General features: G+C 67.6%; 114 protein-coding genes and 1 tRNA gene (1 of these 115 only partly in view). 65 read left to right on the top strand and 50 right to left on the bottom strand.

Annotation, left to right across the window (positions count from 1 at the left end; translation table 11 throughout):
• From treY to K9D25_RS08725, 6 genes are all read right to left on the bottom strand, one after another.
• Positions 1 to 1777, bottom strand: partial view of a malto-oligosyltrehalose synthase gene (gene treY, locus K9D25_RS08750; protein WP_244450467.1) — the 5' portion only. It extends 740 nt beyond the left edge of the window; only the first 1777 of its 2517 coding nucleotides appear in the window; its start codon is at positions 1775 to 1777; its stop codon lies off the left edge, out of view.
• The gene (gene treZ, locus K9D25_RS08745; protein ID WP_244450466.1) at positions 1774 to 3549 is read right to left on the bottom strand and encodes a malto-oligosyltrehalose trehalohydrolase; all 1776 of its coding nucleotides are present in this window, start codon (positions 3547 to 3549) and stop codon (positions 1774 to 1776) included. The genes treY and treZ overlap by 4 nt, the downstream gene beginning before the upstream one ends.
• Positions 3546 to 5609 (bottom strand): glycogen debranching protein GlgX, encoded by a 2064-nt coding sequence (glgX, locus tag K9D25_RS08740; RefSeq protein ID WP_244450465.1) that lies wholly within the window; start codon positions 5607 to 5609, stop codon positions 3546 to 3548. The genes treZ and glgX overlap by 4 nt, the downstream gene beginning before the upstream one ends.
• Positions 5610 to 5703: 94 nt before the next feature.
• Complete coding sequence (locus tag K9D25_RS08735) at positions 5704 to 5952, bottom strand: hypothetical protein (protein ID WP_244450464.1); 249 nt, start codon at positions 5950 to 5952, stop codon at positions 5704 to 5706.
• 191 nt (positions 5953 to 6143) lie between these two features.
• A complete protein-coding gene (locus tag K9D25_RS08730; RefSeq protein WP_244450463.1) occupies positions 6144 to 7619 on the bottom strand; it encodes a methyl-accepting chemotaxis protein in 1476 nt (491 codons plus the stop codon).
• Between the two features lie 58 nt (positions 7620 to 7677).
• On the bottom strand, positions 7678 to 9849 hold the full coding sequence (locus K9D25_RS08725; protein WP_244450462.1) for an ATP-binding protein: 2172 nt from the start codon (positions 9847 to 9849) through the stop codon (positions 7678 to 7680).
• A 377-nt stretch (positions 9850 to 10226) separates the two neighbouring features.
• Here K9D25_RS08725 and K9D25_RS08720 point away from each other — a divergent pair, with 377 nt between their 5' ends.
• The 4 genes from K9D25_RS08720 (at position 10227) to K9D25_RS08705 (ending at position 13835) form a co-directional block, all read left to right on the top strand.
• A complete protein-coding gene (locus K9D25_RS08720; RefSeq protein ID WP_244450461.1) occupies positions 10227 to 10718 on the top strand; it encodes a hypothetical protein in 492 nt (163 codons plus the stop codon).
• Positions 10699 to 12489, top strand: a complete 1791-nt coding sequence (locus K9D25_RS08715) for a sensor histidine kinase (protein WP_244450460.1) — start codon at positions 10699 to 10701, stop codon at positions 12487 to 12489. The genes K9D25_RS08720 and K9D25_RS08715 overlap by 20 nt, the downstream gene beginning before the upstream one ends.
• On the top strand, positions 12486 to 12878 hold the full coding sequence (locus tag K9D25_RS08710; RefSeq protein WP_244450459.1) for a response regulator: 393 nt from the start codon (positions 12486 to 12488) through the stop codon (positions 12876 to 12878). The genes K9D25_RS08715 and K9D25_RS08710 overlap by 4 nt, the downstream gene beginning before the upstream one ends.
• Positions 12879 to 13034: 156 nt before the next feature.
• Entirely contained in the window at positions 13035 to 13835 is an 801-nt protein-coding gene (locus K9D25_RS08705) for a response regulator (RefSeq protein ID WP_244450458.1), read from the top strand.
• 33 nt (positions 13836 to 13868) lie between these two features.
• Here K9D25_RS08705 and K9D25_RS08700 read toward each other — a convergent pair whose 3' ends face one another.
• On the bottom strand, positions 13869 to 14543 hold the full coding sequence (locus K9D25_RS08700) for a response regulator transcription factor (RefSeq protein WP_244450457.1): 675 nt from the start codon (positions 14541 to 14543) through the stop codon (positions 13869 to 13871).
• Positions 14544 to 14861: 318 nt separating this feature from the next.
• Complete coding sequence (locus K9D25_RS08695) at positions 14862 to 15245, bottom strand: response regulator (RefSeq protein ID WP_244450456.1); 384 nt, start codon at positions 15243 to 15245, stop codon at positions 14862 to 14864.
• 185 nt (positions 15246 to 15430) lie between these two features.
• Here K9D25_RS08695 and K9D25_RS08690 point away from each other — a divergent pair, with 185 nt between their 5' ends.
• Positions 15431 to 16153 (top strand): protein phosphatase CheZ, encoded by a 723-nt coding sequence (locus K9D25_RS08690; RefSeq protein WP_244450455.1) that lies wholly within the window; start codon positions 15431 to 15433, stop codon positions 16151 to 16153.
• A 2-nt stretch (positions 16154 to 16155) separates the two neighbouring features.
• Here the strand turns inward: K9D25_RS08690 and K9D25_RS08685 are convergent, their stop codons facing one another.
• The 24 genes from K9D25_RS08685 to motA all read right to left on the bottom strand — a co-directional run bounded on the left by K9D25_RS08685 (position 16156) and on the right by motA (position 38042).
• Complete coding sequence (locus tag K9D25_RS08685) at positions 16156 to 16776, bottom strand: lytic transglycosylase domain-containing protein (protein WP_244450454.1); 621 nt, start codon at positions 16774 to 16776, stop codon at positions 16156 to 16158.
• Complete coding sequence (locus K9D25_RS08680) at positions 16721 to 18802, bottom strand: flagellar hook-length control protein FliK (RefSeq protein WP_244450453.1); 2082 nt, start codon at positions 18800 to 18802, stop codon at positions 16721 to 16723. The genes K9D25_RS08685 and K9D25_RS08680 overlap by 56 nt, the downstream gene beginning before the upstream one ends.
• Positions 18799 to 20994 carry a hypothetical protein gene (locus tag K9D25_RS08675; RefSeq protein ID WP_244450452.1) on the bottom strand — a complete coding sequence of 732 codons (2196 nt, stop codon included), beginning with the start codon at positions 20992 to 20994 and terminating at the stop codon, positions 18799 to 18801. The genes K9D25_RS08680 and K9D25_RS08675 overlap by 4 nt, the downstream gene beginning before the upstream one ends.
• Positions 20991 to 22259 carry a MotB family protein gene (locus tag K9D25_RS08670; RefSeq protein ID WP_244450451.1) on the bottom strand — a complete coding sequence of 423 codons (1269 nt, stop codon included), beginning with the start codon at positions 22257 to 22259 and terminating at the stop codon, positions 20991 to 20993. The genes K9D25_RS08675 and K9D25_RS08670 overlap by 4 nt, the downstream gene beginning before the upstream one ends.
• 6 nt (positions 22260 to 22265) lie before the next feature.
• A complete protein-coding gene (locus tag K9D25_RS08665; RefSeq protein ID WP_244450450.1) occupies positions 22266 to 22928 on the bottom strand; it encodes a hypothetical protein in 663 nt (220 codons plus the stop codon).
• The gene (fliF, locus tag K9D25_RS08660) at positions 22928 to 24577 is read right to left on the bottom strand and encodes a flagellar basal-body MS-ring/collar protein FliF (protein ID WP_244450449.1); all 1650 of its coding nucleotides are present in this window, start codon (positions 24575 to 24577) and stop codon (positions 22928 to 22930) included. Before fliF ends, K9D25_RS08665 begins: the two co-directional genes overlap by 1 nt.
• Positions 24578 to 24811: 234 nt before the next feature.
• On the bottom strand, positions 24812 to 26065 hold the full coding sequence (locus K9D25_RS08655) for a flagellin (protein WP_244450448.1): 1254 nt from the start codon (positions 26063 to 26065) through the stop codon (positions 24812 to 24814).
• A gap of 299 nt (positions 26066 to 26364) precedes the next feature.
• Positions 26365 to 27153: a flagellar type III secretion system pore protein FliP gene (gene fliP / locus K9D25_RS08650; RefSeq protein ID WP_244450447.1), complete on the bottom strand. Its 789-nt coding sequence runs from the start codon at positions 27151 to 27153 to the stop codon at positions 26365 to 26367.
• Positions 27150 to 27653, bottom strand: a complete 504-nt coding sequence (locus K9D25_RS08645; RefSeq protein ID WP_244450446.1) for a flagellar basal body-associated FliL family protein — start codon at positions 27651 to 27653, stop codon at positions 27150 to 27152. Before K9D25_RS08645 ends, fliP begins: the two co-directional genes overlap by 4 nt.
• Positions 27654 to 27665: 12 nt before the next feature.
• Entirely contained in the window at positions 27666 to 28397 is a 732-nt protein-coding gene (flgH, locus tag K9D25_RS08640; RefSeq protein WP_244450445.1) for a flagellar basal body L-ring protein FlgH, read from the bottom strand.
• Positions 28394 to 29137: a MotE family protein gene (locus K9D25_RS08635; protein WP_244450444.1), complete on the bottom strand. Its 744-nt coding sequence runs from the start codon at positions 29135 to 29137 to the stop codon at positions 28394 to 28396. The genes flgH and K9D25_RS08635 overlap by 4 nt, the downstream gene beginning before the upstream one ends.
• A gap of 33 nt (positions 29138 to 29170) precedes the next feature.
• Positions 29171 to 30325, bottom strand: a complete 1155-nt coding sequence (locus K9D25_RS08630; RefSeq protein ID WP_244450443.1) for a flagellar basal body P-ring protein FlgI — start codon at positions 30323 to 30325, stop codon at positions 29171 to 29173.
• Entirely contained in the window at positions 30322 to 30918 is a 597-nt protein-coding gene (flgA, locus tag K9D25_RS08625) for a flagellar basal body P-ring formation chaperone FlgA (RefSeq protein ID WP_244450442.1), read from the bottom strand. The genes K9D25_RS08630 and flgA overlap by 4 nt, the downstream gene beginning before the upstream one ends.
• A 15-nt stretch (positions 30919 to 30933) precedes the next feature.
• Complete coding sequence (gene flgG, locus K9D25_RS08620; protein WP_244450441.1) at positions 30934 to 31722, bottom strand: flagellar basal-body rod protein FlgG; 789 nt, start codon at positions 31720 to 31722, stop codon at positions 30934 to 30936.
• Positions 31723 to 31818: 96 nt separating this feature from the next.
• Positions 31819 to 32136, bottom strand: coding sequence for a flagellar hook-basal body complex protein FliE (locus tag K9D25_RS08615; RefSeq protein ID WP_244450440.1), 318 nt, complete (start codon positions 32134 to 32136; stop codon positions 31819 to 31821).
• Complete coding sequence (gene flgC / locus K9D25_RS08610) at positions 32136 to 32555, bottom strand: flagellar basal body rod protein FlgC (protein ID WP_244450439.1); 420 nt, start codon at positions 32553 to 32555, stop codon at positions 32136 to 32138. Before flgC ends, K9D25_RS08615 begins: the two co-directional genes overlap by 1 nt.
• Positions 32555 to 32938, bottom strand: coding sequence for a flagellar basal body rod protein FlgB (flgB, locus tag K9D25_RS08605; protein ID WP_244450438.1), 384 nt, complete (start codon positions 32936 to 32938; stop codon positions 32555 to 32557). Before flgB ends, flgC begins: the two co-directional genes overlap by 1 nt.
• 63 nt (positions 32939 to 33001) lie before the next feature.
• Positions 33002 to 33460, bottom strand: a complete 459-nt coding sequence (locus K9D25_RS08600) for a hypothetical protein (protein ID WP_244450437.1) — start codon at positions 33458 to 33460, stop codon at positions 33002 to 33004.
• Positions 33447 to 34523 (bottom strand): EscU/YscU/HrcU family type III secretion system export apparatus switch protein, encoded by a 1077-nt coding sequence (locus K9D25_RS08595; RefSeq protein WP_244450436.1) that lies wholly within the window; start codon positions 34521 to 34523, stop codon positions 33447 to 33449. Before K9D25_RS08595 ends, K9D25_RS08600 begins: the two co-directional genes overlap by 14 nt.
• A gap of 23 nt (positions 34524 to 34546) precedes the next feature.
• The gene (locus K9D25_RS08590) at positions 34547 to 35566 is read right to left on the bottom strand and encodes a flagellar motor switch protein FliG (RefSeq protein ID WP_244450435.1); all 1020 of its coding nucleotides are present in this window, start codon (positions 35564 to 35566) and stop codon (positions 34547 to 34549) included.
• Positions 35567 to 35581: 15 nt separating this feature from the next.
• A complete protein-coding gene (fliN, locus tag K9D25_RS08585) occupies positions 35582 to 35914 on the bottom strand; it encodes a flagellar motor switch protein FliN (RefSeq protein WP_244450434.1) in 333 nt (110 codons plus the stop codon).
• Positions 35911 to 36228, bottom strand: a complete 318-nt coding sequence (locus tag K9D25_RS08580) for a hypothetical protein (protein ID WP_244450433.1) — start codon at positions 36226 to 36228, stop codon at positions 35911 to 35913. The genes fliN and K9D25_RS08580 overlap by 4 nt, the downstream gene beginning before the upstream one ends.
• Positions 36209 to 37153, bottom strand: a complete 945-nt coding sequence (locus K9D25_RS08575; protein ID WP_307021844.1) for a flagellar motor switch protein FliM — start codon at positions 37151 to 37153, stop codon at positions 36209 to 36211. Before K9D25_RS08575 ends, K9D25_RS08580 begins: the two co-directional genes overlap by 20 nt.
• A gap of 4 nt (positions 37154 to 37157) precedes the next feature.
• Complete coding sequence (motA, locus tag K9D25_RS08570) at positions 37158 to 38042, bottom strand: flagellar motor stator protein MotA (RefSeq protein WP_244450431.1); 885 nt, start codon at positions 38040 to 38042, stop codon at positions 37158 to 37160.
• A 138-nt stretch (positions 38043 to 38180) separates the two neighbouring features.
• Between motA and K9D25_RS08565 the strand changes: the two genes are divergently transcribed.
• From K9D25_RS08565 to K9D25_RS08460, 22 genes are all read left to right on the top strand, one after another.
• Positions 38181 to 38948 (top strand): DUF1217 domain-containing protein, encoded by a 768-nt coding sequence (locus K9D25_RS08565; RefSeq protein ID WP_244450430.1) that lies wholly within the window; start codon positions 38181 to 38183, stop codon positions 38946 to 38948.
• A 3-nt stretch (positions 38949 to 38951) separates the two neighbouring features.
• Positions 38952 to 39668 (top strand): flagellar basal-body rod protein FlgF, encoded by a 717-nt coding sequence (gene flgF / locus K9D25_RS08560; RefSeq protein ID WP_244450429.1) that lies wholly within the window; start codon positions 38952 to 38954, stop codon positions 39666 to 39668.
• Between the two features lies 1 nt (position 39669).
• Positions 39670 to 40992 carry a flagellar protein export ATPase FliI gene (gene fliI / locus K9D25_RS08555; protein ID WP_244450428.1) on the top strand — a complete coding sequence of 441 codons (1323 nt, stop codon included), beginning with the start codon at positions 39670 to 39672 and terminating at the stop codon, positions 40990 to 40992.
• Positions 40993 to 41081: 89 nt separating this feature from the next.
• Positions 41082 to 42338, top strand: a complete 1257-nt coding sequence (locus tag K9D25_RS08550; RefSeq protein WP_244450427.1) for a flagellar hook protein FlgE — start codon at positions 41082 to 41084, stop codon at positions 42336 to 42338.
• A 7-nt stretch (positions 42339 to 42345) separates the two neighbouring features.
• Positions 42346 to 43800 (top strand): flagellar hook-associated protein FlgK, encoded by a 1455-nt coding sequence (gene flgK / locus K9D25_RS08545; protein WP_244450426.1) that lies wholly within the window; start codon positions 42346 to 42348, stop codon positions 43798 to 43800.
• A gap of 3 nt (positions 43801 to 43803) precedes the next feature.
• Complete coding sequence (locus K9D25_RS08540; RefSeq protein WP_244450425.1) at positions 43804 to 44853, top strand: flagellar hook-associated family protein; 1050 nt, start codon at positions 43804 to 43806, stop codon at positions 44851 to 44853.
• Between the two features lie 16 nt (positions 44854 to 44869).
• On the top strand, positions 44870 to 45217 hold the full coding sequence (flaF, locus tag K9D25_RS08535) for a flagellar biosynthesis regulator FlaF (protein ID WP_244450424.1): 348 nt from the start codon (positions 44870 to 44872) through the stop codon (positions 45215 to 45217).
• A gap of 9 nt (positions 45218 to 45226) precedes the next feature.
• A complete protein-coding gene (gene flbT, locus K9D25_RS08530; RefSeq protein ID WP_244450423.1) occupies positions 45227 to 45625 on the top strand; it encodes a flagellar biosynthesis repressor FlbT in 399 nt (132 codons plus the stop codon).
• A gap of 62 nt (positions 45626 to 45687) precedes the next feature.
• Positions 45688 to 46083, top strand: coding sequence for a flagellar hook assembly protein FlgD (gene flgD, locus K9D25_RS08525; RefSeq protein WP_244450422.1), 396 nt, complete (start codon positions 45688 to 45690; stop codon positions 46081 to 46083).
• A 3-nt stretch (positions 46084 to 46086) separates the two neighbouring features.
• Positions 46087 to 46353 carry a flagellar biosynthesis protein FliQ gene (gene fliQ / locus K9D25_RS08520; protein ID WP_244450421.1) on the top strand — a complete coding sequence of 89 codons (267 nt, stop codon included), beginning with the start codon at positions 46087 to 46089 and terminating at the stop codon, positions 46351 to 46353.
• Positions 46354 to 46359: 6 nt separating this feature from the next.
• Positions 46360 to 48444, top strand: a complete 2085-nt coding sequence (gene flhA, locus K9D25_RS08515; protein WP_244450420.1) for a flagellar biosynthesis protein FlhA — start codon at positions 46360 to 46362, stop codon at positions 48442 to 48444.
• Positions 48441 to 49199, top strand: coding sequence for a flagellar biosynthetic protein FliR (locus tag K9D25_RS08510; RefSeq protein WP_244450419.1), 759 nt, complete (start codon positions 48441 to 48443; stop codon positions 49197 to 49199). Before flhA ends, K9D25_RS08510 begins: the two co-directional genes overlap by 4 nt.
• 3 nt (positions 49200 to 49202) lie before the next feature.
• Complete coding sequence (locus K9D25_RS08505) at positions 49203 to 49604, top strand: hypothetical protein (RefSeq protein ID WP_244450418.1); 402 nt, start codon at positions 49203 to 49205, stop codon at positions 49602 to 49604.
• Between the two features lie 40 nt (positions 49605 to 49644).
• Positions 49645 to 50136, top strand: a complete 492-nt coding sequence (locus K9D25_RS08500; RefSeq protein WP_244450417.1) for a rod-binding protein — start codon at positions 49645 to 49647, stop codon at positions 50134 to 50136.
• Complete coding sequence (locus K9D25_RS08495; protein ID WP_244450416.1) at positions 50133 to 50510, top strand: hypothetical protein; 378 nt, start codon at positions 50133 to 50135, stop codon at positions 50508 to 50510. Before K9D25_RS08500 ends, K9D25_RS08495 begins: the two co-directional genes overlap by 4 nt.
• Complete coding sequence (locus K9D25_RS08490) at positions 50507 to 51028, top strand: hypothetical protein (RefSeq protein WP_244450415.1); 522 nt, start codon at positions 50507 to 50509, stop codon at positions 51026 to 51028. The genes K9D25_RS08495 and K9D25_RS08490 overlap by 4 nt, the downstream gene beginning before the upstream one ends.
• Positions 51029 to 51047: 19 nt before the next feature.
• Positions 51048 to 52721, top strand: a complete 1674-nt coding sequence (locus tag K9D25_RS08485; RefSeq protein ID WP_244450414.1) for a methyl-accepting chemotaxis protein — start codon at positions 51048 to 51050, stop codon at positions 52719 to 52721.
• Between the two features lie 55 nt (positions 52722 to 52776).
• Positions 52777 to 55455, top strand: a complete 2679-nt coding sequence (locus K9D25_RS08480) for a hybrid sensor histidine kinase/response regulator (RefSeq protein ID WP_244450413.1) — start codon at positions 52777 to 52779, stop codon at positions 55453 to 55455.
• A complete protein-coding gene (locus K9D25_RS08475) occupies positions 55452 to 55925 on the top strand; it encodes a chemotaxis protein CheW (RefSeq protein WP_244450412.1) in 474 nt (157 codons plus the stop codon). The genes K9D25_RS08480 and K9D25_RS08475 overlap by 4 nt, the downstream gene beginning before the upstream one ends.
• Before the next feature lie 25 nt (positions 55926 to 55950).
• The gene (locus tag K9D25_RS08470) at positions 55951 to 56331 is read left to right on the top strand and encodes a response regulator (protein ID WP_244450411.1); all 381 of its coding nucleotides are present in this window, start codon (positions 55951 to 55953) and stop codon (positions 56329 to 56331) included.
• The gene (locus K9D25_RS08465) at positions 56328 to 57524 is read left to right on the top strand and encodes a protein-glutamate methylesterase/protein-glutamine glutaminase (protein WP_244450410.1); all 1197 of its coding nucleotides are present in this window, start codon (positions 56328 to 56330) and stop codon (positions 57522 to 57524) included. Before K9D25_RS08470 ends, K9D25_RS08465 begins: the two co-directional genes overlap by 4 nt.
• Positions 57521 to 58333, top strand: a complete 813-nt coding sequence (locus K9D25_RS08460) for a CheR family methyltransferase (protein ID WP_244450409.1) — start codon at positions 57521 to 57523, stop codon at positions 58331 to 58333. Before K9D25_RS08465 ends, K9D25_RS08460 begins: the two co-directional genes overlap by 4 nt.
• Before the next feature lie 131 nt (positions 58334 to 58464).
• Here the strand turns inward: K9D25_RS08460 and K9D25_RS08455 are convergent, their stop codons facing one another.
• From K9D25_RS08455 to K9D25_RS08435, 5 genes are read right to left on the bottom strand one after another with little or no spacing between them, the layout of a single operon-like run.
• Positions 58465 to 59400 carry an acetamidase/formamidase family protein gene (locus K9D25_RS08455; RefSeq protein WP_244450408.1) on the bottom strand — a complete coding sequence of 312 codons (936 nt, stop codon included), beginning with the start codon at positions 59398 to 59400 and terminating at the stop codon, positions 58465 to 58467.
• Positions 59401 to 59432: 32 nt separating this feature from the next.
• On the bottom strand, positions 59433 to 60125 hold the full coding sequence (gene urtE / locus K9D25_RS08450; protein WP_244450407.1) for an urea ABC transporter ATP-binding subunit UrtE: 693 nt from the start codon (positions 60123 to 60125) through the stop codon (positions 59433 to 59435).
• Between the two features lie 2 nt (positions 60126 to 60127).
• Positions 60128 to 60856: an urea ABC transporter ATP-binding protein UrtD gene (gene urtD / locus K9D25_RS08445; RefSeq protein ID WP_244450406.1), complete on the bottom strand. Its 729-nt coding sequence runs from the start codon at positions 60854 to 60856 to the stop codon at positions 60128 to 60130.
• Entirely contained in the window at positions 60856 to 61881 is a 1026-nt protein-coding gene (urtC, locus tag K9D25_RS08440) for an urea ABC transporter permease subunit UrtC (protein WP_244450405.1), read from the bottom strand. Before urtC ends, urtD begins: the two co-directional genes overlap by 1 nt.
• Positions 61881 to 62096: a twin-arginine translocation signal domain-containing protein gene (locus tag K9D25_RS08435; RefSeq protein WP_244450404.1), complete on the bottom strand. Its 216-nt coding sequence runs from the start codon at positions 62094 to 62096 to the stop codon at positions 61881 to 61883. Before K9D25_RS08435 ends, urtC begins: the two co-directional genes overlap by 1 nt.
• Positions 62097 to 62498: 402 nt before the next feature.
• On the opposite strand from K9D25_RS08435, the gene K9D25_RS08430 reads away from it, so the two are divergent.
• The 5 genes from K9D25_RS08430 (at position 62499) to K9D25_RS08410 (ending at position 66831) form a co-directional block, all read left to right on the top strand.
• Complete coding sequence (locus K9D25_RS08430) at positions 62499 to 62894, top strand: transposase (RefSeq protein WP_244450403.1); 396 nt, start codon at positions 62499 to 62501, stop codon at positions 62892 to 62894.
• A gap of 273 nt (positions 62895 to 63167) precedes the next feature.
• Positions 63168 to 64190: an ABC transporter substrate-binding protein gene (locus K9D25_RS08425; RefSeq protein ID WP_244450402.1), complete on the top strand. Its 1023-nt coding sequence runs from the start codon at positions 63168 to 63170 to the stop codon at positions 64188 to 64190.
• Complete coding sequence (locus tag K9D25_RS08420; RefSeq protein ID WP_244450401.1) at positions 64187 to 65008, top strand: ABC transporter ATP-binding protein; 822 nt, start codon at positions 64187 to 64189, stop codon at positions 65006 to 65008. Before K9D25_RS08425 ends, K9D25_RS08420 begins: the two co-directional genes overlap by 4 nt.
• 10 nt (positions 65009 to 65018) lie before the next feature.
• Positions 65019 to 65870, top strand: coding sequence for an ABC transporter permease (locus tag K9D25_RS08415; protein ID WP_244450400.1), 852 nt, complete (start codon positions 65019 to 65021; stop codon positions 65868 to 65870).
• Between the two features lie 37 nt (positions 65871 to 65907).
• Complete coding sequence (locus K9D25_RS08410; RefSeq protein ID WP_244450399.1) at positions 65908 to 66831, top strand: acetamidase/formamidase family protein; 924 nt, start codon at positions 65908 to 65910, stop codon at positions 66829 to 66831.
• 102 nt (positions 66832 to 66933) lie between these two features.
• Here the strand turns inward: K9D25_RS08410 and K9D25_RS08405 are convergent, their stop codons facing one another.
• The 4 genes from K9D25_RS08405 to K9D25_RS08390 are packed head-to-tail and all read right to left on the bottom strand — an operon-like array spanning position 66934 to position 69816.
• Positions 66934 to 67653 carry an SDR family NAD(P)-dependent oxidoreductase gene (locus tag K9D25_RS08405; RefSeq protein ID WP_244450398.1) on the bottom strand — a complete coding sequence of 240 codons (720 nt, stop codon included), beginning with the start codon at positions 67651 to 67653 and terminating at the stop codon, positions 66934 to 66936.
• Positions 67654 to 67656: 3 nt separating this feature from the next.
• Entirely contained in the window at positions 67657 to 68097 is a 441-nt protein-coding gene (locus K9D25_RS08400; protein ID WP_244450397.1) for a GlcG/HbpS family heme-binding protein, read from the bottom strand.
• A gap of 1 nt (position 68098) precedes the next feature.
• On the bottom strand, positions 68099 to 68998 hold the full coding sequence (locus K9D25_RS08395) for an NAD(P)-dependent oxidoreductase (protein WP_244450396.1): 900 nt from the start codon (positions 68996 to 68998) through the stop codon (positions 68099 to 68101).
• Between the two features lie 5 nt (positions 68999 to 69003).
• Positions 69004 to 69816 (bottom strand): alpha/beta fold hydrolase, encoded by an 813-nt coding sequence (locus K9D25_RS08390; RefSeq protein WP_244450395.1) that lies wholly within the window; start codon positions 69814 to 69816, stop codon positions 69004 to 69006.
• 334 nt (positions 69817 to 70150) lie between these two features.
• Between K9D25_RS08390 and K9D25_RS08385 the strand changes: the two genes are divergently transcribed.
• The 9 genes from K9D25_RS08385 to K9D25_RS08345 all read left to right on the top strand — a co-directional run bounded on the left by K9D25_RS08385 (position 70151) and on the right by K9D25_RS08345 (position 78348).
• Positions 70151 to 71104 (top strand): cyclase family protein, encoded by a 954-nt coding sequence (locus K9D25_RS08385; protein WP_244450394.1) that lies wholly within the window; start codon positions 70151 to 70153, stop codon positions 71102 to 71104.
• Positions 71105 to 71182: 78 nt separating this feature from the next.
• The gene (locus tag K9D25_RS08380) at positions 71183 to 72115 is read left to right on the top strand and encodes a 3-keto-5-aminohexanoate cleavage protein (protein ID WP_244450393.1); all 933 of its coding nucleotides are present in this window, start codon (positions 71183 to 71185) and stop codon (positions 72113 to 72115) included.
• Between the two features lie 3 nt (positions 72116 to 72118).
• The gene (locus K9D25_RS08375) at positions 72119 to 73120 is read left to right on the top strand and encodes a Gfo/Idh/MocA family protein (RefSeq protein ID WP_244450392.1); all 1002 of its coding nucleotides are present in this window, start codon (positions 72119 to 72121) and stop codon (positions 73118 to 73120) included.
• 11 nt (positions 73121 to 73131) lie between these two features.
• Entirely contained in the window at positions 73132 to 73923 is a 792-nt protein-coding gene (locus K9D25_RS08370; RefSeq protein WP_244450391.1) for an SDR family oxidoreductase, read from the top strand.
• Between the two features lie 253 nt (positions 73924 to 74176).
• Positions 74177 to 75205: an ABC transporter substrate-binding protein gene (locus tag K9D25_RS08365; protein WP_244450390.1), complete on the top strand. Its 1029-nt coding sequence runs from the start codon at positions 74177 to 74179 to the stop codon at positions 75203 to 75205.
• Positions 75202 to 76032, top strand: coding sequence for an ABC transporter ATP-binding protein (locus tag K9D25_RS08360; protein ID WP_244450389.1), 831 nt, complete (start codon positions 75202 to 75204; stop codon positions 76030 to 76032). The genes K9D25_RS08365 and K9D25_RS08360 overlap by 4 nt, the downstream gene beginning before the upstream one ends.
• On the top strand, positions 76032 to 76829 hold the full coding sequence (locus K9D25_RS08355; protein ID WP_244450388.1) for an ABC transporter permease: 798 nt from the start codon (positions 76032 to 76034) through the stop codon (positions 76827 to 76829). The genes K9D25_RS08360 and K9D25_RS08355 overlap by 1 nt, the downstream gene beginning before the upstream one ends.
• Positions 76829 to 77674 (top strand): ABC transporter permease, encoded by an 846-nt coding sequence (locus K9D25_RS08350; RefSeq protein ID WP_244450387.1) that lies wholly within the window; start codon positions 76829 to 76831, stop codon positions 77672 to 77674. Before K9D25_RS08355 ends, K9D25_RS08350 begins: the two co-directional genes overlap by 1 nt.
• Complete coding sequence (locus K9D25_RS08345) at positions 77671 to 78348, top strand: hypothetical protein (protein WP_244450386.1); 678 nt, start codon at positions 77671 to 77673, stop codon at positions 78346 to 78348. Before K9D25_RS08350 ends, K9D25_RS08345 begins: the two co-directional genes overlap by 4 nt.
• A gap of 8 nt (positions 78349 to 78356) precedes the next feature.
• On the opposite strand, the gene K9D25_RS08340 is transcribed toward K9D25_RS08345, so the two are convergent.
• Together K9D25_RS08340 and hisD are read right to left on the bottom strand one after the other, a co-directional pair.
• A complete protein-coding gene (locus tag K9D25_RS08340; protein WP_244450385.1) occupies positions 78357 to 79229 on the bottom strand; it encodes a polysaccharide deacetylase family protein in 873 nt (290 codons plus the stop codon).
• A gap of 52 nt (positions 79230 to 79281) precedes the next feature.
• On the bottom strand, positions 79282 to 80601 hold the full coding sequence (gene hisD / locus K9D25_RS08335) for a histidinol dehydrogenase (protein ID WP_244450384.1): 1320 nt from the start codon (positions 80599 to 80601) through the stop codon (positions 79282 to 79284).
• Positions 80602 to 80782: 181 nt separating this feature from the next.
• On the opposite strand from hisD, the gene K9D25_RS08330 reads away from it, so the two are divergent.
• From K9D25_RS08330 to K9D25_RS08275, 12 genes are all read left to right on the top strand, one after another.
• Entirely contained in the window at positions 80783 to 81262 is a 480-nt protein-coding gene (locus K9D25_RS08330) for a VOC family protein (RefSeq protein ID WP_244450383.1), read from the top strand.
• A gap of 11 nt (positions 81263 to 81273) precedes the next feature.
• Positions 81274 to 82488: an acyl-CoA dehydrogenase family protein gene (locus K9D25_RS08325; protein ID WP_244450382.1), complete on the top strand. Its 1215-nt coding sequence runs from the start codon at positions 81274 to 81276 to the stop codon at positions 82486 to 82488.
• 35 nt (positions 82489 to 82523) lie between these two features.
• On the top strand, positions 82524 to 83225 hold the full coding sequence (locus tag K9D25_RS08320; RefSeq protein ID WP_244450381.1) for a TetR/AcrR family transcriptional regulator: 702 nt from the start codon (positions 82524 to 82526) through the stop codon (positions 83223 to 83225).
• 94 nt (positions 83226 to 83319) lie between these two features.
• The gene (locus tag K9D25_RS08315; protein WP_244450380.1) at positions 83320 to 84063 is read left to right on the top strand and encodes an FCD domain-containing protein; all 744 of its coding nucleotides are present in this window, start codon (positions 83320 to 83322) and stop codon (positions 84061 to 84063) included.
• Positions 84064 to 84191: 128 nt separating this feature from the next.
• Positions 84192 to 85430, top strand: a complete 1239-nt coding sequence (locus tag K9D25_RS08310; protein WP_244450379.1) for an LVIVD repeat-containing protein — start codon at positions 84192 to 84194, stop codon at positions 85428 to 85430.
• 14 nt (positions 85431 to 85444) lie between these two features.
• Positions 85445 to 86467 carry a CobW family GTP-binding protein gene (locus tag K9D25_RS08305; protein ID WP_244450378.1) on the top strand — a complete coding sequence of 341 codons (1023 nt, stop codon included), beginning with the start codon at positions 85445 to 85447 and terminating at the stop codon, positions 86465 to 86467.
• Between the two features lie 509 nt (positions 86468 to 86976).
• On the top strand, positions 86977 to 88011 hold the full coding sequence (locus K9D25_RS08300; RefSeq protein WP_244450377.1) for a Bug family tripartite tricarboxylate transporter substrate binding protein: 1035 nt from the start codon (positions 86977 to 86979) through the stop codon (positions 88009 to 88011).
• Between the two features lie 66 nt (positions 88012 to 88077).
• Entirely contained in the window at positions 88078 to 88530 is a 453-nt protein-coding gene (locus K9D25_RS08295) for a tripartite tricarboxylate transporter TctB family protein (protein ID WP_244450376.1), read from the top strand.
• Positions 88531 to 88545: 15 nt separating this feature from the next.
• The gene (locus K9D25_RS08290) at positions 88546 to 90075 is read left to right on the top strand and encodes a tripartite tricarboxylate transporter permease (RefSeq protein ID WP_244450375.1); all 1530 of its coding nucleotides are present in this window, start codon (positions 88546 to 88548) and stop codon (positions 90073 to 90075) included.
• Between the two features lie 9 nt (positions 90076 to 90084).
• Positions 90085 to 91125, top strand: a complete 1041-nt coding sequence (locus tag K9D25_RS08285; RefSeq protein WP_244450374.1) for an amidohydrolase family protein — start codon at positions 90085 to 90087, stop codon at positions 91123 to 91125.
• Positions 91122 to 91568, top strand: coding sequence for a cupin domain-containing protein (locus K9D25_RS08280; protein ID WP_244450373.1), 447 nt, complete (start codon positions 91122 to 91124; stop codon positions 91566 to 91568). Before K9D25_RS08285 ends, K9D25_RS08280 begins: the two co-directional genes overlap by 4 nt.
• Positions 91565 to 92659, top strand: a complete 1095-nt coding sequence (locus K9D25_RS08275) for an Ldh family oxidoreductase (protein WP_244450372.1) — start codon at positions 91565 to 91567, stop codon at positions 92657 to 92659. The genes K9D25_RS08280 and K9D25_RS08275 overlap by 4 nt, the downstream gene beginning before the upstream one ends.
• Positions 92660 to 92740: 81 nt before the next feature.
• Here K9D25_RS08275 and K9D25_RS08270 read toward each other — a convergent pair whose 3' ends face one another.
• Complete coding sequence (locus tag K9D25_RS08270) at positions 92741 to 93712, bottom strand: LysR family transcriptional regulator (protein ID WP_244450371.1); 972 nt, start codon at positions 93710 to 93712, stop codon at positions 92741 to 92743.
• 77 nt (positions 93713 to 93789) lie between these two features.
• Between K9D25_RS08270 and K9D25_RS08265 the strand changes: the two genes are divergently transcribed.
• The 5 genes from K9D25_RS08265 (at position 93790) to K9D25_RS08245 (ending at position 98133) form a co-directional block, all read left to right on the top strand.
• Positions 93790 to 94362, top strand: a complete 573-nt coding sequence (locus tag K9D25_RS08265; protein WP_244450370.1) for a flavin reductase family protein — start codon at positions 93790 to 93792, stop codon at positions 94360 to 94362.
• Positions 94359 to 95459, top strand: coding sequence for an LLM class flavin-dependent oxidoreductase (locus tag K9D25_RS08260; RefSeq protein ID WP_244450369.1), 1101 nt, complete (start codon positions 94359 to 94361; stop codon positions 95457 to 95459). Before K9D25_RS08265 ends, K9D25_RS08260 begins: the two co-directional genes overlap by 4 nt.
• A 48-nt stretch (positions 95460 to 95507) precedes the next feature.
• Positions 95508 to 96542 (top strand): Gfo/Idh/MocA family protein, encoded by a 1035-nt coding sequence (locus K9D25_RS08255; RefSeq protein WP_244450368.1) that lies wholly within the window; start codon positions 95508 to 95510, stop codon positions 96540 to 96542.
• 9 nt (positions 96543 to 96551) lie between these two features.
• A complete protein-coding gene (locus K9D25_RS08250) occupies positions 96552 to 97100 on the top strand; it encodes a carboxymuconolactone decarboxylase family protein (RefSeq protein ID WP_244450367.1) in 549 nt (182 codons plus the stop codon).
• Positions 97101 to 97170: 70 nt separating this feature from the next.
• On the top strand, positions 97171 to 98133 hold the full coding sequence (locus K9D25_RS08245) for a LysR family transcriptional regulator (RefSeq protein WP_244450366.1): 963 nt from the start codon (positions 97171 to 97173) through the stop codon (positions 98131 to 98133).
• A gap of 75 nt (positions 98134 to 98208) precedes the next feature.
• Here the strand turns inward: K9D25_RS08245 and K9D25_RS08240 are convergent, their stop codons facing one another.
• From K9D25_RS08240 to K9D25_RS08225, 4 genes are all read right to left on the bottom strand, one after another.
• Positions 98209 to 99717: a tripartite tricarboxylate transporter permease gene (locus tag K9D25_RS08240; RefSeq protein WP_244450365.1), complete on the bottom strand. Its 1509-nt coding sequence runs from the start codon at positions 99715 to 99717 to the stop codon at positions 98209 to 98211.
• Between the two features lie 9 nt (positions 99718 to 99726).
• Positions 99727 to 100173 carry a tripartite tricarboxylate transporter TctB family protein gene (locus K9D25_RS08235; RefSeq protein ID WP_244450364.1) on the bottom strand — a complete coding sequence of 149 codons (447 nt, stop codon included), beginning with the start codon at positions 100171 to 100173 and terminating at the stop codon, positions 99727 to 99729.
• A 115-nt stretch (positions 100174 to 100288) separates the two neighbouring features.
• Positions 100289 to 101299 carry a Bug family tripartite tricarboxylate transporter substrate binding protein gene (locus K9D25_RS08230; protein ID WP_244450363.1) on the bottom strand — a complete coding sequence of 337 codons (1011 nt, stop codon included), beginning with the start codon at positions 101297 to 101299 and terminating at the stop codon, positions 100289 to 100291.
• Positions 101300 to 101378: 79 nt separating this feature from the next.
• Entirely contained in the window at positions 101379 to 102515 is a 1137-nt protein-coding gene (locus K9D25_RS08225; protein WP_244450362.1) for a Gfo/Idh/MocA family protein, read from the bottom strand.
• Positions 102516 to 102922: 407 nt separating this feature from the next.
• Here K9D25_RS08225 and K9D25_RS08220 point away from each other — a divergent pair, with 407 nt between their 5' ends.
• From K9D25_RS08220 to K9D25_RS08205, 4 genes are all read left to right on the top strand, one after another.
• The gene (locus K9D25_RS08220) at positions 102923 to 103387 is read left to right on the top strand and encodes a cupin domain-containing protein (protein ID WP_244450361.1); all 465 of its coding nucleotides are present in this window, start codon (positions 102923 to 102925) and stop codon (positions 103385 to 103387) included.
• A gap of 132 nt (positions 103388 to 103519) precedes the next feature.
• A complete protein-coding gene (locus K9D25_RS08215; protein WP_244450360.1) occupies positions 103520 to 104488 on the top strand; it encodes a tripartite tricarboxylate transporter substrate binding protein in 969 nt (322 codons plus the stop codon).
• Between the two features lie 77 nt (positions 104489 to 104565).
• Entirely contained in the window at positions 104566 to 105090 is a 525-nt protein-coding gene (locus tag K9D25_RS08210; RefSeq protein WP_244450359.1) for a tripartite tricarboxylate transporter TctB family protein, read from the top strand.
• 10 nt (positions 105091 to 105100) lie between these two features.
• Positions 105101 to 106624: a tripartite tricarboxylate transporter permease gene (locus tag K9D25_RS08205; protein ID WP_244450358.1), complete on the top strand. Its 1524-nt coding sequence runs from the start codon at positions 105101 to 105103 to the stop codon at positions 106622 to 106624.
• A gap of 57 nt (positions 106625 to 106681) precedes the next feature.
• On the opposite strand, the gene K9D25_RS08200 is transcribed toward K9D25_RS08205, so the two are convergent.
• Together K9D25_RS08200 and K9D25_RS08195 are read right to left on the bottom strand one after the other, a co-directional pair.
• Positions 106682 to 107767 (bottom strand): Gfo/Idh/MocA family protein, encoded by a 1086-nt coding sequence (locus K9D25_RS08200; RefSeq protein WP_244450357.1) that lies wholly within the window; start codon positions 107765 to 107767, stop codon positions 106682 to 106684.
• A gap of 255 nt (positions 107768 to 108022) precedes the next feature.
• A tRNA-Met gene (locus K9D25_RS08195) sits at positions 108023 to 108099 on the bottom strand.
• 153 nt (positions 108100 to 108252) lie between these two features.
• Between K9D25_RS08195 and K9D25_RS08190 the strand changes: the two genes are divergently transcribed.
• From K9D25_RS08190 to K9D25_RS08180, 3 genes are all read left to right on the top strand, one after another.
• Positions 108253 to 109188 carry a CHAD domain-containing protein gene (locus tag K9D25_RS08190; protein ID WP_244450356.1) on the top strand — a complete coding sequence of 312 codons (936 nt, stop codon included), beginning with the start codon at positions 108253 to 108255 and terminating at the stop codon, positions 109186 to 109188.
• Positions 109189 to 109236: 48 nt separating this feature from the next.
• Positions 109237 to 110148, top strand: coding sequence for a LysR family transcriptional regulator (locus K9D25_RS08185; protein WP_244450355.1), 912 nt, complete (start codon positions 109237 to 109239; stop codon positions 110146 to 110148).
• 331 nt (positions 110149 to 110479) lie between these two features.
• Entirely contained in the window at positions 110480 to 111685 is a 1206-nt protein-coding gene (locus K9D25_RS08180) for an NAD-dependent formate dehydrogenase (RefSeq protein WP_244450354.1), read from the top strand.
• The last annotated feature ends 120 nt before the right edge of the window (positions 111686 to 111805 follow it).

Here is a 111805-nt window from a genome sequence, read left to right as displayed (position 1 = left end):
GCAGCAGCGGCGCGACAAGCTCCCGCGCCTCCTCGGTGAAGGCGAGCCAGTGCGCGGGCTGGTGGCTGAGCGCGGCGAGCCGGGCGCGAGGACCGGGGCCGCGCTTGGTGTCGTGGGTGGCGAGCGGGATCAGATCGCTCAGCCCCGCCTGCGCCCGCGCCGCGTTCAGCGCGTGCATCTCCGCCGCCGTGCGGGCGGGATGGTTGAGGCTGCCGCCCACCTCATTGGCGCAGAGCAGCACGGGGTAACGATACAGCTCCGTGTCCTCGAAACCCTTGGCCATGGCCGGGCCGCTGAGCTGCTGGAAGCGCGAGCGGAACTCATGGTCGCTCGGCCGCTCGGGATGCTCCACCCGCTGCAACAGCAGCGTGGCGGCGGCGGCGGTGAGCGGGTTCTCGTTGGCTTCGATGCGGGCGCGGATCTCCTCCCAGATCGCCACATCCTCGGGCGCATGGCCTTGGGGCGTCGCGTAGGAGCGGTAGACCGGGCAATGGGCGAGCAGCGCCACCACGGCGTCGCGGATCGCGGTGTCGGTGAGGTCGCCGGCCTGCATCGCCGCGTCCAGCCCCTCGCGGGCCAAAGTCGCCAGAATGTCGACCTCGGCCTTCAGGCTCGCTTCCAGCACCTGCCGCTTGGCGTCGGCGAGCCGCTCGGGCAGCGCGCCGATGAGCAGATGGCGGGTCCGCAGCGCCTCCTCGAAGCGGCGATAGCCCTCGGGGTCGACGCAGAGCGCGTTGATGTCGTTCAGCCGCTCATAGCCGGTGGTGCCCTCAATCGGCCACGGGCGAAGCACCTCTCCCGGCTCCAATATCTTCTCGACGAGGAGCGGCACGTCCGCACCCACCGCGGCGCGCAGCCTGTCGCAATAGCCGGCGGGGTCGACCAGCCCGTCAATATGGTCGATGCGCAGGCCGTGAACGAGCCCGCGGGCGATCAGGTCCAACGGCAGGCGGTGCACGAGGTCGAACACCTCGGGGTCCTCGACCCGTACGCCGGCAAGGTCGGTGATGTTGAAGAAGCGGCGGTAATTGAGATCATGCGCCGCCGTCCGCCACCAGGCGAGCCGCCAGTGCTGGTCCTCCAGCAGGCTGGCGAGGTCCGCTTGCGCGAGGACCGAGTCGAGCGCGCCGCGCTCGCTGTCGCCAAGGCCGGTGAACACCACCCGCGCCGCGCCGAGACCGGCATCGCTGGGCGAGGCTTCCACCCGCTCGAACGCGGCGGCGGCCGCCTCAAGCCCCGCCGCGCGCAGCAGCGCGGCCACGCTCGTCGCGCGCAGCGGAAAGCGATGGTCGGCATAGGCGACATTGATCCGCCCCAGCGCGTAATCGGCCTCCAGCGACAGGCTGCCCGCCTCCCATGTGGCTTTGAGCGGATCGCCGAGCAGCGGCAGCAGCAGCCGGCCGCTCTCCCATTTCACATCGAACACGCGCGCGGCGGGCGAACCCGGCCCGCCTTCCAGCATGTCGTTCCAGAACGGGTTGTGGCTGGACGCCGCCATGTGGTTGGGCACGATGTCGAGCAGCACGCCCATGCCGCGCTCGACCAGCGCGGCGGCGAGGCGCGCAAACCCCTCCTCCCCGCCGAGCTCCAGGTTGATGCGGGTCGGGTCGGCCACGTCATAGCCATGGGTCGAGCCCGGCACCGCCATGGTGATCGGCGAGGCGTAGAGATGGCTGATGCCGAGCTCGGCGAGATAGGGCACCAGCCCCTCGGCATCGGCAAAGGTGAAGCCGCGATGGAACTGCAGGCGGTAGGTGGCGCGAAGCGGCGGGTTCATGCGGGCGCGAGGCTCCAGACGGCGGCGGCGAAGGGGCCGAGGGTGAGCTTGCCCTCGGCTTCGTGGATCACTCCGCCGGTGCTGGCCCCGGCCGGCATGCCGGCAATGCCGGTCATCGGGTCGAGCGTGGCCGCCTGCCGGCCGCCATTCAGCACCATCACCAGCGTGCCGGCGTTGAAGTGCCAGGCGACCCGCAGCGCCTCGCCGCTGCGGCTGAGTTCGCTGCCGCGATAGCCACTCGCCGCCAGCGGCCACACCAGCCGGCGGCGCTCATCCGCCAGCCGGCGGAAGATGTCGAGTTCCGCCCGCGCTTGCGGGGTCCGGAAATCCTCCGCCTTCAGCTTGGCGGAGATGAAGGTGGCTTCGCTCAGCGGGTCGGGGAAGCTTTCGCCATGGGCGTCGAAGAAATCGGCGAACTCGCTGCGCCGGCCATTGCGCACCGCCTCGGCGAGATCGCCCTCGAAATCGCAGAAGAACGGGAAGGGCTGCGACAGCAGCGCCTCCTCGCCCTGGAACAGCAGCGGAATGGCGGGCGAGAGCATCAGCACGAAGCGCAGGAAGGCGAGCCGCTCCGGCGCCAGACCCGCCGCCAGCCGGTCGCCGAGCGGGCGGTTGCCGATATGGTCGTGGTTCTGGGCGAAGGCGACGAAAGCGTCGGGCGCGAGTTCCTTGCTCACCGTGCCGCGCGGGTGCCCGCCCTCGCCGGGATAGGGCTCGCCCTGGAAGACGAAGCCCTCGGAAAGCGCCCGGCCGGCGGCGGCGACGGCATCGCGCGCATAGGGCGCGTAATAGCCGGTGCGCTCGCCGCTCGCCAGCACATGGAAGGCATGGTGCCAGTCGTCGTTCCATTGCGCGTCGTAGAGATGGTCGTCGCGCGTCATCCAGCCGGCGATGTTGTCGTGGTTCTCCAGCACCAGCCAGGCGTCCCGCTTCACCGCCCGGCAGGCGGCCGCGATCTCGCGCAGGAAGGTCTCGGCGCCCGTGGTCGCCAGCGCATGCACCGCGTCGAAGCGCAGCCCGTCAAAGCCGAATTCGGCGAGCCAATAGGCGGCGTTCTCGCTGAAGAAGGCCCGGACAACAGGGTTTTCGAGGTCGATCGCCGGGCCCCAGGGGGTGTCGATATCCGCGCGGAAGAAGGATTTGGCGTAGAGCGGCAGGTAATTCCCGCTCGGGCCAAAATGGTTGTAGACGACATCGAGCATCATGCCGAGGCCGCGCTCATGCGCGGCGTCGATCAGCGCGCGCAAATCCTCCGGCGTGCCATAGGCGGTGTCGGGCGCGTAGAGCAGCACGCCGTCATAGCCCCAGTTGCGGCGCCCGGCGAAATCGGCGACCGGCAACAACTCGATAACCGTGAAGCCGGCATCGCGGTAATGATCCAACCGGTCGATCAGCGCGCGGAACGTGCCTTCCGGCGTGGCGGTGCCGACATGCACCTCGGCGATGATGGCCTCATGCCAGGGCCGCGACGGGCCGGGCGCGCTGGAGGGGACCGGCGCGGGGACGAGGCTCCAGCCATCGGCATCTTCTGCCTGCCCGCGCGAGGCGGGATCGGGCACGGCGAGGCCGGCCTGCCCCTCGCCGAGGCGGAAGCGATAGCGCGTGCCGGCATTGAGCCCGTCGACAGCGGCGGTGAAGAAGCCGTCCGCGCCTTTCTCCATCGCCACCGGTCCCGCGCCGTCGATCTCAAGGCTCACGGTGGCGGCTTGCGGGGCGAACAGGCGAAAGCGTGTGGTGGCGCCCGCGATCAGCGGGCCGAACGTGCTGTTCATGCCCGCCATTCCCACACGATGAGGGTGCGGGCCGGCACGCCGAAGGTGCCACCGCCGTCGAGACTCGCGCCTTCAAGATCGTCGCCGGTGGCGAGGATCGCTTCCCAATGGCCGGACTGCACCGGCGGGGCGACGAAATCGACATCGACATGCGAGGCGTTGAGCATGATCACCAGCGACGGCTCCTCGGGCAGCACCGGCGCGAGGCGCAGGGTGAGGCATTTCGAATGCGGATCGGCCCAGTTCTCCTCGGTCATCCGCGTGCCGCCATTGTTGAACCAGGCGACATCCGGCTGGCCCATCTCATTGCGCGAGCCGGTGAGGAATTCCGGCCGCGACAGGCAGGAATGGACTTTTCGCAGCTGGGCGAGGCGGGCAACGAATTCCGGCAGCTCCGGGTCTTCATTCGACCAGTCGACCCAGCCGATCTCATTGTCCTGGCAATAGGCGTTGTTGTTGCCGCCCTGCGAGTTCGAACGCTCGTCGCCCGCCAGCAGCATGGGCACGCCCTGGCTGAGGAACAAAGTGGCGATCAAATTGCGCTTCTGCCGGCGGCGCAGCGCGTTGATCGCGGGGTCGTCGGTCTCGCCTTCGACTCCGCAGTTCCAGCTCTTATTGTCGTCATGGCCGTCGCGGCCATCCTCGCCATTGGCCTCATTGTGCTTGTCATTATAGGTGACGAGGTCGTGCAGGGTGAAACCGTCATGGGCGGTGATGAAATTGAGGCTCGACCACGGCCGGCGGCGCCCTTCCGAAAAGATGTCCTGCGAGGCGGCGAAGCGGGTGGCGAAGCTCGGCAGCAGCCCTTCCGAACCGCACCAGAATTCGCGCACCTTGTCGCGGTAGTCGCCGTTCCATTCGGAGAAGCCGGGCGGGAAGGCGCCGAGCTGGTAGCCGCCGGGGCCGACATCCCACGGCTCGGCGATCAGCTTCAGCCCGCCCAGCGTCGGGTCCTGGAGAATGGCGTTGAAGAAGGCATGGCCGGGATCGAACCCGTCCGGCCGGCGGCCGAGCGTGGTGGCGAGGTCGAAGCGGAAGCCGTCAATGCCGTAGATGGACGCCCACATGCGAAGTGAGTCCATCACCATCTGCAGCACGCGGGGATGGTCGGTGTTCACCGAGTTTCCGCAGCCGGTGAGGTCGTCATAATAGCGGCCATTGCCCGGCAGCAGCCGGTAATAGGACGCGTTGTCGATGCCCTTGAAGGAGAGCGTCGGCCCGAGATGGTTGCCCTCGCAGGTGTGGTTGTAGACCACGTCGAGAATGATCTCGATGCCGGCCTGATGCAGCCGGTCCACCGCTTCGCCAATGGCGTCGAGCCCGTCCTCGCCGAGATAACGCGGCTCCGGGGCGAAGAAGTTCAGCGTGTTGTAGCCCCAGTAATTGGCGAGGCCCCGATCGAGAAGGTGCCGGTCCTGGGTGAAGGCGTGAACGGGCAGCAGTTCCAGCGCGGTGACGCCGAGCTTGGCGAGGTAGTCGATGAATTCCGGCTGGCCGAGCGCGGTGAAGGTGCCGCGAATGGATTCCGGGATCAGCGGGTGGCGCATGGTCAGCCCGCGCACATGGCCCTCATAGATCACCGTCTTGGCCCAGGAGACGCGCGGGTGCTGTGTCGCCGCCATCGGCGTGCCGGCGACGACGCGGGCCTTAGGCATGAAGGGGGCGCTGTCACGTCCGTCCATGATCAGGTCGGCATCGTCGCCGGCGCCGATCGTGTAGCCGTAAAGCGCGTCATCCCATTCGATATTGCCGACCAGCATGCGGGCATAGGGGTCGAGCAGCAGCTTGTTCGGGTTGAAACGGTGGCCGACTTCGGGCGCCCACGGGCCGTGGACGCGCCAGCCATAAACCTGCCCGCGCCCGACGCCCGGCAGATAGCAGTGCCAGACGCCATTGGTGCATTCATGCAGGTCGATGCGCTCCAGCTCCGTCTGGCCATAGCGGTCGAACAGGCACAGCGTCACCCCGACGGCATTGTCCGAGAAGAGCGCAAAATTCGTTCCTCTCCCGTCGACCGTCACGCCGAGCGGAAAGGCAGAACCGGGCAATATCTTGCGCATGATGGGGTCACCAGAAGGAGGAAAAGGACGCGTTCAGTCATTCGCGCCGCGGGGGCGGCGCGTGGCACATCCGGAACGGCCGGAGAGTGGAGCGTCAGCCCCAGCCCCAATGGTTGGCGCGCATGAGGCGCACCGTGCGCTCCAGCGCGCGGCGCAGATCCAGCGGCGCCCCGCTCCGCGCCGCAGTGGCAAGCGCGCCGAGCGTGGTCTTGACCAGGGGATGGCCGGGACAGGCGCTGCGGGTGCCGACAAATTCGTAAGCGTCGCGAAGCGTGCGCAGGCGACCGCCCTCGCGCGTGCGCAGCGGGCGTTCCAGATCAGCGTCCCAGTAGCAGTCGGACATGGGTGCTCTCATGTGTCGGATCGAGCACAAAACGCAGGTCCGCGCGAAAAGGTTCCCTGTGGGGAGAGGGAAGCGGCCGATTCTGCGGCACCCAAGTGGCGAGAGAACGCAAAAAAGAGGCCGGCGGAAGCCGGCCCTTGGGAGGTTGTGCAGGAACGGGATGTCTCGCGGGTGCCCGGCCCGCTCGTCGCTCAGGCGGTCAGCACCTTCACTTCGTCGCGTAGCCGCCCGCCAAGCGCGGAGACGGCATCGGAAACCTGTTCGATCTGCCCCGCCGTGCCCCGGATCTGGCCGGAGATGCGCGAGACGCCGTTGATGCTCTCGGTCACCGAGGCATTGGTGACGCTCTGTTCCTCCACCGCGGCGGAGAGGGTCGAGAACACATCGCGCAGCGTGCCGACACTGTGGGTGATCTCGCTCACCGCCCGCGCCGCGTCGCTGCTGGCCTGCTGCACCGCACCGACCTGGGTGCTGATCTCCTTGGTGGCGTTGGCGGTCTGCAGCGCCAGTTCCTTCACCTCGGAGGCGACCACCGCGAAGCCCTTGCCGGCTTCGCCGACGCGGGCGGCCTCGATGGCGGCATTGAGGGCGAGGAGATTGGTCTGCGAGGCGATGCGCTCGATCATCGCCGAGATGTTGCCAATGCGCTCGATGCTCGCCACCAGCCCGCCGACCAGCCCGTCGGCCGAGGTGGCACGCTCGGCCGCCTGCGTGGTCATGGCGGTCGCGTTGTGAATCTGCTTGCTGACCTCGCCGAAGGACACCGACATTTCCACCGCCGAGGCGGCGACGGAGGAGGTCATCTCCTCGCTCTGGCGGCTGAGATTGTCGAGATCGGTGCTGGCAGCCTCCATGGCGGCGGAGGACTGGTTCATCTCCTCGATGACCGAGGTGACGCTGGCGGCCACCTTCACCGTGTCCGTCACCAGCGCCCAGGTCAGCATCGGCCCGTCATAATGGCCATCGGGCGTCATCAGTGCGGAAACGGAGAGATTGAGCGTCTCCGGGCCGACCTTGATCCGCGCCGTGTGCGGCAGCCGCGAGGCATCCGCCAGCATGTGGCGCTGCATTTCCGGCTTCTTGTGGAACACGTCGATGGAGGAGCCGATCAGCTCGGACGCCTTGATCGGCAGGTGCTGCTCGATGCGCTGAAGCGTGTTGAGGCTGGTGCGGTTGGCGTAGTCGATGATGAAGCCGTCGAGAGAGCAGGTCATCACATTGATCGGCATCTGATCGACCATCTGCATCAGCCGCCGGATCTTGGCCTCGGCGATCAGCGCCGCCGTTTCCACGCTCCACATCACCTGCACATGCTGGCACTCGCCCCGGGCATTGCGCAGGGGCGAGAGGGCGAAGCGCAGCACCTCGTTGCCAAGGTGCACATCCCGGGAGAAGGGCTGAAGGTCGCCGCGCGCCGGGCGGTCGCCGGCGGAGGCGAGATCGAGGGTGAACAGGCTGAGCGAGGCGCCGACGATCTCCGGCGGCGCCTTGGGCAGCGCGTGCCGGATCGTCTCATACAGCGCCTTTGATCGCGCATTGGCGTAGTCGATCCCGCCCGTATGGGGGTCGCACATGAGGATGGCTGCGGGCAGGTCGTCCAGCAGGGCGGCGTCGAAGGCGCGCGCCGAGGAGCGGCGCTTGAGGGAATAAAGCGAGGCGGGGCTCATGCCGATCTCCGGTCGGGGGCAGTGCGCCGGTCCAGCCGATCAGGACGGGCCCTTTTTGCTAGCCTGTGGAGCTTGCTTCAGGCTCGCTCCGGTTGCCCGAGGTGGCGGCGTCATCCGGTGCCGCCGGCACTTCCGGAAGGGCGATGGTGAACAGCGCGCCGCCCTCGACATTGGCGACGGTGAGCGTGCCGCCATAATCGCGGATGATGCCGAAGCTAACGGAGAGGCCGAGGCCCGTGCCCTGGCCGGAAGGCTTGGTGGTGAAGAAGGGCTGGAAAATCTTGCCGATCGCCGCCGGCGGGATGCCGCCGCCATTATCGCGCACGGTGACAACGACGAAGCCCTGCCCTTCCGTCACGCGGGGTTCGATGGCGATGGCGATGCGGCCGGCAAAATCCGGCTCGTGCTGGCGGCGGGCGCGGATGGCGTCGCGCGCGTTCAGCACCAGATTGATCAGCACCTGTTCCAGCTGCTCCTGCCGGCAGGGCACGCGAGCCGTGCCGGCGCTGCCCGTGGCCGTCAGTTCGATGCCGTCGAGGCGGATTTCCGTGCCGAGCACCTGCAACGTGCCCTCCACCGCCGTTTCCGCCGAGGAGGGATCGATGGCGAGCGTGTCCTTGCGCCCGAAGATGCGCATATGATCGATGATCGCCTTCATGCGCTCCACCTGCCGCACGATGCGCGCCAGCTTCTCGCTGGTGTGCTCGGCCGGCAGGCCCTTGCGCAGGCCCATGATCGCATTGCTGGCCGCCAGCCGGATGACCCCGAGCGGCTGGTTGATCTCATGGGCGAGGCCGGTCACCAGTTCACCAAGCGCCGCCATTTTCGACATCTGGTAGAGCTTGTTCTCCTTCAGGCGCTTGGCGGTTTCATCCAGCGCGAACACCACGGCCGGCGCGGTGGCGGGATCCGTGCGGCCCGGCCCGCTGGGCGGCAGCCGCGTGATGACCATGCCGACCTCGAACTCCTCGCCATCGCCGGAAAAATGCTCCATCGCCACCGAAGGCGCGGCATCCTCCTGCAGGCGGGCGAGGAACTCCGGCGATTCCACTCGCTCGGCGATCAGCCGGGGCAACAGGCCGTCCGCCGGCTCCCCGATACGCCCCGCCCGCCCGTTCTCGACATGCAGCACATGGATGCCCGGCACGCGGCTGATCGCCTGCAGCACCTGCGCCTCGCGCTCCTGTGCCTGCGCCGTGAGTTCCCGCTCGCGATAGGTCCGCTCCAGCCGCGAATGCCGCACGGCGAACAGGGCCAGTGCCGCAAGCGTCACGCCGAGCCCGCCGGCAATGCCCCAGATCGCCATATGAAAATCATGCGACTCGTCCAGCACCGCCTGGCGGTCCGCCGCCACCACCACGAGGAAGGGGTAGCGGTCGGATTGCATGGCATAGCCGATCCGGTCGACACCGTCCCAGGCGATGCCGGAATAGGGGCGATTGGTGTGGTCGGCGAGGATCGAGAGGCCAGGAAGGAGCGCCGCCGCCTCCATGCCGTCCATGTTGTGATTGGCCGGCACGCTGGCCCGCACCACCCCGTCAAAGCCCACGAGCGCGATCAGTCCCCGGCCTTCCGGCTGCAATTTCTCGTAAAATTCGATGAAGTCGGAAATCTGGTAGGAGGCGGCGATGATGCCGCGCAACGTGCCGTCGGGCGCGCGTAGGGCCTTGGTGAACTGAATCGACCAGGCGCCGCTGATCCGCCCCTTAACCGGCTTGCTGATGAAGATGCCGGTATCGGTCGGGTCGTTGTTCATATGCACGCGAATATGTTCGCGGTCGGCCAGCGTCACGCCATTGCCCGGCGGAAGCAGATTGCTGGCGACGACGGCCCCGGCGGGATCGACATAGGTTATCTGGATGACCGAGGCCGGCAGGCGGGCGGTGAGCAGCCGGGAATAGATTTCCTGCGGCGAGGCGTCGTCCGGCAGGTTGGCGAAGCCGTCGAGGAAGGCTTCGATGGATTCGACCGTGCGTTCCAGATGCGAGGTCAGCGCCACCGCCAGCTTGCGTGAGGCGGCGATAGTGACCTCCTCTTCATGGGCCGAATGCAATCGAATGGCGACGAGCGCCACCGACGCCGGCACGATGAAGGACAGGAGCAGCACGAATACCAGCAGCAGCCGGTACGAGGCGCCCTTCCACAGTGGCACGGCAGGGGAAACGTTCGCCGGCACGGCGGAAGGATCGGGCGGGATCGGCCCCGCCTGCGCTGAAGAATCCGAGGTCATCGCCGCCATGTCGAAAAAGGCATGTCGCTGCCGCCTCACCCCGCACCTGTGTCTTCGGGGCCGACGGCACCCGGACACTCTTGCAGTTCATTATGTCGTAGTCGCCCCGCCCTGTGGATGCAATCATGCGCACCCGTCAGCGCCTTGCACGACCTGAGATAGCCGAAACGGCGCTGAATCCTTGCGTTTTCTTGACAGCCGGCGCGGTTTTTGGGCCGGCGCGGGGTCCTCCCCCACAAACTCGATCCAAAATGGAGCGATTTCCGCCGTTTCCCCGCCGGAATGGCAGCGATTCGGCAGGCTTGGCTGGTAGCGGCGTGCGATCCTAGCCGCGCTCGTGCCGGTTGAGCGGCGCGCTTTCTTCCACGGAGCGGACGATGATGGTCAGGTTGATCTGCGCGCTCGTGCTGGGGCTTGTGTGCCTCGCCGTGCCGGACGGCGCGCGCGCGCAGGAACTCACCCTGCGCTGGCTCGGCGCCGACGGCCAGGTCGCGCTGGAGAAGACGCTGACGCTGGCCGAGATCGACACGCTTCCCCAGGTGACCATCGACACCAGCACACCCTGGACCGAGGGCGTGCAGCGCTTCACCGGCCCCTCGCTCGGTGCGCTCGCGGCGCTGGGCGGCCGGCCGGTGCGGGAGGCGAAGGTGATGGCGCTCAACGACTATGTCGCCCCCATTCCCGCCGAGGACTGGAAGGAGCATGGCGCCATCCTGACCACGCGGGTTGACGGCAAGACCATGCGGGTGCGCGACAAGGGGCCGTTCTGGGTGATGTACCCCATCGATTCCGACCCGGCGCTGCGGCAGCAATACTACCAGTCGCGCATGGTCTGGCAGGTCAAGTCCATTGATTTTAGCGCGCAATAGTCGCTCGATCGGCCTCCTCAAGCTTGGCCTTGTCGTCGCTTCCGTTGCGCTCTTTCTCGCGACCACGCTGGTCTATGTCCTGCAGACCCGCCAGCAGGCCTTTCTCACCGCGACGATCCGCTCCTCCGGCTGGGTGGCCTATCAGGCGCAGCTGGAATTCGTGAAGACGCAGGCCGAATTCGCCAAGCTCGCTATCGTGCCGAGCACCCTGGGCATGGACAAGCTGATGCTGCGCCTCGAACTGCTTCGCTCGCGGCTGCCGCTGCTCTACGATTCCGACGAGGGCCGCGTGCTGAGCGATATCGTCGACACGCGCGGCCCGACGCAGATTTTCGAGGCGCGGCTGGACCAGATCATCGATGAGGTTGGAAAACTCGATCCGGAGGATGGCGGCACGGCGCGGGAGCTGAAGAAACTGAGCCAGCAGCTGGAGCCGCTCGGTGAGGCGCTGCAGACCATATTGATGCAGTCGGTCGCCTATAATCAGGAGATCTTCCAGCGGGAGCGCGCCATGGCGCAGCGGCCCGGCGCGCTGCCGTTGGTGATGCTGTTCGTCAGCGGCGCCTGCCTTGCCGCCGTGCTCATCCTGCAGGCGCGCCGCGACCGCATCCGCCTCAACGAGGTGCGCGAGGCGCAGGCGGCGCTGGCGGCGATGGAGGAGAATCTGCGCGCCGTCATCCAGGCCGTGCCGGCCTGCGTGGTGGTGGCCGACCCGGACACCGACAAGGTGAACTTCATCAACCCGTCCGCCGCCGCCCTCGTCTCCCCCTCGCTGGACGATCCCGCCTGGCCGCGCTTCGTCCGGGCGATCCGCGCCGCCGCCGGCGAGCCCGATACCCGCCGCTGGGGCGCGCTGAGCATGGGCTATGCCCGCAGCCCCGGCGACATCATCTCGCTGCGCGGATCGGTCGGCACCGTCTTGTGGGAGCAGCGCCCGCAGCAGCTCATCGTGGTGGTCGACACCTCGCAGGTGCGCAATGCCGAATTGCAGGTGATGCAGGCGGCCAAGCTGGCGACGCTGGGCGAGATGGCCACCGCCATCGCGCATGAGCTCAACCAGCCGCTGGCGGTGATCAAGATGGCGGTGGCCAATGCCCGCCGCCTGCTCGACCCGCTGCCGGGCGGGGAGCCGGTGGCGGCCAAGCTGGAGCGCATTTCGGCGCAGGTCGACCGCGCCAAGCGCATCACCGACCAGGTCCGCCGCTATGGCCGCATGCCGACCGAGCAGCTTCTGCCCTTCTCGCTGCGCCATGCGGTGGAACTCGCCGCCGGCTTCGTCGCCGAGCAGTTCCGCGCCGCCAACATCGTGCTGTCGATCGAGGCGGGCGTGCCCGCCGAATTGCTGGTGTTTGGCGAGCAGACCATGTTCGAGCAGGTCATCGTCAATGTGCTGATCAACGCCCGCGATGCCTTCGAAACGCAGGAGATTCGCGAATCGCAGGAGCGCCGCGAACGCGACACCCCGCCGGCTGCCGCGGCCGGCACGGCCCGGCGCGAGGTGCAGGTGTCAATCGGGCGGGAGGGTGAGCGCGCGGTGATCGCGGTGCAGGACAATGCCGGCGGCGTGCCCGAGGACATTCTGGAACGCATGTTCGAGCCCTTCGCCACCACCAAATCGACGGAAAAGGGCACCGGGCTCGGCCTCTCGCTCGCGCGCAGCGTGGTGCGTGATATGAACGGTACCATCGTGGCAGAAAATGTCGGCGCCGGCGCGCGTTTCACCATCACCGTGCCGGCTTCGCTCATCAACGCCTCGCGGGACGCCGCATGAACGCCACACCCAGCATGCTGATCTGCGACGACGAGGAGGAGCTCGCCCACGAGCTGGGCGAGTATTTCGCCTCGCTGGGCTGGCATGTCGCCCTCGCCATCACGGCAGAGGAGGCGATCGCGCAGCTGCGCGACGGGCTGGCGCCGCAGGTGTTGATCACCGATCTGCGCATCGGCGCCGTTGACGGGCGGCTGGTGGTGGCCGAGGCCCGCGCCCTGCCGGCCGCGCTCCGCCCGGCGCTGGTCATCATCATCACCGGCCATGTCATGCACAATGTGACGGCGGCCGATCTCGACGGCGACTTCCTCTATGTGAAACCGGTCGATCCCACGGACGTTCTTGACGATATCGGCAGCTTCCTGGCCGGCGTGGCGCCGCCCCCGGCCTGAGGGCGCGAGCCGCCCGCCTCGCCGACCGCTGCGAAGGAACCTGCCGCACTGAATTTTGTCATTTCACAATGACGGAAGGCCCGCACTAACATAGTAGGTAGGGTAGTCGCCGAGCGTGGCATTCTTTTCGTCGTGAGCGGGCGTGTGGCGGTGCGAATGGTGGGTGCAACTGGGGTGGATTCGGAACTGCCGCGTGTTCTGCTGGTCGATGACGACCCGGACGTGCTGATCGAGCTGAGCGAAGGGCTGGCCATGCTCGGCCTGCCGAGCCTGACCGCGAATACGCCGGTGGAAGCCATCGACCTCGTGCAGCGCAACGAGCAGCTGCAGGTGGTGGTGACCGACCTGCAAATGCCGCGCATCGACGGCATCGAGCTGTTGCAGAAGCTCGCCTTGATGAGCCGCAAGCGCCCGCTCGCCACCATCATCATCACAGGCCACGCCTCGCTCGACCGGGCGGTGGGCGCGCTGCGCCTCAATGCGGTGGATTTCCTGCAGAAGCCGCTGCTGCCCGAGGAAGTCGCGCAGGCGGTGCGCCGGGCCTTCTCGCTGGTCGAGGACAGCGTCCGGCAGGCCAATGGGCCGGTGCCGGTAGCGGAAAAGCCGGTGGCACGGCCGAATTATCTGAAGACGCTGGTGGCCGCGCGCGCCGACCGCGACGCCATCTTCCAGTCCGACCTGTTCTCGGACCCGGCCTGGGACATGCTGCTCGACCTCGCGGTGGCGGAAGCCTCCGGCCGGCCGATTTCGGTCACCAGCCTGTGCATCGCCTCCGGCGCACCGACGACGACGGCGCTGCGACGGATCGATGAATTGCGGGACGCCGGGCTGATCGAGCGCCGCCCCGACCCCGCCGATCGCCGGCGGATCATCGTCGAATTGACAGAAAGCGGGCGCCAGCGGATGGAAGCTTTCGTCAAGCGGCAGGCCGAGCGTCTCGGCCTTCCCCTGGACTGAGCCCGCCGCGCGCGGGCGGCCGGTGGGGGTCGTTCAGCCGACGAACTGGTAGCCGAGATAGCGCTTGGCGTCGATCACGTCATAGCCGAGCTTCATGCGCAGCTTCTTGCGAAGCTTGCTCATATGGCCTTCGACCACGCTCTCGTCGACATCGTCGTTGAAGATGCCGTAGATCGTGTTGAAGATCTGGGTCTTGGTCACTCGCCGGCGGGCGTTCTTGACCAGATATTCCAGCATGTGCCGCTCGCGGCGCGGCAGCGGCAGCGGGGCGCCGTCGATCTCCGGGTCACGGCCGTCGAAGAACACCTTCAGCCGGTCCTCGCGCGCCGCAGCGGGGGCGGTATTGGCGTTGACACGCCGCCAGATCGCATCGGTGCGGGCGACGATCTCGCGGACATGCACGGGCTTGCGCACCACGTCGTCAATGCCGGCGGTGAACAGTTCCAGCGTCTGCGCCAGGCTCTTCTGGTCGCTCAGCGCCAGGATCGGCGCGGCGCTGTGCGAGCGGATCATCTCGGGGTAAGTCGGGCGCCGCTCGAAATCGCCGAGCAGAAAACCTTCCACCGCAGCAATATCATTCTCCGAAGCGCTCTCGATCCAGCCTTTGAACTCGTCTTCGTTCAGGCCGAAGCTGGAAAAACCTTCCCGCGAGAAGCTGGAAACATAGCTTTCGGCAACAATAGAGCGGTCGTCGACGATGACATACATGATTCAATTCCCCTGCCTTGAACCTGCAGTCATGCAATTCCGTGATTGCTGCCTGCACGTGTCCTTGGCCAAAGAACTATTTTGGTAAATATCTCCACTCAAGCCGAGTTGCTTCAGGGTTGGAGTGGGTTTCCCTCCATTCTGGCGGGTATCGCCACCTCAGGCCGCGTCGCGGCAACGCCAAAGCCGCCCCTCGGCGTAAGCCGAGGGGCGTTGGCGTGAGATTCATCCGATGTGAATCGATCCGGGCGACGCCCGCTTGCGCAGGCCCGGCGGCGATGCGCGTATTACGCGCGCGCCGGGCCGACGGCAGCGACATCAGCCCTCGAACACCGTCTCGATCTTGCTCTTCAGCGTCTGCGCGTTGAAGGGCTTGACGATGTAATTGTTCACACCGGCCTTCTTGGCGGCGATGACGTTTTCCGACTTCGCCTCGGCCGTGACCATGATGAAGGGCAGCGCGTTGAGGGCGCTGTCATCGCGCACCTGCTTCAGCAGTTCGTAGCCCGTCATCGGCTCCATGTTCCAGTCGGAAATCACCAGCCCGTACTGCCGCTCCTTCAGCTTGGAGAGGGCTTCGACGCCGTCGGACGCCTCGTCCACGTCTTCAAAGCCGATCTGCTTCAGCAGGTTGCGAATGATGCGGACCATGGTCTTGTAATCGTCGACTACAAGAACCGGCATCGACAAATCCACGGCCATAAAGCGCTCCGTCCCTCAGCTAACAAGTTCCACGGGACAGCCACATGCCGCCCTTTCCTAGGTTGATGTTCTGAATTGCAATGCTTGCGCGAAGCTTGCAGGGCGAAACCTAGGGTTATTCTCAGGCGTTTGGCTTTGAACTATAAGAAATCATCGAACACTTGCGAGTTAATGGGAGAATTTACATGTCGTCTGCCCGGCGGCCGTTCCGGATTGAAGCGAATGAACGACACAATGGGGCGGGAGAGAAGCACGTCGCCAGCACAGTGACGATGCAGGGCTCCGTCTCCGCCCAGATAGGCCGTGTGCTAGAAGAGCTGCACGAGCTGCGCGGCGTGATCGCGCGGTTCGACCGCCGCTGCCCCGAAGCCGATCCCGAATGCTCGCGCCACGCCATGCTGATGGACGTGGAGACGATCCGCCAGGCGATCGACAACACCAAGAACGAGCTGGCCACGCTGCAGGCGGGCGGCGCCAAGGGTGCGCGCTTCAACCGCGCCACCGACGAGCTCGACGCCGTCGTCGCCGACACCGAGGCGGCGACCGAGGACATTCTGCAGATGGCCGAGAATATCGACGGCGCGGCGATCTCGCTGGTCGCCGAGCTGGAAGGCAGCCACAAGATGCTGGCGCAGGCGATCCACAGCTACGCCACCCGCATCTTCGAGGCCTGCAATTTCCAGGACATTAGCGGCCAGCGCATCCGCAAGGTGGTCGACCTCATGGTCTTCATCGAGGAGCGGGTCGAACGCATGTCCAACATCTGGGGCGGGCAGGAAGAAGTGGCGCGCATCGCCGAGACCATCGCCCCCGAGCGCACCGGCGACGAGGCGCTGCTCAACGGGCCGGCGCTGGCGGATGACGAGAACGTCGTCTCGCAGGACGACATCGACTCCCTCTTCGCCTGAGATCAGGCGCAGAAGGCCCGCGACTGGGCGGTCCAGCTGCCGAAGCCGGACCGGACCAGATTGCGGATGACGGCACAGACATAGCGCTTCTGCGCCGGATCATTGTTCGGCCCGGCATTGTAACGGGCCGCCGCCATCGTCCAGTTGCCATGACGCTGCCGCAGCTCCGCAAGGAAGCGGGCGGCGTAGTCGACATTGCGCTCCGGATCGAACATCTCCGCCACCGAGGCGAACTGGTCGCCATGCCAGCGATGGTTGATCTGCATGCAGCCGAGATCGACCAGGGTCACGCCTCGCGCGTTGAACTCCGCCAGCTTGCGCGCGCCATCGGCGGGGCTGGTCGCGACAAGGCTTTTTCCCCCCGCATTCATCGCCAGAGGCTGCAGCGTGCCATTGCCGCCGGTCTCGGTCATGCCGACCGCATAGAGGATCGCCAGCGGCACGCCATGTTTGGCCGAGGCGCGCGCCATGGCCGCCTCGCATACGCCGAGGCGCGCCCCGGACGCCGCGCTGGCGGGCGTGCCGGCGGGTGTTTGCGTGGCCGAGGCGTTCGGCGCGGCCGCAAGCTCAGGGCTGCTGGTCAGCAGAGCCGCCATCAGCAGCGCGGAAAGCCGCATCTTCATCCTGTCGTCTCCTTCGGCGCGGGTCGGAATCGCCGGAATTCCCCTCGCGGGACCCGTTCCCCTCGCGGCGCTCCCAGTCCACCGGCGCGAAGGCGTCCTCGCCGGTGAGGCGGGGCGGCAGGCCGGTCTGACTGATGGTGAGGTCGAGCGGGCCGGCATCGGCATCGGCCAGCGTGGCGATGAGGCTGGCGCGGTCCTGCTCCAGCAGACGCGCCGTTTCCGCTCGCGCGGCATGAACATGGATCTCCAGCCCGTTGCGGCCGGTGCGCAGCCGCACCGTCACCAGGCCGAGTTCCAGCGGCCGGAGCTGGATTTCCAGCACCCGCACCGGGCCGCGCGCCGGCATGGCCGCGCTGGCGGCAGAGGCGCCCGGCGCTTCCGCGCGCACCGCCTCGGCAAGGACGCTGCCGAGCTGCACCGCCGCCGGCGACGGAGCGGCCCCCGCCGGTGCCGCGACCGGCGCGGGAGTGGCGGCGGCGCCGCTGGCAGCCGGAACGGGGGTCGGCGCCTCGGTGGCGATCTCGGACGCGCCGCGCGCCTTCTCCGCGCCAGCGGCCGCCCGGGCCGGCATCCGCGCGGCGGGGCGTTCCTCGAACGGGGCCATGTCGGGGGACGGCAGCGGCGCCTCGCCCGGCTGGGCGGGCAGGTCGACAGCGCGCGCAGCGGGGCGACGCTCGCTCAAAGCGGGCACCGGACGGTCGAACGCCAGCCCTTCGGAGGCGGCCAAGGTGGAAGCGGCAGAGACGGAAGCGGCAGAGGCGGAAGCCGCGGCGACCGTGGCCGCCTGGCCCGCGACGGCCGCAGCCTGCGCCTCGGCTTCCGCCGCCTGCGGAAGCGCGACGGAAAGCGATTGAACCGCCTTTGCCTGATCGGGCGCGGACGGTGGCGTCGGCCCGACCTCGCGCGGCAGCACCGGCGCGAAATGCGTCTCGCACAACACCACCTTGGCGCTGGGGACCGGCGCCTCGTCCAGCGTGCCCCCCTCCTCCAGCGTCGCGACCATGGCCGGGTCGCTCGTGCCTTCCGGCACATCCGCCGCTTCGGGCTGCGCCGAAGGGGCGGGCAGCAGGGTCGCGAATATCGCCGCCGGCAGCGGGGACGTTGAGGGCGCCCCGTCGTTCGGGGCGGCCGGTACGACGGGTGTGCTTTCCTCCGGGCGATCGGATGACGGCGCGGGCGCGGACCGATCGGCTTCGACCGGGAGAGGACGCCGCGCACCCTCCTCCGTCGCCGCCGAGAACATGGGCGCCGCCTCCGGCCGCGCGGAGAACAGGAGGGCGGCCTCGGCGCGCGCCGGCGCCGGCGACGAAGAGGGCGGGGTCCGCTCCGGGTGGGGGGAGGCTTCGTCCGCCGCCACCGACGGCGGAGCGGCGAGAGCAGGCGCGCCCTCCCCCGCCTCGGCGTCTCGATCGGGGCGAGCGACGGGCGGCATCTGAGCCACCGTTTCCGCCTCCCCATCCGGCAGGGGGAGGACGGACGGCGACGGACGCAACGGCGCTGCCGGCGTCGAGAGGATGTGGGCCACGGTGCCGGGCGCGGCGGGGCGGGCCAACGCAGCTTCCACAGCTGCCGGGGTGGGCGCGCGCATCGCCGGCCCGTTCTCGCGGGGCGTTTCGCCCGCGCCGCTGGAGGGCGGCTCGGCGAAAGGCTGGGCGGCGGACGGCGTGCTGACGGGTAGGCGGGCGGAACGCGCGAGCAGCGCGCCGAGGTCCATCGCCGCCACCGGCCGCTCCGTCTCGGCAATCGGGCCTGCAGGCACGGCGGCTTGATCCGGGGCCAGCTCGGGAGCGGGCGCCGTCTCCGCCGCCTCCAGCCGCACCGGCGTGCCGAAGCGCGGCGCCGGCAGCACGGATCGTTCGGCTCGCGGGCCGGCGGAAGGCGCTGGCGCCTCGGGCGTGGCGGCGGGCCGTCCATCCAGCTCGGCGAGCAGAGCGGCGAACGCGTCGCCGCCGTCCCCGCGCTCGGCGCGGCCGGCCAAATCCTCGGCGGTGGCGGTGCGGGCGGCGTTGAGCGGAACCGGGATCATAGCGGCGCGTCTCCCAGCGCTTTGTCGGCGGCCTCAAGGGCGGCCTGGGCCGAGGCCAGCACGGCCGGCGGCATGGCGTCCTGGCCGCCGGCCTGGCCCGTCTCCGGAGCGACCGGCCCCTGGGCTTCCGGCGCGCCGGCCTCACCCCCGAGCCCGGCCGGCGCCGGCACCGGCACATTGACGGCATCGTTGATCGACGCGGCCACCGCCAGCGCCGCGCCAAGCAGCCGCGCGTCCTCGCTGCCGAAGCGCTCGCGGGCGACCCTGGCGAGGGCCGCGCTGGCCTCGTCGAAGCGGCCAGGCGCGGCGATGATCGCGGCGGCGCGGTACAGCGTGGCGCGGTCGGCTTCCAGGCTGCCGAACACCGTGCCCTTCAGCACCAGCTCCGATGCCAGCGCCGCCGCCGTGGTCTTGCCCTGCGCCAGCGCCGCCTGGGCGATGAGCAGCGCGACCTCGCGACGGCTTTCCGGTTCCAGCGGCGCTAGAAGCTCATGGACGCGGTGGAATTCGTCGGCGCTGTCGATGAAGCTCATCCGCGTCAGCGCGGCGGCGAAGCGCAGGCGGAAATTGCCGGCATAGACCGAGTGGCGGTAGCGGGCGAGATAAGTCGAGGTCAGGCGCTCGAAGTTTTCCAGTTCATTGGCCTGGGCGGCGATGAAGATCTCGCGGCGCAGCGCCGCCTCCTCCACCAGCGTGCCCGGCGCCAGAAGGCGGGCGCGGCCCAGCAGCACCGAAGCGCGCGGCGGGTCGCGACGCACCCACAAAGCGGCCTGCGCCAGCGCGACCTGGCCGGCGAGGCTGTCCGGCAGCTGGCGCGCGTCGATCTCGCCGAGCTGCTTCAGCGCCTCCGGCTCACGGCCTTCGAGATAGGCGAGCGTGCCGCGCAGCAGCCGCTCGTCGACGGCGGGGCTGGCGCCCTGACCCAGCACCGCCCGCAGCACGCCCGGCCCGCCGCCGCTGAGCGCGAAGACGATGAGCGCGCGCGCGTTCTGCGGGTCGTTCCAGGCGGAAGAGTCCGCCGCGCGGAAGCTCTGGTCGATGCGGGCGATCAGCGCGTTCTGCGCCGTCAGAGCGTTCGGCTCGCCCGCCGCCATGCGGTCCTGCAGGCGCTGGAGCTCGCGCACCTCACGGTAGAGCGGCGGCGCGGGCGGCAGTTCGGGAGCGTTGGCGGAGGCCGGCTCATCCTTGGCGGGCGCCTCCTTGGCGGACGCTTCCTTGTCGGCGGCTTCCGGCGCCGTGGCTTCCGCCGCCTGCGCCGACGAGAACACGCCGAGCGTCGGCAGGGCGAGCAGCGCGGTCGTGCGCTCCATCGGCTCCGGCAAATCAGGCTCCGCCATCGGCGCGGCGGGGGCCGCGGGCGCCGTCACGGCGACAGCCGGGGCGACTATCGGCGCCGCCGCCGGCGAGACGACCGCCGGAGAGACGACCGGGGACAGCGCCGGCGCCGCCGCCGCGCTCGAAACCGCCGACACGGAAGGCGCGAAGGAGCGGGGATCGAAGGAATCGGCGGTAAAGGCCAGCGAGACGAACGCGTCCGGCCCGACCGCCTCCGACGAAAGCAGCGCCGGTGCCGGCACAGGCCCCGCGAAGGGCTGATGGGTCGGCGCTTCTTCCGCCGCCACGACCGGCACCTCGACAGGCGCGGGCTGGAAGGCGACCGGCGACCGCGCTTCCGCCCCGCCCAGGGCCGGCCGCGCGGGGGGCAGCGGCACGCGCAGCGTCGCCACCCGCGCCACAGGCGCCTCGGTCGCCAGCGCCGGCCGCGTGGACGGGAGCGGCACCGGCAGGGTGGTCTCCGGGGCGTCGGGCGCGGCAGCGTTCGGCAGATCGGCCGGCGCCTCCGCCAGCGCAAAAGGCTCCGGGGCACCAGCGTCCGGCTCTACCGTCGCGGGAGCCGCAACGGCCGGGGCCTGCGCCGCGAGATCGGCGGGACGCGGCAGCGGGCGCGGCGCCTCGAGCGGCATCTGGCGGGGAGCTGCCGGCGGCATCACCGCCGGCTTCAGCGGAGGTGTGGGCACCACCACGGGTGTGAGGGCGGGCAGCGCTTCGCGATCGCCCGTCGCCTCCCCGCCCGACTCGACCGGCGTGGCATCGGCGGGGCGCACCTCGCCCCACGGGTCCTTGGCCAGAGCCGGGCCGCCGGCGAGCAGCAGCGCGGCGAGGAGTATGGCGGGCAAAGCGACGCGGCTCATCGGACAGGCTCCTGCAGCACGATTTCGATCCGGCGGTTTTCCGGCGCGTTGGGGTCGGCCTTGTTCTTGAGATTGCGGTCGGCGAAACCGACGATCTGCTTGATGCGCCCCTCGTCCAGCCCGCCGCGCACCAGCATGTAATGGGCGATGTTGGCGCGGGCGGCGGAGAGCTGCCAATTGTCATAGGTCGGCGAGCGGAAGGGGCGCCCGTCGGTATAGCCGCGGATCACCACATCGCCGGGCCGGTCCTTCAAGGTCTGGGCGATACGCGCCATGGCGGCGACGATGCGCGCATCCGGCACCGCCGAGCCGATGGGGAACATGGAGAAGTCGAGGTCGTCGGTCAGGCTGATCACCGTGCCGTCGCCCGTCTTGCGCACCGTCACCTGCGGGCCGGTGGCGCCACCCATGGCGGCGGCAAGGTCGGCCTTGATCTGCTCTTCCAGCTTTTCCGCCGGTCCCTGCGCGCCCTCGGTGCGGGCCGGCCCATTGGCTGCCACCGCCTTGGCCGCCACCGCCTTGGCGCTGTCGCCATCGGGGGTCGACGAGGCGGCCTTGGTCGCGCCGGCAATGCCGCCGGCGCGGGTGGAGTCCGGCGTCGGGCCGCCGGCGGGCGAGCCATCCATCCCCTCGACGGCAGGGTTGGGCGTGTCGCGCTTGGCGCCCGCATCGGGCCGCGTGCCCTGCGGCGCGCCAATGCCGGCGGTGCCAGGCGCCGTCGCCTGCGCCTTGCGGGTGGAGGTCATCTGCCAATAGACCGGGTCGAACGGGTCGCGCGTGGCATCACCGCTGCCGGTGCCCGGCTCGCTATTGACGCCGATCGGCGCGTCGAGCGAGGTCGGCGTGCCGGGCGGCGCATCGGCGACGATCTCGGCCAGCACGGCATAGGGGTCCTGGAACAGCGCCGCCTCGCGCGGGCCCTGCTGGACCTCCTCGCCCTTGCCGGTGTTTTCGCCCACCGTGTCCTTCAGCGCGGACATCTGGTCGCCATCGTCCGAGGTGCCGACATCCTTGATGTCCTCGGGGTCGTTCAGTCCCTTGCGCTCGCTCACGCTGTCGGCGAGGTTCACCGGGTTGAAGTAATTGGCGATCGCCTTGCGCACATCCTTGTCGGTGACGTTGATCAGCCACATGATCAGGAAGAACGCCATCATCGCCGTCATGAAGTCGGCATGGGCGACCTTCCAGGCGCTGGAATGGTGCTCGTGCTCCTCGTCGTCATGCCGCTTGATGATGATGAGTTCTTGGTGTTCGGGACCGGCCATGGCCGCCTACTCCTGCGCCAGGGCGAGGCGCGCGGCCCAGGCCTGCATCTGCGTCTCGAATGTGGTGGCACCGGCGACGGCGACGATCTCGCCGCCCGCCCCGGCCTCGAAGCACACCGGCGCGCGCGGATCGAGCCGCGCCTGCAGCCCCTCCAGCAGGTCCGCCGGGCCACGCACGTGAAGCAGCGGCGTGGCGCCGTCGGCGAGCGCGCGGGTGATCGCGGTCGCCATGTCCGCCAGCACACGCTCGCGCAGGGCGCTCGCGAGAAAGGGGGCGATCACCCGGCCGAGCCGGGTGGCGAGGTCCTCGCCCAGCTGCTCCAGAGCCTCGGCCAGGGCCTGCGCCAGCGGCTCGCTCTCCTCCTGCGCCCAGGCGCGGCGCGCCTCGGCGAGCCGCTCCTCCGCCCGGGCGGCGTCCTCGGCGCGCTGACGGTCGAAGCGGGCGCGGGCCGCGGCTTCACCCGCCGCCCGCCCGGCCGCCTCGGCTTCCTGCACCAGCAGGGCGAGGTCCAGCGCCGGGGGAGCGGCGGGGATCGGCGCCGCGATGGGCGACGCCGGATGCGGCGCGGCGGGACGCGCCGGCGCCTCGCCCGCGCGGGGAGCCGCCGGCTCGGCGGCACGGGGGGCGAGACCGGAATAATCGGGAAGATGGTCGATCAGCGCCCGCATCAGACCCGCGCCTCCTGCTGCAGCCATTGCCGCAGAATGGCGGCGGCCTGCTCCTCATCGAAGTCGATGATCTGCTCCAGGCGCTTCTGCGGCGAACGGTTCATCTTGCTGGTGAGGTCCTCGATCAGGCTGACCGGCTCGGTGACGCCGGGGGTCATGGCGCCGCCCCCGTCGGGCGCCGGCAATTCGCCCATCGCGCCGCCGGTGCCGGCGAGCATCGCGGTTTCGATCATCTCCGCATCCTCAGGCCGGGCGACGATGGCGCGCACGGCGGGGCGCAGGCCGAACCAGATCAGCAGCACGGCGACGATGAGAATGGTGGCGGCGTTCACCAGCGTGCCGGCCTGGCGCATCAGCACTTCCGACCAGGGCAGCGCCGCGACGGGTTCGAGCTCGCCATTGCCATCGGCGAAGCCGACGGCGGACACCTTCAGCTTGTCGCCACGCGCCTTGTCGAAGCCGGAGGCGGCGGCGGCGAGCTGCTCGATCTCGTAGATCTGCGTCTCCAGCGGCACGGCGCCGTCGCCCGCCCCCTCCGCCGGCACCAGCCGGGCGCGGTTCACCAGAATGGCGATGGACAGGTTCTGCACGGTGAAGCCTTCGCGCACCGTCTCGGTGCTGCGCGAGGAAATCTCGAAATTGGTCAGTTCCTCGCGCCGGTTGGTCTCCTCATTGGAATTGTTGCCGGCATCCCCGCCGGCCGCCTGGCCGGGCATGTTCTGCTGCACCGAGGCCGCCGCCTGCTTGGAGCGGTTCTGCGACGTGCCGGTCTCCTTGACCACGCGCACCGAGCGCTCGGTCTTGGAGGCGGGGTCGTAGGTCGTCTCATTGGTGGTGACGCGATCGATGTCGAGGCGCGAGGTGACGCTGATCTGGAAATTGTCGATGCCGAGATAGGGGGTGAGCGCGCGGCGGATCTTCGCCTCGGTCTCGCGGTTCATCTGCTCCTGCAGCATCGCCTTCTTGCCGGAGGAGGCATTGGCCGGATCGTCGCCCGAGGCGAGAATGGCGCCCTCGGTGTTGAGCACGGTCACCGCGTCGATCTTCATGCCCGGCAGGGCGGCGGCAACGAGATGGCGGATCGCCTCCGCCGAGGTGCCGTCCTCCGCGTTCTCGGTGCGGATCACCACCGAGGCCGAGGCGCTCTGCTGGTCGCGGCGGAACGAGGCGCGGTCGGGCAGCACGATGTGCACCCGCGCCGCCTTGATGCCCTTCATGGTCTGGATGGTGCGGGCGAGTTCGCCTTCCAGCGCACGCACCTTCGTCACCTCCTGCATGAAGGAGGTGAGGCCGAGCGAGTTCACGTCGTTGAACAGTTCGTAGCCGGAGCTGGAGCTTTGCGGCAGGCCCTTCTCCGCCAGCTGCATGCGCGCGCGCGCCGTATCGGCGGGGGCGACCAGCACGGCCGTGCCATCGGCGTTCACGTCGAAGGAAATGCCGGCATCCTTCAGCGCGGCACCGATCCGGGTCACGTCCTCGCGGCTGAGATTGGCGTAGAGCGTTTCGGTGGCGGGGCGGCTGAGATAATAAGCGCCGAGGCCGATGGCGGCGAGCACCGCCAGCCCTATCATCGCCAGCGCGAACAGGCGGCGGGCACCGAGCTGCCGCAGATTGCTCAGAAGCATGTCGAGCTGCTGGCGTGCGAACATCTGCTCTCCCGCTCCCTAGATGATGCGAAGGGCCCTTGGCGCGGGCCGCGCGCGGGGCCCGCCAGTGGGGAGGGCCGTTCCGTCGGGAGGAGAGTGCGTCGGCGAGCTTGCCTGAGCGTTGCGCGGAGGAGCGCAAAAAAAGAGGGCCACGCTCCTGGGAGGCGAAGCGTGGCCCAAGGCGCGCCGTGGAACACGGCGGCGGGGTCGGAGAAACCGGGCGCGAGCCCGGCCGGATCAGCCGCGGAACAGGCTGAGCACGCTCTGCGAGCTGGAATTGGCGATGCCGAGCGACTGAACGGCGAGCTGCTGCTGAGTCTGCAGCGCCTTCAGACGGGTCGACTCTTCTTCCATGTTCGCATCGACGAGCGAGCCGATGGCGCGGTTGTTGGCGTCCTGCAACGCCTGCACGAAGTTGGTCTGCGACTCGATACGGCTGGCCGTGGAGCCGAGGCTCGTGGACGCATCCGTAAGGTCGGTCAGAGCGGCATCGACGATCGAGGTGTAGTTCGCGATCTGGTCGAGGTCGTTCTGGCTCGACGTCAGCTTGGAAATGTCGATATCCATGATCGAGCTGACCGTCGCCTTGCCGTTGGCCGTGGCGGCCACGCGGGACTTGTCGAGAATACCGAGGCTATCGGTACCCGAGGCGCCCAGCGAGTTCTTCAGCGCGAGAACCGCGCCGTCGAGAGCCGTCTTCTTCGCCGTCTCGGCGGTGGTGTAGGCACCGTCACGGGTGTTCTTCGCCGTCGCATAGGCGGCGTCACGGGCGGCCACAGCCGCGGCATCCATGGCGCTGCCGGCGAAGGTCGTGTCGGCCGCGCCGATGTCGGTGTTGTAGGTGGTGTCCGCCGTGGTCTTCGCGGTGTCGAAGGCGGTGTTCGCGGTGGTGGCGGCGGTGGAGTAGGTCGCCGACGCCGTGGTCACCGCCGCGTCGACCGCGGAGTGAACGGTGGTGTTCGAATCCAGCAGCTTGAACTTGCTGGTGTCGATGTTGATCGTGTCGACCTGCACCGAGTCGCCGGTGCGGGAGAACGAAGCAACCACCGCCTTGTTGGCATTGTAGTTGGCTTCGCTCGAATCCACCGACAGCCAGTTGCTGCCGGAAATGACCGTGCTCTTGGCGTTGTTCTTCACCTCTTCGAGCAGGCTGCCGATTTCGGTCTGCAGCTTGGCGCGATCGGCGTCCGGGGACGCGGCGGTGATGAGCTTTTCCTTCACCTTCTGCAGGGCATTGCGGACGGTGTCGAGACCGGTGTTGACGGTGTCGACCGAGGACTTGGCGAGGCCGAGCGAGTCCTTCACCGCACCGAGCGCACCGTTGTCGGAGCGGGTCGTGGTGGCGATGGACCAGTAGGCCGCGTTGTCCGACGCCGAATTGACGCGCAGGCCGGTGGAGACGCGGTTATTGGTGTCGTCGAGCGAAGAGTTGATGGTCCGCAGGGTCTGCAGGGCGACCATGGAGGACGTGTTGGTCATCAGGCTGGTCATAGGAATGTCCCTTGAGTTGATGTGAGTTTTTTCACGGGACATACCGGGCTTACACCGGCATGGCAGAGGCGGCATCATGCCTTTGATGATCGGGCCCGAGAGCGCGATCCGAGTGCCGGCCCAAAGCGGGCGGGCAATCAATCTGCCATGACGCCACCCTCGCACGGCAAGCTTGCGCGAGGCTTGCATCCGTCACGGGGCCTGACAGCGCGATGCGAAGCCGGCAAAACGCCGACGGGGCGGCCCGCTCGCGCGATCCGCCCCGCTATTGTTGTCAATCCGTCGGTCTATGAAGTGCGTCAGTAGAACGAACGCACCAGCCCGCCCACCAGAAGATTCCAGCCGTCGATCAGGATGAAGAACAGGATCTTGAACGGCAGGGCGATGACCGCTGGCGGCATCATCATCATGCCCATGGACATGACCAGCGTCGCCACGATCATGTCGATGATCAGGAAGGGCAGCATGATCAGGAAGCCGATCTCGAAGCCGCGCCGCAGCTCGGAAATCATGAAGGCGGGGATGAGGATGCGCAGCGGCACCTTGTCCTCCGTCGCCGCCGGCGCCTGGCCGTTGGCGGCGGCGAGGTCGGCGAAGGTCTGCAGGTCCTTGGGGCGCACCTGCGACATCATGAAGTCCTGGAACGGCGCCGCCACCCGCGTCAGCGCCTCCTGCTCGGTGATCTGGCCCTCGGTCAGCGGCTGGATGCCCTGCTGCCAGGCGCGGTCGAAGGTCGGGCCCATGACATAGAAGGTCATGAACAGCGACAGCGAGATCAGCACAAGATTAGCCGGCGTCGATTGCAAGCCGAGCCCCGAGCGGAGGAAGGACAAGGCGATGACCAGCCGGGTGAAGCTGGTGACGGTGATGAGCAGCCCCGGCGCCACCGACAACACGGTCAGCAGGGCGATCATCTGCACGATGCGCCCGCTTGCCGCCCCGCCGCCGGACTGCTGGAGCAGGTCGTTCAACCCCGGCAGCGACTGGGCGAAGGCCGGCGCGGCGAGGACGACGCTGGCGAAAAGGCCGGCGGCGGCGAGGCCGGCCACCGCGAGGGGGCGGGCGAAACGGCGGGAGAACGCGCTCATTGCACCACCATCGTCTCGATGATGAGTTCGTCGATCTTGCCCTCGGTGCGCAATTTGGCGCGCTCGGTCAGATCCTCGCGCAGGTGCAGGAGCCCGCTCGGCCCTTCCAGCTGGCTGAGCGAGAGCGTGCGCAGATACCCCATGATGTCGTCGCGGATCTGTGCGATAGCGATCTTCGGGTCGGGCAGCGCGTCCTTCTTGAAGATGATTGCGGCCTCGATACGCACGAAGGTCTGCGACGGCGCGGCGAGATTGGAGACGATCGCCTTCATCGGCTCCATCACCACATCCGTGCCGGCATATTTCAGCGGCGGCGTGTCGGGCTCGGGCGGCTTCTCCTTCGCCTTCTCGCTCACCGTCTTCTCGACGCTGGTGGCGAGCTGGATGCCGAGCCCGCCGCCACCGCCGGCGGCGAGGAGCGTGAGGATGGCCAGCGGGACGATCAGCCCGCCGCCGCTTTTCTTGTCGTCGCCTTTGACGGCGGCTGCCTTGGCTGCCATGGCCCGCCCCCGTCAGAACGGCGCCACGACATCATAGATGCGCTGGCCCCAAGCGGGCTGCTGCACATCCATGAGCCGGCCGCGTCCACCATAGGAGATGCGGGCTTCGGCGATCTTGTCGTAGGAGATGAGGTTGCGGCCGGAAATATCGAGCGGATTGACCATGCCGGCGACGTTGAGCACGCGGACTTCGTAGTTCACCAGGATTTCCTGCGAGCCGCTGATCATGAGATTGCCGTTCGGCAGAACGTCAGTGACCACCGCCGCGATCTGGACCTGCAGCTTTTCCGAGCGGTCGATCGAGCCCTTGCCCTTGGCGGCGGTGTCTGAATTCATGGTGAGGCTGCCATTGGCCGAGCCGGCCGCCCCGCTCCAGCCGAAGCCTTCGGCGGCGACGGCGACATCGAGCCCGGCCTGCTGCGCGGATTTGCGCGAGCGGTCGGTCTGGTTGTCGAACTGCGCCATGTCGTTCATGGCGATGGTCACCGTCACCACATCGCCGACCTTGCTGGCGCGGATGCTGCGATAGATGCTCTGCGTGCCCTGGTCCCAGGTCGAGGCGAAGCTGCGCTTGGGCGGCGCGGGGAAGCTCATGGGAATGGGGTCGGTCGGCTGGTTGATGCCGTAGCCGACCGGGGTGAGGCTCGGCCCGAAGGCGAGGCTGTCATAGGTCTTCTGGCAGCCGCCCAGCGCGAGCGCGAGGAGGGACACCGTGAGGGGAAGCGTCGAACGGGTACGTGTCACGATGATTTTCCATCCGGGGGCGGCGGGCGCTTGGCGATTCCCACCATCACGCCGGTGAGGCGAGCGGCGCGGGCCGGGTCCATCTCGTTGAGAATGGCGCTGGCGACGCGCGGGTTCAGCTTGGCGAGGATGGCGGCGGCGGGGTCGTCGCCCATGATGGTGAGCTGCGCGGCGGCGGCGTCGGGGCGCATCTGCGAGATGACCGAGATCACCGCCGCGTCCGCCTTGTTGAGGAAATCCTCGCGCCGGGTCAGCCATTTCTCGAATTCGGCGCGCTTGGCCTCCAGCCGGGCGATCCGATCCTCGATATCCTTTTCCAGCGCGGCGAGCGCCGCCCGCTGGCGGGCGAAGCGGGCATCACGCACCGCGTCGACCATCGCCTCGCAATATTGATCGGCGTTGTCGCCCTTGGGCGCCGGCGGCGCCGGGCGTGAGGCGACGATGGGCGCTGCGGCCTCGGGAGCTGGCGCCGTCTCCGCCCGCAGGCTCATCGCACCGAGAAAGCTGGTGCCGAGGGCGAGCGCGACGATCACCAGCGCCTTGACGATACCGGCGCTGCCGTCGCGCCGCGGCAATGGCAGGCGGCGGGCGGGCACTGTCCAGCCCATCGCCTCCGCTTCGCTATCCTCGCCGCCGGGCTCGCTGTCGCGGGCGGCGAAGCAGAGGGCGGCGGAAAGCAGCCCGAGCAGGCAGCCCACGGCGAGGGCGGCGAGATGCGAGACGACCAGTATCATGCTCATGCGGGAACTCCCGGCCGATGCGCCCTGCGGCGCTTACTGGATGACCAGCTCGGCTTGCAGGGCGCCGGCTGTCTTGATCGCCTGAAGGACCGAGATGATGTCCGTCGGCCTCATTCCCATACGGTTCAGACCTTGCACGAGGGTGTCGAGATCGGGGCCCCGCACCACGCTGAGGTAGCCGCCATCCTGCTCGACCTGGACCTCGGTATTGGGCACCACCACCGTCTCGCCATAGGAGAACGGCGCGGGCTGGGAGACCTGCGGCGTCTCGGTGACCCGCACGGTGAGATTGCCCTGCGTGACCGCGACGGTGGAGATCTTGACGTTGCGCCCGATCACCACCGTGCCGGAGCGCTGGTCGATGACCACGCGGGCAGGCGCGTCGGTCTGCACCGCGAGATCGCCGACCATGGCGAGGAAGCGGGCGGCGCTGATGCGCGGGGGCCGCAGCACGACAATGGAGCGCTGGTCGCGCGCCAGCGCCGTCGGGCGCACCGGGCCGCCGATCTTGCCATTGTCGGTGACATTGTTGCCGAAGCGGGCATTGATGGCGTCGGCCACCCGGGCGGCGGTGGCGAAGTCGGGGTTGTTCAGCTCCAGCACGAATTGCGGCAGCTCCGCCAGCTCCCCCGGCGCCGGCTTTTCCACCAGCGCCCCATTGGGGATGCGCGCGGCGGTGGGCACGCCCTGGGTCACGCTCTCGGCCTCGCCGGCGGCGACATAGCCGGTAACGGCGAGCTGGCCCTGCGCCACGGCGTAGGTCTGGCCGTCGGCGCTGTTCAGCGGGGTGATGAGCAGCGTGCCGCCCTTGAGCGAGGTAGCGTCGCCGAGCGAGGCGACATTGACATCGATGCGCCCGCCGACCCCGGCGAAGGAGGGCAGATTTGCGGTCACCGCCACCGCCGCGACGTTGCGCGAGCGCAGCGGCACGCCGCGCGTGCTGATGCCCAGCCGGTCGAGCATGGACTGCATCGCCTGCTCGGTGAAGGGCGAGTTGCGCAGCGTGTCGCCCGTGCCCTGCAACCCGATGACGAGGCCGTAGCCGATCAGCTGGTTGTCGCGCACGCCCTGCACGCTGGTAATGTCCTTGATGCGGGTCGCCGCCCCGGCCGCCGGGGCGAAGGCGAGCAGCAGCAGCAGCGCGCACAGGCCGCGCCCGCACCTCAGGCGCCGTGTCCAGCCGATCATGGCGCGGTCACCTTGACCGAGCCGTCGGCCTGGACGATGCCGGCGACGACCTTGCCGCTGTCGGCGTTCTTCAGCTTCACGATGGCACCGAGCGCGCCGGATTCGAGCGGCACGCCGATCGCGCGGATGCTGAGCCCGTCCTGCTCGAAGCGCAGTTCGGTGGCGACGCCGCGCGTCACCAGCTGAGCCTCCGCGACGGCGGCGACGGGAATGGCGTTGCCGGCCGCCAGCGGGCGGCGCGCCACCTTGCCGACCAGCTGGCCCGGAGTGACCGCCAGCGGGTACTGGTGCGCCATCGAAACCGGGAAGGCGCGCTCGCCGAGCATGGCGGCGGTGATGGTCTCGCCCGGCGCGATATTGGTCGCGGCGACCGGCAGGCTGATCTGCTCCGGCGCGGCGACGGCTGCCGGCGCGGGCGAAACTGGGGCCGGCGCGGGTGGCGCGTCGAGGCCGGACACCGTGTCGGCGATCGGCCGCTGGCGCGCAGTGGCCGGAGCCTGCGCCAGGGCCTGCTCCAAGGCCGGCAGCGTGGCCGACAGAACGGCGCAGGAAAGGGCGAGGGCGCGCACGCCCCCCGGCAGCAGCCGATTCATCGCGGATGTCCTTGTTTAGCGGATGCCCTTGGCAACCGTCGCCGCCATCTCGTCGGCGGCCTGGATCACCTTGGAGTTCATCTCATAGGCGCGCTGCGCGGTGATGAGCTCGGTGATTTCCTTCACCGGATCGACATTCGAGCCTTCGAGATAGCCCTGGTGGATCTTGCCGAAGCCGGCATCGCCGGCGACGCCGGTGACCGGCTGGCCCGAGGCGGCGGTCTCGCGGTAGAGATTGTTGCCGATCGGCTCCAGCCCGCCATCATTGGCGAAATTGGCGAGGCTGAGCTGGCCGAGAAGCTGCGGGTCCGCCTGCGCCGGGGTCTTGGCGTAGATGTTGCCGGTCTCGTTGATGACGATCTCGGTAGTGTCGGCGGGAAAGGTGATGGCCGGCTGCACGACATAGCCGTCATTGGTCACCAGTTCGCCGGCCGGTCCCTTGCTGAAGGAGCCGGCGCGCGTATAGAGCGTCTCGCCGGTCGGGCCGGTGATCTGGAACCAGCCGCGCCCGTTGATCGCCATGTCCAGCGGGTTGCCGGTCTGGGCGAGCGGCCCCTGCTGGTGCAGGTTGCGTACCCCGAGCGTGCGCACACCGAGGCCGATGAGCGCCCCCTCCGGGATCGGCAGGCCGCCTTCCGCATTGGGCACGCCCTGGGCGCGCTCGGCCTGGTAGAGCAGGTCGGAGAATTCGGCGCGGGCGCGCTTGAAGCCGGTCGTGTTGATGTTCGCGATGTTGTTCGCGATCACCTCGACATTGGTCTGCTGCGCGCTCATGCCGGTGGCGGCGATGGCCAGTGCTTTCATGTCGGCGTCCTCGGGGCAGCCGCGGACAGCGCGGCGACGGCGCCGCCCGCCGGGGATGCGGGAAACAGGGGGCGGAACGAGGTGTCGCGGGCGGCGCTAGATCGCCATCCGCGAGATTTCCTGATAGGCGGCGACCACCTTGTCGCGCACCGCCAGCGCGGTCTGCAGCGTGGTCTCGGCCGCCATGATGGTCTGCACCACATGCTGCACGGAGGCCTTGCCCTGCAGGCCGGTGATGGCGGCGGCTTCCGCCCCCTGCAACGAGCTGACCGCCTGGCCGGAGATGTCGGCCAGCATGTCGGAAAAGCCGGTGCCCGCCGCCGGCCGAACCGCCGAGGCGGCGGAGCTGGCCGCCGTGGAGGCGGTGCCGCCCACCCCGCGCAGGGTGGAGATCGAATTGAGCGCGTCCATCATCACCCGGCCCTCAACAAATCGATGGTCATGGAGATCATCGAGCGTGCCTGCTTCATCATCTGGAGATTGGCGGAATAGGAACGGCCGGCCTCGCGCAGGTCCGCCATCTCCATCAGCACATTCACATTGGGCAGCTTCACATTGCCGTCGGCATCGGCGGCCGGGTTGCCGGGGTCGTGCTCGATGGTGAAGGGCGTGGTGTCGTCGGTGCCGATGGCGCGAATGGCGACACCCGGCCCGGCGCTCAGGCCTTCCGGCACGCCCAAATGCACCGTCTTGCGGCGGTAGGGGTCGGCACCGGGCGTGGTGCCGGTGGAGCGGGCATTGGCGAGGTTCTCGGACACCACCCGCATGCGGGTGGACTGCGCCTCCATGCCGGAACTGGCGATGGTGGAGATGGATTTCAGGGAATCGATCATCAGGCGTTCCTCACACTGGCGAGCACCATGCGGTGGAAGGCGCGCACGACGCTCGTGTTCAAGGTAAAGGCCGCGTTGGTGTCGGCGGCTTTGACCATCTGCTGGTCGAGGCTCACCGTGTTGCCGGAGTCGGAGACTTCCCAGCTGTCCGCCGGCTTCACTTCGGCCCGCATCGCCTCGGCACCTGCCGGAGAGAGATGGCCGGCGGAGGTGCGCACCTGGGTGAGATGGGTGCGGTCCAGCACCGTCGAGAACGGCTCGACATCCGCCGCCCGGTAGGCCGGCGTATTGGCATTGGCGATGTTCGCGGCGATCGTCGCCTGCCGCACCGACGCCCATTCGGCGTGGCGGGCGGTGAGATCGAACAGGAATATCTTGTCCAAGGGGGGGCTCCGCATTTCGACCCGCGGACCGTAGGACCAGAACCTTGCACGAGGCTGGAGCGTTCAGTGCTCGCTGAGCCGGGCCGCCGCCAGCGCCGCCTCGAAGCGGCGCAGATTCTCGCTCTCCGAACCCGCCGCGGTGGCGAATTCGATGGCGTCGATATGCACGCCGACCGAGTTCTCGTCGAAGACCACATGAAAAGCCGTCGTCATCGCCGGCTGGCGGAAGCTGAGCGCGAGGGAGACATGCGGCGGCGCGCCCCAGTCGCTCTCGATCACCGCGTGGCGGTCATAGCTGAGCTGGCCCGGCTTGAGGAACAGCTCGGCCGAGGAGGCGATGAGGTCGTCGATATTACTGTCCTGGCCGCTGTTGATATAGGCCATCACCACCCCGGCATTGGTCAGGCACAGCTCGGTGAGAAAACCGCGCAGCGCCTCGGCCAGCCGTTTTTCATAGGTGAGCAGCGCCAGTTCCGGCAGGCTGGCGATGTCGAGACGGCAAGGCCCCTCATTTCCGCGCATTTTGGCCTCGCGAGTAGATGAAGAAGAGAATCTTGGCGACCGGGCGGTAGAACTCCGCCGGAATCCACTGGTCGACCTCCACCGCCTCATAGAGCGCCCGCGCCAGCGCGCGGTCCTCCACCACAGGCACGCCGGACGTTTCGGCGATGGAGCGTATCTTCAGGGCGATCAGGTCGACGCCCTTGGCCAGCACCAGCGGCGCCCCGCCCTTCACCCGGTCATAATGCAGGGCGATGGCGTAATGGGTCGGGTTGGCGATGACGAGCGAGGCCCGCGGCACCGCGCTCATCATGCGGTGGCGGGCGCGTTCCTTCGCCAGCGAGCGCATGCGCGCCTTGACGATCGGGTCACCCTCGGCCTGCTTGAACTCCTCCTTCACCTCCTGCTTGGTCATGCGCAGTTCCGCGCGCCAGCTCAGCCGCGACCAGACGAGGTCGATGCACACCAGCGCGATGGTGGCGACGCAGACGGCGGAGACCAGCCGCACCGCGAGGCCGAGCAGCATGGAGGGAACGAGCGTCGGGTCGCTCGACATGGCGCCCATGATGCTGTCCTTGGCGGAGAGCAGCAGCATGACGCAGATCGCCGCGACGGCGCCGAACTTGAACAGCGATTTCAGGAATTCGACCTGGCCGTGCCGGCCGAAAATGCGGGTGAAGCCGGAGGCCGGCGAGACGCGCGACCATTGCGGGCGAATGCGCTCGCCGACGAAGCGCGGCATGTTCTGCGCCAGCGAGGCGACGAGGCCGAAGGCGGCGAGCACCAGCGCGATCGGCAGCAGGAAGCGGGCGGCAAGGCCGAAGGCGAGCCAGAACAGCTCCAGCGCGTCCTCGCTGCCGGCGATGCGGAAGCCGCCGGGATTGTCGATCAGCCGCGCCATTCCCTCGGTCAGCAGCGTGACCTGCGGACCGGCGAAGAAGGAGAGGCTGACGAGAATGCCGAGCAGCGAGGCGAAGAGCGGGGCTTCGCGCGAAAACGGAACCTGTCCCTTTTCCAGCGCGTCGGAGATCTTCTTCTCGCTCGCCTCCTCGGTTTTGCTCTCCTTGTCATTATCCTCGGACATGGCGGCCCCCGGGGTGGCCTGACCTAGCGCACATAGGCTTCGTCCTCGCCGCCGGCGTTGAGCTCGATCTCGCCGCGCCCGGCCATTTCCAGCGCCATGTCGGTGATGGCGCGGCGGGCCTCGTGCACGTCGCGGTGCGAGGCCGGCTCGCTGCTCGTGAGTTCCTGCTCGACCATGCGCCGCACGCGCGAGCCGAGCGACTGCAGGATGATCTCGCGGAACTGCGGGTCCGTGCCCTTCAGCGCCATCACCGTGCGGTCGTTCGGCACCTGGTCGAACAGCGCCGTGCGGGCGCGCGGCGGCAGCGAGATGATGTCGTCGAAGGTGAACAGCAGCCCCTTGAGGATTTCCGCCGATTTCGGCCGCGTGCTCGCAAGGCTGGAGAGGACGTTCTCCATATCGTCGCGCTCCATCTTGTTGATGATGTCGGCGATGCGCGCATGGGTGTCGGCGCCCGCATTGCGGGCGAGGTTCACCATGAAGTCTTCATGGATGGTGTTCTCGATGATCCGCATCGTCTCGTCGACGATCGGCTTGAAGCCGAGCATGCGGCGCATCACGGCGTTGCGCATCGCCTCGGGCAGATGGCCGAGCACCTTGGCGGCGCAGGACGGCTTGACCTTGGACAGGATCAGCGCCGCGATCTGCGGGTGTTCCTTGATCACATAGGCGGCGATCGTACCTTCGGCGACCCCGGAAATGCGGTCCCAGATACTGTGATTGGTCGAGCCGAGAATGTCGGTCATGATCGCGGAGATCTGCTCGGGGGGCAGAACCCCGTCGAGCAGCCGCTCCACATCGCTGGGCGAGCCGACCACATTTGCGCCGGCGACGAACTGGGTGGCGAATTCCTCGATGGCGAGTTCGACCTGCGCGGTCGAGACCGGGCGCATCTCCGCGATGGCGCGGGTGATCGCCTTGATCTCCTCGGGCTGGAAGTGCTTCATCAGCCGCGCCGCCACCGGCCGGCCCATGGTCATGAGCAGGGCGGCGACGCGGTCGGAACCCTGTAGCGGGCGGGCCACCCGGGTGACGGCGGACATGCGCGCTCAACCGTCTCAGCGCGAGAGATCGCCACCGGACGCGCCGACGATCTCGGTCAGCGACACGCCGAAGCGGGAATTGTCCTCGTCCACCACCACGACTTCGCCGCGGGCGATGATGCGGCCATTGACGACGATGTCGACCGGCTCGCCGACGCGGCGGTCGAGCGGCACGATGGCGCCACGGCCGAGCTTCATCAGCTGCGCCACCGGCAGGTGCGCCGAGCCCAGCACCACCTGCAGCGTGACCGGCACGCGCAGCAGCGATTCGAGGCCACGGCCGCCGAAGCTTTCCTCAACCGTGCCGCTGGCCGACAGCACTTCCGGGGCGAAGGTTTCGTGGCTCATCCGCGCGGGTCCTTGTTAACGGAGGTGGGGAGAACGGCGGCAGCCTCGGCGCGGGCGCGGTCCAGCCGGGCGACCAGCGCCTCCGCCTCGCCGATGCGCGTGCACAGCGCCGAAATCAGCTCGCGGCTGTCATTGTTGAGCAGGGCGACGGCATCGCGCGCCTCGCCCAGCGCCGCGGCGCTGTCATGCAGCGCCAGCCGGTAGTGGCGCCCGACCGTCGAGAGCTCATTGAGCTTGCGATACATCAGCACGACGCAACCGCTCGTCACCACGAGCGCCACGAACAGCACCGCCTCAGCGGGGGAGAATGTCATCGATGAACTCCTGATCGAGGTCGACCGCCTCTTCGATACGCAGCACATAAGACCCTTCAGCTTGCCCGAGGCTGCACCAGAACAGCGGCTGCTCGACGCTCTCCAGCTTGACCCGGCTGCGCGGCGTCGCCTGCAGCGGCAGAATCTGGCCGACTTCCAGCTGCGCGGCGTCGCCGAGCGTGATCTCGCGCTCTTCCAGAACCGCGCGCAGCCGCACCTCGGTGCGCTGCACCTCGCCGCGAATGTGCTTGGTCCAGATCGGGTCGCGCGGGGAGGATTCGCCGGCGGTGGTGCTGGCGAGCTGCTGGCGCAGCGGGGTGAGCGCGCCCTGCGGGATCAGCACGAACATCTCGCCGCCGCGATTGAGCGCCTGCAGCAGGAATTTCGCGCAGATGGCGAGGTTGTTGCGCCGGCCCACCACCGCGAAATCCATGCGGGTTTCCTGGCGCTGGAACTTGAAGCTCACCTGGCTCACCAGCGCGAAGCTGCCTTGGAGCGCCTTGGCCACCTGTTCGAACAAGGCGATGGCGATGCGCAGCTCGATATTGGAGAAGGAGCGCTCGTCATCGACCGGCGGCTCGGAGCCGTCGGCGCCGAAGAGCACTTCGACCATGCTGAACACGAAGTCGCGGTCGAAGCCGACAATGACGTGGCTGTCCCATTCCGGGGAGTGGAACACGCCGACGATCGCCATGCCCTCATAGCTGTCGAGCACGTCGCCGATGCGCCCGCTCTCGACCTGGCTCAGCGAGTAATAGGCCTGCGAGGAGGCCAGCTGGCGCAGGCTCTCCGCGCACAGCGTCGCCATGCGGTCGAAGATGACATGCAGCATCGGCAGCTTGTCGAGCGAGAGCCCGGCAGCGTCGAGCAGAAGGTCGCGAATATCGGCCGGCGTGCCGGCGGAGGGAGTGGCGCGCATGTTCATGTGATCAGGCTGCCTGGGGAACGGCCGTGAGGTTCGGCACGTTGGAAATCGCCTCGGCTTCCACTTCGTCGATGCTCGGGCGCTCGGAGGAGGAGATGGTCTTGCGCCCGTGTTCGAGCGCGATCTGCGGCAGCGCCCCGTTCATGTAGGCGATGAGCGACTGCTTCACGATGATGTAGGGCTGGACCTGCTTCTCGCGCATGATCTTGATGTAATGCGCCATCGGCCCGAGGATCGCGTAGGAGGTGTAGATACCGATCAGCGTGCCGACGAGCGCCGAGGCGATGTAGTGGCCGAGGATTTCCGGCGACTGGTCAATGGCGCCCATCGCCTTGACGATGCCGAGCACCGCCGCGCAGATGCCGATGGCCGGCATGCCCTCGGCCACCGTGCTGAGCGCCCCGGCCGGCTTGGTCTTGTACTTCTTGATGGTCGAGATTTCCTGTTCCATCAGCCCCTCGATCTCGTGCGAGCGGGCATTGCCGATGACGATGAGCCGCGCGTAGTCGCAGATGAACTGCGTCAGCTCCTTGTCCTTGAGAATGTCCGGGAAGTGCTGGAACAGGGCGGAGTTGGCGGGGTCGTCGATATGACCTTCGACCTCATTGCGCGGACGGGTGCGCAATTCGCGCATCAGCGCATAGAGAAGGCCGAGCAGGCCGAGGAAATCCTTGCGCTTGGGCGCCTTGCCGGCAAAGGCCTGACCCAGCGCCTTGCCGGTGTCCTTGACGGTGGACATCGGATTGGCGATGAGGAAGGTGGCAAACGCGATCCCGAAAATAATAACATATTCAAAGGGTTGCCAAATCACTTCGAGATGGCCGCCCATCGCGACGAAGCCGCCTCCGATCGAGGCAAACCCCAGGACGATGCCAATCAGAATGAACAATGCCGACCCCTCCGTTGTTGGCTGAGGGTCTAGGCAAGCAAGATTGCGCGAGGCTGGCCCTGCCCGGCCGGACGGCGCGGAAGCCCGGCGCAAGCTTGCCGCGCCAGGGTGGCGGCCGGACCGGAGCCGGGAACCGCCATGACCACCACCTTTGCGACCTTCCAGTCGCTCACGCGCAACATGACCCGCACGCTCTCGCTGAAGGCGGCGGAGCCCTCGGTGGCGCTGGAAACCAAGTACTTCCTCGCAACCATCCCGAAGATCAAGACGGTCGACGCCTTCCTCAAGAACACCCGCGTCTTCACCTATGCGATGAACGCCTTCGGGCTCGGCGACATGGCCTATGCCAAGGGCTATATGCGCAAGGTGCTGACCGAGGGCATCGTCGACCCCAAATCCTTCGCCAACCGGCTGAATGACGAGCGCTTCACCGCCTTCGCCAAGGCGTTCGACTTCGACAATTACGGCCCGCTCACCACGACGCGCCCGGCGGCGCGGCAGGAGGTGGTCGACGCCTATGTGCGCCAGAAGCTCGAAGTCGATGCCGGGGCGGAGAATGAGGGCGTGCGGCTCGCGCTTTATTTCCAGCGCGAGGCGCCCAAGGTGAAGTCGGCCTATGGGCTGCTCGCCGATCCCGCGCTGTGGAAGGTGCTGAAGACCGTCTACGGCTTTCCCACCGCCATGGCCTCCGCCGACATCGAGAAGCAGGCCACCGCCGTCACCCAGCGCCTCAAGCTCGCCGATCTGCAGGACCCGACCAAGCTCGACCGGCTGATTCGCCGCTTCACCGCGCGCTGGGATGCCGACCAGGGCGTCGCCGCCTCGCCGACGCTGGCGCTGTTTCCGGCCAATGGCGTCGGCATGCGCACCGGCATGGCGCTGCTGAACCTCAAATATGGAGGCTGATCCATGCCGAGCCTTTACGTCCCGCTGGCGGCGCAGGTCGCCACCGAACGGCGCATGGCGACCATCGCCAACAACATCGCCAATATGAGCACCCCCGGCTTCCGCGCCGAGTCGATCAAGTTCGAGCGACTGCTCTCGACCGCCGGCGACCAGGAAGTGGCCTTCGTCTCCGAGGGCGAGACCTACACCTCGCTCGCCGCCGGACCCGTCAACTACACTGGCAACCCGCTCGACGTGGCGCCGCAGGGCGACGCCTGGTTCGCGGTGCAGACCCCGAATGGGCGGGCCTATACGCGCGACGGGCGCCTGCACATCGCCGCGACCGGCGAGTTGCTGACCGTCGACAACCTGCCGGTGCTCGATGCCGGCGGCACCGCGATGCTTGTCGACCCCGCCGGCGGCGAGATCCGCATCGGCGCCGACGGCGCGATGACCCAGGGCGCCAACCGCGTCGGCACGCTCGGCCTGTTCACCCTGCCGGCCGGTGCCAAGCTGACCCGCCAGGGCAATGCGGTGATCCCCGACCGCCCCGGCCTGCCGGTGCAGGACTTTTCCAGCCTCGGCGTGCGCCAGGGCTATGTCGAGGGCTCGAATGTCGACCCGATCCAGGAGATGACGCGGCTCATCGCCGTGCAGCGCACCTTCGAGATGGCGGCCCAGGCGGTGCAGCAGAGCGAGGACCAGACCTCGGAGACCATCCGCACGCTGGGGCCGTCCTGAGATGAACGCGCTGGCGCGGCTGGAAGCCGCGGTTCAATCCGGGCTCGACGATCTGCCCTTCGTGCGCGTCTCCGGCACGGTGCGCGAGGTCACGCCGACGCATTTCCGCGTCTCGGGCCTGTCCTCCCATCTCACCCTCGGCGCCTGCGTGTCGGTGGAGGCCAATGGCCGAAACCTGATCGGCGAGGTGGTGCGGCTCGACGAGGGCGGCGCCACGGTGAAGCCGTTCGACGAGCGGGTGCCGATCGGCCTCGGCGCGCCGGCGCACCGCGCCCGCCCCCTCGCCTTCCGCCCGCATGAGGAGTGGAAGGGCCGGGTGATCGGCGCGCTCGGCCAGCCGCTGGACGGGCTCGGCCCGCTCACCCTCGGCGACGAGGCGCGCGAATTGGAGGCCGACCCGCCGGAAGCGATGAGCCGGGCGCGCATCCACAAGCCGCTGCGCACCGGCGTGCGGGTGATCGACCTGTTCACCCCCATGGTCGAGGGCCAGCGTATCGGCATCTTCGCCGGCTCGGGCGTCGGCAAGTCCACCCTGCTCGCCATGCTGGCGCGCTGCGAGGGCTTCGACACCATCGTCGTCGCGCTGGTCGGCGAGCGCGGGCGCGAGGTGCGCGAATTCCTCGAAGGTCCGCTGGCGCCCAACCGCCACCGCTCGGTCGTGGTGGTCGCCACCAGCGACGAGAGCGCGATGATGCGCCGCCTCGCGCCGCGCGCCGGCTTCGCCGTGGCGGAATATTTCCGCGACCGTGGGGAGCAGGTGCTGCTCATCATCGACAGCGTCACGCGCTACGCCCATGCCGCGCGCGACGTGGCGCTGGCGGCCGGCGAACCGGCGGTGGCGCGCGGCTATGCGCCGAGCGTGTTCAGCACCCTGCCGCGCCTGCTGGAGCGTGCCGGGCCGGGGCCGGAGGGCAAGGGGGCGATCTCCGCCATCTTCTCGGTGCTGGTCGACGGCGACGACCATAACGACCCGGTGGCCGACGCGGTGCGCGGCACGCTGGATGGCCATATCGTGCTCGACCGCGCGATCGGCGACCAGGGCCGCTTTCCCGCCGTCAATGTCCTGCGCTCGGTCTCGCGCCTCGCCGATCTCGTGTGGAGCCCGGAGGAGCGCGACCTGATCCGCCGCCTGCGCAGCCTCATCGCCCGCTTCGAGGACACGCGCGACCTTCGGCTGATGGGCGGCTACCACCCCGGCGCCGACCCCGAGCTCGACCAAGCGGTGAAGGTGGTGCCGCGCATCTATGAGGCACTGTCGCAATATGCCGACGCACCGCCGAGCCGCGAGCCCTTCGCCGAACTCGCGCAGGCGATCCGCGGCTAGCCCAACGCGGCCGCGCCACGCCCCACGCACGCCAGTCTCGCGCAAGCCAGACAGGGTCAACTGCGGCAACGACACCGAGGAGTGATGAAATGAGCCTCTATGGCATGATGCGGACCGGTGTGTCCGGCATGGCGGCGCAGTCCAACAAGCTGGGCACCATCGGCGACAACATCGCCAATTCGGGCACCACCGGCTACAAGCGCGCGTCCACCGAATTCTCCAGCCTGCTGCTGCAGAGCGGGCCCGGCGAATATAATTCCGGCGCGGTCAACACCAGCGTGCGCTACGCGGTGAGCCAGCAGGGCGCGTTCAACTATTCCACCTCCGCGACCGATCTCGGCATCCAGGGCAACGGCTTCTTCCTGGTCTCCGATCCCAACGGCACGTCCTATCTCAGCCGCGCCGGCTCCTTCACCGTCGATGCCTCCTCCGGCAATCTGGTGAACACCGCCGGCTTCACGCTGATGGGCTACGACATCACCAATGGCGATCCCAATGTGGTGCTGAACGGCGCCGGCGGGCTGAAGCCCGTGCGCGTCGCCGATGTGCGGCTCGCCGCCAATCCCTCGCGCGACGGCGCCTTCGCCGCCAATCTGCCGGCCGCCGACACGGCGGTGACGGGCAGCACCCCGGCGGCCAACGTCGCCGGCTCGAACTATTCGCAGAAATCCTCGCTGGTGACCTTCGACAATCTCGGCAGCGAGGTCACCATCGACATCTATCTCACCAAGACCAGCGACAGCCCGATCGCCTGGGAAATGACCACGTTCGACCGCGCCGATGCGGCAGCGGGCGGTGGCTTCCCCTATGCCAGCGCCCCGCTGTCCACCCAGACGCTGGATTTCGACGCGCTCGGCAACCTCACCTCCGCCCCGACCACATCGCTGAACGTGCCGGGCGGCCAGACGCTGACGCTCGACCTCACCGGCATGACCCAGCTGGCCGACCGCTACACCCCGCTCAACGCCACGGTGGACGGCAACGCCCCGAGCTCAGTGTCGAGCGTCACCATCGACAAGGACGGTGTCGTTTCCGCCGTCGATCTCAACGGGCGCAAGTCGCCGCTCTACAAGATCCCCCTCGCCTTCGTCACCAGCCCGGACAATCTCACGCCCAAGGCGGGCAATGTGTTCGAGACGACGCGGGAATCGGGCGGGTTGCAGATCGGCTTCGCCAATGAGGGCGGGCTCGGCTCCATGGTGTCCGGCGCGACCGAGCGCTCGAATGTCGACATGGCGTCCGAGCTGACCGAGATGATCAGCGCCCAGCGCGACTATACCGCCAACTCCAAGGTGTTCCAGACCGGCTCCGAACTGCTCGACGTGCTGATGAGCCTGAAGCGGTGATACGCCGATGAGCCTGTCGCTCGCCTTCAACACCGCCCGCGCCTCGCTCGCGGCGACCTCGACGCAGATCGAGACGACGACCCGCAACATCGCCAATGCGGGTCAGCCGGGCTCCTCGCGCAAGATCGCCGTCACCACGACGGAAGCGACCGGCGGGGCCTATGTCGTCACCGTGTCGCGGGCGAGCGACGGACCGCTCTATACGCGCATGCTCGGCGCGACCTCGAACGCGGCCGACCGGCAGGCGGTGCTGGACGGGCTCGACCGGCTGCGCACCGGCATGGGCGATGTCACCGGCGACAATTCGCCGGCGGCACGCCTTGGCGCGCTCGGCGACGCGCTCGCCCAGTTCGCCAACGCCCCGGACGATCCCGCGCTCGGCGCCCGCACCGTCACCATGGCGCAGGACCTCGCCACCACGCTCAACAGCGCGGCTGCCACCGTGCGTACCGTCCGCTCCGAGGCCGACAGCGGCATGGCGCGCTCGGTGGCGCGGGTCAACGATCTGCTCAAGCAGTTCGCCGCCGAGAACGACACGGTGGTGCGCGGCACCGGCGCCGGGCGCGATGTCAGCGATGCCATGGACCGGCGCGACACGCTGCTCGCCAGCCTCGCCGAGGAAATGGGCGTCACCGCCGTCTCGCGCGGCAATAACGACCTCGTGCTCTACACCGATGGCGGCGCCACCCTGTTCGAGACCACGCCGCGCACGGTCAGCTTCGCCACCACGCCGGTGCTCGCCGCCGGCATGGCCGGCAAGGCGGTGATGGTGGACGGCGTAAGCGTCACCGGCGCCGACGCCACCATGCCGCTGCGCTCCGGCCGGATCGCCGGCCTCGCCGAACTGCGCGACCGCACCGCCGTGACGCTGGAGACGCAGCTCGACTCCCTCGCCTTCGGCCTCACCCAGGCCTTTGCCGAGAAGGACCAGACCGGCGGCGGCGCGCCCGACGCGCCCGGCCTGTTCACCGATGGCACGGCGAACCTGCCGGCGGGCCCCACCGGCCTTGCCGCGCGCCTCACCGTCAATCCGGCGGTCGATCCCGCGCAGGGCGGCAGCCCGAGCCGGCTGCGCGACGGCGGCATCAACGGCGCGGCCTATGTGGTCAATACGGGCGGCCAGCCGAGCTTCGGCGCCCATCTGCAGGCAGGCGCCGCCGCGCTGGCCGAGGTGCGCGATTTCGACCCCGCCTCCGGCATTCCCGCGCGCTCCACCATGGCCGATTTCGCCGCCGCCTCCACCGGCTGGCTGGAAGGCCAGCGGCAGGTGGCGGCGCGGGAGACGGAAAGCGAGACCGCCCTGCTCGCCCATGCCTCCTCGGCGCTGTCCAACGCCACCGGCATCAATATGGACGACGAATATGCCCGGCAGCTCGACCTCGAACGCAGCTACCAGGCCTCGTCCAAGCTCATTGCCGTGGTCAGCAGCCTCTATGACGCGCTCTTCCAGGCTCTGAGGTAAGCGATGCATTCCAGCTTCATCTCCACCCTCACACTCAACAGCGCCCCGCGCGCCGCCCTGCCCCGGCTGCAGAGCGAGCTCGCCAAGGCGAGCCAGGAACTCACCACTGGCCGGCGGGCCGATATCGGCCGCGATCTCGGCGTGGCGGTCGGCGAGAACCTCACCCTGCGCCGCGACCAGACCTCGCTGCAGAGCCTCATCGACGGCAACGCCTCGACCGGCGCCGTGCTCGACCGCACCCAGACCGCGCTCGACGACATTCGCGGCCAGGCCGACCGTTTCCTCAGCGCCATGGTCGGTATTTCCGACGCCAATAGCGGCGCCGGCGTGCTGGCGGCGCAGGGCCGTTCCGCCCTCGATGCCCTCACCTCGACGCTCAACCTCACCGATGGCCGGCGCTATCTCTTCGGCGGGCTCAACAGCGGCACCAAGCCGATGGCCGGTTTCGACGAGGGGCCGGAGGCGGCGATAAAAGGGGCCTTCGCCGCCCGCTTCGGGCTCGATCCCGCCAATCCGATGAAGGATCCGGCCGTGGCGCAGATCCCCGTCGCCGACCTCGCCGACTTCATCGACACCACCTTCGCCGCCTCCTTCGAGGAGCCGGGCTGGAGCGCCACCTGGTCGGACGCCAGCAGCGAGAACCGCCGCGCCGCCATTTCCTCCACCGCCCAGATCGAGGTCGGCGCCAGCGCCAATGAGCCAGCCATGCGCAAGCTCGCCATGGCATACACCATGATGGCGACGCTGGGAGGCGCCGGGCTCAAGGGCGACGCGCTGAACACCGTGCTCGACAAGACCCGTGGTCTCCTCGGCAGCGCCATTTCCGGCGTCACCGACATATCGACCCGGGTCGGCTCCGCCCAGAGCCGCATCGAAGCCGCCGACACCCTGATGCGTAGCGCCATCGACGCCACGGATCGCCGCCTCAACGTGCTCGAAGCCGTCGACCCCGCCGAAGCCAAGACGCGGTTCGACACCATGACCACCCAGGTCGAGATGTCGTACTCGCTGACCGCGCGAATACTTAAACTGTCCATCATGGACTACGTCTAGGACGAAAGGTCTAAAGATGTACCGCTTCTCCTATGCCGAGATACTCGGCGATTCCGCTGCCGAAGCCCGGGACGAGGAACGCATCGCGCTCGACCGCGCCATCGACATGCTGACGCGCGCCCAGGCCAACGGCCCGTCCTCGCCGGAGGCCGCCGAGGCGGTGCTCTATCTCCAGAAGCTCTGGGGCTTCCTCATCCGCGACCTCAGCGATCCGCATAATGAGCTGGCCGAGCAACTGCGCGGCAACCTGATCTCCATCGGCCTGTGGGTGATCAAGGAGGCGGACCAGATCGTTCAGGAGCGCTCCTCCAATTTCGCCGCCCTCATCGAGGTCAACCGTTCCATCCGCGACGGGCTGATGTGAGGCGCGGCGATGCAGATTTCCCTCAAGCCCGGTGAACGCCTGTTCCTCAACGGCGCCGTCATCCGCGTCGACCGCCGGGTGACCGTCGAGCTGATGAATGACGTGGCCTTCCTGCTGGAAAGCCATGTGCTCCAGGTCGAGGACACCACCACGCCGCTGCGCCAGCTCTATTTCGTGGTGCAGATGATGCTGATCGAGCCGCACCGCATGAACCAGGCGCAGCGCCTGTTCCGCGAGCAGCTCGCCGCGCTCGTCGTCTCCTTCCGCACCGAGTCGATGGTCGCCGCGCTGACCCAGATCGGCGATCTCGTCGATACCGGCCGCTATTTCGACGCGCTGCGCTCCATCCGCCGCCTGTTCCTGGTCGAGGAGACCATCCTCGGCTGCGACGCGCCCCGGGCCGCCTAGGGCTTTTTCCGCGCCGCGCCACCGCCGCCGGATTTTCCGCGCGGCCCCAAGGGAGTTCCGCCATGACCAGCATCAACGCCCTCGGTGGCAGCACCAGCGCGGCCGCGCCGGCCAAGTCGGGTGGCAGCACGCTCGATTACAGCGCCTTCCTGCAGCTGCTCGTCGCCCAGATGAAGACGCAGGACCCGACCAAGCCGATGGACAGCGCCCAGTATCTGGGCCAGCTCGCCTCCTTCTCGCAGGTGGAACAGAGCGTCTCGGCCAATGCCAAGCTCGACCGGCTGCTCACCTCCTCCGCGCTGCAGATCGCCGATGCCGCCGTCGGGCGCACCGTCACCAGCGCCGATGGCAGCGTGACCGGGCAGGTGGCCTCGGTGCGCATCACCTCGGAAGCGCCGGTCGCCACCCTCACCGACGGGCGGGAGATCACCCTCGGTTCCGGCATCCGGATCGCCTGAGCGATGAACGAGGCCGACGCTCTCGATATCGTCCAGTCCGCCATCTGGACCATCATCATCGCGTCCGGCCCCGCGGTCGCGGCGGCGATGCTGGTCGGCATCGGCGTCGCCTTGTTCCAGGCGCTGACGCAGGTGCAGGAAGTCACCCTCACCTTCATCCCGAAGATCATCGCGGTGCTCGTCGTCACCGCCCTCACCGCCACCTTCGTCGGCCAGCAGATCCTCGCCTTCACGCAGGAGGTCTATGGCCGCATCGGCACCGGATTCTGATGCATCATGAGCGCCCTGACCGCCGCCCCCGCCACTGAGCGCGCCTCCCGGCGCGACATAGGCTTCGCGGCGGGCATCGTCGCCATTCTCACCATCCTGTTCCTGCCGATTCCGGCCCCGCTCATCGATCTCGGGCTGGCGCTGTCCATCGCGCTCTCGGTGCTGATCCTGATGGTGGCGCTGTGGATCCAGAAGCCGCTGGAATTCAGCGCCTTCCCCACCGTGCTGCTGATCGCCACCCTGCTGCGCCTCGCGCTGGGCATCGGCACCACGCGCCTCATCCTAGCGGAAGGCGGCGAGGGCGTTCACGCCGCCGGGCACATCATCAGCGGCTTCTCGCAGCTGGTGATGAGCGGCGATTTCGTCATCGGTATCGTCGTCTTCGTCATCCTGATCACCGTCAACTTCCTCGTCATCACCAAGGGCGCCACCCGCATCGCCGAGGTCGGCGCGCGCTTCACCCTCGACGCCATCCCCGGCAAGCAGATGGCGATCGACGCCGATCTCAATGCCGGGCTCATCGACGACAAGGAAGCCCAGAAGCGGCGCAGCGAGCTGGAGGAGGAAAGCTCCTTCTTCGGCTCGATGGACGGCGCCTCCAAATTCGTCCGCGGCGAGGCGGTGGCGAGCCTGATCATCATCGCCGTCAACATTTTCGGCGGCATCATCATCGGCGTCACCCGCCACGAGATGGAGCTGCGCGAGGCGGCGGACATCTTCACCCGCCTCTCCGTCGGCGACGGGCTGGTCTCGCAGATTCCCGCCCTCATCGTCTCGCTCGCCGCCGGCCTGCTGGTGTCGAAGGGCGGCACGCGCGGCGCCACGGAAAAGGCGGTGCTCGGCCAGCTCGGCGCCTATCCGCGCGCGCTCTATGTCGCCGCCGCCCTGCTGTTCTGCCTGGCGCTGGTGCCCGGCCTGCCGCTGATCCCCTTCGCCGGGCTCGGCGCCATCCTGGCCTTTGTCGGCTACAAGGTGCCGCAGCATCTCGCCCGCCAGAAGGAGGCCGAGCAGGCCCGGGCGGCGCAGGCGCAGCAGCAGGCCGCGGCCGAGGCCAAGGATTCGGTCAAGGAATCGCTGCGCACCGCTGAGGTCGAGGTGGTGGTCGGCAAGCAGCTCGCCACCCTCGTGCTGCGCAACCCGGCCGAACTCGCCCACCGGATCGGCAAGATGCGGCGCAAATTCGCCGAGCGCTACGGCTTCGTGGTGCCCGACATCCGCGTGACGGAAGGGCTCGGCCTGCCGGCGAAGAACTACCAGATCCGGCTGCACGGCACCGCCATCACCGGCCATGAGATGCGGATCGGCGAGGCGCTGGTGGTGATCGGCGAGGGCCCGCGCCCGGACGTGCCCGGCGACGAGACGCGCGAACCGGCCTTCGGCATGAAGGCGCTGTGGGTGTCGGACGCCTATGCCGCCGAGGTCAAGCGCGAGGGCTTCATCCCCATCGACGCGCTCTCCATCATGCTCACCCATGTCAGCGAGGTGGTGTCGAACAATCTCGCGCAGTTGCTGTCCTACAAGGACATGCGCGCGCTGCTCGACCGGCTCGATCCCGAATATAAGCGGCTGATCGAGGATATGTGCCCCGCGCAGATTTCCTATTCCGGGCTGCAGGCGGTGCTCAAGCTGCTGCTGGCCGAGCGCGTCTCGATCCGCAATCTCCACCTCATCCTCGAAGCCATCGCCGAGATCGTGCCGCATGCCCGCCGTTCCGAGCAGGTGGTGGAACATGTGCGCATGCGCATGGCGCAGCAGATTTGCGGCGATCTTTCCGAGGGCGGGGTGCTGAAGGTGCTGCGGCTCGGCGGCAAATGGGACCTCACCTTCCATGAGAGCCTGAAGCGCGACGCCAAGGGCGAGGTGGCGGAGTTCGACATCGACCCCCGCCTTGTCGAGCAGTTCGGCACCGAGGCCTCCACCGCCATTCGCGAGCGCATGCGCAGCGCCGGCAGCTTCGCCCTCGTCACCGCCCCCGACGCCCGGCCCTATGTGCGGATGATCATCGAGCGCATGTTCCCGGCGCTGCCGGTGCTCTCGCATGTGGAAATCGCCCGCGGGGTGGAAATCTCCTCGCTCGGGGCCATCGCGTGAACAGCGCGGCGGAGGCGCCCCTCGTCGCGGCGTTCCTCATCTTCTGCCGCATCGGCGCCTGCTTCATGCTGATGCCGGCCTTTTCCAGTAGCCGGCTGCCAGCCAAGGTGCGGCTGTTCCTGGCGCTGGGCATTTCCTATGCCCTCACCCCGCTGCTGGGCGACGGCATCGCCCGCACCGTGGTCGGCCTGTCGCAGGCCCAGCTCCTGCTGGCGATCGGCGGCGAACTCGCCACCGGTGGCATTATCGGCCTGCTAGCGCGCATCTTCTTCCTCGCCCTGCAGACGCTGATGACGGCGGCGGCGCAGGCGCTGAGCCTCGCCACCCCCTCCAGCATGATGGCGGACGATGAAGGCGGCCAGGTGCCGGAAATCGCCACGCTGATGGCGCTGTCCGCCGTCGCCCTGCTCTTCGCCACCGAACAGCACTGGGAAATCCTGCGCGCGCTCATCGATTCCTATGCGCGTCTGCCGCCGGCCGGCACCTTCCAGACCGGCGCCTCGCTCGCTTTGGTCGTGGACCGGCTCACCGACACCTTCCTGCTGGCGCTGCGGCTGGCGAGCCCGTTCCTCATCTATTCCGTGGTGGTGAACTTCGCGGTCGGCCTCATCAACAAGCTGACCCCGCAGATTCCCGTCTATTTCATTGCCATGCCCATCATCACCGCCGGCGGGCTGCTGCTGCTCTATGCGACGGTAGACGATGTGCTGCGCATGTTCCTGGAGGCCTTCGCCTCCTGGCTGGTGAAAGGCTGAACCATGGTCGCCACACTGCGCAAGGCGCGGCGGATCGAATCGGTGCAGGGGCAGATGCACCAGCGCGCCGAAAGCGCGCTCGCCCAGCTGGAGCGGGCGCTGGCCGAGGTGCAGCGGGAGCGGGGCGAGGTGCTCGCCGTGCTCAACAACGAGGCCGTGCCCTCCTTCGTCATCGCCCTCGCCGCCCCGCGCCTGCGCGCGCTCGACGCGCAGATCGCCCGGCTGCAGCAGGAAGTGGCGCAACAGAAAGTGGTGGCACTCGACGCCGCCATGCGGCTGAAGCGGGCGGAGCGTCTGACCGGCAAGGCCGCCGCGCACGCCAACGCCGCGCAGGAGCGCGCCGATCTCGACGACGCGCTCGAGGCTTTCATCGCCCGGAGTGGCGCAAGCTTCCCGGCAGCCTGACCTGCGAGGCTGCAACCGTCAAAATGTAACGGTGCAGCCGATGAGCATTCAGCCGCCCTCCGATATCCTTCTCGACGTGGTGAAAGCCGCCGATCCGCACAAGGCGCAGGCCATGGCGGCGCGGCTGCGCGAGGTCGCGTCCGCCGGTCCGGCCGGGGCCGTGGACCTCGCCGAGGGCGCGGGCTTCGATGACGCCCTCGCCAGCGAAGGCGTCGCCGCTCCGGCCCTCGGTGAAGGCACCAGCCCGCTCGGCGGCTTCTCCGCCCGGGCGCTTTCCAACGCCACCGCCCTTTCCGCCCGTCACGAGACGCCCGGCGCCTCGCCCTATCGGCGCTTCGAGGCGATGGTGCTGAGCGGCTTCGTCGAGCAGCTGCTGCCGAAATCCAGCGCCACCCTGTTCGGCGCCGGCACCGCCGGGCAGGTCTGGCGCTCCATGCTGGCCGAGCGCATCGCCGACGAGGTGGCGAAGTCCGGCGGCATCGGCATCGCCCAGCACCTCGCCGCCGCGCGGGGCGGGCCCAGCGCATCATGACCGCCAACCCCGCCCTTGCGACGCTGAAGGGCCTGCTCGACCGGCTGGAAGAGACGGTGGAGGAGGAAACCTCCGCGCTCGCCCAGCGCCGGCCGCTGGACTTCGAGGAGATCAACCGCCGCAAGAGCCGCAGCCTGCTGGAACTGACGCGCGCCATTCGCTCGCTGCCTGAGGCGTTCGACGCCGCCCGCGAAGGCGGGCTGTCCGCGCGGCTGGCGCGGCTGCGGGCCGGGCTGGAGGCCAATCAGGACATGCTGCGCATCCATCTTTCCGCCGCGCAGGAAATCGCCGCCCTTCTTGGCCGCGAAATGGGCGAGGCGGAATCCGACGGCACCTATTCCTTCGCCCAGCTCAACCGGCAGGCCGCGCGATGATGCGTCTGCTGTTCATCGGCCTCTGGGCCTGCCTGGTGACGCTGCTGGCGAGCTATGGCGGGGCCTATTGGATGGCGGGCTCGGCCGGCGCCAAGAGCGAGGAACCCTACCTCGCCGGGCTCGAATATCGCCGGCTGGACCCGATCAACGTGCCGATGATCATCGACGGCACCGTGCGCGGCTATGTCATCGCCAAGCTGGTGTTCACCGCCGACGCGGGGACGCTGCGCAAGCTGCCGATCGACCCGCAGATCTTCGTCACCAACGCGGCCTTTGACGAGATTTACACTGAAGGCCGCATCGAATTCGGCAAGTTGTCGAAATACAACCTCGCCGAGATGATGGCCAATATACGCATGAGGGCCAATGAAAAGCTCAAAGGCGATGTCATAACCGAGATACTGGTCGACGGCATCAACTACATCGACAAGTCCGAAATACGTGCCCTTGTCGACCGGACCGGCGACACGCCGAAGAAGAAATCATCCGCCGCCTCAGGCGAAAAAGCAACGCATTGATCTCACCCGGAATGTCCACATGAAGATCACCGGTAAAATCTATTCCATCGTCGCCACGTTGGGCCTGACAACGGCGATCGTCGGCGGCATTTCGGTCTACACGCTGGCGCATGAAACGCGCCTCGCCAACAAGCTCGACCAATTGCACCGCCAGGCCTTCCTCGCCGAACGCATCAACGGCCTGGTCAGCACCGTCGTCATGGACGCGCGCGGCATCTACATGTCGAAGGACACGGAAGCCGCCAAGCCCTTCGTCGCCGGCCTGAAGCGCAGCCTCAACCACCTGCAAGAGACCGCGCAGGAAGTGACCTCGACCAAGGATGCCGATGTCCAGGCCAGCTTCGGCCCGGTCGCCAAGGATGTCGCCGACTTCGTCGCCTTCCGCACCGAGACCGCGCGCCTCGCCACCTCGGAAGGCCCGCAGGCGGCCAATGTCCAGGGCAACAACGAGGCCAACCGCGCCAATCGCAAGGCACTGCAGACCTCGCTCAACGAACATGTCGAGCGGCTGCGCGACATGACCGATCCGCTGCGCGAGGAGTTCAACACCGTCAGCAGCTGGGCCGGCTTCGTCATCCTCGCCGCGACGATCATCGGCCTTCTCATCGGCATCGGCACCGGCCTCTATATCGGCGTCGTCACGCTGAGCCGCCCCATCCGTCGGGTTATCGAAACGGTGAAGGCCGTGGCCGACGGCAAGCTCGATGTCGCGGTCGAGCCCAATCCGGGCAAGGACGAGATTGGCGACCTCTGGCGTTCCACCGGTGAGCTTCTGGGCACGCTGCGCGATGCCGAGCAGCTGCGCGCCGAGCAGGCGACCAATGCCGAACGTATGGAAGCCGAGAAGCGCGTCGCCATGCGCGATCTCGCCGAACGCTTCGACAGCGAGGTCTCCGGCGTCGTCCGCTCCGTGGCGGCCGCCGTCACCCAGCTCGAACATTCCGCTTCCAGCATGAGCTCGTCCGCCGACGAGACCAGCAAGCAGTCCACCGTCGTCGCCGCGGCCGCCGAACAGGCGACCAGCAATGTGCAGATCGCCGCCTCCGCCGCCGAGGAGCTCGCCGCCTCGGTGCGCGAGATCGGCCATCAGGTGGCCACCGCCGCCAAGATCGCCGGCGAGGCGACCGAGCAGGCGACCGGCACCGCCGATGTGGTGCGCGGCCTCGCCACCAACGCCCAGCGCATCGGCCAGGTGGTGAACCTCATCACCGACATCGCCTCGCAGACCAATCTGCTGGCCCTCAACGCCACCATCGAGGCGGCGCGGGCAGGCGAGGCGGGACGCGGCTTCGCGGTCGTGGCGATGGAAGTGAAGACCCTCGCCGAGCAGACCTCGAAGGCGACCGACGAGATTTCCTCGCAGATCGCCGCCGTGCAGGGCGCCACCAACGATGTGGTGCGGGCGATCGAGAACATCACCGGCACCATCCGCCGCATCGACGAGATTTCCAGCGCCATCGCCACCTCGATCGATGAGCAGGGGGCGGCGACCGGTGAGATCGCGCAGAACGTCCACCAGGCGGCCCAGGGCACGCAGGAAGTCTCTTCCAGCATTTCGACGGTGAGCGTCGCGGCTGCCGATACCGGCCGCGTCTCCGCCGAAATCGTCCGCTCCGCCTCCGATCTGTCGTCTCAGGCCAGCCGCCTGCGCACCCAGGTCGACACCTTCATCGAACGCATCCGCGCCGCCTGAGCCCCGCCGGCGCCGTGCGCGCCGGCTCCGAGATCACCCCAATCCAGTGAGTGTCATGGACGATCTGCTCCGCGAATTCCTGACGGAAACCAGCGAAAGCCTCGACGTCGCCGACGGCGAACTTCTGAGGCTCGAAACCGACCCGAACAACCGGGACATCCTCAACAACATCTTCCGCCTCGTGCACACCATCAAGGGCACGTGCGGCTTCATCGGCCTGGCGCGGCTGGCACGGCTCGCCCATGCCGCCGAGACGCTGATGGATGAGTTCCGCAACGGCCGGCCGGTGAAGTCGGGCGCGGTGGACCTGATCCTGCGCACCATCGACCGGATCAAGCTGATCCTGGCCGAGATCGAGCGCACCGACGGCGTCGAGCCTCCGGGCGCGGACGAGGACCTGATCACGGCGCTGGAGGCGGAAGCCGCGCAGGAGACCGTCGAGGAAGAGGTGGTCGCCCCACCGCTCGCCGCCGCCATGCCGGCGCCGGTGGAAACCGTCTCTGCCGCCGGCACGCTGGAGCGCGAACTGCTGCCGGGCGAAGTGCCGCTGGACGAACTTGAGCGCATGTTCCGCGAGACAGCGGTGGAAGCCCGCCCCAAGGCGGTCGCCACGCCCGCCCCCGCGCTCGCGCCGAAGGCCGCCGAGGGTGAGCTGGCCGCGGCCGGGCACGACCCGGCGGCGGCGGCGGCGCAGACCATCCGCGTCAACGTTTCCGTGCTCGAACATCTGATGACGATGGTGTCCGAGCTGGTGCTGACCCGCAACCAGCTGATGGAAATCAGCCGCCGCAACGAGGACAGCGAATATAAGAGCCCGCTGCAGCGGCTCTCCACCGTGACCGGCGAATTGCAGGAAGCGGTGATGCGCACCCGCATGCAGCCGATCGGCAATGCCTGGCAGAAGCTGCCGCGCATCGTGCGCGACCTCGCCCATGAGCTCGGCAAGCATATCGAGCTGGAACAGCACGGCGCCGAGACCGAACTCGACCGGCAGTTGCTCGACCAGATCAAGGACCCGCTCACCCATATGGTGCGCAATTCCGCCGATCACGGTCTGGAGATGCCGGCCGCGCGGCGCGCCGCCGGCAAGCCGGAAAAGGGCACGATCCGCCTCGCCGCCTATCACGAGGGTGGCCATGTCATCGTCGAGATTGCCGATGACGGGCGCGGGCTCGATGTCAGCCGCATCAAGGCGAAGGCGGTCGAGAACGGCCTGTGCACGGAAGCCGATGCCGCGCGCATGACCGATGCGCAGGCCTTCCGCTTCATCTTCCAGGCTGGCTTCTCCACCGCGCAGCAGGTCACCAGCGTATCCGGCCGCGGCGTCGGCATGGATGTGGTGCGCTGCAATATCGAGGCGATCGGCGGCACGGTCGATGTCCGCTCCAAGCGCGGCGAAGGCACCACCTTCACCATCAAGATCCCGCTGACGCTGGCCATCGTCCCGGCGCTGATCGTCGAATCTACCGGCGAGCGCTTCGCCCTGCCGCAGACCTCGGTGGTCGAGCTGGTGCGGGTGCGCGGCGATAGCGAGCATTCGCTGAGCTTCATCAAGCACGCCCATGTGCTGCGCCTGCGCGACCGGCTGCTGCCGATCCTCGATCTCGGCACGGTGATGGGCCTGTCCTGCCATTGGGGCGAGCGTCCCGAGGGCGAGCTGATCGTGGTGATGCAGGTCGGCAGCCAGCGCTTCGGCGTCGTTGTCGACAGCGTCTCGCACACCGAGGAAATCGTGGTGAAGCCGCTCGCCTCGGTGCTGCGCGGCATCTCCCTGGTCTCGGGCAGCACCATTCTCGGCGACGGGCGCGTCATCATGATCATCGACCCCAACGGCCTGTCCCAGCTCGCCGCCGCCCGCTCGGACAAGACCGGAGAGGCGACCAAGAGCGAGGCGGATGCCGCCAAGAACGCCGATACCAACCGGATGTCGCTGCTGCTCTGCCGCGCCGGCGCGGAAGGGCTGAAGGCGGTGCCGCTCGCCCTCGTCACCCGCCTCGAAGAACTCGACGCCGAGGATGTGGAGCGCCTGTCGGATCGCTGCGTCGCGCAGTATCGCGGCACGCTCATCCCGATCCTCTACGCCAATGACGAAGTGGAGCGGAAGACCTCCGGCAAGCAGCCTCTGCTCATCTTCTCGGAAGGCGAGCGGACCATGGGCCTCGTCGTCGACCAGATCGTCGACATCGTCGAGACCGCCTTCGAGCTCAAGCTGTCCTCGGCCTCCCCGGACATCATGGGCGGGGCGATCATCAACGGCACCGCGACCGAGGTGCTGGATGTCGCCCATTTCGTGCAGCGCGCCTTCGGCGAGAGCTTCGACATTCCCGTCGGGCATGGCCATGAGCGCAGCGGCCGGCTGCTGCTGGTGGACGACAACGCCTTCCATCGCGCCATGCTGGAACCGGTGCTGAAGGGCAATGGCTATGCCGTGACCACCTGCACCTCCGCCAGCGAGGCGCTGGAGAAGCTCTCCGGCGACGCCCGCTTCGACGCGGTGGTCAGCGAGGTCGATCTGCGCGGCCTCGACGGCATCGGCTTCGCCGAGCGCGTGCGCAGCGAGCTGCACATGGAGAACCTGCCGATCATCGCCATCGCCACCGGCGGCGACGCGGATTCCATCGAACGCGGCCGGATGGCCGGTTTCACCGATTATGTCGCGAAGTTCGACCGCAACGGCCTCCTCGCCGCGCTGCGCGAATTCGCGGTCCACGAGGATGAGGAGAAGGCGGCATGAGCACGGCAGCTGCCAATGTGGAAGGGCGCAGCGACGCCCATCAATATGTGACGGTCCGCGTCGGCGGACAGCTCTTCGGCCTGCCGATCTCGTCGGTGAACGAGGTGTTCGTCCCCGATCGCATCACCCCGGTGCCGCTCGCCTCGCGCGAGATCGACGGGGTGCTGAACCTGCGCGGCCGCATTGTCACCATGATCGACATGCGCCGCCTGCTCGGCCTGTCGGACGGCACCCTCGCCCGCATGGCTGTGGGCATCGAGCGCACGGGCGAAGCGTTCGCCCTGCTCATCGACGGGGTCGGGGACGTGCTGCTGCTCGACCCCAGCACCTATGAGAGCAACCCGCCCAATCTCGAGGAAGAGTGGACGCAGTTCGCCGAGGGCGTCCACCGCCTGGAGACGGAGCTGCTCGTGGTGCTCGATGTCGAGCGTGTGCTCGCCACCGTCGGTGGCGTGCGCAGCGCGGCTTAAGCGTACGGAGCCGGGAACGAAGCCGATGAAGACGTTTCTTGTCGTTGACGACTCCAGCGTGGTGCGCAAGGTCGCGCGGCGAATGCTGGAAGAATGGTCGTTCGAGGTCGACGAGGCTGAGAACGGCGCCGTGGCGCTTGTGCGCTGCCGCCAGCAGATGCCTGACGGCATCCTGCTCGACTGGAACATGCCGGAGCTCACCGGCGTCGAATTCCTGGAGCAGCTGCGCAGCGAAGCCGGCGGCACCGCGCCGCGTGTGGTGTTCTGCAGCACCAATAACGATGCCTCCCATATCGCCTCGGCCCTCTCGGCCGGCGCGGACGAGTACATCATGAAGCCGTTCGACGCCGACATCCTGCGGGAGAAGCTTGTCGAGGTCGGTCTGCTGGAGGAAGAGCCCACATGACGCTCGCACGCCCCCCGGGCGCCCCCGCAACGCCGGCGCAGGCGCAGCCTTCCGGTCCGCCGATCAAGGTGATGATCGTCGACGATTCGGTGTTCATGCGCGGCATCCTCAGCAAGTGGCTCGGCGAATCCGGCGAGTTCACCGTGGTCGGCACCCATCCCAATGGCCGCCGCGCCGCCGACGATGTCCAGAGTTCGCAGCCGGACGTGGTCATCCTCGACCTCGAAATGCCCGACATGGACGGCCTCACCGCCCTGCCGCTCATCCTTGAGCGCAAGCCCAACACCGCGGTGCTGGTCGCCTCGGCGCTGAGCCGCCGCGGCGCGGAGGTCAGCCTGCGCGCGCTCACCCTCGGCGCGGCGGACTATCTGCCCAAGCCCGACAGCGCGCGCGGCCCGGTGGCGGCGGAGGAATTCCGCGCCGAGCTTCTGGCCAAGGCCCGCAGCCTCGGCCAGCGCGTGCGCCGCCGCTCCATGCCGCGGCCGCCGATCGGCTCGACGGCCGGCACGCCCGCTGCGGGCGCGCCCGCGACGGCCCCGGCCGCCGCCCCGGCGAAGATCCCCGGCCTCGGCCGTCCCGATGGCAAGCTGCGCGCCTATTCGCGCATGCCGCCGGCTCTCCTCGCCATCGGCAGCTCCACGGGCGGGCCGCAGGCGCTGACAAAGCTGTTCGCCGATATCGGTCCCTTCATCGGCCGCGTGCCGGTGCTGGTGGTGCAGCACATGCCCCCCACCTTCACCGCCATCCTGGCCGAGCACATCGCCCGCGCCTCGGGCCGGCGCTGCGCCGAGGGGCGCGACGGGGAAGACCTCGTCGCCGGCCAGATCTATGTCGCGCCGGGTGGCCTGCACATGGATGTGGTGCAGAGCGGCGGCGTGAGCCGTATCCGCCTCTTGGACAGCGCGCCGGTGAATTTCTGCAAGCCCGCCGTCGACCCGATGTTCGAATCGGTCGCCGGCATCTATGGCGCCGCGGCACTGAGCGTCGTGCTCACCGGCATGGGCAGCGACGGCGCGCGCGGCGCGCTGAAGATCGCCGATCTCGGCGGCAGCGTCATCGCCCAGGACGAAGAAAGCAGCGTGGTCTGGGGCATGCCCGGCGCCACGGCGGCGATCGGCGCCTGCGCCGGCATCCTGCCGCTGGTGGAGATCGGTCCACGGGTCAACCGGCTGCTTACGGGAGGCCGCGAATGATCGCGCCCGCCGAATTCGACTTCCTCCGTCGCTTCCTCAAGGAAAAATCCGGTCTCGCCCTCTCCGACGACAAGCACTATCTGCTGGAGACACGGCTCGACCCGGTCATGCGGAAGGCCTCGATCCCCAATGTGGCGCATCTTGTCGGCGCCCTGCGCGAGCGCGGCACCTCCCCGCTCGCCGAGGCCGTGATTGAGGCGATGACGACGAACGAGTCGCTGTTCTTTCGCGACAAGCGGCCCTTCGAACAGCTCGCCTCGCTGTTCCTGCCGGGCATCGTCTCGCGTCGCCCGCCGGGCCAGCCGCTGCGCATCTGGTGCGCCGCGGCCTCGACCGGGCAGGAGCCGTATTCCATCGCCATGCTGCTGCGCGACAATGAGCGGCTGCTGGGCGGAAGGCGGGTGGAGATCGTCGCCACCGATCTCTCGGGCGAGGTGATCGACCGGGCGAAGGAGGGGCTCTACAGCCAGTTCGAGGTGCAGCGCGGCCTGCCGGTGCAGTATCTGCTGAAGTGCTTCAACCAGGAGGGCGACATGTGGCGCATCAATGCCGACATACGCTCCATGGTTCGCTTCTCCCGACTGAACCTGCTGCAGCCCTTCGGCCATCTCGGGCAGTTCGACGTCGTGTTCTGCCGCAACGTGCTGATCTATTTCGACGCGCCGACGAAAAGCGACGTGCTCAGCCGCATTGCCAGCATCATGGCACCGGACGGCTATCTCGTGCTCGGCGGCGCCGAAAGCGTGCTGGGCCTGTCCACCGAGCTGGTGCCCGGCAGCCAGCACGGCTTCTACATCCGCAAGAACTGACGCGGCTCCGGCCGTCGCGGCGTTCTCGGCCCTCCCGAGGAAGGAGAACGCGCGCCCGGGCCGGACAAGACAGGCAAGCCGCACACAAGGAAGCCGCCCACGGGCGGCTTCCCTTCAACGCCGACGTGGGCTCACAGCAGCGATTTGCGCAGCAGCATGTGCACGCCCTTATTGCCGTCCACCATCTGCGTCACCCGCAGATTTCCGGCCAGCGAGCACAGCATATAGGCCTGGTTGCGCGAGAGATTGGTGCGCTCGCACACATGCTTGACCATCTCGCGCGTCGCCTGCTTGGCGGCGTCGTCGAGATCCTCGTCGAGACCGATCGACATCAGATGCGTCGCGCTCTCGGCGAAGGGCCAGTCCAGCGCCATGTCCTTGCGCACGGTGAGGCGGAACGTGCCGGTGACGCCGGTTTCCAGCGCCGTGATGCACACTTCGCCATCGCCCTGCACGCCGTGGCCGTCGCCGGCGAAGAACAGCGCACCCTCGTTGAAGACCGGCAGATAGAGCGTGGTGCCGGCGCGCAGCTCCTTATTGTCCATATTGCCGCCAAAGGCGCGCGGCACCGGCGAGCCGCAGCGCCCCCAGGCCGGCGGCGGCGCCGTGGCGATGATGCCGAAGAAGGGGTCGAGCGGAATCTCCGTGCCCCACGGCATCACGCAGACATTCTTGGCGTGGTCGACCACGGGGTGGATGGTCTCGTAATCGGTGAACTCGTCCGGCAGCGTGCCGAGCAGCGGCAGGATGGAGACGAAGCCCCAGTCCTGGCGCACCTTCACGTCGAGAATGTCGACCTGCAGCGCGTCGCCGGGCTTGGCGTCCTTCACATAGATCGGGCCGGTGATGAAATGCGGTCCCGGCCCCTGCGGCAGCGTGTCGAGCGCCAGCCGGTAATCCTCGGGAACCGGCAGCGTCTCGGGCAGCGTCTCCTTGCCGCCGGCGGGGAAGGAATGCAGCGTGACCACATCCCCCGAGGCGACTTCGAGCACGGGCGGGGTCTGGCTGTCGAGATAGCCCCAGACCATGTTTTCCGGAGTGGCCGGGATTTCAAAGCGGCGCGACATGGGGAACTCCTGATGCGAGGCGCGAGCGCGTGTCAGACGGCGATGAAGCGGGTGAGATGGGCGCGGCTCATCGCCTCGGCGCGGCCGCTCTCCACCACGGCCCCGCGCGAGAGGATGAGGAAAGCGTCGGCGGTCTCGATGGCGAAGTCGAGATATTGCTCGACCAGCAGGATGGACAGCCGGCCTTTCAGCGCGCGCAGCACCTCGCCGATGGCGGCGACGATATTGGGCTGGATGCCCTCGGTCGGCTCGTCGAGGATCAGGAGGCGCGGGCGGGTGACGAGGGCGCGGGCGATGGCGAGCTGCTGCTGCTGCCCGCCCGACAGCGCGCCGCCGGGGCGCTTCCACATCTCGGCCAGCACCGGGAACAGGCTCACCGCCTCCTCCATCGCCGCCGTGCCATAGGTGCCATGGGCGCGGGCGGCGGCCTCGATGTTCTCGCCCACCGTCAGCTCCGAGAAGATCTCGCGGCCCTGCGGCACATAGGCGATGCCGGCGCGGGAGCGGCGGTTGGGCGACCAGCCGGTGATGTCGGCGCCGTCGAGCAGCACCCGCCCCGCGCTCGGCGCGATCAGCCCCATCACGCATTTGAGCAGCGTGGTCTTGCCGGCGCCGTTGCGGCCGAGAACGGCCAGGCATTCGCCCGGCGCGATCTCCAGCCCCACTTGGCGCAGCACCTGCGAGGAGCCGTAATGCTGGTCGAGTGCCTCGATACGGAACTGCATGCTCAGCGCCCCAGATAGACCTCGATGACGCCGGCATCGGCGCGGACCTTGTCCATGGGCCCTTCGAACAAGGTGCGGCCCTCATGCAGCACGGTGACGCGGTCGGCGATGCGCTCGACGAAATCCATGTCGTGCTCGACCACGATAATGGCGCGGTCCGGCCGGTTGAGCCGGCGCACCAGCTGCGCCGTGCGCTCGGTCTCCTCATCGGTGAGGCCGGCGACCGGCTCGTCCAGCATCAGCACCTTGGGGTCGGAGGCCAGCACCATGCCGATTTCCAGCCATTGCTTCTGGCCATGGCTGAGCTGGCCGGCAAGGTGGGTGGCGTGACCGGCGAGGCCGACCGTCTCCAGCACCTCGCTCACGCGGTCCTCCAGCGCCGGCGCGTCGAGGTCGCGGCGAAAGCCGGCATCCGCGCCGATGGCGATGTGCTGGCGCACGCTCAGCCCCTCGAACACGCTGGGCTTCTGGAACTTGCGGCGGATGCCGGCGCGGGCGATGGCGGAGTCGCTGGCCTGCGTCAGGTCGAACGCGCCGTCGAACAGTACCCGGCCCTCCTTCGGCCGCGTGATGCCGGAGATGACATCGAGCAGCGTGGTCTTGCCCGCGCCATTTGGGCCGATTACCGCGCGCACCTCGCCATAATCAATGGCGAGCGACAGGGCGTCGATGGCGCGGTAACTGCCGAAGCGCACAGTGAGGCCATCGACAAGGAGAGCGGTGACCGCCATCAGCGCCCCTCCTCCAGCGCGGCGGCCGCGCGCCGCGGGCCCATGGGGCGGACGAGTTTGAACGTCGCCAGATCCATCAAGCCATTGGGGAAGACCAGCACGACGAGCACGATCAGCCCGGAGAGGATGAACGGCCAGATGTCCGGCGCGGCAAAGGACAGCCAGAACTTCACGGCGTTCACCAGCAGCGCCCCGATCACCGCGCCGACGAGATGGCCGCGCCCGCCGATCGCCACCCAGACCGCGATTTCCAGCGACAGTTCCGGCGAGAGCACGCGCGGATTGATGATGCCGACCTGCGGCACATAGAGCATGCCGGCCAGCATGGCGATCAGCGCCGACAGGCACCACACGCCGAGCTTGAGCCGCAGCGTCTCATAGCCCAGCGTGCGCAGCCGGGTTTCGTCGTCGCGCGTCGCCAGCATCAGCGCGCCGAAGCGGCTGCCGACGAGCAGGCGGCAGCCCACCAGCACGCCGGCCAGCACAAGCAGCGAGGCAATGGCGAGCGCGGTGATCATGCCTGATGTGCCCATCGGCCAGCCGAACAGCACGGCAAAGCCGGTCATGCCATTATTGCCGCCAAAGCCGGTGTCGTTGCGGAACATCAGCAGCATGGCGACATAGACCAGCGCCTGGGTGATGATGGCGAAATACACCCCTCCCACCCGCGAGCGGAACGAGACATAGCCGAAGATGCCGGCGATCAGCCCGGTGACTGCCACGGCGACGAACAGTGCATAGGGGAAAAACTCGAAGCCCGCCCAGTAGAAGGGGAAGTCCTTCCAGCCCATGAACTGCAGGAAGTCCGGCACCGTCCCCGTCACGACGAAGGAGTGCTTGAGCAGATACATCGCCATGACATAGCCGCCAATGGCGAAGAACAGGCCATGGCCGAGCGACAGGATGCCGAGATAGCCCCAGATGAGGTCGAGCGCCATCGCGAGCACCGCGAAGGCCGCGAGCTGGCCGATGGCGTTGGCGAGATAGCGCGACAACGCGAAGGGCGTGCCGGCGAGCAGCCCCATCACCAGCGCCACGCCGACCAGCGCGAGCAGCAGCGCGAGTTCAGCCGGCCTTCCAGATTGGCCATGGTGCCGGAGGAGGAGAACAGACAGCCGAGCTTCACCGGACCGGCGGCGCGGGCGCTGCGCAGATAGGCCGGCATGGCGAGGGGAGACGCGAGGCCGGCGGCCGCAACGCCACTCGCCTGCAGGAAGGAACGCCGCGAGAACTTGACCATGGGACGGACACCTCGATGAGCGGAAGATGCCGCGAATTCTGGTGAACCCCGGTCCCGGCGCAACTTCATATAATGTTCAGCCCTGCCCAATGGCGCGGCACCGGGCCTGCCCTCGCGCCGTTTCTGGCAGGATTGCCACTTGTGGACGCGCGCCCCTGCCTGCCCGCCACCGCGCGGGCCAGGGCGGCAACCGCCCGCGCCCGCCCGCGCCGCCAAGCCCGAGGGCCGGCTTTGACGCGGCGCAGGATTTCGGTCGCCGCGCGGGGCGAGACGCGGTACTGTGCTCATATTAAGCGCATGCTTATCTGATGTGCGGCTGACAGCCGCGGCGCCAGATGACCGGCTTGGGGTGTGGGGACAGGTTCGACCGTTCGATCCGTCAACGTTCATGAGGACGATCCGATGCGACGTTCGCAGTTCACCGAAAGCGAGATCATCCACCTGATCCAGGAGGCGAATGCCGGCGTGCCGGTGGACGAGATCTGCCGCACCGCCCAGGTCTCGCTGCGCACCTTCTACCGCTGGCGCCGCCGCTTCGGCGGACTGAGCGCGCCGGCGGTGATGCAGATGAAGGAACTGGAAGCGGAGAACCGCCGGCTGCGGGCGCTGGTGTCGAACCTGTCGCAGCAGTTGCACGAGCCCCCGCGCACCGAACCGCCCGGCGAGCGGCCGCATCGTCCCGGTCGCCTTCCCTTGCCGCCCGGCGCGATGCCGCCGCACCGCGCCTCGATGCTGGCGGCGGAGCGCTGCGGCGGGGCGGTGGTCGGCCGCTTCGCCTCGGTGCGCGTCACACGCTGAGGCGCTGCCGCTTGTTTAGGCGCGCCAAATGGCAAAACTGACAGAATGATCCGGGCCGCGCGGCGGAAATAATCATTTCGCCGACTGCGTGTGCGCGACGCGGCCGCGAATGCTGCGACAGCATCGCTGAAGCGCCGCTTTCGGTGACGCACCAAGAACATGCCCCTCCCGGCGGCAGATTACTGCGCTCTATTTGCGCTTGCGCCACGCCGCACCCGGTCTTTTCCTTTCCGCCGAGGCTCATGCGGCATTCAGCACGGTGGAGAGCAACCCATGTCCCGGATTACAACCGACGGCTTCAACCGTCGCGGCTTCCTCAAGACCTCGGCCCTGATCGGCGGCGGCCTCATCGCCGCGCCCTATCTCGGCGGGCGCGCCAGCGCGGCGGCGTTGAAGACGGTGAATTTCAGCGAGGCGGTGCACAACCTCGGCTACATTAATCTCTATGTCGGCATGCACGCCGGCATTTTCGAGAAGAACGGCCTCGACATGAAGGTCTCCGCCGCCGGCGGCGACACCCAGACCTTCGCCGCCGTGCTCGGCGGCTCGGCCGATTTCGCCATTGGCGACGCGACCATGGCGCAGATCTCGCGCGAGAATGGCGGCCCCGGCGTGGTGGTCGGCACAGTGGTGCAGCGCGCGCATTATTTCGGCGTGTCGAAGACCATGGAGCCCTTCACCGACCCGATGGCGCTGAAGGGCAAGAAGGTGGTGACCTCCCCCGAGCCGAACACCAATTATTCCGTCACCAAGCGCATGGTGGAAAAGGCCGGCATGAAGCTCGGCACCGATGTCACTATCGTGCCGGTCAATCCCGGCACCGAGATCGGCGCCATGCTCGCCGGACAGGCCGATATGGCGGTGGCCTATCAGCCGAGCGTCGCCGCCGCCGAGGCGCAGGGCTCCAAGGTGGTGTTCGACTTCTCCAACTATATCGGCCCGTTCTGCAACACCGGCATCATGGTGCTGCCCTCCACCATCGCCAAGGACCCGGCCATGGTGCAGGCGCTGGTCACCTCCTTCGAGCAGGCCTCGCGCATGACCTATGCCGACCCCGCCTTCGCCAAGAAGGTGGCACGGCTGGAATTCCCCGATCTGCCGGGCGATGTCGTCGACAAGGCGATCGACGCCGAGCTGAAATACCTCATCCCGGCGCAGTCGGTGATCACCAAGCCGGACCAGTGGGCCAATCTGATGGACATGCAGCTCTATCTCGGCAACATCAAGGGCACGGTGAAGTTCGACGAGATCATCGACAATTCCTTCGCCGAGAAAGCCATCAAGCAGCTCGGGTGAGCGCGGTGGCTCCCCCCGCCATCGCGGGAGGGGCGGCCGCGCCGGCTGGCGCGCCGCCTCTCGTCGTCGAGCACGTGGCCAAGAGCTACGACGCGGACGGGCGCATCGTGCCCGTCATCGGCGATCTGTCGCTGAACCTGAACGAGGGCGAGATCGTCGCCATTGTCGGCCCTTCCGGCTGCGGCAAGACCACGCTGCTCAACACGCTGTGCGGGCTCATTTCCGCCGATGCCGGGCGCATACGCTGGCACGGCCGCGAGATTGCCGGCCAGCCCGCCGGCGTCGGCTACATGCTGCAGAAGGATTTGTTGCTGCCCTGGCGCACCGCGCTGCGCAACGTCATGCTCGGGCTGGAAATACGCGGCGTGCCGCTTTCCGACGCCGAGGAGCGCAGCCATGTGGTGCTCGACAAGCTCGGCCTGCACGGCTTCGCCGAGCATTACCCCACCACCCTCTCTGGCGGCATGCGCCAGCGCGTGGCGCTCGCGCGGACCCTCGTCAACGAGCCGGACGTGCTGCTGCTGGACGAGCCCTTCGCCGCGCTCGATTTCCAGACCAAACTGCTGATCGAGAGCGACACCGCCCGGCTGGTGCGCGAAAGCCGCCGCTCGGTGCTGCTCATCACCCATGACATCGAGGAGGCGGTCTCCATCGCCGACCGTGTCATCGTGCTGACGAAACGGCCGACGCGGGTGAAGGCGGTGTACGACATCGCCCTCGACAGCGACCGCACCGACATGATCGCCGCCCGCGAGAGCCCCGGATTCGTCGACTATGTCCGGCGCATCTGGGCCGATCTCGACGTGGCGCGGAACTAGGAGGAGCGGCATGGACGCATCCGCCCGCTTCATCCCGACTGATACCGGCGCAGCCGACGACCATGCGGCGGCGCGCCTCGCCGCCCACCGGCGCGCCCGCCGGCGCGCCACGGCGCTGGTGCTCCTCAGCCAGATCGCCCTGCTCGCCGCCTTCATCGGCTTCTGGGAATACATGACCGCCTTTGACCGGCAGGCGGCCTTCATGTTCGGCTCGCCCTCGGCCATCGCCGGCTTCCTCGTGACCATGGCCAGCGACGGCAGCCTGTGGCGCGACACCTATGTCACCGGCGTCGAAACGCTGCTGGGCTTTGCCGTCGGCAATGTCATCGGCACGCTGATCGGCCTGTCGCTGTGGTATTCGCGCTTCGTCTCCCGCGTCATCCAGCCCTTCGTCATCGCGCTGGGCTCGATCCCGATCATCGCGCTGGCACCGATCATCATCATCTGGTTCGGCACCGGGCTGATGTCGAAAATCGCCATGTCGACGCTCTCGGTGGTGATCGTGGCGCTGGTCACCTCCTACAAGGGCGCCATCGGCGTCGATGAGGACCAGATCAACCTGATGCGCACGCTCGGCGCCTCGAAATTCCAGATCTTCCGCAAGCTGGTGGTGCCGGCCTCGCTCACCGACATTTTCGCCGGGCTGAAGCTCACCGTCGGCTTCGCGCTGATCGGCGCCATTGTCGGCGAGTTCATGTCGTCCTCGGAAGGGCTCGGTCACGCCATCTTCAAGGCCGGCTCGCTCTACATCATCCCGAAAGTGTTCGCGGCGCTGGTCGCCACCATCGCCCTCGCCCTTCTCCTCACCTTCCTCGTCGGCAAGGTGGAAAAGCGGCTCATGCCCTGGCGCCGCCTCGGCTGAACCGCCCGCCCCTGCCCCAGTGCCCAACGGAGTGACCATGACCCAGCGTGTCGCCAAAGAAGGCAACATCAAATACGCCCTCTCCGCCGCCGACGCCTTCATCGCCCGCGTCGTGCCCGGCGAGACCTTCGTGGTGGAGTGCGCCATCAACGCCAATGACGGCACCATCCGCCATGTCGGCCAGCAATTGACCGAGGCGGACGTGACCCTGCCCTTCGTCAACGGCGCCACCGGGCCGATCGAGGTCGGAGGCGCAAAGCCCGGCGACATGCTGGTGCTGGAGATCGTGAAGATGGAGGTGGACACGCTCGGCTTCACCGCGCTGTGGCCCGGCATCGGCATGTTCCCGGACTGGGTGCGGCAGAAGGAATTCGGCCTGCGCACCCATGTGGTGGAGATAAAGGACGGGGTCGTCCACTGGAGCGACAAGGTGAAGCTGCCGGTGCGGCCGATGATCGGCGTCGCCGGCGTCGCCCCGGTGCATGGCGCGGTGCTGACCGTCGACAACGGCACCCATGGCGGCAATCTCGACGTGCAGGAAATCACCGCCGGCAACAAGGTGATGTTCCGCGTCAACCATGCCGGCGCCCATCTCTTCCTCGGCGACTGCCACGCGCTGCAGGGCGATGGCGAAGCCAATGGCATGGGCGCCATCGAGGTGGCGGCGACGCTTACCGTGCGGGTGACGCTGGAAAAGGCCCCGGCACGGCTCACCCATCCCCGCATCGAGACGCCGACGCATATCTGCACGCTCGGCTGCGCCCGCCCGCTGGAGGATGCCATGCGCACCGCCTTCCAGGAGATGATCTACTGGATGGAGGACGAGTACGGCATCCCGGCGCCGGAGGGCTACATGCTGCTCGGCCAGATCGCGGAGGCCCGCTGCACCCAGGTGGTGAACCCGAAATACACCTATATCTGCAAGGTCGACAAAGCGATCCTCGCCCAGTTCGCGCCGTGATCGGGCGCGGCGGCGGCTTTCACCGCCAGCCGCCGCGTTTGGCACATGCGCGCTAGAGCCTGATCCGATCAGGTTGAATCAACCTGATCGGTAAAACGTTCTCTAGCGCGCCGTCCAGCCGCCATCGACACGCAGGCTGTCGCCGGTGATGAAGCGCGCCCCCGGCGACACGAGGAACAGGATGCCCTCCGCGATATCCTCGGGCGTCGGCAGCTCGTTCAGCGGCACCATGTCGTAGACGAAGCGCCGGAACTCGGCATCCTCGAACATGCCGTGGGTCATCGGCGTCATCACGAAGGTCGGCGCGATCGCGACGACCCGGATGCCGCGCGGGGCGAGTTCCACCGCCATCGCCTTGGTCAGCCCCTCCACCGCATGCTTGGTCATGCAGTAGACCGTGCGCTTGGGCGAGCCGACATGGCCCATCTGCGAGGACATGTTGACGATGACACCCCCTTGGCCCATCGCCCGCGCCGCGGCCCGCGCCACCCGGTAGACCGAGCGGATATTGAGGTCGATCATCCAGTCGAGCGTCTCGTCATCGACATCGACCATCAGCTTGGGACGATTACCGCCCGCATTGTTGACGAGAATGTCGAGATCGCGCATCGCCTCGATCCGCATGAGCAAGCCCGCGTCGCGCACATCTGCGGCCCATGGTTCAATGCGACCGCCGCCCTCCTGCGCGAGGTCGTCGAGATCGGCCTGCGTGCGGGCCACTGCGATGACCTTGGCTCCCGCCTTCGCCAGGGCGAGCGCCGTCGCCCGCCCGATGCCGCGGCCGGCGCCGGTGACCAGCGCCGTCTTGCCCTGCAGCCGCATCGCTCAGCGCTCCTCGATATCCGCCACGAGACCGGCCGCCTCGATGCCGGCGACCGCGCAGAATTCGTCGACATCGGAGGTATCGCCGCTGATGCCGACGGCGCCGATGATCGGCCCGTCCGCGCCGGCGCGCACCAGCACGCCGCCGGGCACCGGCACCATCCGCCCCTCGGTCGCCGCGGCGAGCGCGGTGAAGAAGCCGGGAGTCTTCGCCGCCCGCACCGACAGGCCCCGCGAGGAAATGCCCATGCCCAGCGCGCCCCAGGCCTTGCCGAAGGCGATGTCGAATCGCGCGATCCCGCTGCCATCCTCGCGGCGCACCAGCGTCACATGGCCACCGGCATCGAGAACCACCACGGTCAGGGGCTTGGCGTCGCGCCGCCGACCGTCCTCCAGCGCGACACGGCCGATCACATCGGCCTGAGCCAGGGTGAGACCGGCCATGTTACTCTCCCTTGTCGTGCGGCGCGGTCATGCCCTTCAGCACGGCGAACAGCGAGGCGGTGTCCTGCTTGCCACGGCCCTCCGCCAGCGCCGCGTAATAGAACGGCAGGCTCGCCGCCATCAGCGGGGTGGGCGTGCGCATGTCGCGGGCGAAGTCCATGATGAGCTGCAAATCCTTGATGTAGATATCCATCTTCATCGTCGCCGGTTCGTAGCGGTTCTCGATCATCATCGGCGCGCGCACGTCGAACATGCGCGAACCGCCGGCCCCCGGACGAATGGCGTCATAGACAAGGTTGAGATCGAGCCCCGCGCGCTCGGCGAGCAGCAGCGCTTCGGCGGTCGAAAGATTGTGGATCGTGACCAGCAGGTTCGCGATGTATTTCAGCTTCATTCCAGTGCCGAAACTGCCGCAATAGCGCACGTCTCGGGCGAAGGCGGCGAAGGACGCTTCAACCTTCCGGAAGGCGGCCTCGTCGCCGCTGGCATAGATGGAGAGGTCGCGTCGGGCCGCCTGCGCGCCGGTGCCGCTCACCGGGCAATCGAGCACATCGGCACCCTTCGCCGCCAGCGCGACGCGGCACGCCTCCTTCGCCTCGATCGGCAGGGTGCCCATCTCGCAGGCCACCGCTCCGGGTCGGATCGTGTCGGCGATCTCGGCCGTCACCGTCTCAAGTGCCTTCACCGAGGGCAGGGCGAGCAGGAGAATATCGGCACCCGCCGCCACCTCCCCGGCCGAGCCGACCGGATGGCCGCCCTGCCCTGCCAGCGCCGTCCTCGCGTCGTCGGCAACATCGGTGCCGATCACCCGAAAGCCGTCCGCCAGCAGATTAGCGGCATAGGCCGAACCCATAATGCCGAGACCGATGATGCCAACGGTCGCTTTGGTCTCGCTCGTCACGCGTCTCACTCCGCCGCTTGTCGGGAAATGTCGAGAAAATCGCCGACCGCCCTGTTGAAGCCGGCCACGTCTTCCATGTTGGCGATATGCGCGACGGCCGGCAGCATCTCGAACCGCCCGCGCGGCGTTTCCGCCGCCATCTGACGCATCGCATCGGCCGGCGCGGCGCCATCCTCGGCACCGACGAGGTAGAGCGTCGGCGGCTCCATGCGCGAGAGATGGCGCAGGTAATCGAGCCCCTTCAACGCATTGGCGCAGCCGATATAGCCAACCGGCGCGGTCGACAGCACCATGCGTGCCGCGCGATCGACGACCTCCGGCCGCGTCTCGCGCGTCGCGGCGGTGAACCAGCGCTCCAGGGTGCCCGAAAGGATCGCCGCCATGCCGCCGGCTTCCACCGCCGCGATCCGCTGATCCCACCCGGCCACAAAGGCCGGCGGCGCATCGGCGCGGGCATCGGCGCAGATCAGCCGGCCGACGCGCCCGGGGGAGCGCAGGCCAAGCCCCAGCGCCGTCATGCCGCCCATCGACAGACCGAGAATATCCGCCCGTTCGATGCCGAAATGGTCCATGACCGCGACGAGATCGCCGACGAGACTATCGAAGCTGTAGGGCCCGGCCGGCGCCGAACTCTTACCATGGCCACGGGTGTCGTAGCGCAACACGCGGTAGCTGCGGGTGAGGAACGGGATCTGGTCGTCCCACATGCTGAGATCGGCGGCGAGCGAGTTCGACAGCACGATCCAGGGCAGATGCGCCGCCCCATCGATGCGAACGGCGATCTCGGCATCGCCTGAGGTGACGAAGTCGGTCGTCATGGGCGGCTCCTCTCCCTTTGTCTTGCCGGGGCGTTGGCCGCCTCCGGTCCGGGTGAACGCTAGCGACCTCCCCGCCGGGCTCGAAACCATGAGTTCTGATCCGGTCGATCATCAATGCTGATCGCCCGCGATGGTGGCTCCGATCCACGGTGGGCGATTGACAAAACCGTCACGCCACCCTGATATTTATCGAACGATAAACAAACCGTACAGGTTTGAAAAGCCCGGACGTGACTGGCCCTGCCGAGAAAAGCCCTCCGCGTGCCTGACCCGCCACCGGCCAACGCCACTTCTCCGGGCCGGAGATCAAGAACCAGAAAAAGTGAGGAAACCCATGGACATCAATGTCGGCCTTGCCGCCATCGAAGAAGCCTCCCGCACGCTCTCCAACTGGGGGCGCTGGGGCAAGGACGATCACAGCGGCACCCTCAATCACATCACGCCGCAGGACATCATCGACGCCGCCGGGCTCATCAAGACCGGCCGTGTGTTCTCGCTCGGCATCCCGCTCGATCGCGAGGGGCCGCAGAACGGCCTGTTCGGCGGACGCTTCAATCCGATCCACCAGATGCTCGCCACCGGCACCGATGCCATCGCCGGCCAGCAGGACTGGAACAAGATCCGCTATGCCGACGACACGCTGAATCTGTGCGTGCAGGGCGCGACCCATTGGGATGCGCTCGGCCATATCTTCTATGAGGACAAGGCCTATAACGGTCACGATCCCCGCCACATCAATGCGCGCGGGCTCAACGTTCTCGGCATCGAGCACTCCAAGTCGAAGATGACCGGGCGCGGCGTGCTGCTCGACATCGCCCGCTTCCGCGGTGTCGACTGGCTGCAGGACGGCGAATCCATCTCCAATGACGAACTCGACGCCTGCGCCAAAAAGCAGGGGGTCGACATCCGCCGGGCCGATTTCGTGATCCTGCGCACAGGCCAGATGGAACGCTGCCTCGCCGAGGGCGAATGGGGCGGCTATGCCGGTGGCGACGCGCCGGGCGTGAAGTTCGAGAACTGCTACTGGTGCCACGAGAAGGAAATCGCGGCGATCTGCTCCGACACCTGGGGTGTCGAGGTGCGGCCGAACGAAACCACGGAGGCCAACCAGCCTTGGCACTGGGTGGTGATCCCCGCCATGGGCCTGTGCATGGGCGAGATTTTTTACGTCAAGGAACTCGCCGAGGACTGCGCCAGGGACGGCGTCTATGAGTTCTTCTTCTGCGGCCCACCGCTGATCATCACCGGCGGCACCGGCTCGCCGATCAATCCGCAGGCGATCAAGTAGCGCCGCCGCCTCGGCCGATATCGCAGGGCGGCGCAGACCCGCGCCGTCCCCTCGCCTCTCGCCTCACTGGAGCCGATCATGGCTGCCGCCCGCAAGGTCATCGTCACCTGCGCCTGCACCGGCGCGATCCACACGCCTTCCATGTCGCCGCATCTGCCGATCACGCCGGACGAGATCATCGCCGACGCCATCGGCGCCGCCGAAGCCGGTGCCGCGATCCTGCATCTTCACGCCCGCGACCCGGAGACGGGCAAGCCGGACCAGACACCCGAGGCGTTCGGGCGCTTCCTGCCGCAGCTGAAGCAGCGAACCTCGGCCGCCATCAACATCACCACGGGCGGCAGCCCCTATATGAAGGTGGAAGAGCGTGTGCTGCCCGCGGCGCGGTTCAAGCCGGAAGTCGCCTCACTCAATATGGGATCGATCAATTTCGGCCTGTATCACCTGCTCGACCGCTACAAGGACTTCAAGTTCGCGTGGGAGCGCCAGCACCTGGAAGCAACGCGGGATCTGGTTTTCCGGAACTCCTTCAAGGACATCGAGTACATACTCCAGACCTGCTACGGCAATGGCACGCGCTTCGAGTTCGAGTGCTACGACATCGCCCATCTCTACAATCTCAAGCATTTCCTCGATCGCGGCCTGGTCAAGCCGCCGCTCTTCGTGCAGTCGGTGTTCGGCATTCTCGGCGGCATCGGCACACATCCCGAAGACATCATCCACATGAAGCGCACGGCCGACCGGCTGTTCGGCGACCAGTATCGCTGGTCGGTGCTCGGCGCCGGGGCCTCGCAGCTTCGGGTCGCCGCCATGGCCGCCTCGATGGGGGCCAATGTCCGCGTCGGGCTGGAGGATTCGCTGTGGCTCGGGCCGGGCGAACTCGCGCCGTCCAGCGCTGCGCAGGTGCGCAAGGCACGGCAGATCCTCGAAGGCATGGGTCTTGAACTCGCCACGCCCGAGGAGGCCCGCGACATGCTCGCGCTCAAGGGCGCGGACCAGGTGGATTTCTAGGCGATGCTGCGCACCGCAATCATCGGGCTCGGCCGCTGGGGCCAGTCTCTCGTCCGTTCGGTGCAGGGGAAAAGCGACCTCATCCGCTTCACCTGCGCCGCGACCGGGACCCGCGCCAAGGCGGAGGGCTTCGCGTCCTCCGCCGGCCTCGAACTCAAGGACAGCCTTGAGGCCGTGCTCGCCGACCCGTCGGTCGAGGCGGTGGTGCTGGCGACGCCGCATCTCCAGCACGCCGAGCAGGTCGCGCGGGCGGCGGAAGCGGGCAAGCACATCTTCGTCGAAAAGCCCTTCACCCTGACGAAGGCGAGCGCCCAGCACGCCGTGGCCGCAGCGGAGCGCGCCGGGGTGACGCTGGCGCTCGGCCATAACCGGCGCTTCCATCCCCACATGAACCGGCTGCGTGCTCTCGTGCGGGCGGGCGAACTCGGCACGGTGCTGCATTGCCATGGCGAAATGGCCTCGCCGACCGGGCTGTTCCTGCCGCCCGGCGGGTGGCGCACCGATCCCGATCAGTCGCCGGCCGGCGGGATGACCGGGCTCGGCATCCACCTCGTGGATGGCATGATCGACCTGTTCGGCGCGGTGGAGGCCGTGGCCTGCCAGAGCGTTCACCGCGCCGCGCCCTCGGGCACGGACGATACCACCTCGGTGCTGCTGCGCTTCCGGAGCGGACAGACCGGCTCGCTGCTCGCCTTCACCACCGCGGCGCCGACCTATCGCTTCATGGTCGCTGGCTCGGCCGCGACCGCGACCATTACCGGGGCGACGCTGGACGATTTCAGCCTGCAGCCGGTACCGGCCGCATCCGGCGCGCCGGCGGCGCCAGCGACGCAGGACACGATCGCCGGCTTCGATACGTTGCGGGCGGAGCTCGACGCCTTTGCGCGGGCCGCCCAAGGCGGCACGCCTTATCCCCTGACATCCGCCGAGATGATCCACGGCGTCGCGGTGCTGGAAGCCATCATTGCCGCCGTCGGCACGGACCGCTTCGTCGCCGTCGCCTGAGGAGGAGCGCCATGCCTGCATCCGCCATGCCTGTATCAGCCATGCCGTCATCCGCCGCGCCGCGAACCCTCATCGTCACGGGAGGCTCCAAGGGCATCGGTGCGGCCATCGCCCATGCCGCTGGTGCCGCCGGTTACCGGGTCGCCCTCACCTACAAGGAGGACGCGGCCGGCGCCGAAGCGGTTGCCGAGGCCGTCACGACGGCCGGCGGCGACGCGTTCATCGTCAAGGCGGATATCGCCGAAGAGGCCGATGTCCTCGCGCTGTTCCGCACGGTGGAGGCCCGGTTCGGCCCGCCCGACGTGCTGGTCAACAATGCCGGCGGTGTCGGCCCGCTCGGCCGGGTCGAGGCGATCACCGCCCGCGCGCTGACCGACATCATGGCGGTGAACGTCGTCGGCAGCTTCCTGTGCTGCCGGGAGGCGGTGAAGCGCATGTCGACGCGCCATGGCGGGCGCGGCGGTGTCATCATCAACATGTCCTCGCGCGCCGCTGAACTCGGCGGTGCCGGCGAGTGGGTGCATTATGCCGCCAGCAAGGGTGCGGTGGACAGCCTCACCATCGGCCTTGCACGCGAGGTGGCGGCGGAAGGCATTCGCGTCAACGCCGTCGCGCCAGGGCTCATCGCCACCAATCTGCACGCCGCCGCCGGCGCGCCCGAGCGGCTGGAGCGGCTCGGGCCGCTGATTCCGATGCAGCGTCCCGGCACGGCAGGGGAAGTTGCCGATGTCGTGATGTGGCTGGCCTCGCCGGCCAGCGCCTATGTCACGGGCGCGATTATTCCCGTCGGCGGAGGACGTTAGCCGGCGTCGCGATCAGGCCATACGGCTCGCGAACGAGCGCGGGATCGTCATGCATCGTTGACATGATCGAAAATCAGAGCGATTATCAATCGATAAATAAGCAGGAACTGCCGCGCAAAGAACCAGCGGCGGGTGACGCCAAGCCGACCGGGACGCTCGCCTCTCCCGCGCGGAGTCCGTGGGACGCCCCGATCTTCTCTGCTCAGAAACACGTGATCCGGCCAAAGCCCGGGCGCATCGGGAGAAAACGATCATGGCAACACGACGCGGCGCCCTGGCGCTCGCGGCCGCGATGGCGGCCCTCATCCTCGCCCCCGGCGGGCTGACCCCGGCAAAGGCGGACCCGGTCAAGATCCGCATCGGCTGGTCCACCATGCCGGGCCATCTCATTCCGGTGCTCTACAGCAAGCCGGACATCCTCAAATATTACGGCAAAAGCTACACGGTGGAGCCCATTCGGTTCCGCGGGTCCTCGCCGCAGATCACCGCCATGGCGGCGAACGAGATCGACATGGCCGCCTTCGGCCCGCTGGTGCTCGCGCTCGCCGCGACCAATGCCCGGCTCGACGTGAAGGTGGTGGCCGACATCATCCAGGACGGCGTCGGCGACAGCCACAGCGAGACCTTCATGGTCCGCGCCGATTCCGGCATCAACAGCATCGCCGACATGAAGGGCAAGCGGGTCGGCACCAACGCCATCGGCTCGGCGTCCGACACCGGCATCCGCGCCATGTTCCGCAAGAACAACATGCAGGACAAGCGCGACTACACGATGGTCGAGGTCGCCTTCCCCAACATCCCGGCGATGCTCGACGAGAAGAAGATCGACCTCGGCACCGTGCTGCAGCCGATGTCGAAGCAGCTGCTGGCCACCGGCAATTACAAGGTGCTGTTCACCTCCAAGGATGCGATGGGGCCGTCGCAGCTCGTCTTTCTCGTCGCCAATGGCAAATTCCTCGCGGATAACCGCCCGGCGATGATGGACTTCTTCGAGGACCATGTGCGCGCCGTGCGCTGGTTCACCGACCCGAAGAACCATGACGAGGCGGTGAAGATCATCGCCAACTTCATGCAGCAGCCGCCGGAGTCGCTGAGCTACCTGTTCACCAACGAAGACTATTTCCGCGATCCCTTCATGGTGCCGAATGTGAAGGCGATTCAGGAAAGCATCGATATTGCGGTCGATCTCGGCCTCGCCCAGCGCGGCATCAAGGTCGAACCCGATTATGTCGACCTCAGCTTCGTCAAGGAGGCACAGAAGCGGATCGAGGCGAGCCAATGAGCAGGACCGACGCATCGGCCGCCCCGCGACAGGGCGCCCATCTCGCCAGCGGCATCTCGATCCGCGATGTGTCGCACAGCTATGGCGGGCAGGGCGGCGGGGTGTTGGCTCTGGACGGCATCAATCTCGAAATCGGCGATGGCGAGTTCCATTGCCTGCTCGGCCCCTCGGGCTGCGGCAAGAGCACGCTGCTCTATCTGGTCGGTGGCTTCATCCCGGTGCAATCCGGGACCATCTCCACCGCCGCCGGCCCGGTGACGGCGCCGGGGCCGGACCGCAGCATCGTGTTCCAGAACTTCGCGCTGTTCCCGTGGAAGACGGTGAAGGACAATGTACTCTACGGTCTGAAGAAAGCCGGCTATCCCAGCGCCGAGCGCGGGCCACGCGCCCAGCACTATATCGACATGGTGCATCTCAGCGGCTTCGAGAACGCCTACCCCTCGCAGCTGTCCGGCGGCATGCAGCAGCGCGCCGCCATCGCCCGCACGCTCGCGGTCGATCCGGGTATCCTGCTGATGGACGAACCGTTCGGCGCGCTCGACGCCCAGACAAGGCGCGTGATGCAGGAAGAGCTGCGCGCGATCTGGCGCGAGAGCCGCAAGACCGTGGTGTTCGTGACCCATGACGTGCAGGAAGCGGTGTTCCTCGCCGACCGCATCTCGATCATGAGCGCGCGGCCGGGCCGCATCCAGCACGTCATCGATGTCAACCTGCCCAAGGAGCGCGGCGAGGAAATCCTCGAAAATCGCGACTTCATCGGGCTCAGCGAGCACATCTGGCGTCTCGTGCGCGAGCAGGCAGTGGCGGCGACGCGGGGGGTGCATTGATGAGCGACATCTCCGCCGGCCGGCGGCGCTCCGCCGACTTTGGCTACACCCTCATCGACACGGCGTTCCGCTTCTCGCCGCTTCTTCTGCTGGCGTTCTTCTGGGAGTTCCTGGGCCTCAGTGGCATCGTCTCGCAGCAGATGCTGCCGGGGCTCGGCGAGGTGTTTTCCGCCTTCGTCGAGATGCTGGTCAATGGCGACCTGCCCTACAACACCGCCCGCTCGATCAGCCGCGCGGCGGCAGGACTGGGCGGTGCGGTGATTGTGGGCGTGATCGTCGGGCTGATGATGGCGCAGTTCCGCCCCGCCCGGCTGCTGGTCAATCCGATCGTGCAGATCTTCTATCCCATGCCGAAATCCGCTCTGATCCCCGTGGTCATGATCTGGCTGGGCCTCGGGGATTCCTCCAAGATCCTGCTGATCTTTCTCGGCTGCCTGCTCCCGGTCGTGGTCGGCACGTATAATGGCGCGCGAGGCGTCAACCCGTTCCTGCTGTGGTCGGCGGCAAGCCTCGGTGCCTCGCGCTTCGACGTGCTGCGTGAAGTGGTGCTGCGCGGGGCGATGCCGGACATTCTCAACGGCTGCCGCACCGCGCTCGCCTTCTCCTTCATCCTGATGGTGAGCTCGGAATTCGTCATCGCCACCGACGGCGTCGGCTTCATGATTTCCTCGCTCGGCGATGGCGGTCAGTATCCGGCCATGTTCGCCGCCATCTTTTTCGTCGCCGGCATCGGTTTCGCGGCGGATCGCCTGTACGCGATGTTCGCCCGGCGTTCGCTGCGCTGGAGGGAGGCGTGATGACCATGGCTCAGGCCCGCGACATCGCTCCCGACAGGCCCGCCGGGAAGGTGACGGCGCCGCGTCCGGCACGCGCGGTCTCAGCGAAGACGGTCGACACCCTCGTTCAGATCGCGGTGGTCGCCCTGCTTGCCGGCATCTGGGAGTTCGGCGCACGCTTCGGCGCGCTCAATCCTTTCCTGCTGCCGCCACTTAGCGTGGTGCTGGGGCGGATCTGGGAGGATGTGCTCGCGGGCACCGTGCTGGTCGATCTCGGCCTCACGCTCTATCGGGCCCTGCTCGGCTTCGTCATCGGCGCGGCGATCGGCATTCCCGCCGGCATTCTCATGGCGCGCTCGGCGGTGATGCGCTGGTTCCTCGACCCGCTGGTGTCCGTCGGCTTCCCGATGCCGAAGATCGCCTTTCTGCCGATCTTCATCCTGTGGTTCGACATTTACGACACGTCGAAGATCATCATGGTGGCGTTCTCCTGCTTCTTCCCGATCGTCGCGGCCACCTATGCCGGCTGCTCCGGCCTCGACAAATGGCCGATCTGGTCGGCCCGGTCGCTGGGCGCCAGGGAGCGCGCCTTGCTGTGGGAGGTGTATCTGCCCATGGCCATGCCGCAGATCATCACCGGCCTCCAGGTCGCCTTGCCGACCGGCATGATCACTACCATCGTCACAGAGATGCTGATGGGTGGACGCGGGGTGGGCGGCTCGATGATCATGGCCGGGCGCTTCGCCGACTCGGTCGGCGTGTTCGCTGGCATCGTCCAGATCATCCTTCTCGGTTTCATCGTGGTGAAGAGTCTCGAAATCGTCCGCCGCCGCCTGCTGGTCTGGCATCCCGAGAGCCGGCGGTGACGGGCCGTCTACCCACCCTCGCCGGCGCGCCGCCGCTCGTCGCCTATGGCGTCGAGAAGGCACCGGCCAATGGCTCCCTCGACGGTTTCCTCCGGATGCCCGTGCGTCCGGGGGAATTGCTGCGTCTCAATGACGAGGCGCTCGATCTGCCACCGCCCGCGATCGGACAGGAGACCACGCCGACGGATGTGCGGCTGGCCGAGCATCTGAAGCGGCTGGCGGGTGGCTGGAACCGCAGCGCCGGCCTGTTCATCGACGTCTATTTCGCGCATCTGCGCTCGCTCATCGCCCGCCATCGCGAGGAGATCGACGAGCGTTTGGGCGGGATGGCCGGGCTCTTCGCGCCGGAGGACGTGCTCTACGCCGCCCCCCTGCCGCTGCCGCGCGCCCTGGTGCCGCTGGCCGCTGGGGTGCAGATCCCGGTGGACATGTTCCTGTGGCTGGGCGAGACCGCGCTGGCGGTGCTTTTCGACCCCTCGCCCCTGCTTCCGTCGGCCGAGCGCCGGCGGCAGGAACACCTCGCCGCTGCGGGGATAGTGGTGCGCAGGATCAGCGCCGCCGATCTTAGCCGACCCGACCTCTTCGCCGAACTGCTCGGCGAGCGCGGCAACGGCTTCTGGCGCGACAATGTGCTGCCCATCGCGCCCGGAGCGCCCCGGCTGCCGAGCTTCTAGAGCACGCCTTAACGGCTCGCCGTGCGATACCAATCGGCGATCGCCTCGCCGGTCATCATCGCCACCTGCGGCCGGGTCCGCACATAGTCCAGCAGCTGTTCGAAATAGCCGATACGGTGCGGCACGCCGGTGAGATAGGGGTGGGTGCTGATCGCCATCACCTTGGCGTTCTCCGCGCCCTCCTCCCACAACCGGTCGAACTGCAGCGTGCAGCGGCGCAGAAAGGCGTCGGAAGGCTGATGCTGCACGGCATGCACGACGATGTCGTTGGTCTCCACCGAATAGGGCACCGACAGCATCGGCCCATGGGCGGTGGCGAGTTCCAGCGGCAGGTCGTCGATCACCCAATTGGCGACATAGCCGACGCCCGCCTCCTTCAGCAGGTCGAGCGTCGCCTCGTTTTCGGTAAGGCCAGGACTCTCCCAGCCCGGCGGCGGGCGGCCGGTGAAATCGCGGATCGCCTCCACCGTGTCGAAGATTGCTTTGCGCTGGTCCTCCGCCTGATGCATGGGCTGCTGCACATAGCCGTGGCCCATGAACTCCCAGCCGGCATCGCGCGCCGCCCGCGCCACCCGCTCATAGGAACGGCAGACATGGCCGTTCACCGCGAAAGTGGCGCGCAGCCCGCGGGATTCGATGGCTTTGAGCAGCCGCCAGAAGCCGACCCGCATGCCGTATTCATGCCAGGCCCAGTTGGGCAGATCGGGCATCAGCGGCTGACCCATGGGCGGCGGCAGCACGGTGCGCGGCATGGCCCGGGCGATGGACCATTCCTCGACATTGACGATGATCCACACCGCGACGCGGGCATCATCGGGCAGATGCAGGCGCGGCCGGTCCGGAAAGGCGAGATAAGGCGCGCGTTCGCTGAGAAGACTCATGCTGCGGCTCCGGGCATGGCAGAGGGAATCCGAGGGGCGCGGCAGGCCGGCATCACCCGACCCCGGGGGCCGCCGCCGCCGCATAGTCGACATTGCCGCCGCCATAGCGGCGCACCCGGACATTGGCCTGCTCGGCATGGCCGAGGAAGCCTTCGAGCACGCAGAGCCGCGAGCAGTACGCGCCGATTTCCGCGCTCGCCGCGTCGCTGGTCACCTTCTGATAGGTGCAGGTCTTGAGGAATTTGCCGACCCAGAGCCCGCCGGTGTAGCGCGCCGCCTTCTTGGTCGGCAGCGTGTGGTTGGTGCCGATCACCTTGTCGCCATAGGCGACATTGGTGCGCGGGCCAAGGAACAGCGCGCCGTAATTGCGCATGTTGTTCAGGAAGTAGTCGGGGTCGGCGGTCATAACCTGCACATGCTCGGATGCGATGCGGTCGGCTTCCGCCACCATCTCGTCGAGGCTGTCGCAGACGATCACCTCGCCGAAATCGCGCCAGGACGCCGAGGCGATCTCGCGGGTCGGCAGGATGTCGAGCAGTCGCTCAATTTCCGCCAGGGTCGCGCGCGCCAGCGTCTCGGACGTGGTGAGCAGCACGGCCGGTGAGGTCGGCCCGTGTTCGGCCTGCCCCAGAAGATCGGTCGCGCAGATCTCGGCATCGACGGTGTCGTCGGCGATCACCAGCGTCTCGGTCGGGCCGGCGAACAGGTCGATGCCGACGCGGCCATAAAGCTGACGCTTGGCCTCGGCGACGAAGGCGTTGCCCGGCCCCACCAGCATGTCGACCGGGGCGACCGTCTCGGTGCCGAGCGCCATCGCGGCCACGGCCTGAACGCCGCCGAGCACGAGAATCTCGTCGGCTCCCGCCAGATGCATCGCCGCGACGATGGCGGGATGCGGTCCGTTGTGGAAGGGCGGGGCCGCCGCCACGACGCTCTTCACGCCGGCGACCTTGGCGGTGACCACGCTCATATGGGCAGAGGCGACCATGGGATATTTGCCGCCCGGCACATAGCAGCCGACACGCTCCACCGGCACATTGCGGTGGCCGAGAACCACGCCCGGGAGGGTTTCCACCTCAAGGTCGGTGATGCAGGCGCGCTGCTTCTGGGCGAAGTTGCGCACCTGTGCCTGGGCGAAGCGGATGTCGTCGAGATCGGATTTCGAGACCTTCGACAGCGCCGCTTCGATCTCCGGCTCGGACAGCCTGAAGCTCGCCGGCGACCATTTGTCGAAACACTCGGAATAGGCGCGGACCGCCGCGTCGCCGCCGGTCTCGATCTCCTTCAGGATGGTCTCGACCGTGGCGCGTACCTGCGCATCGGCGTCGGCCCGCTCCGCGCTGGAACGGGCGGTCTTCAAATGGCGGGGCATGTTTTCCTCCTGGCGCCGCGCGGGGCCAAACATTCACGCGAGCGGCGAGGCTCGGCGCGGCCCATCGCTATCTGCTCTTATTTATCGAGTGAAAACTAGATCGCCGATAAGTGTCAAGCCTTGCCGGGGTCCCTCAGCCCATGTTATTTATCATTCGATAATTAAAAGCAGAGCGAACGCCATGCCCGCCACCGGCCTGAACCATCTCTCGATCGGCGCCCGCGATGTCGAGGAGTCCGTCCGCTTCTATGTCGAGCTGTTCGGGATGGAGATCATCCCGACCTATAATTTCGGCTTCCGCACCCAGTATCTGCGCTGCGGAAACCAGCAGCTGCACATCTTCGGCCTGCCCGACACCACGCCGCACTACCAGCATTTCGCTCTCAACGTGGACGACTTCATGGGCGTGTATGAACGGGCGCGCGACTCGGGCCTCATCGACCACACGACCTTCGGCAATGGCGTGAACGAGATGCCCGACGGCACGGTGCAGCTTTATCTGCGCGACCCCGGCGGCAATCTCGTCGAGGTCGACTGGCCGGATGTTTCCAGCCTCGACACCTCGCGGATTCCCGAGCTCAAGCGCCTCGCCGACCGCTTTGAACAGGTCGGCGAAAATCTTGAGGCGACCCTTTACCTCGACCGCCGCCGGCGCGTGTGAGGGAGGCGGTGATGCGCGACACGATCTCGGCGCCCGCCCTCGCCCGCTCGCCGGTGGAGCGACGCCACGATGAACTGCTCGGGCGCGCCGTCGAGCTCGCCTCGGTGTTTGCCGAACGCGCCCCGCGCACCGAGGATTTGCGGCGCCTGCCACCGGAGAGCGAGCGCGATCTGCATGAGAGCGGCCTCTACCGGATGCTGCAGCCGCAGGCGGTCGGCGGCGCCGAACTCGGTTATGAAAGCCTGATCACCATCGGCGCCGCGCTCGCCGCCGGCTGCGCTTCGACGGCGTGGAACCTCACCAACCTCGCCAGCCATCACTGGATGCTGGCCATGTTCCCGCCGGCCGCGCAGGACCGCGTCTGGAACGAGGACCGCGACGCGCTGATCGCCTCCTCCTTCGTCTTTCCCGCCGCCAGGGTCGCCAAGGCGCCGGGCGGCTATGTGCTTTCCGGGCGCTGGCCCTTCTCCTCGGGCGTCGATGTCTGCGGCTGGAACATGCTCGCCGGCATCGTGCGCGAGGACGGCGCGGCGCCGGACCACCGCGTGTTCCTGCTCCCCCGCACGGACTATCGGATTCTCGATACGTGGCAGGTCACGGGGCTCAAGGGCACCGGCTCCAACGACGTGGTGTGCGAAGAGGTTTTCGTGCCGGAGGAGATGACCGTCTCCGTCGCGCATCTGAAAGGCGGGGGCACGCCGGGCGCCGAGCGGCATCCCGCGCCGCTCTACCGCCTGCCGGTGTTCGCCCTGTTCCCGGCCATCCTCTCGGGTGTCGGGCTCGGCAATGGCGAAGGCGCGCTCACCGATCACGTCGCGTCCACCCGCATGCGGGCGGCGCGCTACAGCGGCGCGCGGCTGGCCGAACTGCAGAGCGTGCAGATTCACATTGGCAGCGCCGCGACCCGGCTGTCCCACGCCCGGCGCATGATGCTGGCGATCTGTCAGGAGGCGATGCGCGATGCCGCGCGCGGGCATGTCCCCGACCCGGTGACGAAATTCGCCTATCGCCGGGATCTGGCCTTCGCCACCGGCTTGACGACGCAGGCGGTGGACGAAATCAATGGCGCAGGCGGCGCGCAGGCGCTCTATCTCTCGGGCAGCGCGCAGCGCCGCTTTCGCGACGCCCATGCTATAAGCGCCCATATCGCCTTCAGCACCGATGTCGCAAACGCCGCTTTCGGCCGCCTTGCGCTCGGTATGGAAGCCGACAACCCGGCCGTGTGAGACACGGCCGCGACAAGGATATCGACGCAAGATCAATGGACGGCTCGTCATCTCCCTCCGCTGAGGCCGCCGGCCCGGTTCGCGCGGCCCGGCGCACCCGCAACAAGCCCGAGGACCGGCATCGCGAATTCGTCCGCAAGGCCATCGAGCTGTTCGCGGAGGTCGGGTTCGAAGCCGGCACCCGCGAACTCGCCCAGCGCCTCGGCGTGACCCAGCCGCTGCTCTACCGCTATTTCCCCAGCAAGGACGACCTGATCGCCGCCGTCTACCAGGAGATCTACGTCAATCGCTGGAAGAGCGAATGGCGCGAGGGGCTGATGGACGAGAGCCGTCCGATCCGCGAGCGCATCGTCCGCTTCTATGAGGACTACACGCGCACCATCTTCACGCCGGAATGGATCCGCATCTACATCTTCGCGGGGCTGCGCGGCGTCGACATCAACCGGCGCTATGCGGCGAAGGTGGAGAGCGAAATCCTCCGGCCCATCGCCTTGGCGACCCGGCAGAGTTTCGGGCTCAGCGGGTCCGAACCGCCGAGGCCGGAAGAGGTCGAATTGGCCTGGACCCTCCAGGGCGGCATCTTCTATTACGGCGTCCGCGAGATCGTGTACCAGTTCCCGATGCCTGTCGACCGGCCGACCATGATCCGCAATGCGGTCGACACCTTCCTCGCCGGCGTCGGCCCGGTTCTGACGCAACTCGCCGATCAGGAAACCGAGGATAACGCCAAGCGCTAGACGATTGGCCAAGCGCGCCTCGAACATCTTCACTTTGATCGAACGTCCCCCGCGCGTATGATCCACCGGTAATTGTAGCCGTGGAGAGTGCCCTGTGTCCCTTCAGCCCGTCGCAGTCGCGGACGACGAATCGACAACGCTCGGCATCGAGATTTACGCCCGGCTGCGCCGCGACCTGATCGCCGGACATCTCAAGCCCGGCGAGCGGCTGCGCTTTCGCCAGCTCAGCGCGATCTATGGGGTCGGCATCGCGCCGCTGCGCGAGGCGCTGTCGCGTCTGGTGTCCGACCAGCTGGTGCGTTTCGAAGGCCACCGTGGCTACACCGTCGCCCCGCTCTCGCTGTCGGACCTGCATGATCTGTGCGCGCTGCGCACCGAGTTGAGCTGCAACGCCCTGCGCCGCGCCATCGCCCGTGGCGACGAGGATTGGGAGGCGGAGATTCTTGCCGCCCTGCACCGGCTGGAGCGCACGCCGGTGCCGCATTCGGTCGAGGACCGCAAGACGGTGGACGAATGGGAGCTGCGGCACGACCGCTTCCATTACAGCCTGATCGCCGCCTGCGACTCGCCCTGGCTGCTGCATTTCTGCGGGGCGCTGTCCGATCATTTCCAGCGCTATCGGCGCGGCGTGATCGTCGTCACCTCCTCGTCGCAGGAACTGCTGAAACGCGTGCGCGACCAGCATCGCACCATCGCGGAAGCCGCGATCGCCCGCGACGCGGAGCGCGCCACCGCCGTGCTCGCCGAGCATTTTCAGGGCAGTGTCGAGGTGGTGGTCCGCAACTATGAGGAGGTGTCCCGGAGCCTCTCGGCGGGCAATGGCGACGACGGGAACTAGCCGAGCAGCGAACAAACAACAATCATCTTTATTGACATAGCAGCTTTGTTCGAACATTTTTCTGATTAACAATCAGAAGGACCGTTCGACGGGTCGTGTCCGCGTGGGTCCATCCGGGAGGACCGTGCATGCTCGACCACACCAGGGTTGCCGACGTTAAGATCGACCTGATCCACGGCATGAAGCTGATCGCTCATGATCCGATCGCCGGCTTCGGCGGCATCGGCGAGGGCATGTCGCTCCAGAAGGCACCGGACGGCCGCCGCATTCTCTGGCTGGCGCATGAAGGCCCGCCGAAGAACTTCACCGGCGTCGACGTTACCGATCCGGGCCGCCCCAAGGTGATCGTCCAGACGGATCTGCCGCATAACCGGGTGCGCTCGAACTCGCTGGAGACCTCGGGCAATCTGATGGCGGTGGCCTATCAGACCTATGAGCACGGCGCGCAGCCGGCCGGCATCGAGCTGTTCGACATCTCCGTGCCGGAGCATCCGCGCTCCGTCAGCTTTTTCGACTGCTCCGGCCCGCATTCGCGCGGTGTGCATCAGGTCTGGTTCGTCGATGGCGAATTCGTCCACTGCGCCGCCGGGGCGCCCGACTTCACCCCGCGCAACCCGCTCGACGACCAGCCCTACCGCATCATCGACGTGCGCAATCCCTCGAAGCCGGTCGAGGCGGGCCGCTGGTGGATGCCCGGCACGGCGGAAGGCGATGACGCCCCGCCGCCGCCGCGCCTGAAGATCGACACCGGCATTCGCTGCCACAACACCAATGTCTATCCGGCCCGTCCGGACCGCGCCTATGTCGGCTATATCGACGGCGGCTTCTTCGTGATGGACATTTCGGACAAGTCGCGCCCGACCGTCATCTCCCGATTCAGCCCCAATCCGCCCTTCCCGGGCTTCGCACATACGCTGATGCCGCTGTTCGGCCGCGATCTGGCGGTCGCAAGCCATGAGTGCATCCATGATGACGGCTTCGACTGGCCGAAGCTCACCTGGCTCCTCGACATACGCTGCGAGGACAACCCGGTGCCGCTTTCGACGCTGCCCATGCCCTCCTTCGACGAATATTCCCGCAAGGGCGGCCGGTTCGGCTGCCATAATCTGCATGAGAACCCGCCGCGCGAGACGGCGCTGCATTCCGAGACCCTTTTGTTCTCGACGCTGTTCAATGGCGGCCTGCGCATCCACGACATCAGCGACCCGCTGATCCCGCGCGAGGTCGGGGCGTTCGTGCCCGCCGCGGCGCCCGGTGCGCGCGTGCCCGCGACCCAGATCAACGAGGTCTATGTCGACGAGAACGGCATCGTCTATTGCGCCGACCGTCACGCGGGCGGGCTCTATATCCTGGAACTCGACCTCTAGGGGGAGACGTCGCCATGATCCCCGTCGTGCTGATCACCGGCTTTCTCGGCAGCGGCAAGACCACGCTGCTGAACCATTTGCTGCGCGATCCCGGCATGGCGGACAGCGCGGTGATCATCAACGAGTTTGGCGATGTCGCCATCGACCATCTGCTGGTCGAGAGTTCGATCGAGAACACGGTCGTGCTGCAAAGCGGCTGCATCTGCTGCACCGTGCGCGGCGACCTTGTGGACACGCTGGACGACCTGACCGGCAAAGCGGCGCGGGGTGAGGTGCCGGCCTTCTCGCGCATCGTCGTCGAAACCACGGGCCTGGCGGACCCGGCCTCGCTGGTGCAGATGTTCCTGACCGAGCGCACGCTGACGGAGCGCTTCGCGCTGCGCGCGGTGATCACCACGGTGGATGCCGCCAATGGCGCCGGCCAGCTCGACGAGTTCGAGGAATCACGGCATCAGGTGGGGCTCGCGGATGTGCTGGTGCTCACTAAATCCGATCTCGCCACGCCGGAGGCGATCGCAACGCTGCGCGAGCGGCTGAGAGCGATAAATCCCGGCGCTGAAATCCTGACCGTGGTTCAGGGACACATCGCCCCGGACGATCTGTTCGCCCACGCCGCGCGGGCACCGACGCGCGACAGTGGCGACGTGCTGGGCTGGCTGAACGAAGCCGCTTTCGCAGCCGCTCACGCGCCCCACGCACCGGCCGGGCATAGTCCTTCCCACCACGACAAGGGCATCCAGGCCTTCGCGATCACGCTGGATCGTCCGGTCAGCCGTGAGGCGCTGCGCGGATGGCTGCGCGCCATCCTCTCGCTGCGCGGCCGCGATCTCCTGCGCATGAAGGGCATCGTGGCGCTGCGCGGCGAAGCGGCGCCTCTCGTCGTCCACGCGGTGCAGAACGTGCTGCATCCGCCGGTGCAGCTGGAAGCGTGGCCGAGCGCGGACCACACCACGCGGATCGTTTTCATCACCCGCAACATACCGCCCGCCGCGCTACAGCGGAGTCTGGACACCCTCGCGATGGGAAACGCCGCTTGATGCCGGATCGCGCCCTCTGGAACGGCCCACCGCCGCGCCCTCATCGGCCACGATACAGTGCGACGCTCCAGTAACGATCAAGCATTGGTATACATAATTCACGAACTTTGTCAGTAGTGCTGACATTTCTGCTTCCTCCGGACTTCGTTTTATTTTTCTTATATTAGCACGTGAAATTTCTCCTTCAAAGAATATCGACCGTCAATTTCTGATTCGAGCGCCAAAAGCGCTCCAGTTGACCGAGAGACCAACGCACCTCCGGACCAAGGGGCGCGCTGTCAGACCGCGCGCCAATGGCAGCCAGACATTAGAACACAACATGAATTGGATACTTTACATCGCACATACATAATCAATGCCGATTTGTACTATACCAATGCCGTTTCGACATGGATCATCGAGCGTATTTATTTCATTTTAACTTGACATCACCGGATAGTCGCCATTTCCTCTGCACCACAAGACGTCAAAAGACGCTGTGCCGCCGCAAGCCTGGGAAGGAACGCCACATGATCCAGACACACACTGAGAGGCGGCCGCACGTGCCGCTTCATCTGCGCCTGAAGCACACCGCCATCGCGTTCGCGCTTGGCGCCGCCTGCCTCGCCGCGCCCACCGCCCTGCAGGCGCAGGGCGCCCCCACCGGCCCGATCGAAATCACCACGGGCACCAGCCCGGGTGGCACGCCTGATGTGCTGATGCGCCGTGCCGCCAAGATCCTCAACGAGCAGAAGATCATCACCAACCCGCTGGTGGTGCAGAACCGCACCGGCGGCTCGTGGATGGTCGCGGGCAATTTCGTCATGGGCAAGCAGGGCGACCGCAACGTCGTGCTGTGCATCGCCCAGCCGATCCTGACCACGCCGATCACGCAGGGCCTGCCGACGCTCTATGACAAGCTGACCCCGATCAGCATGTTCATCCAGGGCGATCTGGTTCTGGTCGTCCCGGAAAGCTCGCCGATCAAGGACATGAAGCAGCTCGTCGAGCTGGCCGCCAAGCGCGAGCGCTCGGTCAAGGTCGCCGGCGCCCAGTCGGGCTCGACCGACCATATGGTGTCCGGCCTGGTCGAAAAGGCCGGCAAGGTGAAGCTGAACTATGTGCCGTTCGACGGCGGCGGCGCCGCGCAGGCGGCCTTCCTCGGCGGCAATGTCGACTTCATGACCCTGACGCCGGGCGAGGCCCTGCCTCTGGTGAAGGCCGGCAAGGCGCGGATCATCGCCATCCTCGCCAGCGAGCGCCGCACCGCGCCCGAGCTTAAGGACATCCCGACCGCGAAGGAGCAGGGCTACGACGTGGTGTGGGGTCAGGCCTGGGGCCTCGCCGGCCCGCCCGGCCTCGACGCCGAGACCGTGAAGTTCTGGGACGACGCCATCGCCAAGCTGGTCGCCAACCCGGAATGGCAGGCGAGCCTGAAGGAGAACTTCCTGCGCAGCCAGATGATCCCGGCCGCCCAGGTGAAGCCCTACATGCAGAAACTGCATGACGAGCACCTCGCCCTGCTGCGCGATCTCGGCCTCGCCAAGCAGACGACAGTGCAATGAGAAGCTGACCCGGCGGGCCGGGCGATCCCCGGCCCGCCATTCTCCGTCGTCACGCAAGGGTTCGGCATGCGCTCAACCAACATCATCGCCGCGCTGGTGCTGCTCGTCCTCTCCGCCGTGGTGCTGCTCGGGACATGGCAGTTGCCCTATTGGGCGGACTTTGCTCCCGGCTCGTCCTTCGCCGCGTTCTGGGTCGGCGTCATCGGCGTCGTTCTGGGGCTCGGCCTGCTCGTCACATCGGTGATGGAGGACAGCACCGAGCCTCACAGCTTCCCCGGTCGGTCCGGCCTCCTGCGCATTGGCGCGCTCACCGGCGGGCTCTGGCTGATGGTGCTGCTGATCCCGTCGCTGGGCTTCGTCACCGCCAGCGTCCTGTTCTGTCTGTTCCTGCTGCTCGGCATCGAGCGGCGCCCGGTCATGGCCAGCCTGTTCACCACCGTGATCGTGGTCGGGCTGGTCTATGGCGTCTTCATCGCGTGGCTCGGCATCGCTTTGCCGACCGGCCCGCTCGGCATCTGAGGCGAGGGACCGCACATGGACGCACTCGTCTCGCTCGCCAACGGTTTCGCCGTCGCGCTTACGCCCACCAACCTGCTGTTCGTGCTGATCGGCGTCACGCTCGGCCAGCTCATCGGCGCGCTGCCCGGCATCGGGCCATCGGCCGGCATGGCGCTGCTGCTGCCCATCACCTTCGGCCTCGATCCCGTCACCGCGCTCGTGATGCTGTCCGGCATCATGTATGGCGGCATGTATGGCGGCACGCTCACCTCGGTGCTGGTGAACGTGCCCGGCGAAGCCGCGAGCGTCATGACCGCGATCGACGGCAACCAGCTCGCGAAGCAGGGGCGCGCCGGGCAGGCGCTGGCCGTGGCGGCCATCGGCTCGTTCCTCGCCGGCATCGGCTCCGTCACCGCGCTGGTGTTCCTCACCCCGGCGCTCAGTTCCTTCGCGCTCAATTTCTCCGCGCCGGAATATTTCCTGCTGGCGCTGCTCGGCATCACCGCCACGGCGAGCCTCGGCACCGGCTCGGCGCTCAAGGCGATGATCGGCGCCACGCTCGGCCTGATGATCGCCCTTGTCGGCACCGACCCGATCCAGGGCACGTCGCGGCTCACCTTCGGCTCGCTGGATCTGCTGGAAGGCATCGATTTCCTTCCCGTCGCCATCGGCGTGTTCGGCATCGCCGAGATCCTGGTGTCGATGGAGCAGACCCAGTCCGGTCAGGTCATCCGCACCCGGCTCAAGGATATGTGGCTGACGAGCAGGGACTGGGCGGAATGCCGGATGGCGATCGCGCGCGGCGGCTTCATCGGCCTCATCATCGGGCTGATGCCCGGCGCGGGGCCGACGGTTGCGGCGCTGCTCGCCTATGTCGTGGAGAAGAAGGCGAGCCGCCACCCGGAGAAATTCGGCCATGGCGCGCTCGATGGCGTGGCCGCTGCGGAATCCGCCAATAATTCGGCGGCGCATGGCGCGATGATCCCGATGCTCGCGCTCGGCATTCCCGGCTCGGCCTCGACCGCCGTGCTGCTCGCCGCGCTGGTGCTGCTCGGCATCCGGCCGGGGCCGATGCTGCTCACCGAGCAGGCCGATCTGGTCTGGGGCCTCATCGCGTCGATGTTCATCGGCAATGCGATCCTGCTCATCATGAACCTGCCGCTCGCCCCGCTATTCGCGAGCGTGCTGCGCATCCCCTATTCCTATCTCGTCGCCGGCATCCTCATCGTGTCGCTGGTCGGCGCCTACGCCATCAGCCTCAGCCTGTTCAATGTCGGACTGACGCTGCTGTTCGGCATGATCGGCTATCTCATGATCCGTGCCGACATACCGCGGGCGCCGCTGGTGCTCGCCGTGGTGCTGGCGCCGATGATGGAAAGCGCGCTGCGCCAGAGCCTGATGCTGTCGGAAGGCAGCGCGGCGATCTTCGTGCAGCGCCCGCTCTCCGCCGTGCTGGCCCTGCTGGTCATCGGCTCGCTCTGCCTGCCCCTGCTCAGCTTTCTCCTCGCCCGCCGCGCGGCGCGCCGTGCCGGCGTCGCCGAGGCCCTGTCGCATTCCTCTGACTAGGATATAAGCATGACCCCTCTCGCGCCTGCCGCTCCCGTCATCGACGTTCACGCCCATATCCTCACCGAGGACATGATGGCCCGCATGCGGCGCGAGGCGCCCGAGATCGGGCCGACACTCTCGGAGGTCGACGAAGAGGGCGGCGTCCTGAAGGTCGGCGACATCGTGCAGCGGCCGTTTCCGCGCGGCGGCTGGGATCTCGACCGGCGCCTGGCCGATCTCGATCATGCCGGCTTCGATCTTCAGGTGCTCTCCAACTGCCCGCAGACCTTCCTTTATGAGCGCGAGGCGGCGCTGACCGGGGCGCTGTGCCAGATTCAGAACGAGGCGATTGCCGATCTGGCGCGGCGCCACCCGACCCGGTTCCTCGGCATCGCCACCCTGCCGATGCAGGATCCCGCCCGCGCGGCGGACGAATTGCGGCGCGCGGTGACCAAGCTGGGGCTGAAAGGCGCGCAGATCGGCTCGCATATCGAAGGCAAGAACCTCGACGATCCGGCGCTGGAACCGGTCTGGGCCACCGCCGAGGAACTCGGCGCCTTCATCCTGATCCATCCGCAGAAGACCGCGGCCGCGAACCGCACCAACGAATTCTATCTCAAGAACCTGATCGGCAACCCGCTGGAAACCACCATCGCGGCGGCCTCGCTGGTGTTCGGCGGCGTGCTGGAGCGCTACCCCGACCTGAAGATCTGCCTGGTGCATGGCGGCGGCTTTCTGCCGTTCCAGACCGGCCGCATGATTCATGGCTGGAAGGAGCGGCCGGAATGCCGGCGCTTCATCAGCGAGAGCCCGGAAGTGTCGATCCGGCGGCTGTATTTCGACACGCTGACCCATTTCGGCCCGGCGCTGCGCTATCTCACCGATACGTTCGGTGCCGATCATGTGCTGCTGGGCAGCGACTACCCGTTCGACATGGGCACGCTGGAAGGCGCCCGGCAGGTCCGCGCCGCCGGCCTGTCGAAAGCGGACGAGACCGCGATCCTCGGCAGCACCGCCGCCGGCTGGTTCGGCCTCGACGCGCAGACCCGCAAGGCGGTGAACGCATGAGCACGCTGCCCCCCGCCCCCGCCATCCTGCGCCCGAACGACCTGCCCGTGACCGAGCGTGGCGGCGGTGCCCGCACTGTCCGGCTCGTCACCGCCGAGATCGGCTCGCAGAAGCTGCTCAACGGCATCACCCGCTTCGGGCCGGGCGCCTCCATTCCGCTGCACAGCCATAATTGCGAGGAGAGCGTGATCATCCTCGAAGGCGACGCGGTGTTCGAGATCGACGGCGTCACCTATGCGCTGTCGCAGCACGACACGACGTGGATTCCCCCTGATGTGCCGCACCGCTTCCGCAACGCCTCGGACAGCGCGCCGCTCGCCATCTTCTGGACCTATGCCGATGTCGCGGCCACCCGCACCCTGACGGCAAGCGGCGAGACCCGCTCCATCGCTTCCGAACATTCGGCAGGCCCGAAAACCCCTTCCGCAGGTACGCCCCAATGAATGCCGCCGTGAAGCCGGATTCCGGCGCCCCCGCCACTCTACCCCCGGCCGCGCTTGAACGCCTGATCACCGACGCGATGCGGGTGTGCGGCCTGCCGGCCACGGACGCGCAGCGCGTCGCCACCCTCATGGTCGAGGCCGACCTTACCGGCGCCGACGGCCACGGCATCTTCCGCCTGCCGCAATATGTGCGGCGGCTGAAGGGTGGCGCGGTCAATCCGACCCCGACCATTTCCGTCGCGCGATCCGCCCCCGGCGTCGCGCTGGTCGATGGCGACAACGGCATGGGTCACCTGGTGATGTCAACCGCGGCCGACACCGCCGTCGCGATGGCCCGCGAGATCGGTGTCGCCTGGGTCGGCGTGCGCCGTTCCAACCATGCCGGCCCGGCCTCGCTCTATGTCGACATGCTGGCAAGGCGCGGCATGGTCGGCATCTACTCGGTGGTCGCGAGTTCCAACCATATGGCGATCTGGGGCGGCACCTCGTCCCTGCTAGGCACCAACCCGCTCGCCATCGCCATTCCCGCCGGCGAGGGCAAGCCGCCGGTGCTGCTCGACATCGCCACCACCGTCGTCTCCTATGGCACGGTGAAGAAGCACCTGTTGAACGACGTTCCAATGCCGGAAGGCTGGCTGGTGAGCAAAGCCGACGGCAGCGCCATCACCGACCCCAAGCGCAGCGGGGAAGGCCTGCTGCTGCCGATCGGCGGCTATAAGGGCTCCGGCCTCGCCCTGATGCTCGGCCTGCTCGCCGGCACGCTGAACGGCGCGGCCTTCGGCAGCGAGGTGGTCGACTTCAACGCCGATTCCTCGACCGAAACCAATACCGGCCATTTCATCCTGGCGCTGGATGTCGCCCGCTTCATGCCGCCGGAAGCCTTCGCGGCGCTGCTGGCGAGGCAGCTCGATGAGCTGCGCAACGACACCCCGCTGCCCGGCACCGAGGGGGTGCGCATTCCCGGCGATCGGCGCGCCGTGCTGCGCGAGGCCCGCGCCCGCGAGGGCGTGCCGATGCCGGCCGCACTGCGACGCCAGCTCGACACGCTCGCCGCCGATCTCGCCATTCCCCCGCTTGCCGGTCCGGTGTGACGGAACCCGGCAGCCCGCGACGGCCGACGCCCAAACCATCGACAACGGGGCCTTCAAGCCCGGCGACGCGATGACCGGCGGTCACGACGACACGCCGGCATCTCCATATAGCCCGGCGCGCTCGCCCCAGACCCGGCCGATCCGCGCGGTCTCCTGCGCGAGGATATCGAGAAAGGCCGCCGCGGCCGGGTCCAGCGACCGCCGCGCCGGCTCGATCTGCACGAGGTCGATGCCGAGCGGGGGCGCGTCGATCGGATTGACGGTGAAGCGGCGCATGGCCTGCGCTCCGGCCGACCATTCGACCTCCTGCGCCATCATCAGCCCGGGCAGGATCGCCACCCAGTCGGTCGAGGCGACGAAGTCCAGCGTGCCCATCATGGCATCGAGTTCGAGCCGCTGCTCCACCGCGACGCCGTTGGAGGCGAGATAGGTTTCGATGCTGGCGCGCCGGGCGTTCTGCGCGCTCGGCACCACCACTTTCAACGGGCCGAGATCGGCCAGTCGCACCGGCCGCATATGCTCCCGCGCCGCGTCCGCCGCCGAGACCAGAACTTCCGGCGTATAGGCGAAGCGCGTGGTCTTCACGCCCACCGTCGCGGTCGAGGCCGGCACGATGGCAAAGGCGAGCTCGCCGGCCCGCACCTGCTGGGTGAGGGTCGCCGAATAGGCTTCGGTCACGCGCACCACGACATTGGGATGCAACGCGACGAAGCGGGCGAGCGCCGGGGCCAGCACGGAGCGGGTCATGGTCGGCATCAGGCCCACCACCATCTCGCCGTCGAGACCGGTGCCGAACCGGCCCACCGAGCGATTGGCCGCCTCGTTGAGCCGCAGCAGCTCGATGCAGTGCCGGTAATAGCTCTCGCCGGCCGGTGTCGGCTGCACCGTGCCGCCACCGCGCGCGAAGAGCTTCACCCCGAAGCGGTCCTCGATCTTGCGGATGTGCTGCGAGACGCCGGACTGGGTGGCGTTTTCCCGCTCGGCGGCGGCGGTGAAGGAGCGCTCCTCATAGGCCGCCACGAACAGTCGGATATCCCGCAGGGTCTCGCTCATCGCCATTATGTTTCCTGATGGAGGCGAGCATATCATATCATTTCTACAGCGAGCGCGACCGCCTTAACGTCGTCCTCATGAGCGAACATGTCATCGATTTCCGATCCAGCGACGATCATGGTCATTTCCGACGGGCGCTCGGGCGCTTCGCCACCGGGGTCACCGTCGTCACCACGCGCACGGCCGACGGAAAGCTCGAAGGGCTGACCGCCAACAGCTTCTCCTCGGTCTCGCTCGACCCGCCGCTGGTGCTGTGGAGCCTGCGCCGGCAGGCCCCTTCCCTCGCGAATTTCACGATGGCGGGCCATTTCGCGGTCAATGTGCTGGGCACGCACCAGAAGCATCTGTGCCGGCATTTCGCGACGCCGCAGCCGGACAAGTTCGAAACCGTCGCGCACCGCATCGGTGATCACGGCGCGCCGCTGATCGAGGAGGCGATCGCCCGTTTCGAATGCCGCACCGAGCAGATCATCGAGGCCGGCGACCATCTCATCTTCCTCGGCCGGGTGCTGCGCGCCGCGCATCGCGACGGTGAACCGCTGATTTTCGCCACCGGCGCCCTTTGCAGCGCCGCCACTCTGCCGGCCGACGCGCCGGCCCATGACAGCACCGCGAACAACGCTTTCGCGAACCGGGAACGCGCATCATGAAACTCGGCTTTTTCACCATGCCGATCCACCCGCTGCACCGTCCGCTGAGCGAGACGCTGCAGGAGGACCGGGAATTCTGCCTCATCGCCGAGAAGCTGGGGTTCTGCGAGGGCTATTTCGGCGAGCATGTGACCGACGGCGCCGAGACCATCACCTCTTCCCTCATCTTCATCGCCTGGCTGCTGAACGAGACCAAGACCATCAAGCTCGGCTCCGGCACCATCAACCTGCCGAACCAGCACCCCGCGCGCGTGGCCGGCGAGGTGGCGATGCTCGATCACATGGCCAGGGGCCGCTATCTCATGGGCATCAGCCCTGGCGGCCTGCTGTCCGATGCCGAAGTGTTCGGTAATCTCGACAAGAACCGCACCGAGATGTTCGTCGAGGCCATCGACCACATCCTCGCCATCTGGTCGGGCGAGCCGCCCTACAATCTGCAAGGCAAGTACTGGAACATCACCACCGAGCGCACCTACATCCCCGCGCTCGGACAGGGGGCGATGCACAAGCCCTATCAAACGCCGCACCCCCCGATCGTCATCACCGCGGTCGCGCCGTTCTCCAAGGGCGTAACCGAGGCCGCGCAACGCGGCTGGGACCCGATCTCGGCGAATTTCCTGCTGCCCTGCTGGGTCAAGACCCACTGGCCGCGCTATGTCGAGGGCTGCGAGAAGGGCGGCCGGCCGGCCGACCCCGCCAACTGGCGCGTGGCCAAGAGCATCTTCGTGGCCGATGATCTCGCCACGGCGAAGCGCTACGCGACCGAGCCCGGCAGCCCCTATTATGCCTATTACAACTCGCTGGCGACCAAGCTGGTGAGCAATGGCCGGGCGAACCTGTTCAAGCGCGACCCGAACGCGCCGGACAGCTCGGTGACGGTCGACAGCGTGCTGTCCGATCTCGTCATCTGGGGCACGCCGGACAAGGTTGCCGACGAACTCGCCGCGTTTCAGGATGAGATCGGCGAATTCGGAACCCTGCTCTATGCCGGCCATGACTGGGCGGACAAACAGCTCGCCATACGTTCCCTGGAACTGATGGCGGAGAAAGTGATGCCGGCGGTGAATGCCGGGCGCCACTCCGCAGCCGCCGAATAGCAGTCTCAAGATCAGAAGCCGCCGGTCAAGGCGGCAGGGGAGGACCATATGATCCGCGCCGCAATTGCCGGCCTTGGCTGGTGGGGCAAGCACATGATCCGTCGCATGGCGGATTCCGACCAGCTTCGCATCGTCGCCGCCATCGACACATCGGATGCGCAGGCCGCCTTTGCCGCCGAGCATGGCATCCCGCTCACCACGAACTGGGACGACGTGCTGTCCGATCCCTCGATCGACGCGGTGATCCTGTGCACCCCGCATTCGCTGCACACCGCGCAGGTCGCCATGGTCGCGCAGGCGGGCAAGCATGTGTTCTGCGAGAAGCCCCTCGCTTTGACCCGTGCCGACGCCGAACGTTCGGTCGCCGCCTGCCGCGCCGCAGGTGTCCGGCTCGGCATCGGCCATGAGCGGCGCTACGAGCTCGCCATGCTGCAGATCAAGGAGCTTGTGCAGTCCGGCGCGCTCGGCACGATCATGCATGTCGAGGCGAATTTCAGCCATGACAAGCTTGCCGCCGTGCCGAAGACCGACTGGCGCGCCTCCACAGTGGACGCTCCCGCCGCCGGCATGACCGCCATGGGCATTCATCTGACCGACGGTTTTCTCGAACTGTTCGGTCCGATCCGCGAGGTCTATGCCGCGACCTCGACGCGGGCGACCGACCGGCCGAATGGCGATGTGGTTTCCGTCCACACGCGCTTCGCGTCCGGCGCCACCGGCTATCTCAACGCCATTCTGGTCACGCCGCTCTATATCGGCATCACCGTGTTCGGCACCGAGGCCTGGGTCGAGGCGCGCAACCAGACGCACCCCGACACGCCGGGCCCGACGACGCTGACCGTCCAGCACAAGGACGGACGGCGGGATGTGCGCGAATATGAGTGGACCGACACGGTGCGCGCCAATCTCGAAGCCTTCGCCCGCTCGATCGAGACCGGCGCGCCCTATGTGTTCACCGACGAGCAGAAGGTCGGCAACATCGCCGTGCTTGAAGCGATCTGCCGCTCGGTGGCGACCAACATGCCGGTCACGGTCGAGGCCGCCGCGCCGTCCGGCCGTCCCTCCCTCGCCGCCAGCGCCTGAGGAGGTGACATGAACAGCCAGACCGGCACTCCCCCGCGCTATCGCGAACTGAACCCCGCCGATCTCGACGCCGAGCAGCTCCGCATCTTCGACGCCATCGGCCGTCCGCGGGCCGGCGCGGTGCCGGCGCCGTTCCACATCTATGTCGAGAGCCCGGAGCTGGCCGAGACCGCGCAGGCGGTCGGCGCCTTCTGTCGCTATCGCACCGGCCTTCCGCCGCGCCTGTCGGAACTCGCCATTCTCACCACCGCCTCCTTCTGGGGCGCGGAATATGAGTTCGGCGTGCATGCCGGCGAGGCGCGCAAGGCCGGGGTGCCGGAGTTCGAGATCGAGGCGCTCGCCGACGGACGCCGTCCGGATTTCACGGATGACGACGCCGCGCTGGTGCATGATTTTTCCGCCGCGATCTACCAGCACAAGGATGTGCCGGACGAGCTGTTCGCGGCGGCGGTGACGCGCTTTGGCCGTCGCACGGTGATCGAGTTGACCGGCTTGCTCGGCTACTACTCGATGCTCGCCATCGCCCTGCGGGTGTTTCGGGTTCCCTCGCCTGCGTGAGAGGATTTTTTGCGTTCAGCACGAAGGGCGCGCCACAAAACAACAGGCGCCCTTCCCGGAGGAAGACGCCATGGAATTGCGTAGCATCGAAGCCTTCGTGCGCGTTGCCGAACTTGGCAGCATCACACGCGCCTCCCGCGATCTCGGTATCGTCCAGCCGGCGCTGAGCCGGCATATCCAGCGCATCGAGACGGAAATCGGCGCCCAGCTCCTCGTCCGGTTGCCGCGCGGGGTACAGCTCACCCTGGCGGGTCGTCGTTTCCTCCAGCACAGCCGCCGCATCCTCCAGGAAGTGGCTCACGCCGCGCAGGAGATGAACATTGGCGGCGACGGCGTGTCGGGCAAGGTGGTGGTCGGCATCTCGCCGACCCTGTCCTCGCTTCTCGCCCCCGGCCTCATCGAGCGCTGTATCGCGACCTACCCGGCGATTAACCTCACCATCGTCGAGGAATTCACCCGGCGGCTGCAGGTCGATCTGGTCAATGCCCAGGTCGATCTCGCCCTGCTCACCAACCCGCCGCCGAACCGTGCGCTGCGCTTCACGGCGGTGCTGACCGAGCCGATCGTCGTGGTCATGCCGCGCCAGCAGCGCGGTGTCTCGCCGGTGGTGACGCTGGATGAGCTGGCCTCGACGCCCATGCTGGTCACGCGCGGCATCCGCGCGCTGGTCGACGAGCAGCTCGCCTCGCACGGCGTCTGCGTCGAGGTGGATTGCGAGATCGACGCGGTGGAAGCCATTCGGCGGATGCTGCTGCGGGGGCGTGGGGCCTCGATCATGCCGATCTCGACCTTTCGCAAGGAGATCGACGAAGGCCAGCTCACCGGGCTCGCGGTGGGCGGCGTCAATCTCAGCCGCACCATCATGCTCTCGCATGTCGGCGACAAGGTCAGCCCGGCGGCACATGCGGTGATGGGACTGCTGCGCGCCGAGATCGACGCCCTGGCCCAGCGCGGCCTCTTCAGCGCGCTCCCGGACACCAACGCCTCGCACTGGGCGGCACCGCAGCGCCGGACCCTTGCCGGCGTCGCCTGATCCTCTTTCCGCCTCCCAACGCAAAACGGCCGGGCTCCCTGCCCGGCCGTTGTCGTTTGAGCCGGAGAGCAGCTCCTAATCCGTGCTCTCCTCAAAGGCACGCTGGCGCGTCATGCGGATCATCGGCGCCACCAGCACGATCAGCAGCAGCACCGTCAGCACCAGGAAGCTGAGGCTGATCGGCCGCTGGACGAACACCATCGGGTCACCATGGGAGATCAGCAGCGCGCGGCGCAGCGTTTCCTCGATCATCGGGCCAAGGATGAAGCCGAGCAGCAGGGGCGCCGGCTCGCAATGCAGGCGCTTCATCAGATAGCCGAACGCACCGAACACCGCCGCCAGCACCACATCGAGCGCATTATTGTTGATGCTGTACACGCCGATGCAGCAGAACAGCATGATGGCGGGATAGAGCATGCGGTAGGGCACCGAGAGCAGCTTCACCCAGATGCCGACCAGCGGCAGGTTGAGCACAACCAGCATGAGATTGCCCAACCACATCGAGGCGATGAGGCCCCAGAACAGATCCGGCCGCTGGGTCATGAGCTGCGGGCCGGGCGACAGGCCCTGCATCATCAGCGCGCCGATCATCAGCGCCATCACCGCGCTCGACGGCAGGCCCAGCGTCAGCATGGGAATGAAGGCCGTCTGCGCCGCGGCATTGTTGGCCGCCTCCGGCCCGGCGACGCCGGCGATGGCGCCCTTGCCGAATTCGCCGGGGGTCTTCGACAGCTTCTTTTCCAGCGCATAGGTGGAGAACGACGCCAGCACCGGCCCCCCGCCCGGCAGCAGGCCGAGCGCGCCGCCGAGCAGGGTGCCGCGCAAGGCCGGCGGCACGAAGCGGCGGAAATCCGCCCAGCGTGGCCAGAGCCCGCGCACCTCCTTCACGAAGCTGCGCTCCTCGTCCTTCTGCGTGAGATTCGAGATGGTCTCGCCGATGCCGAACATGCCCATGGCGATCACCGCGAAGTCGATGCCATCGGCAAAAGCGGGAACGCCGAACGTGTAGCGCTCCAGGCTGGTATTCGCGTCGATGCCCATCGTCCCGAACAGGATGCCGACGAGGATCATCCCCACCGCCTTGACGACCGATCCGTGCGCGAGGATCACGGCCGCCACCAGGCCGAACAGCATCAGCGAGAAATAGTCGGCCGGCCCGAAATCGAGCGCGACCTCCGCCAGCGCCGGCGCCGCCACCGCGATCACGACGGTGGCCAGCGTGCCGGCAATGAAGGAACACAGCGCCGCCGTAGCGAGCGCCAGCCCGGCCTGTCCCTTGCGGGCCATCTGGTAGCCGTCAATGGCCGTCACCACCGAGGAACTTTCACCGGGAAGATTGACGAGGATCGCCGTGGTCGAGCCGCCATATTGCGCGCCGTAATAAATGCCGGCGAGCATGATCAGCGCCGCCGGCGCCGGCAGCGCGAAGGTGACCGGCAGCAGGATCGAGATCGTCGCCACCGGCCCGAGGCCGGGCAGCACGCCGATGATCGTGCCGAGCAGCACGCCGAGAAAACCATAGACCAGGTTCGCCGGCGTCATCGCCACCGAGAAACCGAGGAAGACATCGTTGAAGAGTTCCATGACCGCCCCTCACCACAGATGCGTGGCGGGCAGATGCAGGCCCAGCCCATAGGAGAATAGGAGCACGCAGAAGCCGACCAGCCCGACCGCGAGCAGCCCGGTTTCCAGCGGCTTGTAATGCTTGCCGGCGATGCGCGCGCCGATGACGACCACCAGGCCGGCGACCGGGAAACCCCAGTCCTCGATCAGCAGGCCGAACAGCAGGATGCTGACGATCAGCAGCGCCAGCGGCCGGAGGTCGATCGAGCCGACCTCTTCGGTCTCGGTGAGGAAGGACCGCAGGACGAGGATGCCGCCGAGCAGGATCAGCCCGCAGCTGATCATCAAGGGGAAATAGCCGGCACCCATGCGGGCCGCGGTGCCGATGGGATAGTCGGAGCCGATGATCATGGCGACCGCGCCGAGGGCGCAGAAGAACAGCCCGGTCACGAAATCGGAGGAAATCCTGATGTCCATGCACAACCCCAATGGATGGTCCGCCGCAGCTTCAGGCCGCGTCGAGGGGGAGAGGATCGGTCGGAACCGGCGAGGGGCCGGTGCCCGGGGGCGCGGCACCTTCGCCGGCGGGACATCAATCGGCCTTGGCGCCGATATCCTTGATGACGGCGCTCCATTTGTCGGCGTCGGCCTGGATATAGGCCTTGAAGTCGGCCGGGCTGGGGCTCGACACCGCGCTGACGCCGGCCTCCGCCATGCGCGCCTTGATGGTCGGATCCTTCATCGCCTCGACGATGGCGGCATGCAGCTTGTCGATGATCGGCTGCGGCGTGCCGGCCGGCGCCAGAATGCCCTGCCAGGACGAGGACACGCTCTTGGGGAAGCCCTGCTCGGTCATGGTGGCCACGTCGGGCAGTTGCGACACGCGTTCCTTGGTGGAAACGCCCAGCGCCTTGAGCCGGCCGCCCTTCACATGGTTGATGCCGGACGAGATGGTCACGAACATCAGGCTGACATGGCCGCCCATCACATCGGCCGTGGCCGGGCCGGCACCGCCCTTATAGGGGACATGGATCATGTCGAGCCCCGCCTCGCGGCGGAACGCCTCCATCTCCAGCCGGTTCACCGAGCCGGTTCCGGGCGAGGCGAAATTCACCTGCCCGGGGCGCGCCTTCACATATTCCACCAGTTCCTTGACATTGTTCGGCGGGAATTGCGGGTTGGCGATCAGCAGGCCGGGCGTGTCGGCGACGATGGAGATCGGGATGAAGTCCTGCAGCGGCTTCACCCGCAGGCTGGAGAACAGCGACGGGTTGATCGACACCGTGCCGACATTGCCGAGGAACAGCGTATAGCCGTCGGGCTTCGCCCGCGCGGCGAAGTCCATGCCGACATTGCCGGCCGCGCCGTCACGGTTTTCGATGACGATCTGCTGACCGAGGATTTCCGAGAGGCGCGGCTGCAGCAGCCGGGCGGCAAAGTCCGACGCGCCACCGGGCGCGAAGGGCACGATCAGCGTGATCGGCTGGTTCGGATAGTCGGACTGTGCCGATGCGGGAAGCGAAGTGGCGAGGCCGACGGCGAGTGCGGCGGCGGCACACACGGCTAAGGAATTAACGGCACGGCGGGTGACGGACATGTTCATCGTTCCCTCCCAGGATAGCCGCGCCGCTTATTGTTCTGGCTGACGCCGGCTCGCTTTGGCGATGTCAGGCACGGCACTTTCAGGCCATGACGGCCTCACGCATCATCTCGCGCTCGCCTTCCACTTCGAGCGGCAGCTTCACCGGACGCCTGAGCTTGGCGGAAAGATCGAGCGCCTTGGTCAGCATGAGCCGGTTATGCGCCTCGGCCGCGGTCGCGTGCTGGGTCGGAAGGTCGAGCGCAATGCGGTTGAGCCAGGATTCGGTCTCGGTACGCATCGGGCCGCGCAGCTCGCCAAGGGCCATGTCGCCCGGCGGATAGCTGCCCATGAAGTCGACGAGCCGGGTCTTGTCCGGCAGGTAGCCCTCTTCCTGCGGCGCCGAGACCGCCAGCACGATGTCGCGATGGGTGTCGTCGATGGTGAGCACGCCGGTGGTGCCAACGATGCCCACCTCAAGGCTGTAGACCGCGCCGGGCCAGGTCACCGGCAGCGCCCACGAGATGGCGAGGTGATAGACCGAGCCGTCGCTCATCATGATCATGCCGGCCGTGCCGTCGATGCCCTGCCAGTCGGTGCCGAGCACCTTGTCGACCGAGCGGGCATAAACCTCGACCGGGGTCTTCGCCTCCAGGTACCACATGACGATATCGAGCGCGTGGGTGCCGGAAATCACCATGGGCGAGATGGTCTTCGGCGCATCGGAGCGCCGGTAATTGTCGATGGCGACCAGCCGGTTCATGAAGGCGCGCGAGGTCACCATGGTGACGTCGCCAAGCGCGCCCGTGCGTACCTTTTCCTTGGCGGCGAGCCAGCGGCGGCGGAAGCGCTGCGTATAGCCCACCACCGCGTCGACACCGGCGTTCTCGATCTCGCGCAGCACGCGCAGGGAATCGTCGAGATGGGTGGCGAGCGGCTTTTCGATCAGCATCGGCAGGTTGCGTTCGAGCGCCGCCATAACAGGATCGACATGCAGATGCTCGTCGGTGGCGACGATCACCGCCGTCACCTCGGGCCGCTTCAGCAATTCGCGATGATCGGTGGTGATGAAGTCGGCGTCGATCTCGGCGCCGACGCGCTGGCCGCGCTCGGGATTGATCTCGGCGAGGCCGATCCAACCCACCGCCGGATGGCGCGCGGCGACCGCGCCGCGAAACAGGCCGACACGTCCGGCGCCGATAATGGCGAGGCCGATACCCTTGGGAGACTGCCGGCGCATCACCGCGCTCCCTCTGCCGCCGCCGCATAGACTTCGCCCTGCGGACGCGCATTGATGGCGTCGTCGTCCATGTTCCTCATGGTTTCCACCCGTTCAATCATTGTTGTTGAGGGTGAGCGGACCATGCGTTTCCAGGCCGCGCAAATGCTCTTTCGCCATTGGGACATAGTGAAAGGGCATGGATGCAGGACCGGCACCAAGGTCGGAGCGGCACCTCCGGGTGACAATTCGACAATTCGTCGGAATTTATTGACTTATGAGAAATGTTCAAACATCGTTCATATGTTAATCTGATCCGGCACGGCGCATCCTTCCGCCTGGAGCGTGCGCTCAACACGTCCGGACCTTGATCCTGACACGGCAAACCGAGAACGAGCCGGCGGGACTGCAACGGGAGGAAGCCACACATGTCCGCACAAGCCGCCATGTCGCGTGAAACCAAGAACGAAGGCGCGGTGAAAGCCGGCGAAGGCGCCTATATTTTCGACCTGCTCACCCTCGACAAGATGGAAGCCGGCCCGACCTACAGCACCGCCATCGGGCCTGTGGTCGAAGGCGAGCGCACGCAGGTCGGCTTGATGCGCAAGGCGCGCGGAACCGGCGCCCGGCCGCATTCACACCCCAATGAGCAGTGGAACTACGTCATTCAGGGACGGCTGCGCGTGAACATCGAGGGCGAGCCGGAACGGATCGCCGGACCCGGCACGCTGATCTTCTTTCCCGCCAACAAGATCCATTCCACCGTCGCCCTGCCGGACGAAGACGTGATCTTCTTTGTCGCCAAGGACCTGTCCTTCGGCATTGCCGGTGTCGCCGCCGACGGCAAGAACACCGGCGCTTTCTATGAGAAGGGCTTCGAGCCCAAGGCCTGATGCAAGCCTGATCGCCCGGGAGACGCGGCTGCGCCAACACCCGCGTCTCTTCTCGACCGCCCGCACCGCACCGGTGCGCGCGGGCCGGCCAGCGCACAAAAACCGCGCGGCCAAAACCTGGGAGGATACCACATGATCAAATTCGCCGCCGGCCTCGCGGCCGTGATGCTGTCTGCCGTCGCCGCCCCGGCGGCGCAGGCGCAGACCTACCCCACCAAGCCGATCGAACTTGTCTGCTCGACCTCGCCCGGCTCCACTGCGGCGCAATGGTGCCAGCTCATGGCGCAGGTGCTCGCCAAGCCCGACGTGCTCGGCAAGCCGGTGAACGTGGTCTACAAGGGTGCCGGCTCCGGCAATGAGGCGGCGGTCTATGTCATGAGCCGCCCCGCGGATGGCTACACGCTGCTGCACGCCAGCGCGAGCTTCTCGGGCTACATGAACCTGCCGACCTTCTCCGCCAAGCCGGACGATTTCGAGTTCCTGGTGAAGGTCGAGAAGTTCGTCTACGGGCTCGCCGTCCGCTCGGACAGCAAGTACCAGACCTTCGGCGAGCTCGTCACCGCCGCCAAGCTGGCGCCGGGCAGCATCGGCGTCGCCGGCAACAAGATCGGCTCGATCCACCACAAGCACATCCTCTCGGCCTTCACGGCGGCGGGCGCCACCGTCAACCACATTCCCTATGAAGGTTCGGGCGACGCGATCCGCGACCTGCTCGGCGGCCATGTGCCAGCGGGGCTCGGCACGATCGGCCAGATCATGCCGCATCAGGAGGCCGGCAAGCTGCGCACCCTCGTGGTGCTCAACGAGACGCGCTCGCCCAAAATGCCCGATGTACCCACCATTCAGGAGCTGGGCTACGTCTACCCGATCTCGCATCAATGGCAGGGCATCTTCGTCAAGAAGGGCACCCCCGAGGACGTCAAGGCCAAGGTGCGCGCCGCCTTCCAGAAGGTGGTCGATGGGCCGGAATATGCCGAATATCTCAAGAACAGCCCGCATGTCGAAAAGGCGTTCGAGACCGATGGCGCCAAGCTGAAGAAGTCGTTCGACGAAGAACGTGAGGGCTACCGCACCTTCATGCAGCAGAACGGCATTCTCTGAGCCACGCCCCTTCTGTCCGCGCCCGGCCAAGGGGCGCGGACGGCCTGTCAACGGCCCCGATCCAAGGGAGCATCGCTATGGAAGAGCGTGGCATCGTCCGTATCAATCGCGGCGTCGCGGAGGTGGTCACCGCCCTCGTGGTTCTCGCCGCCGTCATCGCCCTGTTCGTCAACAGCCTGAGCCTGCCGCCCTCGCCCATGCGCGGCTATCCCGGCCCCGGCTTCATTCCCCGCATCATCCTGCTCTTCACCGGCGCCTTCGCCCTGCTCTGGCTCGGCCGGCTCTATCTCGGCCGGGGAGGCCGTCGGCATGATCCCGGCTCGCCCGAAGCGGAAGCGGAGGCGGCGCCGATCGTCTTCGAATATCGCGATTTCGCCCTCGCCATCGGCGCAGGCGCCCTGTTCGCGGTCGGTCTCGACACGGTCGGCTTCGAGATCACCTGCGTGGCGATCACCTTCGCGCTGCTCTATCCGCGGCTGGATTCCCCGGCGACGAGCGCCTTCGCCGCCGTCGCGACCATGCTGACGATCTATCTCGTCTTCGTGCTGGCCCTCGGCGTGTCGATCCCGCTGGCCTTCCTGCCCAGCTACATCACCTTCTGAGGAGGCCGCGATGGAGGTTCTACTCGACAACCTGATCCCGGCGACGCTTCTGGTCCTGTCGCCGACCAATATCCTGATCATGCTGGCCGGCGTCGTCGTCGGCACGGTGCTGGGCGCCCTGCCCGGCTTCGGCGCGGCGCAGGCGCTGGCGCTGATGTTCCCTTTCACCTTCTTCATGTCGCCGGAAGCGGGAGCGCTGTTCTTCATCTCGATCTATGCGGCGGCGGAATATGGCGGCTCCATCCCGGCGATCCTGATCCGCACGCCCGGCACCGCCGCGGCGGCGGTCACGCTGCTCGACGGCTACCCGATGGCCCAGCAGGGCAAGGCGGCGCGCGCGCTCAAGATCTCGCTCTATACCGGCGTGGTCGGCTCCATCGCCTCCAGCCTGATCTTCCTGTTCGCCGCGTCGGGCCTGGCCTGGATCGGCCTGCAGTTCGGCCCCAGTGAAATGTTCGCGGTCGGCGTGTTCGGCCTGTCGATGATCGGCTCGTTCTTCGGCAACAGCCCGGTGAAGGGCTTCGTCGCCACCGGCATCGGCCTGTTCCTGGCGACCATCGGCAGTTCCGGTTTTGCCGGCCTGCGCTTCACCTTCGGCCTGGAATCGCTGATGGAAGGCCTGCCGCTGATCGTCGTCATCACCGGCCTGATGGCGATGCCGGAAGCGTTCCGGCTGCTGATGGCGCGCAAGGGCGAGGCCGGGCTCGACCTGCAGTCGATCAAGGGCGCGGATCGCGAGAAGAACCATGTCGGCTGGAAGGAGATGAAGAAGCTCTCGCCGACCATGCTGCGCGCGACGGTGATCGGCACCGCCATCGGCTCCATTCCCGGCCCCGGCGCCACCGTGTCCTCGATTGTCGCCTATAATGAGGAACGCCGCGCCTCCAAGCACCCGGAGAAATTCGGCACCGGCTGCGATGAAGGCGTCGCCGCGCCGGAGACCGCCAACAACGCCATCGTCGCCGGCGCGCTCATTCCCTCGCTGGCACTGGGTGTGCCGGGATCGGGCGCCATCGCGATCCTGCTCGGCCTGCTGATCTCCAAGGGTGTGGTGCCCGGCCCACTGCTGTTCGAGCGCAACGGATTGCTGGTGATGGCGGTGTTTGTCGGCCTCATCGCCTCGGCGCTGCTGATGCTGCTCGTCGGCATGGCGGGTGTCCGCGTCTTCGCGCTCGTCGCGCAGATTCCCCGCTACATTCTAGGCCCGTTCGTGCTCATCCTTTTGATCATCGGCGTGTTCGCCGACCAGACCTATACCCCGCACATCATCATGGCGCTGATGCTTGGGGCGGTCGCCTTCTGGTTCGACAAGATCCAGATGCCGGTGATCCCCATCGTGCTCGCCTTCGTCATGGGCCCCATCGTCGAATCCAATCTCAACCGGGCCATGGTGATCCATGGCGGCGATCTCAGCTTCATGCTGACCCGACCGATCACGATGGGCCTGCTGCTGATCGCCCTGATCACCGTGGTCCTGGCGTTCCGGCGGTCCAGTCAGGCGCGCCGGAGCGGCACGCGCCCGGCGACCGCCTGACATGAGACGACCGGCGCCAAGGGCGCCGGTCGCTGGCCGGCATCGCTTTGTTGGAGGTCAGGAAGCGGCGATCATCGCCGCTTTCAGATCGTTGATCTGGGCGATGGAGCGGTTCGACAGCGGCAGATCCACCGGCTCGTTGACCGCCGCCGAGAGATCGGCCGCCAGATAGCTCTCCATCACCATGCGGGCATGTTCGGGCGCCACCATGGGCGCGCGGTCGAGCAGCACCGATTCAAGGAAATGCAGCGTCTCCGGTCCCATCTGGCCGGCAAAGACATGATCGACCTGCTCGCCGGGCATGGTCGACATCGGGAAGCGCGTGCCCCCGCTCACCGTGCTCAGCCAATTGTCGCGCTGCGTGTCGTCGAGGATCAGCGCGCCCTCGGTGCCGGTGATCTCGATCCAGGTGCCGCAATAGTTGGGATAGGCCGGCGGCAGGTTCCAGCCGCCGCCGATCACCACCAGCATGCCGTTATCCATGGTCACGGTGGACCACATGCAGTCATAAGAGCCGTTGACGGCCTGCATGTAGCCATAGGCGCCCTGCGAATAGACGCGGACAGGCTTGGCCGGCTCCAGGAGCCAGAACACGAAATCGAGGTCATGGGTCGATTCCATCGCGGCCGGCGACAGCTTCACCCGCGAGGCGATCTTCTTGCCGAGGCTGCGCGACAAATGGCGCGACACCATCACATTGACCACGCGCCCCAGAGTCCCCTCGGCGATCTGCTTCTTGGCGTAGGCGATCTTGGGGTTGAAGCGCTGGGAATAGCCGATGGTGAATTTCACCCCGTTGCGGTTCGCCAGCTCGATCAGCTCATTGGCCTCCCACAGCTCCATCGCGATCGGCTTCTCCAGCAGGACATGCTTGCCGGCCTTGAGGCAGTCGCGGGCGATCGGGTAGTGCGTGCTCTCTGGCGTGGTCGAGATGTAGACCACCTGAATGGCGTCGTTCGCGACGATGTCACGATAGTCCAGCGTCGCCGTCGCCGCGTTGGTGAGGGTGCGCACCTCCGCGAGCCGCTCGGGCCGGATGTCGCAGATGTGCAGCTTGTCCACCAGTGCCGATCGCGAAAGAGTCTCGGCGCGGATCCCGCCGCACCAGCCCGTGCCAATCACCGCTACCTCGACCTGCCGCATGACCTGATCTCCTTCCGACCCATCGCCCCCGGCGATCGGGAAGACTGGAGACTACCGGAGCTAAATGCCGTAGCGGCAATGCTTTTCAGGCATGCAACCATCAGATCCGGGCATGCGAGGCGCTTCAGCCGCGAGCGGGCGCGGACGCGGACGCCCGGCCATGAACGCAGCGGGTGGGTCGCGACGCGGCGTGGCGGAAGCGGGACGCCAGAACAACAAAACCCGCAGCCGAGGCTGCGGGTTTGTCTGTATCAGTGGTTGCGGGGGCAGGATTTGAACCTGCGGCCTTCAGGTTATGAGCCTGACGAGCTACCGGGCTGCTCCACCCCGCGTCAGAGACGGAAGTCGCCGTGGCGTCTTGCCGATGGCGGCTATCTAGCAATCCGCATGGCCAAATGAAAGGGGGCCGGGCTATCTTTTTGTCACCCTATCGTCGTCTCGGACGTTGAGAAAGCACCTAACAGACTGATTTGGAAAGGTCTTTCATGACGGAGAAGGTTTCGGACAGCGCTGCGGCGCCGGTGGATAGTCCCGCTCCGGCGGGCGATGCGCCGCCGACGCGCCTCGCGCTGGCATTGGACGACGCCTTCACCGAGGCCCACGACGCTCTTGCCCTCCGCGATCCGGAAGCGGCGGTGCACGGGGTGCGCAAGGGCTTCAAGCGGCTGCGGGCGCTGCTGCGGCTCGCCGAGGCCGCCCGCGCGCGCGCGGTCTCCCAGCGCGCCCGCGCCGCCCGGCGCGCCTTGGCACAAACCGCCCGCCATCTCGCCCAGGCCCGCGACGCGGCGGCGCGGGAGGACGCGCTGGACGATCTCGTCGCCAAGGCCGGCCTTGCCAAGGCGACGCGCCGGGCCGCCGGCCGCGCCCTCGCCAGCACCGACGCGCCGGTGCCGCAGGGCGATGGCGTCGGCGCGCATCGCGCCGCGCTGGAGGCAGAAATGGCGGCTCTGGCCGAAGCCCTCCCCCGGCTTGGCGCCGCGCTGGATGACGGCGCGCTGTGTGCGGCGCTGGCCGCCTCCTATGCCAAGGCGCGCCGCGCCGGCCGCGCCGTCGACCCACAAGACGACGAAAGCCTGCATGAGTTGCGCAAGGATGTGATCGCCCAGCGCTACCAGATGGAGCTGGTGGTCGCCGACTGGCCGGGGCTCGGCCAGTTCTGGGTCGACGAATTGCAGCGGCTGCGCGACAAGCTCGGCAAGCATCACGATCTCGCCGTGCTGCGCACGCTGGTCGAAGCGCATCCCGCGCGCGCCGGCCGGCGCCCGGCCTGGTGCGCCCCGCTGCTCGCCGCCATCGCCGCGCGGCAGGGCAAGCTGGCCCACACCGCCCTGCTTCTCCATGCCCGGCTGTTTGCGGAGAAGCCGAAGGCCTTTCGCCGTCGGCTTTCCGCCTATATGTCTGCTGTATCCGAGCGGAAATAGCGGGGCCGGGACGCCACGCCGCACCCTTGAGGAGCTTTGGAACCGCCCATGTTCGTGCGGCAGATGCACTATCTCGTCGCCTTGGCCCGCGAGAAGCATTTCGGCCGTGCGGCGGCCGCCTGCCATGTCACCCAGCCGACGCTGTCCGCCGGCATCCGCAAGCTGGAGCAGGAGCTCGGCGTGCCCATCGTCGCGCGCGGCCATCGCTTTCTCGGCTTCACCGCGGAGGGCGAGCGCGTGCTCGGCTGGGCTAGGCAGATCGCCGCCGATTATGAGAGCCTGAAGCAGGAAAGGGTGGAGACCGGCAGCAGCATAACCGGCACGCTGCGCGTCGGCGCCATTCCCGCCGCGACCGCCGCCGCGCCGGCCCTGCTCGCCCCTTTCCGCGACCGCCATCCCGGGGTGAAGGTGCAGATGCTCACCCTCTCCTCGGCGGCGATCCAGCGCGGGCTCGACGCGATGGAGCTCGACGCCGGCATCACCTATCTCGACAATGAGCCGCTGAACCGCGTGCGCCGCGTGCCGCTCTACCGCGAGCATTATGTCTTCATCACCCGCCCCGACGAGCCGCTCGCCCGCCGGCGCAGCCTGCGCTGGGCAGAAGCGGCGGCGCAGCCCTTGTGCCTGCTCACCCCGGACATGCAGAACCGCCGCATCATCGACCAGGTGATGGGTGAGGCCGGCCTCGCCTCCGCCCCTGTTATCGAGACGAATTCCTTCATGGGCGTGTGGTCCTTTGTGCGGCGCGGCCCGTGGAACAGCCTGGTGCCGGAGGCGAGCTTTCGCGGGCTCGGCGACGGCGCCGATCTCGCCGCCGTGCCGCTGGTGGACCCAGTGCACGTGCAGCCCATCGGGCTGGTGCTGTCCGAACGCGACCCGCTGAGCCCCGTGGCCGGCGCGCTGCACCGGCTGGCGCAGAAGCTGGCGCGCGAGGGGACGCTGGAAGGGCTGTTCGGCTGAGGCATGACGGGCGTGGCTGTTCCGCCCCGCCACCGGTGGCCCCGCGCGGGGCGAAGCGGCGCGCGAACCTTCATATCCGCCGTCTATCAATTGTTCAGCGCTTTCAATTTGAACCGCCGCCCCGCCCGGGCCAGTGTCCAGGGGCCGGCGAGAGGCGGAGCCGATCACCCCGCCCCACCCGGCACAAGGACGACCGCCGCGCCGTTTCGGGACGCTCTTCCGGACCGGCCACCCCTGCAGAGATCAAGACGCCGGCCCGTCCGGCAGGCAGGCTCTGCCGCGTGACGCGGCGGAAACGTCCCCGCTCAACCCCAAGCGAGGAAATGGCCCGATGGCAAAGGTTCTGTGCGTTCTCTACGATGACCCGATCGACGGCTACCCCACCACCTATGCCCGCGACGACCTGCCGAAGATCGACCATTATCCCGGCGGCCAGACCCTGCCGACGCCCAAGGCGATCGACTTCACGCCCGGCACCATGCTCGGCAGCGTGTCCGGTGAACTGGGCCTGCGCAAATATCTCGAATCCAATGGCCACACGCTGGTGGTGACCTCCGACAAGGACGGCCCGGATTCGGTGTTCGAGAAGGAACTGGTCGACGCGGATATCGTCATCTCCCAGCCCTTCTGGCCGGCCTATCTCACGCCCGAGCGCTTCGCCAAGGCGAAGAACCTGAAACTCGCGCTCACGGCCGGCATCGGCTCCGACCATGTCGACCTTCAGTCGGCTATTGATCGTGGCGTCACCGTGGCCGAAGTCACCTATTGCAACTCGATCAGCGTCGCCGAGCATGTGGTGATGATGATCCTGGGCCTGGTGCGCAACTATCTGCCCGCGCATGACTGGGCGCGCAAGGGCGGTTGGAACATAGCCGACTGCGTGAAGCACTCCTACGATCTCGAAGCGATGAGCGTCGGCACCGTCGCCGCCGGCCGCATCGGCCTCGCCGTGCTGCGCAGGCTCGCGCCCTTCGACGTGAAGCTGCACTACACCGACCGTCACCGGCTGCCTGAGTCGGTCGAGAAGGAGCTGAACCTCACCTGGCACGCCTCGCCCACCGACATGTACCCGCATTGCGATGTGGTGACGCTGAACTGCCCGCTGCATCCCGAGACCGAGCATATGGTCAATGAGGAGACGCTGAAGCTGTTCAAGCGCGGCGCCTATATCGTCAACACCGCGCGCGGCAAGCTCTGCGACCGCGACGCCATCGCCCGGGCGTTGGAGAACGGCACGTTGGCCGGCTATGCCGGCGATGTGTGGTTCCCGCAGCCGGCGCCGGCCGATCACCCCTGGCGCACCATGGCGTGGAACGGCATGACGCCGCACATGTCGGGCACCTCGCTCACCGCCCAGACCCGCTATGCCGCCGGCACGCGGGAGATCCTCGAATGCTTCTTCGAGGGCCGGCCGATCCGCGACGAATATCTCATCGTCCAGGGCGGCAACCTCGCCGGCGTCGGCGCGCATTCCTATTCCAAGGGCAACGCGACCGGCGGTTCGGAAGAAGCGGCGAAGTTCAAGAAGGCGGGTTAGAACGCGCGACACTAAGGCGGCTATCGGTCGCCCGCCACGAACGGGCGGCCGCTCTCCCAAAGACTTTGCTGGGCGTGTCGTGTGAACCACGGCGCGCCCTTTTTTCATAGCCGCACTCTT

It is taken from the genome of Ancylobacter polymorphus (assembly GCF_022836935.1).
GTDB lineage: Bacteria > Pseudomonadota > Alphaproteobacteria > Rhizobiales > Xanthobacteraceae > Ancylobacter > Ancylobacter polymorphus_A.
This window is presented reverse-complemented; position numbering and strand designations above follow the sequence as displayed.

Bases quoted from the DNA above. Each gene is read 5' to 3' on its own strand.
- treZ (WP_244450466.1), bottom strand. From the start codon at position 3,549: ATGAACAGCACGTTCGGCCCGCTGATCGCGGGCGCCACCACACGCTTT.
- glgX (WP_244450465.1), bottom strand. From the start codon at position 5,609: ATGCGCAAGATATTGCCCGGTTCTGCCTTTCCGCTCGGCGTGACGGTC.
- K9D25_RS08735 (WP_244450464.1), bottom strand. From the start codon at position 5,952: ATGTCCGACTGCTACTGGGACGCTGATCTGGAACGCCCGCTGCGCACG.
- K9D25_RS08730 (WP_244450463.1), bottom strand. From the start codon at position 7,619: ATGAGCCCCGCCTCGCTTTATTCCCTCAAGCGCCGCTCCTCGGCGCGC.
- K9D25_RS08725 (WP_244450462.1), bottom strand. From the start codon at position 9,849: ATGACCTCGGATTCTTCAGCGCAGGCGGGGCCGATCCCGCCCGATCCT.
- K9D25_RS08720 (WP_244450461.1), top strand. From the start codon at position 10,227: ATGATGGTCAGGTTGATCTGCGCGCTCGTGCTGGGGCTTGTGTGCCTC.
- K9D25_RS08710 (WP_244450459.1), top strand. From the start codon at position 12,486: ATGAACGCCACACCCAGCATGCTGATCTGCGACGACGAGGAGGAGCTC.
- K9D25_RS08705 (WP_244450458.1), top strand. From the start codon at position 13,035: ATGGTGGGTGCAACTGGGGTGGATTCGGAACTGCCGCGTGTTCTGCTG.
- K9D25_RS08700 (WP_244450457.1), bottom strand. From the start codon at position 14,543: ATGTATGTCATCGTCGACGACCGCTCTATTGTTGCCGAAAGCTATGTT.
- K9D25_RS08695 (WP_244450456.1), bottom strand. From the start codon at position 15,245: ATGGCCGTGGATTTGTCGATGCCGGTTCTTGTAGTCGACGATTACAAG.
- K9D25_RS08690 (WP_244450455.1), top strand. From the start codon at position 15,431: ATGTCGTCTGCCCGGCGGCCGTTCCGGATTGAAGCGAATGAACGACAC.
- K9D25_RS08685 (WP_244450454.1), bottom strand. From the start codon at position 16,776: ATGAAGATGCGGCTTTCCGCGCTGCTGATGGCGGCTCTGCTGACCAGC.
- K9D25_RS08680 (WP_244450453.1), bottom strand. From the start codon at position 18,802: ATGATCCCGGTTCCGCTCAACGCCGCCCGCACCGCCACCGCCGAGGAT.
- K9D25_RS08675 (WP_244450452.1), bottom strand. From the start codon at position 20,994: ATGAGCCGCGTCGCTTTGCCCGCCATACTCCTCGCCGCGCTGCTGCTC.
- K9D25_RS08670 (WP_244450451.1), bottom strand. From the start codon at position 22,259: ATGGCCGGTCCCGAACACCAAGAACTCATCATCATCAAGCGGCATGAC.
- K9D25_RS08665 (WP_244450450.1), bottom strand. From the start codon at position 22,928: ATGCGGGCGCTGATCGACCATCTTCCCGATTATTCCGGTCTCGCCCCC.
- fliF (WP_244450449.1), bottom strand. From the start codon at position 24,577: ATGTTCGCACGCCAGCAGCTCGACATGCTTCTGAGCAATCTGCGGCAG.
- K9D25_RS08655 (WP_244450448.1), bottom strand. From the start codon at position 26,065: ATGACCAGCCTGATGACCAACACGTCCTCCATGGTCGCCCTGCAGACC.
- fliP (WP_244450447.1), bottom strand. From the start codon at position 27,153: ATGAGCGCGTTCTCCCGCCGTTTCGCCCGCCCCCTCGCGGTGGCCGGC.
- K9D25_RS08645 (WP_244450446.1), bottom strand. From the start codon at position 27,653: ATGGCAGCCAAGGCAGCCGCCGTCAAAGGCGACGACAAGAAAAGCGGC.
- K9D25_RS08635 (WP_244450444.1), bottom strand. From the start codon at position 29,137: ATGAGCATGATACTGGTCGTCTCGCATCTCGCCGCCCTCGCCGTGGGC.
- K9D25_RS08630 (WP_244450443.1), bottom strand. From the start codon at position 30,325: ATGATCGGCTGGACACGGCGCCTGAGGTGCGGGCGCGGCCTGTGCGCG.
- flgA (WP_244450442.1), bottom strand. From the start codon at position 30,918: ATGAATCGGCTGCTGCCGGGGGGCGTGCGCGCCCTCGCCCTTTCCTGC.
- flgG (WP_244450441.1), bottom strand. From the start codon at position 31,722: ATGAAAGCACTGGCCATCGCCGCCACCGGCATGAGCGCGCAGCAGACC.
- K9D25_RS08615 (WP_244450440.1), bottom strand. From the start codon at position 32,136: ATGATGGACGCGCTCAATTCGATCTCCACCCTGCGCGGGGTGGGCGGC.
- flgC (WP_244450439.1), bottom strand. From the start codon at position 32,555: ATGATCGATTCCCTGAAATCCATCTCCACCATCGCCAGTTCCGGCATG.
- K9D25_RS08600 (WP_244450437.1), bottom strand. From the start codon at position 33,460: ATGCGCGGAAATGAGGGGCCTTGCCGTCTCGACATCGCCAGCCTGCCG.
- K9D25_RS08595 (WP_244450436.1), bottom strand. From the start codon at position 34,523: ATGTCCGAGGATAATGACAAGGAGAGCAAAACCGAGGAGGCGAGCGAG.
- K9D25_RS08590 (WP_244450435.1), bottom strand. From the start codon at position 35,566: ATGTCCGCCGTCACCCGGGTGGCCCGCCCGCTACAGGGTTCCGACCGC.
- fliN (WP_244450434.1), bottom strand. From the start codon at position 35,914: ATGAGCCACGAAACCTTCGCCCCGGAAGTGCTGTCGGCCAGCGGCACG.
- K9D25_RS08580 (WP_244450433.1), bottom strand. From the start codon at position 36,228: ATGACATTCTCCCCCGCTGAGGCGGTGCTGTTCGTGGCGCTCGTGGTG.
- K9D25_RS08575 (WP_307021844.1), bottom strand. From the start codon at position 37,153: ATGAACATGCGCGCCACTCCCTCCGCCGGCACGCCGGCCGATATTCGC.
- K9D25_RS08565 (WP_244450430.1), top strand. From the start codon at position 38,181: ATGACCACCACCTTTGCGACCTTCCAGTCGCTCACGCGCAACATGACC.
- flgF (WP_244450429.1), top strand. From the start codon at position 38,952: ATGCCGAGCCTTTACGTCCCGCTGGCGGCGCAGGTCGCCACCGAACGG.
- fliI (WP_244450428.1), top strand. From the start codon at position 39,670: ATGAACGCGCTGGCGCGGCTGGAAGCCGCGGTTCAATCCGGGCTCGAC.
- K9D25_RS08550 (WP_244450427.1), top strand. From the start codon at position 41,082: ATGAGCCTCTATGGCATGATGCGGACCGGTGTGTCCGGCATGGCGGCG.
- flgK (WP_244450426.1), top strand. From the start codon at position 42,346: ATGAGCCTGTCGCTCGCCTTCAACACCGCCCGCGCCTCGCTCGCGGCG.
- K9D25_RS08540 (WP_244450425.1), top strand. From the start codon at position 43,804: ATGCATTCCAGCTTCATCTCCACCCTCACACTCAACAGCGCCCCGCGC.
- flaF (WP_244450424.1), top strand. From the start codon at position 44,870: ATGTACCGCTTCTCCTATGCCGAGATACTCGGCGATTCCGCTGCCGAA.
- flbT (WP_244450423.1), top strand. From the start codon at position 45,227: ATGCAGATTTCCCTCAAGCCCGGTGAACGCCTGTTCCTCAACGGCGCC.
- flgD (WP_244450422.1), top strand. From the start codon at position 45,688: ATGACCAGCATCAACGCCCTCGGTGGCAGCACCAGCGCGGCCGCGCCG.
- fliQ (WP_244450421.1), top strand. From the start codon at position 46,087: ATGAACGAGGCCGACGCTCTCGATATCGTCCAGTCCGCCATCTGGACC.
- flhA (WP_244450420.1), top strand. From the start codon at position 46,360: ATGAGCGCCCTGACCGCCGCCCCCGCCACTGAGCGCGCCTCCCGGCGC.
- K9D25_RS08505 (WP_244450418.1), top strand. From the start codon at position 49,203: ATGGTCGCCACACTGCGCAAGGCGCGGCGGATCGAATCGGTGCAGGGG.
- K9D25_RS08500 (WP_244450417.1), top strand. From the start codon at position 49,645: ATGAGCATTCAGCCGCCCTCCGATATCCTTCTCGACGTGGTGAAAGCC.
- K9D25_RS08495 (WP_244450416.1), top strand. From the start codon at position 50,133: ATGACCGCCAACCCCGCCCTTGCGACGCTGAAGGGCCTGCTCGACCGG.
- K9D25_RS08490 (WP_244450415.1), top strand. From the start codon at position 50,507: ATGATGCGTCTGCTGTTCATCGGCCTCTGGGCCTGCCTGGTGACGCTG.
- K9D25_RS08485 (WP_244450414.1), top strand. From the start codon at position 51,048: ATGAAGATCACCGGTAAAATCTATTCCATCGTCGCCACGTTGGGCCTG.
- K9D25_RS08480 (WP_244450413.1), top strand. From the start codon at position 52,777: ATGGACGATCTGCTCCGCGAATTCCTGACGGAAACCAGCGAAAGCCTC.
- K9D25_RS08475 (WP_244450412.1), top strand. From the start codon at position 55,452: ATGAGCACGGCAGCTGCCAATGTGGAAGGGCGCAGCGACGCCCATCAA.
- K9D25_RS08470 (WP_244450411.1), top strand. From the start codon at position 55,951: ATGAAGACGTTTCTTGTCGTTGACGACTCCAGCGTGGTGCGCAAGGTC.
- K9D25_RS08465 (WP_244450410.1), top strand. From the start codon at position 56,328: ATGACGCTCGCACGCCCCCCGGGCGCCCCCGCAACGCCGGCGCAGGCG.
- K9D25_RS08460 (WP_244450409.1), top strand. From the start codon at position 57,521: ATGATCGCGCCCGCCGAATTCGACTTCCTCCGTCGCTTCCTCAAGGAA.
- K9D25_RS08455 (WP_244450408.1), bottom strand. From the start codon at position 59,400: ATGTCGCGCCGCTTTGAAATCCCGGCCACTCCGGAAAACATGGTCTGG.
- urtE (WP_244450407.1), bottom strand. From the start codon at position 60,125: ATGCAGTTCCGTATCGAGGCACTCGACCAGCATTACGGCTCCTCGCAG.
- urtD (WP_244450406.1), bottom strand. From the start codon at position 60,856: ATGGCGGTCACCGCTCTCCTTGTCGATGGCCTCACTGTGCGCTTCGGC.
- urtC (WP_244450405.1), bottom strand. From the start codon at position 61,881: ATGGGGCTGCTCGCCGGCACGCCCTTCGCGTTGTCGCGCTATCTCGCC.
- K9D25_RS08435 (WP_244450404.1), bottom strand. From the start codon at position 62,096: ATGGTCAAGTTCTCGCGGCGTTCCTTCCTGCAGGCGAGTGGCGTTGCG.
- K9D25_RS08430 (WP_244450403.1), top strand. From the start codon at position 62,499: ATGCGACGTTCGCAGTTCACCGAAAGCGAGATCATCCACCTGATCCAG.
- K9D25_RS08425 (WP_244450402.1), top strand. From the start codon at position 63,168: ATGTCCCGGATTACAACCGACGGCTTCAACCGTCGCGGCTTCCTCAAG.
- K9D25_RS08415 (WP_244450400.1), top strand. From the start codon at position 65,019: ATGGACGCATCCGCCCGCTTCATCCCGACTGATACCGGCGCAGCCGAC.
- K9D25_RS08410 (WP_244450399.1), top strand. From the start codon at position 65,908: ATGACCCAGCGTGTCGCCAAAGAAGGCAACATCAAATACGCCCTCTCC.
- K9D25_RS08405 (WP_244450398.1), bottom strand. From the start codon at position 67,653: ATGCGGCTGCAGGGCAAGACGGCGCTGGTCACCGGCGCCGGCCGCGGC.
- K9D25_RS08400 (WP_244450397.1), bottom strand. From the start codon at position 68,097: ATGGCCGGTCTCACCCTGGCTCAGGCCGATGTGATCGGCCGTGTCGCG.
- K9D25_RS08390 (WP_244450395.1), bottom strand. From the start codon at position 69,816: ATGACGACCGACTTCGTCACCTCAGGCGATGCCGAGATCGCCGTTCGC.
- K9D25_RS08385 (WP_244450394.1), top strand. From the start codon at position 70,151: ATGGACATCAATGTCGGCCTTGCCGCCATCGAAGAAGCCTCCCGCACG.
- K9D25_RS08380 (WP_244450393.1), top strand. From the start codon at position 71,183: ATGGCTGCCGCCCGCAAGGTCATCGTCACCTGCGCCTGCACCGGCGCG.
- K9D25_RS08375 (WP_244450392.1), top strand. From the start codon at position 72,119: ATGCTGCGCACCGCAATCATCGGGCTCGGCCGCTGGGGCCAGTCTCTC.
- K9D25_RS08370 (WP_244450391.1), top strand. From the start codon at position 73,132: ATGCCTGCATCCGCCATGCCTGTATCAGCCATGCCGTCATCCGCCGCG.
- K9D25_RS08365 (WP_244450390.1), top strand. From the start codon at position 74,177: ATGGCAACACGACGCGGCGCCCTGGCGCTCGCGGCCGCGATGGCGGCC.
- K9D25_RS08360 (WP_244450389.1), top strand. From the start codon at position 75,202: ATGAGCAGGACCGACGCATCGGCCGCCCCGCGACAGGGCGCCCATCTC.
- K9D25_RS08355 (WP_244450388.1), top strand. From the start codon at position 76,032: ATGAGCGACATCTCCGCCGGCCGGCGGCGCTCCGCCGACTTTGGCTAC.
- K9D25_RS08350 (WP_244450387.1), top strand. From the start codon at position 76,829: ATGACCATGGCTCAGGCCCGCGACATCGCTCCCGACAGGCCCGCCGGG.
- K9D25_RS08340 (WP_244450385.1), bottom strand. From the start codon at position 79,229: ATGAGTCTTCTCAGCGAACGCGCGCCTTATCTCGCCTTTCCGGACCGG.
- hisD (WP_244450384.1), bottom strand. From the start codon at position 80,601: ATGCCCCGCCATTTGAAGACCGCCCGTTCCAGCGCGGAGCGGGCCGAC.
- K9D25_RS08330 (WP_244450383.1), top strand. From the start codon at position 80,783: ATGCCCGCCACCGGCCTGAACCATCTCTCGATCGGCGCCCGCGATGTC.
- K9D25_RS08325 (WP_244450382.1), top strand. From the start codon at position 81,274: ATGCGCGACACGATCTCGGCGCCCGCCCTCGCCCGCTCGCCGGTGGAG.
- K9D25_RS08320 (WP_244450381.1), top strand. From the start codon at position 82,524: ATGGACGGCTCGTCATCTCCCTCCGCTGAGGCCGCCGGCCCGGTTCGC.
- K9D25_RS08310 (WP_244450379.1), top strand. From the start codon at position 84,192: ATGCTCGACCACACCAGGGTTGCCGACGTTAAGATCGACCTGATCCAC.
- K9D25_RS08305 (WP_244450378.1), top strand. From the start codon at position 85,445: ATGATCCCCGTCGTGCTGATCACCGGCTTTCTCGGCAGCGGCAAGACC.
- K9D25_RS08300 (WP_244450377.1), top strand. From the start codon at position 86,977: ATGATCCAGACACACACTGAGAGGCGGCCGCACGTGCCGCTTCATCTG.
- K9D25_RS08295 (WP_244450376.1), top strand. From the start codon at position 88,078: ATGCGCTCAACCAACATCATCGCCGCGCTGGTGCTGCTCGTCCTCTCC.
- K9D25_RS08290 (WP_244450375.1), top strand. From the start codon at position 88,546: ATGGACGCACTCGTCTCGCTCGCCAACGGTTTCGCCGTCGCGCTTACG.
- K9D25_RS08285 (WP_244450374.1), top strand. From the start codon at position 90,085: ATGACCCCTCTCGCGCCTGCCGCTCCCGTCATCGACGTTCACGCCCAT.
- K9D25_RS08280 (WP_244450373.1), top strand. From the start codon at position 91,122: ATGAGCACGCTGCCCCCCGCCCCCGCCATCCTGCGCCCGAACGACCTG.
- K9D25_RS08275 (WP_244450372.1), top strand. From the start codon at position 91,565: ATGAATGCCGCCGTGAAGCCGGATTCCGGCGCCCCCGCCACTCTACCC.
- K9D25_RS08270 (WP_244450371.1), bottom strand. From the start codon at position 93,712: ATGAGCGAGACCCTGCGGGATATCCGACTGTTCGTGGCGGCCTATGAG.
- K9D25_RS08265 (WP_244450370.1), top strand. From the start codon at position 93,790: ATGAGCGAACATGTCATCGATTTCCGATCCAGCGACGATCATGGTCAT.
- K9D25_RS08260 (WP_244450369.1), top strand. From the start codon at position 94,359: ATGAAACTCGGCTTTTTCACCATGCCGATCCACCCGCTGCACCGTCCG.
- K9D25_RS08255 (WP_244450368.1), top strand. From the start codon at position 95,508: ATGATCCGCGCCGCAATTGCCGGCCTTGGCTGGTGGGGCAAGCACATG.
- K9D25_RS08250 (WP_244450367.1), top strand. From the start codon at position 96,552: ATGAACAGCCAGACCGGCACTCCCCCGCGCTATCGCGAACTGAACCCC.
- K9D25_RS08245 (WP_244450366.1), top strand. From the start codon at position 97,171: ATGGAATTGCGTAGCATCGAAGCCTTCGTGCGCGTTGCCGAACTTGGC.
- K9D25_RS08240 (WP_244450365.1), bottom strand. From the start codon at position 99,717: ATGGAACTCTTCAACGATGTCTTCCTCGGTTTCTCGGTGGCGATGACG.
- K9D25_RS08235 (WP_244450364.1), bottom strand. From the start codon at position 100,173: ATGGACATCAGGATTTCCTCCGATTTCGTGACCGGGCTGTTCTTCTGC.
- K9D25_RS08230 (WP_244450363.1), bottom strand. From the start codon at position 101,299: ATGAACATGTCCGTCACCCGCCGTGCCGTTAATTCCTTAGCCGTGTGT.
- K9D25_RS08225 (WP_244450362.1), bottom strand. From the start codon at position 102,515: ATGCGCCGGCAGTCTCCCAAGGGTATCGGCCTCGCCATTATCGGCGCC.
- K9D25_RS08220 (WP_244450361.1), top strand. From the start codon at position 102,923: ATGTCCGCACAAGCCGCCATGTCGCGTGAAACCAAGAACGAAGGCGCG.
- K9D25_RS08215 (WP_244450360.1), top strand. From the start codon at position 103,520: ATGATCAAATTCGCCGCCGGCCTCGCGGCCGTGATGCTGTCTGCCGTC.
- K9D25_RS08210 (WP_244450359.1), top strand. From the start codon at position 104,566: ATGGAAGAGCGTGGCATCGTCCGTATCAATCGCGGCGTCGCGGAGGTG.
- K9D25_RS08205 (WP_244450358.1), top strand. From the start codon at position 105,101: ATGGAGGTTCTACTCGACAACCTGATCCCGGCGACGCTTCTGGTCCTG.
- K9D25_RS08200 (WP_244450357.1), bottom strand. From the start codon at position 107,767: ATGCGGCAGGTCGAGGTAGCGGTGATTGGCACGGGCTGGTGCGGCGGG.
- K9D25_RS08190 (WP_244450356.1), top strand. From the start codon at position 108,253: ATGACGGAGAAGGTTTCGGACAGCGCTGCGGCGCCGGTGGATAGTCCC.
- K9D25_RS08185 (WP_244450355.1), top strand. From the start codon at position 109,237: ATGTTCGTGCGGCAGATGCACTATCTCGTCGCCTTGGCCCGCGAGAAG.
- K9D25_RS08180 (WP_244450354.1), top strand. From the start codon at position 110,480: ATGGCAAAGGTTCTGTGCGTTCTCTACGATGACCCGATCGACGGCTAC.